This window comes from Rhodanobacter sp. FW101-FHT13A11, from assembly GCF_058790335.1.
In genome coordinates this window covers 62,637-177,979 of sequence record NZ_JBYTCN010000006.1, presented here as the reverse complement: position 1 = coordinate 177,979, position 115,343 = coordinate 62,637, and the positions used below count along the sequence as shown (strand labels likewise).

87 protein-coding genes, 1 pseudogene and 1 CRISPR repeat array (1 of these 89 only partly in view) are annotated in these 115,343 nt (G+C 68.4%); of the genes and pseudogenes, 42 read left to right on the top strand and 46 right to left on the bottom strand.

Features of this window, described 5'->3' with window-relative positions:
- On the bottom strand, positions 1-449 hold the 5' portion of the coding sequence (locus AC3WRN_RS09035) for a DUF2244 domain-containing protein (protein WP_068092273.1). It extends 16 nt beyond the left edge of the window; 449 of the gene's 465 nt are visible here — the first part of the coding sequence; it begins with the start codon at positions 447-449; the stop codon falls past the left edge of the window.
- A 270-nt stretch (positions 450-719) separates the two neighbouring features.
- Between AC3WRN_RS09035 and putA the strand changes: the two genes are divergently transcribed.
- The 3 genes from putA (at position 720) to AC3WRN_RS09020 (ending at position 6,345) form a co-directional block, all read left to right on the top strand.
- Positions 720-3,908 carry a bifunctional proline dehydrogenase/L-glutamate gamma-semialdehyde dehydrogenase PutA gene (gene putA, locus AC3WRN_RS09030; protein WP_492622719.1) on the top strand — a complete coding sequence of 1,063 codons (3,189 nt, stop codon included), beginning with the start codon at positions 720-722 and terminating at the stop codon, positions 3,906-3,908.
- Between the two features lie 135 nt (positions 3,909-4,043).
- Complete coding sequence (locus AC3WRN_RS09025) at positions 4,044-4,919, top strand: restriction endonuclease (protein ID WP_492622718.1); 876 nt, start codon at positions 4,044-4,046, stop codon at positions 4,917-4,919.
- Between the two features lie 10 nt (positions 4,920-4,929).
- On the top strand, positions 4,930-6,345 hold the full coding sequence (locus tag AC3WRN_RS09020; protein ID WP_492622717.1) for a coniferyl aldehyde dehydrogenase: 1,416 nt from the start codon (positions 4,930-4,932) through the stop codon (positions 6,343-6,345).
- A 72-nt stretch (positions 6,346-6,417) separates the two neighbouring features.
- Here the strand turns inward: AC3WRN_RS09020 and AC3WRN_RS09015 are convergent, their stop codons facing one another.
- On the bottom strand, positions 6,418-7,917 hold the full coding sequence (locus AC3WRN_RS09015) for an OmpP1/FadL family transporter (RefSeq protein ID WP_492622716.1): 1,500 nt from the start codon (positions 7,915-7,917) through the stop codon (positions 6,418-6,420).
- A gap of 257 nt (positions 7,918-8,174) precedes the next feature.
- On the opposite strand from AC3WRN_RS09015, the gene AC3WRN_RS09010 reads away from it, so the two are divergent.
- Positions 8,175-8,468, top strand: coding sequence for a YcgL domain-containing protein (locus AC3WRN_RS09010; RefSeq protein WP_068092289.1), 294 nt, complete (start codon positions 8,175-8,177; stop codon positions 8,466-8,468).
- Between the two features lie 97 nt (positions 8,469-8,565).
- The gene (locus tag AC3WRN_RS09005; protein ID WP_492622715.1) at positions 8,566-12,006 is read left to right on the top strand and encodes an ankyrin repeat domain-containing protein; all 3,441 of its coding nucleotides are present in this window, start codon (positions 8,566-8,568) and stop codon (positions 12,004-12,006) included.
- On the opposite strand, the gene AC3WRN_RS09000 is transcribed toward AC3WRN_RS09005, so the two are convergent.
- Positions 11,982-13,085, bottom strand: a complete 1,104-nt coding sequence (locus tag AC3WRN_RS09000; RefSeq protein ID WP_492622714.1) for a glycosyltransferase family 9 protein — start codon at positions 13,083-13,085, stop codon at positions 11,982-11,984. The genes AC3WRN_RS09005 and AC3WRN_RS09000 overlap by 25 nt on opposite strands.
- Before the next feature lie 112 nt (positions 13,086-13,197).
- On the bottom strand, positions 13,198-15,030 hold the full coding sequence (locus AC3WRN_RS08995) for a monovalent cation:proton antiporter-2 (CPA2) family protein (RefSeq protein WP_492622713.1): 1,833 nt from the start codon (positions 15,028-15,030) through the stop codon (positions 13,198-13,200).
- Positions 15,031-15,234: 204 nt separating this feature from the next.
- Between AC3WRN_RS08995 and AC3WRN_RS08990 the strand changes: the two genes are divergently transcribed.
- The 4 genes from AC3WRN_RS08990 (at position 15,235) to AC3WRN_RS08975 (ending at position 23,193) form a co-directional block, all read left to right on the top strand.
- Positions 15,235-18,036: a class I SAM-dependent DNA methyltransferase gene (locus AC3WRN_RS08990; RefSeq protein WP_492622712.1), complete on the top strand. Its 2,802-nt coding sequence runs from the start codon at positions 15,235-15,237 to the stop codon at positions 18,034-18,036.
- Entirely contained in the window at positions 18,033-19,712 is a 1,680-nt protein-coding gene (locus AC3WRN_RS08985) for an ATP-binding protein (protein WP_492622711.1), read from the top strand. The genes AC3WRN_RS08990 and AC3WRN_RS08985 overlap by 4 nt, the downstream gene beginning before the upstream one ends.
- A 168-nt stretch (positions 19,713-19,880) precedes the next feature.
- Positions 19,881-22,016, top strand: a complete 2,136-nt coding sequence (locus AC3WRN_RS08980; RefSeq protein ID WP_492622710.1) for a DEAD/DEAH box helicase — start codon at positions 19,881-19,883, stop codon at positions 22,014-22,016.
- Positions 22,009-23,193, top strand: coding sequence for a GIY-YIG nuclease family protein (locus AC3WRN_RS08975; protein WP_492622752.1), 1,185 nt, complete (start codon positions 22,009-22,011; stop codon positions 23,191-23,193). Before AC3WRN_RS08980 ends, AC3WRN_RS08975 begins: the two co-directional genes overlap by 8 nt.
- Positions 23,194-23,278: 85 nt before the next feature.
- Here AC3WRN_RS08975 and dcp read toward each other — a convergent pair whose 3' ends face one another.
- From dcp to AC3WRN_RS08955, 4 genes are all read right to left on the bottom strand, one after another.
- Entirely contained in the window at positions 23,279-25,474 is a 2,196-nt protein-coding gene (gene dcp / locus AC3WRN_RS08970; protein ID WP_492622709.1) for a peptidyl-dipeptidase Dcp, read from the bottom strand.
- Between the two features lie 103 nt (positions 25,475-25,577).
- Positions 25,578-25,925 (bottom strand): hypothetical protein, encoded by a 348-nt coding sequence (locus AC3WRN_RS08965; RefSeq protein WP_492622708.1) that lies wholly within the window; start codon positions 25,923-25,925, stop codon positions 25,578-25,580.
- A 52-nt stretch (positions 25,926-25,977) separates the two neighbouring features.
- The gene (bioD, locus tag AC3WRN_RS08960; RefSeq protein WP_492622707.1) at positions 25,978-26,658 is read right to left on the bottom strand and encodes a dethiobiotin synthase; all 681 of its coding nucleotides are present in this window, start codon (positions 26,656-26,658) and stop codon (positions 25,978-25,980) included.
- Positions 26,655-27,344, bottom strand: a complete 690-nt coding sequence (locus AC3WRN_RS08955; protein WP_492622706.1) for a TMEM175 family protein — start codon at positions 27,342-27,344, stop codon at positions 26,655-26,657. Before AC3WRN_RS08955 ends, bioD begins: the two co-directional genes overlap by 4 nt.
- Before the next feature lie 60 nt (positions 27,345-27,404).
- Here AC3WRN_RS08955 and AC3WRN_RS08950 point away from each other — a divergent pair, with 60 nt between their 5' ends.
- Positions 27,405-27,896, top strand: a complete 492-nt coding sequence (locus tag AC3WRN_RS08950; protein WP_492622705.1) for a GAF domain-containing protein — start codon at positions 27,405-27,407, stop codon at positions 27,894-27,896.
- A gap of 112 nt (positions 27,897-28,008) precedes the next feature.
- Here AC3WRN_RS08950 and AC3WRN_RS08945 read toward each other — a convergent pair whose 3' ends face one another.
- Positions 28,009-28,713 carry a GTP-binding protein gene (locus AC3WRN_RS08945; RefSeq protein ID WP_068094708.1) on the bottom strand — a complete coding sequence of 235 codons (705 nt, stop codon included), beginning with the start codon at positions 28,711-28,713 and terminating at the stop codon, positions 28,009-28,011.
- A gap of 116 nt (positions 28,714-28,829) precedes the next feature.
- Between AC3WRN_RS08945 and AC3WRN_RS08940 the strand changes: the two genes are divergently transcribed.
- The 5 genes from AC3WRN_RS08940 to AC3WRN_RS08920 all read left to right on the top strand — a co-directional run bounded on the left by AC3WRN_RS08940 (position 28,830) and on the right by AC3WRN_RS08920 (position 32,539).
- On the top strand, positions 28,830-29,591 hold the full coding sequence (locus AC3WRN_RS08940) for a c-type cytochrome (RefSeq protein ID WP_068094711.1): 762 nt from the start codon (positions 28,830-28,832) through the stop codon (positions 29,589-29,591).
- Positions 29,592-29,654: 63 nt separating this feature from the next.
- Positions 29,655-30,506, top strand: coding sequence for a thiol:disulfide interchange protein DsbA/DsbL (locus AC3WRN_RS08935; RefSeq protein ID WP_492622704.1), 852 nt, complete (start codon positions 29,655-29,657; stop codon positions 30,504-30,506).
- A gap of 33 nt (positions 30,507-30,539) precedes the next feature.
- The gene (locus AC3WRN_RS08930; RefSeq protein WP_492622703.1) at positions 30,540-31,190 is read left to right on the top strand and encodes a thiol:disulfide interchange protein DsbA/DsbL; all 651 of its coding nucleotides are present in this window, start codon (positions 30,540-30,542) and stop codon (positions 31,188-31,190) included.
- Between the two features lie 108 nt (positions 31,191-31,298).
- On the top strand, positions 31,299-32,111 hold the full coding sequence (locus tag AC3WRN_RS08925; RefSeq protein ID WP_492622702.1) for an endonuclease/exonuclease/phosphatase family protein: 813 nt from the start codon (positions 31,299-31,301) through the stop codon (positions 32,109-32,111).
- A complete protein-coding gene (locus tag AC3WRN_RS08920) occupies positions 32,108-32,539 on the top strand; it encodes a hypothetical protein (RefSeq protein ID WP_492622701.1) in 432 nt (143 codons plus the stop codon). The genes AC3WRN_RS08925 and AC3WRN_RS08920 overlap by 4 nt, the downstream gene beginning before the upstream one ends.
- Here the strand turns inward: AC3WRN_RS08920 and AC3WRN_RS08915 are convergent.
- On the bottom strand, positions 32,438-34,051 hold the full coding sequence (locus AC3WRN_RS08915; RefSeq protein WP_492622700.1) for a glycoside hydrolase family 17 protein: 1,614 nt from the start codon (positions 34,049-34,051) through the stop codon (positions 32,438-32,440). The two genes, AC3WRN_RS08920 and AC3WRN_RS08915, sit on opposite strands and share 102 nt — an antisense overlap.
- A 132-nt stretch (positions 34,052-34,183) precedes the next feature.
- Between AC3WRN_RS08915 and AC3WRN_RS08910 the strand changes: the two genes are divergently transcribed.
- Together AC3WRN_RS08910 and AC3WRN_RS08905 are read left to right on the top strand one after the other, a co-directional pair.
- Positions 34,184-36,220, top strand: coding sequence for a transglycosylase SLT domain-containing protein (locus AC3WRN_RS08910; protein ID WP_492622699.1), 2,037 nt, complete (start codon positions 34,184-34,186; stop codon positions 36,218-36,220).
- Between the two features lie 18 nt (positions 36,221-36,238).
- On the top strand, positions 36,239-37,177 hold the full coding sequence (locus tag AC3WRN_RS08905) for a complex I NDUFA9 subunit family protein (protein WP_492622698.1): 939 nt from the start codon (positions 36,239-36,241) through the stop codon (positions 37,175-37,177).
- A 3-nt stretch (positions 37,178-37,180) separates the two neighbouring features.
- Here the strand turns inward: AC3WRN_RS08905 and AC3WRN_RS08900 are convergent, their stop codons facing one another.
- Positions 37,181-38,737 (bottom strand): tetratricopeptide repeat-containing sulfotransferase family protein, encoded by a 1,557-nt coding sequence (locus AC3WRN_RS08900; RefSeq protein WP_492622697.1) that lies wholly within the window; start codon positions 38,735-38,737, stop codon positions 37,181-37,183.
- 208 nt (positions 38,738-38,945) lie between these two features.
- Here AC3WRN_RS08900 and AC3WRN_RS08895 point away from each other — a divergent pair, with 208 nt between their 5' ends.
- The 4 genes from AC3WRN_RS08895 to AC3WRN_RS08880 all read left to right on the top strand — a co-directional run bounded on the left by AC3WRN_RS08895 (position 38,946) and on the right by AC3WRN_RS08880 (position 43,751).
- A complete protein-coding gene (locus AC3WRN_RS08895) occupies positions 38,946-39,332 on the top strand; it encodes a carboxypeptidase-like regulatory domain-containing protein (protein WP_068097463.1) in 387 nt (128 codons plus the stop codon).
- Between the two features lie 182 nt (positions 39,333-39,514).
- On the top strand, positions 39,515-40,162 hold the full coding sequence (locus tag AC3WRN_RS08890) for a dihydrofolate reductase family protein (protein WP_068097466.1): 648 nt from the start codon (positions 39,515-39,517) through the stop codon (positions 40,160-40,162).
- Between the two features lie 68 nt (positions 40,163-40,230).
- Positions 40,231-41,478 carry a multifunctional CCA addition/repair protein gene (locus AC3WRN_RS08885; protein ID WP_492622696.1) on the top strand — a complete coding sequence of 416 codons (1,248 nt, stop codon included), beginning with the start codon at positions 40,231-40,233 and terminating at the stop codon, positions 41,476-41,478.
- A 62-nt stretch (positions 41,479-41,540) separates the two neighbouring features.
- Positions 41,541-43,751 carry an LTA synthase family protein gene (locus tag AC3WRN_RS08880; protein WP_492622695.1) on the top strand — a complete coding sequence of 737 codons (2,211 nt, stop codon included), beginning with the start codon at positions 41,541-41,543 and terminating at the stop codon, positions 43,749-43,751.
- On the opposite strand, the gene AC3WRN_RS08875 is transcribed toward AC3WRN_RS08880, so the two are convergent.
- The 3 genes from AC3WRN_RS08875 to AC3WRN_RS08865 all read right to left on the bottom strand — a co-directional run bounded on the left by AC3WRN_RS08875 (position 43,728) and on the right by AC3WRN_RS08865 (position 47,705).
- Positions 43,728-44,150, bottom strand: coding sequence for a VanZ family protein (locus tag AC3WRN_RS08875; protein ID WP_492622694.1), 423 nt, complete (start codon positions 44,148-44,150; stop codon positions 43,728-43,730). The genes AC3WRN_RS08880 and AC3WRN_RS08875 overlap by 24 nt on opposite strands.
- Positions 44,147-45,340 (bottom strand): class I SAM-dependent methyltransferase, encoded by a 1,194-nt coding sequence (locus tag AC3WRN_RS08870; RefSeq protein WP_492622693.1) that lies wholly within the window; start codon positions 45,338-45,340, stop codon positions 44,147-44,149. Before AC3WRN_RS08870 ends, AC3WRN_RS08875 begins: the two co-directional genes overlap by 4 nt.
- Positions 45,341-45,518: 178 nt before the next feature.
- Complete coding sequence (locus AC3WRN_RS08865; protein ID WP_492622692.1) at positions 45,519-47,705, bottom strand: TonB-dependent receptor; 2,187 nt, start codon at positions 47,703-47,705, stop codon at positions 45,519-45,521.
- 195 nt (positions 47,706-47,900) lie between these two features.
- On the opposite strand from AC3WRN_RS08865, the gene AC3WRN_RS08860 reads away from it, so the two are divergent.
- Positions 47,901-48,584, top strand: a complete 684-nt coding sequence (locus AC3WRN_RS08860) for a hypothetical protein (protein ID WP_492622691.1) — start codon at positions 47,901-47,903, stop codon at positions 48,582-48,584.
- A gap of 68 nt (positions 48,585-48,652) precedes the next feature.
- Positions 48,653-49,399 carry a pteridine reductase gene (locus AC3WRN_RS08855; RefSeq protein WP_492622690.1) on the top strand — a complete coding sequence of 249 codons (747 nt, stop codon included), beginning with the start codon at positions 48,653-48,655 and terminating at the stop codon, positions 49,397-49,399.
- A 106-nt stretch (positions 49,400-49,505) separates the two neighbouring features.
- Here the strand turns inward: AC3WRN_RS08855 and AC3WRN_RS08850 are convergent, their stop codons facing one another.
- The 3 genes from AC3WRN_RS08850 to folB all read right to left on the bottom strand — a co-directional run bounded on the left by AC3WRN_RS08850 (position 49,506) and on the right by folB (position 51,561).
- The gene (locus tag AC3WRN_RS08850) at positions 49,506-50,366 is read right to left on the bottom strand and encodes a DUF6159 family protein (RefSeq protein ID WP_492622689.1); all 861 of its coding nucleotides are present in this window, start codon (positions 50,364-50,366) and stop codon (positions 49,506-49,508) included.
- 79 nt (positions 50,367-50,445) lie between these two features.
- Positions 50,446-50,934, bottom strand: a complete 489-nt coding sequence (gene folK / locus AC3WRN_RS08845) for a 2-amino-4-hydroxy-6-hydroxymethyldihydropteridine diphosphokinase (protein WP_068097607.1) — start codon at positions 50,932-50,934, stop codon at positions 50,446-50,448.
- Positions 50,935-51,204: 270 nt separating this feature from the next.
- The gene (gene folB / locus AC3WRN_RS08840; protein ID WP_068097495.1) at positions 51,205-51,561 is read right to left on the bottom strand and encodes a dihydroneopterin aldolase; all 357 of its coding nucleotides are present in this window, start codon (positions 51,559-51,561) and stop codon (positions 51,205-51,207) included.
- Positions 51,562-51,656: 95 nt separating this feature from the next.
- Here folB and dbpA point away from each other — a divergent pair, with 95 nt between their 5' ends.
- Both dbpA and AC3WRN_RS08830 read left to right on the top strand, forming a co-directional pair.
- Positions 51,657-53,036 carry an ATP-dependent RNA helicase DbpA gene (gene dbpA, locus AC3WRN_RS08835; protein ID WP_068097497.1) on the top strand — a complete coding sequence of 460 codons (1,380 nt, stop codon included), beginning with the start codon at positions 51,657-51,659 and terminating at the stop codon, positions 53,034-53,036.
- 30 nt (positions 53,037-53,066) lie between these two features.
- Positions 53,067-53,840, top strand: a complete 774-nt coding sequence (locus tag AC3WRN_RS08830) for a glutaminyl-peptide cyclotransferase (RefSeq protein WP_068097499.1) — start codon at positions 53,067-53,069, stop codon at positions 53,838-53,840.
- A 12-nt stretch (positions 53,841-53,852) separates the two neighbouring features.
- Here AC3WRN_RS08830 and AC3WRN_RS08825 read toward each other — a convergent pair whose 3' ends face one another.
- The 3 genes from AC3WRN_RS08825 to AC3WRN_RS08815 are packed head-to-tail and all read right to left on the bottom strand — an operon-like array spanning position 53,853 to position 58,333.
- Positions 53,853-54,554, bottom strand: coding sequence for a c-type cytochrome (locus tag AC3WRN_RS08825; protein WP_068097504.1), 702 nt, complete (start codon positions 54,552-54,554; stop codon positions 53,853-53,855).
- Positions 54,555-54,565: 11 nt separating this feature from the next.
- The gene (locus tag AC3WRN_RS08820; RefSeq protein ID WP_068097506.1) at positions 54,566-57,181 is read right to left on the bottom strand and encodes an MtrB/PioB family outer membrane beta-barrel protein; all 2,616 of its coding nucleotides are present in this window, start codon (positions 57,179-57,181) and stop codon (positions 54,566-54,568) included.
- A 12-nt stretch (positions 57,182-57,193) separates the two neighbouring features.
- Positions 57,194-58,333, bottom strand: a complete 1,140-nt coding sequence (locus AC3WRN_RS08815) for a DmsE family decaheme c-type cytochrome (RefSeq protein ID WP_068097509.1) — start codon at positions 58,331-58,333, stop codon at positions 57,194-57,196.
- Between the two features lie 251 nt (positions 58,334-58,584).
- Between AC3WRN_RS08815 and AC3WRN_RS08810 the strand changes: the two genes are divergently transcribed.
- Entirely contained in the window at positions 58,585-59,547 is a 963-nt protein-coding gene (locus tag AC3WRN_RS08810) for a LysR family transcriptional regulator (RefSeq protein WP_492622688.1), read from the top strand.
- A 9-nt stretch (positions 59,548-59,556) separates the two neighbouring features.
- Here AC3WRN_RS08810 and AC3WRN_RS08805 read toward each other — a convergent pair whose 3' ends face one another.
- A complete protein-coding gene (locus AC3WRN_RS08805; protein WP_492622687.1) occupies positions 59,557-60,789 on the bottom strand; it encodes a TIGR03862 family flavoprotein in 1,233 nt (410 codons plus the stop codon).
- A gap of 153 nt (positions 60,790-60,942) precedes the next feature.
- Here AC3WRN_RS08805 and AC3WRN_RS08800 point away from each other — a divergent pair, with 153 nt between their 5' ends.
- From AC3WRN_RS08800 to AC3WRN_RS08790, 3 genes are all read left to right on the top strand, one after another.
- Positions 60,943-61,311: a hypothetical protein gene (locus AC3WRN_RS08800; protein ID WP_492622686.1), complete on the top strand. Its 369-nt coding sequence runs from the start codon at positions 60,943-60,945 to the stop codon at positions 61,309-61,311.
- A gap of 472 nt (positions 61,312-61,783) precedes the next feature.
- Positions 61,784-63,724, top strand: coding sequence for a PKD domain-containing protein (locus AC3WRN_RS08795; RefSeq protein WP_492622751.1), 1,941 nt, complete (start codon positions 61,784-61,786; stop codon positions 63,722-63,724).
- A gap of 163 nt (positions 63,725-63,887) precedes the next feature.
- Positions 63,888-65,294: a M20/M25/M40 family metallo-hydrolase gene (locus tag AC3WRN_RS08790; protein ID WP_492622685.1), complete on the top strand. Its 1,407-nt coding sequence runs from the start codon at positions 63,888-63,890 to the stop codon at positions 65,292-65,294.
- A gap of 54 nt (positions 65,295-65,348) precedes the next feature.
- Here AC3WRN_RS08790 and AC3WRN_RS08785 read toward each other — a convergent pair whose 3' ends face one another.
- The 13 genes from AC3WRN_RS08785 to gspE form a co-directional block, all read right to left on the bottom strand.
- Complete coding sequence (locus AC3WRN_RS08785) at positions 65,349-67,982, bottom strand: bifunctional diguanylate cyclase/phosphodiesterase (protein ID WP_492622684.1); 2,634 nt, start codon at positions 67,980-67,982, stop codon at positions 65,349-65,351.
- Positions 67,983-68,123: 141 nt separating this feature from the next.
- Entirely contained in the window at positions 68,124-70,643 is a 2,520-nt protein-coding gene (gene hrpB, locus AC3WRN_RS08780) for an ATP-dependent helicase HrpB (protein WP_492622683.1), read from the bottom strand.
- Positions 70,644-70,686: 43 nt separating this feature from the next.
- On the bottom strand, positions 70,687-73,011 hold the full coding sequence (gene gspD, locus AC3WRN_RS08775; protein WP_492622682.1) for a type II secretion system secretin GspD: 2,325 nt from the start codon (positions 73,009-73,011) through the stop codon (positions 70,687-70,689).
- A gap of 3 nt (positions 73,012-73,014) precedes the next feature.
- A complete protein-coding gene (locus AC3WRN_RS08770; protein WP_492622681.1) occupies positions 73,015-73,743 on the bottom strand; it encodes a type II secretion system protein, XpsN-like in 729 nt (242 codons plus the stop codon).
- Positions 73,740-74,387: a type II secretion system protein GspM gene (gene gspM / locus AC3WRN_RS08765; RefSeq protein ID WP_492622680.1), complete on the bottom strand. Its 648-nt coding sequence runs from the start codon at positions 74,385-74,387 to the stop codon at positions 73,740-73,742. Before gspM ends, AC3WRN_RS08770 begins: the two co-directional genes overlap by 4 nt.
- Positions 74,384-75,532: a PilN domain-containing protein gene (locus tag AC3WRN_RS08760; protein WP_492622679.1), complete on the bottom strand. Its 1,149-nt coding sequence runs from the start codon at positions 75,530-75,532 to the stop codon at positions 74,384-74,386. The genes gspM and AC3WRN_RS08760 overlap by 4 nt, the downstream gene beginning before the upstream one ends.
- Positions 75,529-76,398: a type II secretion system minor pseudopilin gene (locus AC3WRN_RS08755; protein ID WP_492622678.1), complete on the bottom strand. Its 870-nt coding sequence runs from the start codon at positions 76,396-76,398 to the stop codon at positions 75,529-75,531. Before AC3WRN_RS08755 ends, AC3WRN_RS08760 begins: the two co-directional genes overlap by 4 nt.
- Positions 76,395-77,036 carry a type II secretion system protein GspJ gene (locus tag AC3WRN_RS08750; RefSeq protein ID WP_068097529.1) on the bottom strand — a complete coding sequence of 214 codons (642 nt, stop codon included), beginning with the start codon at positions 77,034-77,036 and terminating at the stop codon, positions 76,395-76,397. The genes AC3WRN_RS08755 and AC3WRN_RS08750 overlap by 4 nt, the downstream gene beginning before the upstream one ends.
- Positions 77,033-77,485: a type IV pilus modification PilV family protein gene (locus tag AC3WRN_RS08745; RefSeq protein WP_235604360.1), complete on the bottom strand. Its 453-nt coding sequence runs from the start codon at positions 77,483-77,485 to the stop codon at positions 77,033-77,035. Before AC3WRN_RS08745 ends, AC3WRN_RS08750 begins: the two co-directional genes overlap by 4 nt.
- Before the next feature lie 74 nt (positions 77,486-77,559).
- Complete coding sequence (locus AC3WRN_RS08740; RefSeq protein WP_255373128.1) at positions 77,560-78,027, bottom strand: GspH/FimT family pseudopilin; 468 nt, start codon at positions 78,025-78,027, stop codon at positions 77,560-77,562.
- A 92-nt stretch (positions 78,028-78,119) separates the two neighbouring features.
- The gene (gene gspG / locus AC3WRN_RS08735; RefSeq protein WP_082823522.1) at positions 78,120-78,545 is read right to left on the bottom strand and encodes a type II secretion system major pseudopilin GspG; all 426 of its coding nucleotides are present in this window, start codon (positions 78,543-78,545) and stop codon (positions 78,120-78,122) included.
- 31 nt (positions 78,546-78,576) lie between these two features.
- A complete protein-coding gene (gene gspF, locus AC3WRN_RS08730; protein ID WP_068097537.1) occupies positions 78,577-79,794 on the bottom strand; it encodes a type II secretion system inner membrane protein GspF in 1,218 nt (405 codons plus the stop codon).
- A 165-nt stretch (positions 79,795-79,959) separates the two neighbouring features.
- The gene (gene gspE / locus AC3WRN_RS08725; RefSeq protein ID WP_492622677.1) at positions 79,960-81,693 is read right to left on the bottom strand and encodes a type II secretion system ATPase GspE; all 1,734 of its coding nucleotides are present in this window, start codon (positions 81,691-81,693) and stop codon (positions 79,960-79,962) included.
- 304 nt (positions 81,694-81,997) lie between these two features.
- Between gspE and AC3WRN_RS08720 the strand changes: the two genes are divergently transcribed.
- A complete protein-coding gene (locus AC3WRN_RS08720; RefSeq protein ID WP_068097631.1) occupies positions 81,998-82,795 on the top strand; it encodes a TatD family hydrolase in 798 nt (265 codons plus the stop codon).
- 3 nt (positions 82,796-82,798) lie between these two features.
- Here the strand turns inward: AC3WRN_RS08720 and AC3WRN_RS08715 are convergent, their stop codons facing one another.
- From AC3WRN_RS08715 to AC3WRN_RS08690, 6 genes are all read right to left on the bottom strand, one after another.
- The gene (locus tag AC3WRN_RS08715) at positions 82,799-83,545 is read right to left on the bottom strand and encodes a class I SAM-dependent methyltransferase (RefSeq protein ID WP_492622676.1); all 747 of its coding nucleotides are present in this window, start codon (positions 83,543-83,545) and stop codon (positions 82,799-82,801) included.
- Positions 83,546-83,585: 40 nt separating this feature from the next.
- A complete protein-coding gene (locus AC3WRN_RS08710) occupies positions 83,586-84,119 on the bottom strand; it encodes a pseudouridine synthase (protein ID WP_492622675.1) in 534 nt (177 codons plus the stop codon).
- A gap of 14 nt (positions 84,120-84,133) precedes the next feature.
- On the bottom strand, positions 84,134-85,069 hold the full coding sequence (locus tag AC3WRN_RS08705) for a class I SAM-dependent methyltransferase (RefSeq protein ID WP_492622674.1): 936 nt from the start codon (positions 85,067-85,069) through the stop codon (positions 84,134-84,136).
- Positions 85,070-85,145: 76 nt separating this feature from the next.
- Positions 85,146-85,808, bottom strand: coding sequence for an NYN domain-containing protein (locus tag AC3WRN_RS08700; protein ID WP_068097556.1), 663 nt, complete (start codon positions 85,806-85,808; stop codon positions 85,146-85,148).
- A gap of 198 nt (positions 85,809-86,006) precedes the next feature.
- A complete protein-coding gene (locus AC3WRN_RS08695; RefSeq protein WP_492622673.1) occupies positions 86,007-87,119 on the bottom strand; it encodes an S-(hydroxymethyl)glutathione dehydrogenase/class III alcohol dehydrogenase in 1,113 nt (370 codons plus the stop codon).
- An 85-nt stretch (positions 87,120-87,204) separates the two neighbouring features.
- Positions 87,205-88,122, bottom strand: coding sequence for a LysR substrate-binding domain-containing protein (locus AC3WRN_RS08690; protein ID WP_068097562.1), 918 nt, complete (start codon positions 88,120-88,122; stop codon positions 87,205-87,207).
- A gap of 112 nt (positions 88,123-88,234) precedes the next feature.
- Here AC3WRN_RS08690 and AC3WRN_RS08685 point away from each other — a divergent pair, with 112 nt between their 5' ends.
- Both AC3WRN_RS08685 and AC3WRN_RS08680 read left to right on the top strand, forming a co-directional pair.
- Complete coding sequence (locus AC3WRN_RS08685) at positions 88,235-88,414, top strand: hypothetical protein (RefSeq protein WP_492622672.1); 180 nt, start codon at positions 88,235-88,237, stop codon at positions 88,412-88,414.
- 85 nt (positions 88,415-88,499) lie between these two features.
- Positions 88,500-89,444 (top strand): aldo/keto reductase, encoded by a 945-nt coding sequence (locus tag AC3WRN_RS08680; protein ID WP_492622671.1) that lies wholly within the window; start codon positions 88,500-88,502, stop codon positions 89,442-89,444.
- A gap of 98 nt (positions 89,445-89,542) precedes the next feature.
- Here AC3WRN_RS08680 and AC3WRN_RS08675 read toward each other — a convergent pair whose 3' ends face one another.
- Both AC3WRN_RS08675 and AC3WRN_RS08670 read right to left on the bottom strand, forming a co-directional pair.
- Complete coding sequence (locus AC3WRN_RS08675) at positions 89,543-90,544, bottom strand: TraB/GumN family protein (protein ID WP_068097577.1); 1,002 nt, start codon at positions 90,542-90,544, stop codon at positions 89,543-89,545.
- A gap of 142 nt (positions 90,545-90,686) precedes the next feature.
- Positions 90,687-92,912: an NADP-dependent isocitrate dehydrogenase gene (locus AC3WRN_RS08670; RefSeq protein WP_492622670.1), complete on the bottom strand. Its 2,226-nt coding sequence runs from the start codon at positions 92,910-92,912 to the stop codon at positions 90,687-90,689.
- On the opposite strand from AC3WRN_RS08670, the gene AC3WRN_RS08665 reads away from it, so the two are divergent.
- Entirely contained in the window at positions 92,902-93,132 is a 231-nt protein-coding gene (locus AC3WRN_RS08665) for a hypothetical protein (protein WP_492622669.1), read from the top strand. The two genes, AC3WRN_RS08670 and AC3WRN_RS08665, sit on opposite strands and share 11 nt — an antisense overlap.
- Before the next feature lie 131 nt (positions 93,133-93,263).
- Positions 93,264-96,677: pseudogene (locus AC3WRN_RS08660) on the top strand (DEAD/DEAH box helicase).
- Positions 96,678-96,807: 130 nt separating this feature from the next.
- Here the strand turns inward: AC3WRN_RS08660 and AC3WRN_RS08655 are convergent.
- Both AC3WRN_RS08655 and AC3WRN_RS08650 read right to left on the bottom strand, forming a co-directional pair.
- Positions 96,808-97,089 carry a hypothetical protein gene (locus tag AC3WRN_RS08655; protein ID WP_492622668.1) on the bottom strand — a complete coding sequence of 94 codons (282 nt, stop codon included), beginning with the start codon at positions 97,087-97,089 and terminating at the stop codon, positions 96,808-96,810.
- Between the two features lie 234 nt (positions 97,090-97,323).
- On the bottom strand, positions 97,324-97,620 hold the full coding sequence (locus AC3WRN_RS08650) for a LysM peptidoglycan-binding domain-containing protein (protein ID WP_492622667.1): 297 nt from the start codon (positions 97,618-97,620) through the stop codon (positions 97,324-97,326).
- A 192-nt stretch (positions 97,621-97,812) separates the two neighbouring features.
- On the opposite strand from AC3WRN_RS08650, the gene AC3WRN_RS08645 reads away from it, so the two are divergent.
- From AC3WRN_RS08645 to csb2, 6 genes are all read left to right on the top strand, one after another.
- Positions 97,813-98,730 (top strand): DUF6429 family protein, encoded by a 918-nt coding sequence (locus tag AC3WRN_RS08645; RefSeq protein ID WP_492622666.1) that lies wholly within the window; start codon positions 97,813-97,815, stop codon positions 98,728-98,730.
- Positions 98,731-98,847: 117 nt separating this feature from the next.
- Positions 98,848-99,270 carry an HIRAN domain-containing protein gene (locus tag AC3WRN_RS08640; RefSeq protein WP_492622665.1) on the top strand — a complete coding sequence of 141 codons (423 nt, stop codon included), beginning with the start codon at positions 98,848-98,850 and terminating at the stop codon, positions 99,268-99,270.
- Positions 99,271-99,334: 64 nt separating this feature from the next.
- On the top strand, positions 99,335-101,995 hold the full coding sequence (gene cas3g / locus AC3WRN_RS08635; RefSeq protein WP_492622664.1) for a type I-G CRISPR-associated helicase/endonuclease Cas3g: 2,661 nt from the start codon (positions 99,335-99,337) through the stop codon (positions 101,993-101,995).
- Positions 101,992-102,750 (top strand): hypothetical protein, encoded by a 759-nt coding sequence (locus AC3WRN_RS08630; protein WP_492622663.1) that lies wholly within the window; start codon positions 101,992-101,994, stop codon positions 102,748-102,750. Before cas3g ends, AC3WRN_RS08630 begins: the two co-directional genes overlap by 4 nt.
- Entirely contained in the window at positions 102,747-103,754 is a 1,008-nt protein-coding gene (gene cas7g / locus AC3WRN_RS08625; protein ID WP_492622662.1) for a type I-G CRISPR-associated RAMP protein Csb1/Cas7g, read from the top strand. The genes AC3WRN_RS08630 and cas7g overlap by 4 nt, the downstream gene beginning before the upstream one ends.
- A gap of 13 nt (positions 103,755-103,767) precedes the next feature.
- Positions 103,768-105,192 carry a type I-G CRISPR-associated protein Csb2 gene (gene csb2 / locus AC3WRN_RS08620; protein ID WP_492622661.1) on the top strand — a complete coding sequence of 475 codons (1,425 nt, stop codon included), beginning with the start codon at positions 103,768-103,770 and terminating at the stop codon, positions 105,190-105,192.
- A gap of 60 nt (positions 105,193-105,252) precedes the next feature.
- Here the strand turns inward: csb2 and AC3WRN_RS08615 are convergent, their stop codons facing one another.
- Both AC3WRN_RS08615 and AC3WRN_RS08610 read right to left on the bottom strand, forming a co-directional pair.
- Complete coding sequence (locus tag AC3WRN_RS08615; RefSeq protein ID WP_492622660.1) at positions 105,253-105,624, bottom strand: PIN domain-containing protein; 372 nt, start codon at positions 105,622-105,624, stop codon at positions 105,253-105,255.
- Positions 105,621-105,866 (bottom strand): ribbon-helix-helix protein, CopG family, encoded by a 246-nt coding sequence (locus tag AC3WRN_RS08610; RefSeq protein WP_492622659.1) that lies wholly within the window; start codon positions 105,864-105,866, stop codon positions 105,621-105,623. Before AC3WRN_RS08610 ends, AC3WRN_RS08615 begins: the two co-directional genes overlap by 4 nt.
- 115 nt (positions 105,867-105,981) lie before the next feature.
- Here AC3WRN_RS08610 and cas4g/cas1g point away from each other — a divergent pair, with 115 nt between their 5' ends.
- Together cas4g/cas1g and cas2 are read left to right on the top strand one after the other, a co-directional pair.
- Positions 105,982-107,700: a CRISPR-associated endonuclease Cas4g/Cas1g gene (cas4g/cas1g, locus tag AC3WRN_RS08605; protein ID WP_492622658.1), complete on the top strand. Its 1,719-nt coding sequence runs from the start codon at positions 105,982-105,984 to the stop codon at positions 107,698-107,700.
- A 24-nt stretch (positions 107,701-107,724) separates the two neighbouring features.
- Complete coding sequence (gene cas2 / locus AC3WRN_RS08600; protein WP_068097601.1) at positions 107,725-108,015, top strand: CRISPR-associated endonuclease Cas2; 291 nt, start codon at positions 107,725-107,727, stop codon at positions 108,013-108,015.
- 228 nt (positions 108,016-108,243) lie between these two features.
- A CRISPR array of direct repeats spans positions 108,244-115,302; the repeat unit is 36 nt; unit sequence GTGATCCGCAGCGATTCGCTGCGGCCTCATTGAAGC.
- Between the last annotated feature and the right edge of the window lie 41 nt (positions 115,303-115,343).

The following is a 115,343-nucleotide window of genomic DNA, read 5'->3' as shown; positions in this document are numbered from 1 at the left end:
TGTTGAACCTGCTTGCGTGGCTGTCCGTTGAAATCGGCCAGCAACACCATGAGTTTCTTCGACAGCTCGATGCGTTCCTGGTCCGCCAGGAAAGCGCCGATCTCCAGCTCGCGCCCGTGCGACGACAACAGCAGGCGCCGACGCCCGTCACCCGGCTCCAGCAGCACGCGCACCCAGTACGACTGGAAACGCGTGCGGCGCCGGCCCGGCAGGGATTGCACCTCCAGCGACGCTGCGTCGAGGGTGATGCGCTCACTGCGGTCGCCGGCCCGCCAGGCCACGCTCAAGGCGACGGCCACGGCGGCGGATTCGACCAGGGCGAACAGCGGAGCGAACACATTCCCCTGCCACGCACCCAGGCCGGCCGTTGCCAGCACCAGCGCCACCAGAACCACGATCAAGCGACGCAGACCGCGCCGGCTGAGCGTGCGATTGGGCTTGAGCCACATCGTCACGCAGGGCAAGCCGGCGGTAGCTGGTCGAAGCACGATCATGGGGACCCGGCGTGCCTGGAACGCTGGAATGATAGGCCGCGGCGAGGCGGTGGGCAAGAATGTCGCACCCCGATGATCTGGATCAGCCCCGTGCGCCGCCTCGAGTGCCGGCCCGGCGACACCCTCGCCGGCCCCCGGGCGGCGCCGCGATCCGCTCGCTTCCGCGACGGCCCGGCGTACAATCCGCGCTTCCCCTCCGCCACCGCGGATCCTCGCGACCTGCCCGTGACCCAGCCCATCCTCAGTCCCGAACTCCCCGTCGACAACATCCCCGCACGCGCACGCATCACCGCCGCCTGGCTGCGCGACGAAACCGAAGCCGTCAACGACCTGCTCGCCCAGGCCAGCCTGCCGAACGCCGAACGCGAGCAGGTGATCGACCTCGCCGCCGGCCTGGTCGCGCGCGTGCGCGTGCGCGCGAAGGACCAGAGCGCGGTCGAATCCTTCATGCGCCAGTACGACCTGTCCTCCGAGGAAGGCGTGCTGCTGATGTGCGTAGCCGAGGCGCTGCTGCGCATCCCCGACAAGGCCACCGCCGACAAGCTGATCCGCGACAAGCTAGGCGAGGCCGACTGGAAGAAGCACCTGGGCCAGAGCGAGTCGCTGTTCGTCAACGCCTCCACCTGGGGCCTGATGCTCACCGGCCGCCTGGTGAACCTGGCCGAGGAGACCCGCCACGACTTCACCGGCGCGCTGAAGCGGCTGGTCGGCCGCGCCGGCGAACCGGCGATCCGGCTGGCGGTGCGCCAGGCGATGCGCATCATGGGCCACCAGTTCGTGATGGGGCAGACCATCGACGAGGCGCTGGACCGCTGCGCGAAGAAGGAATACGCGGTGTACCGCTACTCCTACGACATGCTGGGCGAGTCCGCGCTCACCGCCGAGACCGCCGAGCGCTACCAGGAGGACTACCGCCGCGCGATCGCCGCACTCGGCGCGCGCGGCCCGTTCGCCAGCCATACCGATGCCCCCTCGATCTCGGTGAAGCTGTCCGCGCTGCACCCGCGCTATGAGGTGGCCAAGCGCGAGCTGGCCCGGCGCCAGCTCACCGAAAAGCTGCTGGAACTGTCGCAGCTCGCCATGAAGCACGGCATCGCGCTGTCGGTCGACGCCGAGGAGGCCGACCGCCTCGAACTGTCGCTGGACATCATCGGCGACGTCTTCATGCATCCCTCGCTGGCGGGCTGGAACGGCCTCGGCATCGTGGTGCAGGCGTACTCCAAGCGCACCCCGTTCGTGATCGACTGGTTGATCGAGACCGCGCGCAGCAGCGGCCGCCGCTGGTACGCGCGCCTGGTCAAGGGCGCCTACTGGGACGCCGAGATCAAGCGCGCGCAGGAGCAGGGTCTGGCCGGCTATCCGGTATACACGCGCAAGCCGAACACCGACGTGTCCTACCTCGCCTGCGCGCGTAAGCTGTTCGATGCCGGTAGCGAGCTGATCTATCCGCAGTTCGCCACCCACAACGCGCACACCATCGCCGCCGTGCACCACATCGCGCACGGCCGGCCGTTCGAGTTCCAGCGCCTGCACGGCATGGGCACCGACCTGTACGCCGAGGTGATCGGCAAGGACAACCTCAACGTGCCGTGCCGCGTGTACGCGCCGGTGGGCACGCACGAGGACCTGCTGCCGTACCTGGTGCGCCGCCTGCTCGAGAACGGCGCCAACACCAGCTTCGTCAACCGCGTGGTGGACGAGACGCTGCCGGTGCGCGAGCTGGTCGCCGACCCGTGCGAGACGGTGCGCCGCTTCGCCTCCATTCCCCACCCGCGCATCCCGCTGCCGGTCAATCTCTACGGTGAGAATGCCGCGCTGGCGCAGCATTCGAATTTTGTTTCCAGGAAGAATTCCATGGGCGTCAACTTCTCCAACGACAACGAACTGAAGGCGATGGCCGACGCGGTCAACGCGAACGCCGGCCCGTGGACCGCCGGCCCGCTGGTGCCGGGCGCCACCGCCAGCGGCCCGACCGTGCAGGTGACCAACCCGGCCGACCGCCGCCAGGCCGTCGGCCGCTACGTCAGCGCCGACGGCGCCACCGTCGACAAGGCGCTGGCCAACGCGGTCGCCGCCCAGCCCGGCTGGGATCGCCTGCCCGCGGCCAGCCGCGCCGCGATCCTCGAACACGCCGCCGAGCAGCTCGAGGCACGCCGCGGCGAGTTCATCGCGCTGTGCGTGCGCGAGGCCGGCAAGAGCCTGCCCGACGCGATCGCCGAGATCCGCGAGGCGGCCGACTTCCTGCGCTATTACGCCGCGATGGCACGCCGCCTGTTCGGCCAGCCCGAGCAGTTGCCCGGCCCCACCGGCGAGAGCAACCAGCTGTTCCTCAACGGCCGCGGCGTGTTCGTCTGCATCAGCCCGTGGAACTTCCCGCTGGCGATCTTCCTCGGTCAGGTCAGCGCCGCGCTGGCCGCCGGCAACAGCGTGATCGCCAAGCCGGCCGAGCAGACTTCGCTGATCGGCCATGCCGCGGTGAAGCTGCTGCACGAGGCCGGCGTGCCGCTCGACGTGCTACAGTACCTGCCCGGCGACGGCGCCACCGTGGGCGCCGCGCTCACCCGCGACCCGCGCGTGGCCGGCGTCGCGTTCACCGGCTCCACCGAGACCGCCTGGGCGATCAACCGCGCGCTGGCCGCGCGCAACGCGCCGATCGCCGCGCTGATCGCCGAGACCGGCGGCCAGAACGCGATGATCGCCGACTCCTCCGCGCTGCCCGAGCAGATCGTCAAGGACGTGATCGCCTCCGCATTCCAGTCCGCCGGCCAGCGCTGCTCGGCCGCGCGGGTGCTGTTCGTGCAGGAGGACATCGCCGACAAGGTCACCGCGATGCTGGCCGGCGCGATGGGCGAGCTGAAGGTGGGCGACCCGGGCCAGCTCTCCACCGACGTGGGCCCGGTGATCGACGAGGACGCGAAGAAGATCCTGGTCGACCACGCCGCGCGCATGGACAAGGAGGCGAAGAAGATCGGCGAGGTCGCGCTCGATCCGGCGGCCACCGGCCACGGCACCTTCTTCGCCCCGCGCGCCTACGAGATCGGTTCGCTGGCCACGCTGACCCGCGAGGTGTTCGGCCCGGTACTGCACGTCGTCCGCTGGAAGGGCAGCGAGCTGGCCCAGGTGGTCGAGCAGATCAACGCCACCGGCTACGGCCTCACCCTGGGCGTGCACAGCCGCATCAACGACACCGTCGACTACATCGCCAGCCACGCGCGCGTGGGCAACTGCTACGTCAACCGCAACCAGATCGGCGCGGTGGTCGGCGTGCAGCCGTTCGGCGGCGAGAACCTCTCCGGCACCGGCCCCAAGGCCGGCGGCCCGCACTACCTGCTGCGCTTCGCCGGCGAACGCACGCTCACCGTCAACACCACGGCGGCCGGCGGCAACGCGTCGCTGCTCACCATCGGGGAGTAAGGCCGGATTCGGGAGAGCATGCCTCCCTCTCCCCAAGCTGTGCTTGGGGAGAGGCCGGGGTGAGGGGAAAGCTCTTCGGCATTGCCATGCCGCCGACGCAGCGAGTACGTTTCGAGCCATTGCACGGAGCGTGGCATGGCAAAGCAGAGAAAAGGGCAAGCCGAGTTCACCCGCTGGATGGGACCATTGCTCGATTGCCTGCGCGCGCTCGGCGGTTCGGCCAAGCCGCAGGAAGTGTCCCGCTGGATTGCACGCGAACTGCACCTTCCGCCCGAGATCACAGAGCCCACCATCAAGTCGGGCGCCAATCGCTTCCACAACCAGGTGCAGTGGGCGCGCCAGTATCTGGTGTGGCAGGGCCTGCTGGACGACGGCAGACGCGGCACCTGGACGTTGAGCCCGCTGGGTTGGAAGACCCGCCTCGACGAAAACGCCGCACGAACCATCTTCCTCGACCGGGTAAAGACCTACCAAGCCGAGCGCAGGCACGCGACAACGGAACCTCACGCCGAACCTGAGCTGACCGACACTGAGCCACCCGAGGAGTCGCAAGATCTCGGTTTGCTCGACATCCTCAAGTCCTTGCCGCCTTACGGCTTCGAGCTGATCTGCGGCCGCCTGCTGCGCGAGCACGGGTTCGAGGAAGTCGAGGTCACCCAGCGTTCGCGCGACGGCGGCATCGATGGCTACGGCCTGCTGCGCCTGAGCCCGTTCGTGAGTCTGCGCGTGGCGTTCCAGGCCAAGCGCTACAGGGACACCGTCACGCGCAGCGCAGTGGGCGAGTTCCGCAATGCCCTGCTCGGCCGCGCCGAGAAAGGCGTGTTCATCACCACCGGCCGCTTCACCCAGGACGCCGAGGTCGAAGCGACGCGCGATGGCGTGGTGCCGATCGAGCTGATCGACGGCGAGCAACTGGTCGAACTGTTCCAGGACAAGCTGATCGGCGTGAAGCCGAAGACGGTCTACGAGATCGACCACCCCTTCTTCGACGAATTCCGTCGCGAATCCTGAGCAAAACACCATGACCGACGCGCCAAATGTCGACCTCGCCAGCACCTTGCGACGCCTGCGCGAAGCCCAGGCGCGTGACCCGCTGCCCGACTGGCGCACCCGCGCCCGGCGCCTGCATGCGCTGCGGGCGCTGATCGCCGACCATCGCGCGGAGATCGCCGCGGCGATCCACGACGATTTCGGCAACCGCCCGCGCGAGGAGACCGAGCTGCTGGAGATCTTCCCCAGCCTGTCGGCGGTGCGCCACGCGCTGCGCCACGGCCGGCGCTGGATGAAGCCGAGGCGGCGGCTGGCCGACTGGCCGTTCCTGCCCGCGCGCACCGAACTGCGACCGCAACCACGCGGCGTGGTCGGCATCATCGTGCCCTGGAACTACCCGCTGTTCCTGGCGGCCGGTCCGCTGGTCGACGCGCTGGTCGCCGGTAACCGCGCGATGCTGAAGATGAGCGAGTACACGCCGCGCTTCTCCGCGCTGTTCGCGGAACTGGTGGCGTGGCATTTCCCGGCCGACGAAGTACTGGTGGTGAACGGCGACGCCGCCGTGGGCCAGGCCTTCGCCGCCCTGCCGTTCGACCACCTGCTGTTCACCGGCTCCACCACGGTGGGCCGCCACGTGATGCGCGCGGCCGCGGCTAACCTCACCCCGGTGACGCTGGAACTGGGCGGCAAGTCGCCGGCGATCATCGGCCCCGGCGCACGTTTCGGGCACGCGGTGGAACGCATCGTGCTCGGCAAGCTGGTCAATGCCGGGCAGACCTGCGTCGCGCCGGACTATGTGCTGCTGCCGCGCGCGCGCACGACCGAGTTCATCGATGCAGCCAGACACGTGGCGGCGCGGATGTATCCGCCATCCGCACCGGGCACGCCCTACGCCAGCATCGCTTCCGACCGCCAGTACCGGCGCCTGGTCGCGCTGCGCGACGACGCCGTGGCCGCCGGCGCACGCGCGCATGTGCTGGACACGCTCGGCGACGACCCGGCGAACCGCCGGCTTTCGCCGCTGCTGCTGAGCGAGGTCGGCGACCACATGGCGGTGATGCAGGACGAAATCTTCGGCCCGCTGCTGCCGCTGGTGCCGTACGACTCGCTGGACGAGGCGATCGCCTACGTGACGGCCCGCCCGCATCCGCTGGGCCTGTATCTGTTCGAACAGGACCGCGCCCTGGTCGACCACGTGCTGACGCGCACCGTGGCCGGCGGCGTCACCGTCAACGACACGCTGCTCCATTTTGCCCAGCACAACCTGCCGATCGGCGGCGTCGGCGCCTCCGGCATGGGCGGCTACCACGGCGAGGCCGGCTTCCGCACCTTCTCGCATCTGAAGCCGGTGTTCCGCCAGGCGCGCTGGAACGGTGCCGGCCTGCTCAACCCGCCCTACGGCGCACGCTTCCGGCGCATGCTCGACCTGCTGCTGCGCCGCGGTTGAAATCCCTTGCACAAAAAAACCTCCCCGCCGAAGCGGGGAGGTTTCACTTGCACGATTACGACACGCCGGGCGTCAGAACTTGTACGTCGCCGACAGGCCGAGCAGGTTGCCGTAGTCGTCGAAGTTGCCGGTGACCACGTCGCCCGTGGAGCTGGTGCTGTTGATGTGCGCCTGGTTCACGAAGATGTGCGCATACGAGGCGTTGATCTCGAAACGGTCGCTCGCCTTGTAGCCGATGCCCACCGTCGCCAGCTTGCGGGTGGAATCCGGCACGCGCACGTCGCGCACCGCGTTGTAGGTCGGCGTGGTGTCGACCGCGATGCCCGCGCGCAGCGTGACCTTGTCGTTGAGGTAGTAGTCGCCGCCGATCGAGGCGTAGACCGTGTTGCGCCAGTTGAACGTCTCGAATGTGTCGGGCTGCGCCGGGTTGCCGTACTTGACGCGCAGTTCCTTGAACACGTCCCACTTGGTGTAGGCAAAGTCGATGCCCAGGCCGAACTTCTCCGCCTGGTGCCAGTAGCTCGCGCTGAACACGGCCGGCGTGGTGAAGCCGGCGGTGCCGGTGGTGTGGGCGAACGGCGGGATCGAACTGGCCAGCGCCGGATTGGCGAGCAGCAGGTTGTAGCCCGGCGTGGTGGTGAAGTTGCCGGTGCCCTCGAGCCGATGGCTGATCTTGGAACGGTAGTTCAGCGCCAGCTTGTCGTTCGGCGTGAGCTTCCAGAAAGCGCCGACCTGGTAGCCGTAGGCCCAATCGTCGCCCTTGATGCGGGCGAAGCCATCCACGCCCTGCGGCGTCACCGCCGCCACGCCGGCCGCGGCGGCCTGGCCCTGCTGCACGGCCTGCTGGATCATGGCGGCAGCCGTCGCCGGCGGAATCTTGCCGGCGGCAGCCGCAGCCTGGATCTGCGCGACACCGGCGGCAGTCTTCGCCGCGATGCCCTGCTGGATGCCCAGGCCCACGGCGTTGAAGTTGATCGCGCTGGTCAGCTCGGCCGAGGTGCGCTGCGCAATCGCGCTCACGCCCAGGGCAAAAGTGTCGGTCACGTCGTACGACGCCGAGAGGGTGGCATCGAGCGACTGGAACTTGGACTTGACGCCGTTGTAGCGGCCCACCCAGCCGCGGTCGTACTCGGTCTGGAAACCGAACGGGACCGAGAAGCCGAAGCCCAGGTGCACCTTGTCCGAGACCTTGCTGGACAGGAACAGCGCCGGCACCGGCAGGGTGGTCCCGGCGTCGCCGCCATTGCCGCCGGAGATCGGACGGCCCAGCACGTCGTGCGCGCTGCCGTTGAACTTGGCGCTGAAATTGATGGCGGTGACATCGGCCTGGAAATAGGTGCCGTCCAGTTCGGTCATCGCCGCGGGATTGTTTACCACCACCGAGGCATCGCCGCCGGCGGTCGCCGAGCCGGCGTAAGCGCGACCCATACCCTTGGTGCTGTTTTCCTTGAGCTGGAACGCGCTGGCGTCGGCGCTTGCAGGGGCAACCAGCGCACCGACGACCGCGATGCTCAGCGCGGCGAGCGCCAATGGACGGGTTGCGCCCGAAAGGGAACGGAGAGACGTGTGCATCGCATGCTCCTGCATATTGTTGTGCGACTTGGATGGTTATCGGGTGGCTGCAGGTAGGACGCACTGATTCATACACGCGTTTGAACTACCTGCGCGGAACTTAGCCCTCTTGCACAAGATGTTGCAAGTGCGGTCGCAACAAAATACTAACGCCGCTATTGCATGCGGATGGGCAGACTGATCCCGGCGGCGAGGGGGACTGCTACCCTCCCCCGCCGGCGGTCGCCGCCACCCTCCACTGCCCAGCGAGTCGCACCATGCAATGTTTCGTCTATGCCAGCGTGCGCAAGGCCGACAGCTACCTGTGGCTGGCGCAGCGCGACGGCTTCGACCCGCTGCCCGAACCGCTGGCCCTGCTGCTGGGCGAATTGCGCTTCGTAATGGAGGTGCAGCTGGACGAGCAGCGCAAGCTGCCGGTCGAGGATGCCCTCCAGGTGCTCGAGCACCTGCGCACGCAGGGCTGGCACCTGCAACTGCCGCCGCAGGAGACCCTCGCCAGCGCCAACCATCCCGCGTATACCCATTCCCCGCGGGACGATCGGGACGATTGAATCGCGCGCCATGCCGCCGCATGCGGCAAGGCGGGGCCAAGTCGAGCGTTAACGCTTGGTTACCGCCTGCATCTCCAACGATTTCTATACTGTCCCCATGAACCAGCCCAAATCGCGCCGCCGCCCACCCCTCCTGCACGCCCTCGCCTGGTTCGTACCGGGGTTGATCGCGGTCGCCGCCGCCGGGCTGGCCAGCCATCCGCTGACCCTGATCCCGCTGCTGCTGGCCAATGCGCTGACCATGGCGGCGATCTGCCACGCGATCGGCTTCGATCCCGAGCCCAGCTTCGGTCGCACCGTGCTGCGCCGCGGTGCCGCCCACCTGGTGATGTTCACCGGCTACACCGCGCTGGTTTTTGTGCTGGTGGCGTGGCCGATGCTGCAGCTGACCCATGGGGCCAGCCTCAGCGCGGCGCTGGCGCTGGCCGCGGCGATGGTGCTGGCGCTGGTGGCGCTGTGGCGGCTGTGGCCGGCGTTCGGACTGGTGTTCGTGTGGGACGACGCCTATCCGAGCCAGCGCGACGGCTCGTGGATCTTCACCGCCACCTTGCGCAGCATCGCGTTCGGTCGCCACCTGTCGCGCGAGGAACGCTTCTTCAGCCACTTCCTGCCGGCCGCGTTCGCGCTGTTGGTGCTGGCCTTCGGCGCGATCGCGCTGACCGGGCTGTACGGCGTGCTGCCGCCGGAGCCGCGCATCGCCGCGCTGGCGATCTACGGCGTGGTGCTGCTGCCGCTGGGCTGCCTGGTCATCGCCAACCGCACCCTGCGCGCCCTGCTGTGCGAGCGGCACCAGCCGCGCCGGCGCGGCGACCATGACCCGCGCGCCGCCGCGCCGCGCCCGGTGCTGAGCGAGCAGGAACGCGCCGCCGGCACGCCCGAGCAGGCCGCCGCGCTGCTGGCCGCGATCCGCGGCGGCGACGTCGAGCGCGCGCTGGCGCTGGTCGAGGCCGGCGCCGACCCGGATACCGCGCCGCTCGCCGACGACCGCGACCAGCGCCCGGCGCTGATGCTGGCCGCGCTGCTGCCCGATACCCGCCTGCTGCGCGCGCTGATCGCCAGGGGCGCCGACGTGAACCGTGCCAGCGGCGGCATCACCCCGCTGCTGGCCGCCACCCGCGACAGCTGGCACGGCCGCGCCGAGGCGGTGCTGACCCTGCTCGCCAACGGCGCCAGCCCGCTGGTCACCGACGCCGAAGGCAACACCCCGCTGCACGGCGCCGTGCTCAGCGCCGATGCCGGCGTGACGGCGATGCTGCTGGACGCCGCCGCGCCGATCGATGCGCTGAACAAGGCCGGCGTCAGCCCGCTGGCCACCGCCTGCCGCGCCGCCAACTGGCCGCTGGTGAAATTCCTGCTCGAGCGCGGCGCCAAGCCGGCGCCGGCCGCCGGCGGCGAGCCGGCACTGGTCGCCGCCGCCGGCATCGCCGACGACGACGCCGACGGGGTCAGGCTGCTGCTCAAGCAGCGCGCCGCGGTCAATGCGGTGGACGCGCGCAAGCGCAGCGCGCTGCTCGCCGCCGCCGCCGAGGGCCACGAACAGATCGTCCGCGCGCTGTGCGCCGCCGGCGCCGACGTCAACCTGGCCGACCGCCACGGCAGCACCGCGCTGATGGAAGCGGCACGCGCCGGCGCCGGCGGCATCGTGCAGCTGCTGGCCGAGGCGAAGGCCGACGCCGGCGCACGCGACAGCCACGGTCGCGACGCGCTCACCCTGGCCTGCCAGTCGCCGCACGCCCATGTCGAGACGGTGCGCGCGCTGCTCGCGCTGGGTGCCGATCCGAAGGTCGCCGGCGGCGACGGCCGCAGCGCGCTCGACCACGCCGCCGCCGCGGGCCGCTGGGACCTGGTCGCCCTGCTCGACCCCGACACGCCGCTGCCGGCCAGCCTCAGCCAGGACGTGCTGGCCGAGGGCAGCGACACGCCCGCCCACCTGCTCGACGCGCTGCGCTTCGGCCACTGGGCGATCGTCTCGGGCTTCGCCGAACGCGTGCGCGAATGGCCGCAGCCGCAACTGGCGCAGCTTTACCTGGACCTGGCCGCACCCGGCCTGGCCGCCGCCCGCCGCTGGCTGCTCGATCACGGCCTCGACGCCGAGGCACGGCTGGAGACGCCGCGCACTGACGACCCCGACACCGCCGACGCGCCGGCGCTGCCGCCGCTCGGCCAGCGCCTGTTCGACGCCCTGCTGCCGGCATTGCCGGATGCGACCGAGGCGCTGGAGGATCTGCTGCAGGCCGGCGCCAGCCCGGCCGGCGCCGGCTTGCTGGCGCGGGCGCTGGCCCAGTTGGGCGGCGCGGCGCAGGGCACCGCCCTGCCGCTGCAACTGCTCGAGCGCGGCGCCGACCCGTTCGGCCCGGACCCGCGCGGGCGCACCCCGCTGCAGCTCGCCGCGGCCCACGCCCAGCCCGCATTGCTGCTGGCCCTGCTGGCGCGCGGCTGCGATCCGAACACGCGCGACCGCGACGGCCGTACGCCGCTGTTCGCCGCGCTGGAACACGGTGCGCAGGCGCTGCCGCTGGCGCGCGCGCTGATCGCCCACGGCGCCAACCCCGAAGCCGCCGACGCGAACGGCGAGACGCCGCTGGGACTGGCGCTGGAACTGCCGGCGGTGGAGCGCTGGCTGGACTGGCGCGACTGGCCGCGGCCGCACCGCCCGCTGCGCGCCACCGACCTGCCGGCCGCGGCCGCGGCCGGCGCCCTCGCCTCGGTGCAGCGCCTGCTGGAGCTTGGCTTCGCCGTGGACACCCGCGACGAACAGGGCGCCTCGGCCCTGCTGCGCGCCTGCGGTGCCGGGCACCGCGAGGTCGCCGCCTGCCTGCTCGACGCCGGCGCCGATCCCTCGCTGGCCGCGCACAGCGGCGTGACGCCGCTGGCCGCCGCGGTCGCCGCCCGGCGCGAAGCGCTGGTGGCATTGCTGCTGCAACACCAGGTAATCGTCGACCAGCGCCTGCCGAACGAAGCCACCGCGCTGATGGTGGCCGCCGCGATGGGCTACCCGGAAATCGCCGAGCAGTTGCTCGACGCCGGCGCCGACGTCAATGCGGTCGACGGCGCCGGCCGCAGCGCGCTGCACGCCGCCGCGCAGTTCGGCTTCGAGCACAACGACAGCCTGCGCGCACGCCGCCTGTTCGACAGCCTGCTCAAGCACGGCGCCGACATCAACCACGCCGACAGCGAAGGCAAGACCCCGCTGCTGCTGCTGCTGGGAGCGCAGCTGCGCCCCGGCAGCGCCTGCGACGCCACGCATATCGGCGCGCTGGTGCCGCCGCTGCTGGAGGCCGGCGCCAAGGTCGGCCACGCCGACCAGCGCGGCGTCACCGCGCTGCACGCCTGCGCGATGCACGCGCTGCTGCCGCCGGCGCGCGTGCTGCTGTCGCGCGGCGCCGACCGCGGCGCGGTGGACGCGTTCGGCCGCACTGCCGCCGAAGTGGCGCGGCACCTGGGCTACGTCGACATCGCGCACGAGCTGTCCACGCGCAGCAACGCGATCCCCAGCGTGCGGCAGACCCTGCGTCAGCCGGCCCAGCCGGCCGAATAGGCTTCCGCCACGGCGTCCTCCTCCGCCGCCGCGGCAACCATCGCCGCGGCGTGGCGCCAGCGCAGCGAGCGCCACGCATCCAGCACCTGCGACGTGGCGATCTCGTCCACGCGCCGCACCACCGGCAGGCCGCCCAGCACCACCACGTCGCTGCCCGCGCCGCTGCGCGGCGTCCACAGCCGCGGCGAGCGGGAGCCCATCAGCACCACCAGCGGGCAGCCCATGGCCGCGGCCAGGTGTCCCGGCCCGGTATCCACCGAGACCATGCTGTGCGCGACCTCGAGCAGGGCCTTGAGGCGGCCGAGCGGCAGCGCCGCGGCAGCGATCCGGGGCAGCCCCCGGCCCACGGTCGACATCAGCGCATCGAGGTAGCTCGCCTCGGCCGGCGAGCCGCAGAACAGCACCTGCGCGTGAGGCAGCTGGCGTCTGATGGCGTGCGCCAGCGCTGCCCAGCACGACGCCGGCCACGACTTGTCGTCATCCCCGGCGGCACGCACCCCGTTCCAGCGCATCGTGCGCTTGTTGGCGGGCTGCAGCAGCACCAGCGGGCGGCCCGCCAGGCCGTGCGCCCGCAGCCACGCATCGCCATCGGCGCGCTCGGCCGCGCTGGCCCGCAGCTGCGGCGCGGCCGGCACCGGCGTCGCCAGCGGCGCACAGGAGGCGCGGAACGCCGGCGGCGTGGTGTCGCCGAAACGCAGCAGCATGTCCACCCAGTGCTCGTCCGCGATCGACGGCATGTCCTCGATGAACGTGCAGTGCCCGGCGCTCACCCCGGCCAGCGCCAGCATCGGGCGCACCTTGGTCCGCGTGCGCTCCAGCGGTTCGCTGATGTACAGCGGCGCGCCGCGCAGGCGCCGCAGCGCCAGCGCCGCGCGCCAACGCCGCGGGCGCATCCACAGCGGCCCGTACTGCGAATCCAGTGGAATGCACCCGGCCACCTCGGGCGCCGCCGAATACAGCACGGGCGGCCAGTCCCCCAGCGCCAGCAGCCGGCACGGCCGGCCGTAGCGCAAATGCAGTTTGTGCAGCAACGGCTGCAGCAGGACGGTGTCGCCAAGCCGGCCGAAGCGGATCACCACGGGGCCTGCAGCAGGTCGGTTATCGGGGAGCATGCTGCCGGGCAACGCCGGAGCCGGCGGCCGGTTGACACACGCCCGGCGCCCTTGCCCTCCGCGACGCGGACGATCCCGCTCAGTCGCCGTCGGCCAGCGGCACTCCGGCGTCGCGCTGGCGCTCGCGTTCCGCGCTGCGCTCGGCATCCGCCTCGAACAGCCGCTGCAGGTCGATCATCGCCTCGCGGGTGCTCTGCATCAGCTTGGTCTCGTCGTCGTAGACCAGCGCCTGCTTCTTCAGCAGGTCCTCGTCGTAGCGGCGGAAGCGCTCGACCCGGTCGGCCGCCAGCTCGTGCGGCAGGCCCAGCGCCTCCAGCGTCTTGCGGGTCATCTTGAGGCTGGAGTGGAACGTCTCGCGGATCGGCTCCTCCACGCCCATGTCCATCAGCCGGAACACGTGCTGGCGGTTGCGCGCGCGCGCGATGATCTTCAGGTGCGGGTACTGCCGCCGCACCAGCCGGGCGGTGCGCAGGTTCGCCTCCGGATCGTCGGTGGCCAGCACGAACACCTCGGCCTTGTCGGCCTGCGCCGCGCGCAGCAGTTCCGGCCGCGCCGGGTCGCCGAAGAACAGGTTGATGCTGCCGAAGCGGCGCGACTGGTCCACCTGCTCGGCCGAGTGCTCCAGCGCCACGAACGGGACGCCCTGCGCGCGCAGCACCCGGGCGATGATCTGGCCGACCCGGCCGAAGCCGGCGATGATCACCCGCGGCGTGTCGGCCTCGATCGTGTCGAACTCGCGCACCGGCTTCTTCGGCTTCACGTTCAGCGCCTTCGCCGCCAGCACCACCAGCAGCGGGGTCAGCGCCATTGTGAGGGTGAGCGCCAGCACCAGCACATCGTGCTGAGCCGTGCCGACCAGGCGCTGTTCGGCCGCCTGCTTGAGCACCACGAAGGCGAACTCGCCGCCGCAGGCCAGCAGCACCACCAGGCGCAGCGTGTCCGAACGGTTGAGCCCGCCCAGCAGCCGTCCCAGCGGCCACAGCAGCACGCTCTTCAGCAGCAGCAGCGCCGCCACCAGCCCCAGCAGCAGGCCCGGCCGGTGCAACAGCAGCGAGATGTCCATCGACATGCCGACGCTGATGAAGAACAGCCCCAGCAGCAGGCCCTTGAACGGCTCGATGTTGGATTCGATCTCGTGCCGGTACTCCGAATCGGCCAGCAGCACGCCGGCGAGGAACGCGCCCAGCGTGGCGGAAACCCCGGCCATCTCCATCAGCAGGGCCACGCCCATCACCACCAGCAGCGCGGTGGCGGTGAACACCTCCACCGAATCCGCGCGCGCCACGAAGCGGAACACCGGCCGCAACAGGTAGCGGCCGCCGACCACCACCGCCACGATCACGCCGGTGGTGCGCAGCAGCGCGACCAGGTCGAAACTCTGCGCCCCCGCCGCCGACGCCAGCAGCGGCACCGCGGCGATCAGCGGAATCGCCGCCAGGTCCTGGAACAGCAGGATCGCGAACACCTGGCGGCCGTAGGCCGAACCGGCCTCCTTGCGCTCGGCCAGGATCTGCAGGCCGAACGCGGTGGACGACAGCGCCAGGCTGCCGCCGACCACCGCCGCGCCCTTGCCGGGCAGGCCGAACAGGAAATACGCCGCCGCACCGATCGCCACGCTGCAGCTGAGCACCTGCAGCAGACCCATGCCGAACACCGCGCGGCGCATCACCCACAGGCGCTGCGGCGACAGCTCCATGCCGATCACGAACAGCATCAGCACCACGCCGAACTCGGAGATCGCGGCGACCCCCGCGGTATCGCTGACCAGGCCCAGCAGCTGCGGGCCGATCGCCACGCCGGCGATCAGGTAGCCGAGCACCGCGCCGAGCCGGAAACGCTTGGTCAGCGGCACCGCGATCACCGTGGCGAGCAGGAACACCACCGCGGTCTGCAGGAAATGATGGCTGTCCACGCGCGGGCGGCTCCGGTCGGGGTATGGCCGATTATTCCATGCAGGCGATGAGCGCGCGGCATACCGCACAAAAAAACAGGCCCGAACTATGGCGGCCCAATCGTTTCAATGACTCTCTCCGTCACCATGAGCGTCACCCTTACGGAGCCCGGTAGTATGAGCGCCGGGAATCACCCCGGCCGCAAAACCTGTCGATCGCACCACATGAACGCCGTAGAGATCGAACAAGCCGTATCCGACCTTGCTCTGCAACCCTTCGACGGGCCTGAGTTTCCGTTTGCCTTGCTGGCCGCCTTCGGCCACAAGGAAACCGCGCTCAAGCGCCTGCGTACGGGCAACAGCAACTGTTCGGACGTGTCCGGCCCGGCGATCATCAGCGCGGTGCTGCTGCGCAATCACCTGCATCTGGCCGTGTGCGCGGCGGGGCATGTCGAAGCCACGCTGCAGGCGCTGCGCGCCAGCGCCGCCAATACCAAGGGCAAGCCGAAGTTCCTGCTCGCCACCGATGGCGAAACGCTGGAAGCCGAAGACCTCGCCAGTGGCGAAACCATCGCCTGCGACTATCCGGATTTCCCCGACCACTTCGGTTTTTTCCTGCCGCTGGCCGGCATCTCCACGGTCAGGGAGATCAAGGAAAACCCGGTCGACGTGCGCGCCACCGGCAGGCTCAACAAGCTCTACGTCGAACTGTTGAAGGAAAATCCGGAGTGGGCCGGCGAGGCACGCTGCGCCGACATGAACCACTTCATGGCGCGGCTGATCTTCTGCTTCTTCGCCGAGGACACCGACATCTTCCACGGCGAAGGCCTGTTCACCCGGACGGTGGAAACCTTCAGCGAGCGCGAGTCGGGCAACACCCACGAGGTGCTGTCGGAAATCTTCCGCGCCATGAATGTGAAGCCTGCCGAGCGTGCCAGCGCCGGCCTTCCCAACTGGGCCAACGGTTTTCCCTACGTCAACGGCGGCCTGTTTTCCGGCAGCGTGGAAACACCCCGCTTCACCCGCATGGCGCGCAGCTACCTGCTGCATGCGGGCAACCTCAACTGGCAAAGGATCAACCCGGACATCTTCGGCTCGATGATCCAGGCGGTGGCCGACGACAAGGAGCGCGGGAGCTTGGGCATGCACTACACCAGCGTGCCCAACATCCTGAAGGTGCTAAACCCGCTGTTCCTCGACGAGCTGCGCGCGCAGCTCGGTGCCGCCGGCATGGACAAGCGCAAGCTGCTGGCATTGCGCCGGCGCATCGCGCACATCCGCGTGTTCGACCCGGCCTGCGGCAGCGGCAATTTCCTGGTCATCGCCTACAAGCAACTGCGTGCCATCGAAGCGGAGATCAACGACCGTCGCGGCGAGCTGGACCACAAGAGCGCCATCCCGCTGACCAACTTCCGTGGCATCGAACTGCGCGACTTCGCGGCCGAAATCGCCCGCCTCGCGCTGATCATCGCCGAGTACCAGTGCGACGTGCTCTATCGCGGCCAGAAGGAAGCGCTGGCTGAGTTCCTGCCGCTGGATGCGGAAAACTGGATCGTGCGCGGCAATGCGCTGCGGCTGGACTGGCTTTCCGTGTGCCCTCCTACCGGCAAGGGCGTGAGGCTGGCGGCGGACGATTTGTTTGAGACGCCGCTGGATCAGGCCGAGATCGACTTCGAGAACGAGGGCGGGGAGACGTTTATTTGCGGGAATCCGCCGTATCTCGGCAACACGTGGCAGACAGCCGAACAGAAGGCTGAGATTCGCGACGTCGTAAACGGTCGCACCAATTCGACCGGTTTTCTGGACTATGTCGCGGGCTGGTTCATCAAGGCGGCAGACTACATCGCCAACGCGGGTGGCATCGCAGCGTTCGTGAGCACGAACTCGATCTGCCAGGGACAGTCGGTGCCTATCCTGTGGCCGATGGTCTACGACGCGAGTTGCGACATCCTGTTCGCCTATACCTCGTTCAAATGGGTGAACCTGGCCAGCCACAATGCAGGTGTCACGGTAGCCATTGTCGGTATTGGCGCGTCAACTAACGCACCTCGACGCCTCTACGAACATCAGGATGATGGAGCGGTCGTCCTGCGTGAAGGCGCGTCGATCACGCCATATCTCACCATCGGTTCGCGCGTCATCGTCGAAAAGCAAAGCGTGCCCATGTCCGGGCTTGGCGTGATGGAGTTCGGCAACAAGCCAAGCGATGGCGGACACCTTCTTCTTACCCGCCACGAGCTTGAGTCGCTTTCTCTGTCCGAAGCACAGCGCGAGCGATTCGTTCGCCGCATCTACGGGTCACAAGACTTCATCAATGGTGGGTCGCGGTTTTGCATCTGGATCGAAGACGCACATCTGGACGAGGCACGGGAGATTCCGGCGTTGCACCAACGCATAGAAGCCGTGCGTAAACTACGGCTGGCAAGCCCGGACAAAGGGGCAAGAACCATTCTTGGCAAGCGCCCGCATCAGTTGAAATTGATGCGCATCGGGGTGGAGAAGACGATAGTCGTCCCGATCCATTCTTCGGAGAACAGGTCGTATCTTCCGGTTGGCCTGACTGACAACAAAGCGACGTTGACCAATGCGGCCTACGGCCTCTACGACGCCCCACTCTGGAACCTCGCGCTGATCGCCTCGCGCCTGCATCTGGTCTGGATTGCCACCGTCTGCGGAAAAATCAAGACGGATTACCGCTACTCCAACACCCTCGGCTGGAACACCTTCCCCGTGCCGCCGCTCACCGCACAGAACAAGGCCGATCTCACCGAGTGCGCCGAAAACATCCTGCTGGCCCGCGAGGCGCATTTCCCCGCCACCATCGCCGAGCTGTACAACCCTGAGAAGGTGCCGGACAACCTGCGCCACGCCCACGAGCGCAACGACGAGGTGTTGGAACGCATCTACCTCGGCCGCCGCTTCAAGAACGACACCGAGCGGCTGGAAAAGCTGTTCGAGCTGTACACGAAGATGACCGCGGCCGCGGCGAAGGCCCCGGCGAAGCGAGCCACACGGAGGAAGGCATGAACGCGCGTCACGCCGGACCTGCATCGCCCTTGCCCTCGGTCGAGTCGATGACGGTGGAGTTCAAGAGCGATCGCAGGCGCCTGCACGACGACGAACTGGTTGAGGCTCTGGTCGGCCTGGCCAACAGTGAAGGTGGCGAACTTTGGCTGGGGGTGGAGGATGACGGCACGCCGACTGGCCTGCACGAGGCGCATCAGAACCTGGTCGGCTTGGCAGGCCTGGTGGCAGCCAGAACATCACCTTCGCTGATGGTTACGGTCGAATCGCTCGATATTTCCGATGTACGCGTGGCGCGCATCACGGTATCCAAATCGGCGAGCGAGGTCGCGACGACGGCAGGCGTCTATCTGCGCCGTCGCCTCAAGCCGGATGGCAAGCCTGAGTGCGCGCCGATGCTGCCGTATGAACGCGCGAGTCGCGCCAGTCGCTTCGGCCTGAACGACGTTTCCGCGCAGGCGGTGGCCGGCACCACACTGGCTGACCTCGACCCACTGGAGCGCGAACGCTTGCGACAAGCTGTCCAACAGTACGGCGGCGATCGGGTGCTGCTGGAACTGGATGACGAAGAGATGGATGGCGCATTGGGCTTCACCACCCGCGATGCGACGGGCCAGCGCGTGCCAACATTGGCAGGTTTACTGGTGATCGGCCGCGAAACCGCCTTGCGCGAGCGCGTGCCCACGCACGAACTGGCGTTTCAAGTGTTGGCGCGCGACGCGGTGAAGTTCAACGAGTTTCGACGTTTTCCGCTGCTGAAGGCACTGGAGTGGCTGGAAACCAACTTCCGCCCCTACAACCCCGAGAACGAGGTACAGGTCGGACTGTTCCGCGTGCCGGTACCCAGGGTGGAGATGGGCGCGTTCCGCGAGGCAGTGGCCAATGCGTTGGTGCATCGGGACTATCACCACTTGGGCGCCGTGCACGTGCGGCTGGACGATCATGGCTTGGCCATCAGCAACCCCGGCGGGCTGGTGGAAGGCGTCACGCTCGACAATCTCCTGACCACCGAGCCGCGTCCGCGCAATCGGGCGCTGGCCGATGCGATGAAGCGCATCGGCATCGTCGAACGCTCGGGCCGCGGTGTGGACAAGATCTACCGCGGCATGTTGCGCTTTGGCCGCCCCGAGCCCGATTACAGCCGAACCGACGCCAACAACGTGGTGTTGCAACTGGCCACGGTGGATGCCGACGAGACGTTCCTGAAACTGGTTGTTGAACAGGAGGGCCGCCAGAACGGCGAACTGCCCATCGACAGCCTGATTGCGCTGGCCGCGCTGCGCGAACACAAGCGCCTCGATGCCGATCAGCTGGCCAGGCACATTCATCGCAATGCCACTCAGGCCAGGCGCACGCTGGAGCAACTGATGGAGGTCGGACTGGTGGAAGCACACGGCAGCACGCGCAGTCGCAGCTACACCCTGTCGGTCGACGTGTATCGCGTCACCGGGGACAAGCTGGCCTATACAAGACAGATGGGATTTGCCGCCATCCAGCACCCTGAAATGGTTTTGAATTACGTCCGCCAGCACAAACGTATCCGGCGCAACGAAGTCATGGGGCTATGCCATTTGAGTACCGACCAAGCCGCCAAACTCCTGACCCGCCTCAAGAGCGAGGGCCGTCTGGTGCAGCACGGCACACGGCGGGGGGCCTTCTACACACTCGGAGACGAGTAGGACCCGTTTGAGCCCGTTTGAGCCCGTTTGAGCCCGTTTGAGCTCGTCTTGGACCATCGACACGACATGATTCACTTGTATGACAATGAGTTACACCAACATTTCCGGGAGACTTGATCGGACTTTAATGCTCCCACCCCGCCCCGCCCACGAAGAACCTCCTTGCCCATGATCACGACGGCCAATCCCACCAACCAGCGCACCGTGCCCTCGGTTTCCATCACCACGGCACGCACCGGCGCGTCCAGCCGCGCCGACGAGTTGGGCATGCGGGCGATGCAGGCGCGCGCCTGGGCCAAGCGCGGCGAACAGTACCTGCTGATCAAGTCGCCACCGGCTTCGGGCAAGTCCCGCGCGCTGATGTTCATCGCGCTGGACAAGCTGCACAACCAGGGCCTCAAGCAGGCCATCGTGGTGGTGCCGGAGCGCTCCATCGGCGGCAGCTTCGCCGACGAGCCGCTGAGCCAGTCCGGTTTCTACTGGGACTGGACGGTGGCCCCGCAGTGGAACCTGTGCAACGCCCCCGGCGTGGACGACGTGAAGGTGGCGCGCAGCAAGGTCAAGGCGGTGGGCGAGTTCCTGCAAAGCGCCGACCTGGTGCTGGTGTGCACTCATGCCACGTTCCGCTTTGCGATCGACGAGCTGGGCATCGAGGCGTTCGACCAGAGGCTCATTGCCATCGACGAGTTCCACCACGTTTCCGCCAACCCGGACAACAAGCTGGGCGCGCAGTTGGGCACGCTGATCGCCCGCGACCAGGCGCATGTGGTGGCGATGACCGGCAGCTATTTCCGCGGTGACAGCGAGGCGGTGCTGCTGCCCGCCGACGAAAACCGCTTCGAGACCGTCACCTACACCTATTACGAGCAGCTCAATGGCTACTGCTGGTTGAAGTCGCTGGACATCGGCTACTTCTTCTACACCGGCCGCTACGTGGATGCGGTGGCCAAGGTGCTCGACCCCGCGCTGAAAACCATCGTGCACATTCCCAGCGTCAACTCGCGCGAAAGCCTGAAAGACAAGGAGCGCGAGGTCAACGAGATCATGTCCGCGCTGGGCGAGTGGCAGGGTGTGGATGCGGCTACCGGCTTCCACCGGGTCAAGGCGAAGGACGGCCGCACGCTGAAGGTGGCCGACCTGGTGGACGACAGTGACCCGGCCCGGCGCTCGCGCGTGCTGGCCGCGCTGAAAGACCCGGCGCAAAAGGGCAACCGCGAGCACGTAGACATCATCATCGCGCTGGGCATGGCGAAAGAGGGTTTCGACTGGATCTGGTGCGAACACGCGCTGACCATCGGCTACCGCAGCAGCCTGACCGAGGTAGTGCAGATCATCGGCCGTGCCACCCGCGACGCCCCCGGCAAGGAGCGCGCCCGCTTCACCAATCTGATCGCCGAGCCGACCGCCGAGCAATCTGCCGTGGCCGAGGCGGTTAACGACATGCTCAAGGCCATTTCCGCCAGCTTGCTGATGGAACAGGTGCTGGCGCCGCGCTACGAGTTCACCCCACGCAACCAGGGTCCGCAGGATGGCTTCGACTACGGTGCGGAGGGTTATGTGAAAGGCGGCCGGAACCTTGGCGTGAACAAGGAGACCGGCGAAGTGCACATCGAGATCAACGGCCTCGCCACGCCCCGAAGCCGCGAGGCGAAGCGCATCTGCAAGGAAGACCTGAACGAGGTCATCGCCGATTTCCTGCAGGACAAGACGGCGCTGGAGCGCGGCACGCTGGACGCCGAGAACACCGTGCCGCAGGAACTCACCGTGCAGCGCCTCGGCAAGATCGTGCGTGAGCGCTACCCGGAGTTGAGCGACAGCGACCAGGAGGCGGTGCGCCAGCACGCCATCGCGGTAATGAACATCACCCAGCAGGCCAAACTGGAGCTAGGCCCGGCGGTGGCCGAGGAGGCCGGCAGCTATAACGACGGCGCCAGCGCCGCCACGGAGCAAGGCAACACGGCCCTGATCGATGGCGTTCGCAGGTTCATCAACGTGCGCGACCTCGACATCGACCTGATCGACGCCATCAATCCGTTCGAGGCGGCCTACGCAGTGCTGGCCAAGGCGATGGACGAGAAGTCGTTGCGCCAGATCCAGGCCAGCATTGCCGCCAAGAAAATCAGGATCGGCGAGGAGGAGGCCTTCGATCTCGCCAGGCGAGCATTCCAGTTCAAGCAGGAACGCGGACGCCTGCCGGATATCAACGCGGCCGACCCGTGGGAGCAGAAGATGGCCGAAGGCGTGGCCGCGCTTGCGCGTTATCGTGCGCAGGCCAAGGCCAGCGGGGCTGCAGTCAATGACTGAGATGGACGCCGACGAACTGCTGGCCGCGCTGGGCGTGGAAGTTTCGCCAAACAAGGCGGCCAGCCATACGCCGCGCGAGGAGCGCATCATCGCCGGCTTCGAGGACATCCTGCGTTTCCACCAGACGCAGGGTCGCGCACCGCTGCACGGCGAGGATCGCGACATTTTCGAACGGCTGTATGCGGTGCGCTTGGATCAACTGCGCAAGTCGCCCGAAGCGCGCGTACTCCTAGCCGAGTTAGACGCTCCAGGCCTGCTTGCCGGTGCGCCCACCGTCGCGGCCGACGTCTACGCGCTGGACGAGGATGCCTTGCTCGCCGAACTGGGCGTGGCCGCCGAGGGCGACATCACCATGTTGCGCCACGTGCGCTCGCATGCCGAGATCAAGGCGGCGGAGGAAATCGCCGATCGTGCGCCATGCCCGGACTTCGGTACGTTCAAGCCACTTTTCGACGAGGTGGAGTCCGGCCTCAAGCAAAAGCGCTGGATGACGAAGCCCTTCGGCAAGAATGCCAGCATCGAGAAAGGGGATTTCTTCGTGCTGGGCGGGCTGGTCGCGTATGTCGCCGAAGTAGGCGACACCTACAAGACGCCGAACGCCGAAACCAACGGGAGGCTGCGCGTGGTCTATTCCAACGGCACGGAGAGCGACCTGCTGCTGCGCTCCCTGCAACGTGCGCTGTACAAGGACAGCGAAGGACGCACCGGCAGCCGCATCATCAAGGTCGAGGCCGGCCCGCTGTTCGGCGACACGGCGGAGCCTGACGACATCGCCTCGGGCACCATCTACGTGCTGCGCAGCCGCTCCGAACACCCTTTCATCGCCAAACACCGCGAGTTGATCCACAAGATCGGCGTCACCGGCGGCAAGGTGGCAACACGCATCGCCAATGCGGAGAACGACGCCACCTACTTGCTGGCGGGCGTGGAGATCGTGGCCGAGTACCGGCTGCACAATATCAACCGCACTCGTATGGAAAACCTGTTCCATCGCCTCTTCGGCGCTGTGCAGATCGACCTGACAATACCGGATCGCTTCGGAAACCCGGTGAAGCCCAGGGAATGGTTCCTAGTGCCACTCCAAGCCATCGACGAGACGGTCAAGCGCATCGTCGACGGATCTATCACCGAATACGCCTACGATCCAGCATCGGCCCGATTGAGCCGGACCGAGTAGCTCGCAAGCGCGACTGGCGAGTCGGCGGCCATTCACGAAGAAAGCCGGCAATGCCGGCCTTCTTCGTGAAGCATGACGCAGTGCCTTACTTCTTCGGCGCGTCCTTCAGCCCGCGGTTTTCCAGCATCGGCTCGATCTGCGGATCCTGGCCGCGCCAGTCGCGGTACATCTTCGCCAGCTCCTCGGTGTTGCCGCGCGAGAGCACCATCGCGCGGAAGCGGTCGCCGTTCCCGCGGGTCAGGCCGCCGTGCTCCTTGAAGCCCACGAACGCGTCGTCGGCCAGCATCTGCGTCCACAGGTAGGCGTAGTAGCCGGCCGCGTAGCCGTTGCCCCAGATGTGCTGGAAGTAGCTGGAGCGGTAACGCGGCGGCACGTAGCCGAGGTCGATGCCGTCCTTCTTCAGCGCGGCGGCCTCGAACCGGTCGGCGTCCTGCAGCGGCGCGTCGGCGCCGAGCATGTGCCAGTTCATGTCGAGCAGGGCGGCGGCGACCAGCTCGGTCATGTCGTAGCCCTTGTTGAACTTGCCGGCCTTCTTCACCTTGTCGACCAGCGCCTGCGGCATCGGCGCGCCGGTCTGGTAGTGCTTGGCGTAGTTGGCGAATATCTTCGGGTCGGTGGCCCAGTGCTCGTTGAACTGCGACGGGAACTCGACGAAGTCGCGCGCGGTGGCGGTGCCGGACAGGGTCGGGTACTGCTCGTCGGCGAAGATGCCGTGCAGCGCATGGCCGAACTCGTGGAACATGGTGACCACGTCGTCGAACGAGAGCAGCGCCGGCTGGCCCGCGGCCGGCTTGGCGAAGTTGGCCACGTTGAAGATCACCGGCCTGGTGCCGAGCAGCTTCGACTGCTGCACGAAGTTGTCCATCCAGGCGCCGCCGTTCTTGTTGTCGCGCTTGAAGTAGTCGCAATAGAACAGCGCCAGCGAGCTGCCGTCCTTGTCGAACACCTCGAACACGCGCACGTCCGGCTGGTACACCGGGATGTCGTGGCGTTCCTTGAAGGTCAGCCCGTACAACTGGTTGGCGGCGTAGAACACGCCGTTCTGCAGCACGTTGTCCAGCTCGAAGTACGGCTTGATCTGGCTGGCGTCGAGGTCGTACTTCGCCTTGCGCACCTGCTCGGCGTAGAAGTTCCAGTCCCACGGCGCCAGCTTGAAGCCGCCGTGCTGCTTGTCGATCAGCGCCTGGATGTCGCCCGCCTCGGCCTGCGCGCGGGCGGTGACCGCGGGCACCAGGTTCTGCATGAACTTCAGCGCCGTCTCCGGCGTCTTCGCCATCTGGTCGTCCAGCTTCCACGCGGCGTAGTCGGGATAGCCGAGCAGCTTCGCCTGCTCGGCGCGGATCTGCGCCAGCCGCTCGATCGTCTTGCGGGTGTCGCTGGCGTCGCCCTTTTCGGCGCGGTTCCACGACGCCTCGAACAGCGCCTTGCGGGTGTCGCGGTCGGTGAGGTCCTGCAACCCCGGCTGCTGGGTGGTGTTCTGCAGGGTCAGCACGTACTTGCCGTCCTGCTTGCGGTCCTTGCCGGCCTGCGCGGCGGCGGCCAGTTCGGCGTCGGACAGGCCGGCCAGCTTCGCCTTGTCGGCGACCACCGGCGCGGCGTCCCGGGTGGCGGCCAGCAGCTTGTTGGTGAACGCGGTGCTCAGCGTGGACTCTTCCTTGTTGAGGTCCTTCAGCTTCGCCTTGTCGGCATCGGACAGCTTGGCGCCGGCGTGCACGAAGTTCTTGTAGACCACCTCGACCAGCCGGGCGGATTCCGGATCGAGCCTGAGCGTGTCGCGCTGGTTGTAGATCGCCTCGACGCGCTGGAACAGCTTGCCGTTGAGATGGATCGCATCCTGGTGCGCGGCCAGCTTCGGCGCCTCGTCTTCCTGCACCTTCTGCAGCGCGTCGTCGGTATTGGCGCCGGTGACCGCGCTGAACACCGCCATCACGCGATTCAGCATGGCGCCGGATTTCTCCATCGCCACGAAGGTGTTCTCGAACGTGGGCGCCGCCGGGTCGTTGGCGATCTTCTCGATCTCGGCCAGGTGCTGCCGCATGCCCTCCTCGATCGCGGGCTGGTAGTCGGCATCCTTGATCCGGTCGAACGGCGGCGCCTGGAACGGCAGCGTGCTGGCACTGTAGAACGGGTTGCTGGTCATCGCGGGGGCGGCCGGGGCGGTGGTGCCGGCGCTGGCCGCCGAGGCGGCCGGCGCGGGCGGGTTGGCGGCTCCGTTCGGCTGCTGCGAGCAGGCGGCCAGAGCCATCGTGGTGGCGATCACAATCGTGCGCAAACGGAACATCGGAGATCCCTGGGTGGCATGCCCTTCGCCGGGCACGGATAGTCGTGGCTGCCGACTGTACCGACAGCGCGGACACTTTCCAAACCGTGCGCGGCCCGGCGTATCAGGCGGCGCGCAGGTCGCGCAGTTGCCACGCCGCGCCGATCAGCAGGTACAGCCGGTGGCGCACCACGCTCATCGGCAGGTCGGTGACCAGGTCCACGTCGGTGCGCAGGTCGGCAACCCGCGCGCTCACCTGCGCCGCCGGATCGGTGGCGCCGAGGCTGCCGTCCACCGCATCCGGATCGGGCTGCGCCGCGCGCCAGCGCTGGAACAGGGCATCGTCGCGCAAGGCCTGCCGCAGTGCTGTGGCGAAGTCGTTCGGGCCGGCGCCGTCGTACGCAAAGCGCGGATCGCCGCCGCGCGCATGGGCCAGGTCGGCGATCGAGAGGTAGTAGTGGTTGCGGGCCATGGCGTCTCCGGTGTTCGGGCAGGCGGTTATCCCAGCATGCCGGATGTGAAGTTCAGACCAACGCCGCCACGGCAGCACGCAGCCGGTCGGCCGCCTGCGCCGGCGCCACGCCGTGCGGCAGCACGCCCAGGCACGGCGCCGGCAGCAGTTCGCGCAGGGTGGCCAGGTTTTCCTCCGGCGCGTCCATCGCCGGGTCGACGCGGTTGCCAATCCAGCCGAGCAGCCGGCAGCCGTCGGCCACGATCGCCCGCGCGCTGAGCAGGGCGTGGTTGAGACAGCCCAGCCGCATGCCCACCACCAGGATCACCGGCAACCGCCACTGCTTCGCGATGTCCGCTGCCAGCAACCCCGGCGCCAGCGGCACCAGCCAGCCGCCGACGCCCTCGACCACCACGCATTGATGGCCGGCGCTCAATTGATCGAATGCCGCGCGCAGCGGTGCGAGAGAAATCGCCACGCCGTCGTGCGCCGCCGCCAGGTGCGGCGACAGCGGCTCGCGCAGCGCCACCGGGTTGACCAGCGCGTACGGCAGGCTCGCGTCGCCGCCGGCCGCCAGCAGCGCCAGCGCGTCGTCATTGCGCAGGCCCTCCGGTGTTTCCATGCAGCCGCTGGCCACCGGCTTCATGCCGCAGGCGCCGCGGCCCGCCGCGCGCAGCGCGTGCAGCAGCGCGCACGCCGCATGGGTTTTGCCGATGCCGGTGTCGGTGCCGGCGATGAACACGGCTGCCGTCATGCCGCGCCGCCGTGACGCCGGTTGAAGCGGCGTACCACCGGCCCGATCAGAAACAACAGCGAGTACATGAAACCGGGGATCGACCATGCCCAACCGGGTGCCGACAGCGGCAGCAGCAGTGCGGTCAGTGCCGAGGCCAGGCCGATTGCCGCCGGCACGCTCCAGATGCGCATCTCGCGGCGCGCATCGAGGTTGTTGAAGCCGTGCTTCGCCGCACTCTTCGCCGCGTGCAGGAACAGCAACGTCAGCGTGCCCGCCATGCAGGCATAGGCGAAGCCGAAACAGGCGAACAGGGCGCGCATGTCGGCCGGCCCGCCGGTCATCTGGAAATCGCTCGGCAACGCGCCGCCACTCAGGCTGTTGAACACCCCCGAGTACACCATGTGCAAGGGATAGACGAAGATCATCGCGAAAAACACCAGCAGCAGCGACAGCCAGCGACCGGTGCTGTCGGCGCTGTGGCAGCGCTTGCGCCAGCGCACATGGCCATGCCAGAAGAAGGCGATCTGAAAGAAGCACACGGCGAACGCCGGCACGCCGCCGAGCATATACAGCAGCTTGTCGGTGCTGTCGGGAATCTTGTCGCCGCCGATCAACAGCAAGGTCAGGATGAACGCGAATGCGCCATCCACGAACATGTCCAGCCGCCCTGCCTCAATCCCTTCGCGCTGCTCGATCAGGCTCATGCCGCATACCCATGCTGGTGGCTCGGCGCATAATACGGGCTTTGCCGCCGGACGCGTCGCATGTTCGAACTGAAATCCCACACGTATGCCAGCAAACGCGAGCACTACGACGACCTGCTGCGGCAGGCGCGCGGCATCCTCGCCGGCGAACGCGACCTGGTCGCGAACGCGGCGAACTTCGGCGCGCTGGTCTACCACAGCCTGCCGCAGGTGAACTGGGCCGGCTTCTACCTGTACGACGGCCACGAGCTGGTGGTCGGCCCGTTCCAGGGCAAGCCGGCGTGCATCCGCATCGCGCTGGGCCGCGGCGTCTGCGGCACCGCCGCGCAGACCCGGCAGACCCAACTGGTGCGCGACGTCAACGCGTTCGCCGGGCATATCGCCTGCGACGCCGCCTCGCAGTCGGAGATCGTGGTGCCGCTGGTGAAGCCCGACGGCAGCCTGCTCGGCGTGTGGGACGTCGACAGCCCGGTCACCGACCGCTTCGACGAGGACGACCGCGCCGGGATGGAAGCGCTGTGCGCGGTGTTCATGGAGGCCACATGCCGCTGACCGCCCTTCGCGACCGGGCGTAGCAGCCCGCTCGCGGGCGATGCTCTGCTTTTCGAATCCCGAATCCCGGCTTCAAGAGCATCGCCCGCGAGCGGGCTCCTACACGTCAGCGTCAGCGTTCGTGGTCCTGGTGCGCGCCTTCACGCGACTGCAGCAGCAGCGCCGCCACGGCGGCGCGCGCCTCCTCCACGCCGGTGCCGGCGGCGGACGAGAACACCTGCGCGGTGGCGTGCAGGCCGTCGGGAAAGCTCTTGCGCATCGCCGCCAGCGCCTGCATCGCCTGGTTGCGGGAGAGCTTGTCGGCCTTGGTCAGCAACAGGTGGCAGGGCAGGCCGGTGGCGAAGCAGAAATCCAGCATCGTCCGGTCGAACTCCTTCAGCGGATGGCGGATGTCGGCGATCAGCACCACGCCGCGCAGGCTGCGCCGCTGGTGCAGGTAGCGGTCGATCTCCTGCTTCCAGTGCTCGCGCATCTCCAGCGGCACCTTGGCGTAGCCGTAGCCCGGCAGGTCGATCAGCCGCAGGTCGGACGAGGGCGGGCCGCCGGCGGCGGCAGGCGGTCGCTCCGGCGCCTCCTGCGCACGCGACGCCGGCACATCCCTGTACGGCGGCAGGCTGAACGCCACCATCTGCTGGGTGCGGCCCGGGGTCTTGGAGGTGCGCGCCAGCCCCTTGTGCCCGGTCAACGCGTTCAGCGCGCTGGACTTGCCGGCGTTGGAGCGGCCCGCGAACGCCACCTCGGCGCCCTGGTCGGCGGGAAGCTGGCTGATGCGGTGGGCGGCGAGCACGAATTGCGCGCCTTGCAGGGGATTCGACATGGGGATGGTTTGACCAAGCGATGGTGGCGCAGGGATAATTCTGCGGTTTCTGCCTGTTGCGGGCCTTGCGGCCGCAAACACCGGCAGTGTCCGCAAGTCTCTCGGGAGTCAAGTGTATGAGTTTTCGGTCTGCTGGTTTTCGGCCCGCGGTTCTCGGGTCCGCCATCGCCCTCGCGTTCGCGCTGTCCAGCGCTGCGCTGATGGCCCAAGAAACCCAGCCGAACACCGCCGCCCCGGCTGCCGCCAGCACTGCGCCGGCCGCCGCGGCCCCGGCGCCCGCGGCCAGCGCCCCGGTCAAGCCGGGCGACGCCACCGCCGGCCAGGCCAAGGCCGCCGTCTGCGGCGCCTGCCACGGCATGGACGGCAATTCCAGCGACGCGCAGTACCCGAAGCTGGCCGGCCAGAGCGAGCAGTACATCGTGCACCAGCTGACCAGCTTCAAGGCCGGCAAGCGGCAGAACCCGATCATGATGGGCATGGCCGCGCCGCTGTCCGAGCAGGACATGCACGACGTCGGCGCCTATTTCGCCAGCAAGACCCCGCTGCCCGGCGTGGCCGACCAGGCGCTGGTCGAGCGCGGCCAGGCGCTGTTCCGCCAGGGCGACGCCGCGCGCGGCATCCCCGCCTGCATGGCCTGCCACAGCATCGACGGCAGCGGCAACCCGGGTGCCGCGTATCCGCACCTGGCCAGCCAGCACGCGCAATACATCCAGGCCACGCTGAAGGCCTGGCACGACGGCACCAGCTGGGGCGACGACGCCCGCGCGCAGATCATGCCGACGATCGCCAAGCAGCTGAGCGCCGACGACATCGCCGCCCTGGCCAGCTACGTCGAGGGCCTGCACAGCGCCGGAAACCAGCCGGCCGCCACGCCCTGACCGACCCAGCGCCGACCGTCGTGTCGGCGCTGTCGTCTGATGCCCCACCGTACGAGGTTTGCCATGCTGAAGCGCCTGCCGTTCCTGTGTGCCGCCCTGCTCGCGCTCGCCGCCTGCAGCCATGACAGCAACTCCGGCGCCGCCCAGCAGGCCACCCCTCCTGCCGCCGCCGGCACGAGCGCAGCCACGCCCGCGAGCGCGCCCGCCGCATCCGGCAGCGCCGCACCGGCCGCCGCGAGCACGGCAGCCACGGCCGCCGCACCGGCTCCGGCGCCGGCCGCGGCGCCGTTCGTCGACAACGGCACCTGGGTCGAGGGCAAGCACTACTTCCGGATCGATCCGGCGCAGCCGACCAGCCACCCGGGCAAGATCGAGGTGACCGAGGTGTTCTCCTACGGCTGCCCCGCCTGCAACGGCTTCCATTCCACCGTCGACCGGATCGCCAAGAGCCTGCCGCCGGGCGCGGTGATGAACTACCTGGCCGCCTCGTTCCGGCCGGACGAGAACTGGCCGCTGTACCAGCGCGCGTTCTACGCGGCGCAGGCGCTGGGCGTGGTCGACAAGACCCACGACGCGATGTACGACGCGGTGTGGAAGAGCGGCGAGCTGTCCACCTACAACCTCAAGTCCAGCGGGCTGAAGCCGCATGCAGCGTGGCCCACGATCGAGGACGTCGCCAGGTTCTACGCCAAGTACGGCGTCGATCCGAAGGAGTTCGTCGCCGTCGCCAACTCGTTCAGCGTCAACACCCAGATGAAGCGCGCCGATGACCTGATGAAGGCCTATGGCGTGGACAGCACGCCGACCATGATCGTCAACGGCAAGTACCGCTTCACGGCCAGCTCCGCCGGTGGCTACCCGCAGGCGATCGAGCTGACCCAGTGGCTGGTGGCGAAGGAAGCGGCCGGCAAGTAGGCTGGGCCGCCCTCCCCCGCGAAGAGAAGATCCATGTCCAAGCGATTCGCCCGCCTGCGCGTACTCACCCTGCTCGGCGGCCTGCTGCTGGCCAGCGCCTGCACCGCGCAATCCGGCACGCCGGCGCCGTACACCGAAGGCAACGAGTACGTCACGCTGCCCGCGCCGGCGCAGCGCTACGGCAGCGAGGGCAAGGTGGAGGTGGTCGAGGTGTTTTCCTACGGCTGCATCCATTGCGCGCAGTTCGCGCCAGCCGCCGAGAAGCTGCGCAAGCAGCTGCCGGCGGGCGCGGTGTTCAAGCTGATGCCGGCGCCGTTCAACGCCGAGTGGGTGCCGTATGCGCGCGCCTACTACGCGGCCAGGCAGCTCGGCGCGGTCGAGCGCACCCACCTGCCGCTGTTCAACGCCAAGTTCGCCGAACACTACCCGATCAACTCGCTGGACGAACTGGCCGACTTCTACGCCCGCGAAGGGGTCAACCGCGCCGAGTTCGTGCGCATCGCCACCTCGCCCGAGGTCACCGCGAAGCTGAAGGACGACCTGGCGCTGATCCGGCGCTGGCAGGTCGACGGCACCCCGACCATCGTGGTCAACGGCAAGTACCGCGTGGCCACGGTGCATTCGTTCGACGAGATGATCGCGGTGACGCAATGGCTGGTCCAGCGCGAGCTCGCGCACAAGTAGGCGCCGATGGCGCGGCGGCTGGCGCGCCGTTCACGTCCGCGGGAGCATGCTGGCCGCCGCGTCCGGCGTGAGCCCGCGGGCGTCCCCTCCCCCGTGCAGTGTGTTGCGATGACCCGTGCCGCCCCTTCCCCCGCCGCGCCCGCCGAGCGCCACCTGCGCCTGCTGAGCTGCAACATCCTGGCCGGCGCCAGCGTGCAGCGCTACCGCCAGTACCTCACCCGCAGCTTCAACGCGGTGCTGCCCGGCCGCAGCAAGATGGACAACCTCGACCGGCTGGCCGAGGTACTGGCGCAGTTCGACGTGATCGGCCTGCAGGAGGCCGATGCCGGCAGTCTGCGCTCGGGCTTCCTCAACCAGACCCGCTACCTCGCCGAAACCGCCGGCCTGCCGTTCTGGAGCCACCAGCCGAACCGCGCGATGGCCAGGCTGGCGCACTCGGCGAACGGCCTGATCAGCCGGCTGGAGCCGCACTCCGTGCTGGACTACCCGCTGCCCAGCCGGATCCCCGGCCGCGGCGCGCTGCTGGCCCAGTTCGGCGAAGGCGACCATGCGCTGGCGGTGATGATCGCGCACCTGTCGCTGAGCGCGCCGGCGCGCGCGCGCCAGCTCGGCTTCATCGCCGAGCTGCTGCAGGACTTCCCGCATGCGGTGCTGATGGGCGACCTCAATACCGAGCCGGGCAGCGCCGAGATGCAGCAGCTGTTCGCCAAGTCCAGCCTGCAGCCGCCGGCGCAGGCCACGCCGACCTTCCCCAGCTGGAAGCCGCGGCGCGCGCTGGACCACATCCTCACCTCGCCGGCGGTCCACCTGGAGAAGACCTGGGCACTGCCGCAGGCGTTCTCCGACCACCTGCCGCTGGCCGCGGAGATCCGCCTGCCGGCGCACGTCGGCGGCAAGCCCGTGCCGGGCCGGCGCCGATGAGCGCGCGCGGATGGAAGAAGGCGCTGCCGTGGCTGGCGCTGCTGGCCGTGGCGCTGCTCGCCGCCTGGCTGCGCTACGGCCTGGTCGAATCCAGCGCGATCGGCCAGCAGTGCAGCGCCGGCGGCCCGTGGTGGTGCCAGTGGCGGCAGTGGCTGGTGCTCGGCTTCCTCCACGACGTCTACGGCATCGCAGCGCTCGCCGCCACCGCGCTGGCGCTGCTGCGACGGCGCGCCTGGCTGGCCTGGCTGGCCTGGCTGGCCTGGCTGGCCGCTGCGCTGGGCGTGTTCGCGCTGCAGCTGTACTGCGTCGAGAGCGGTGCGCTGGCGCTACTGGCCGGCTGCCTGTGCCTGCTGCGCCGGCAAGTGGCGCGTCCGGCGCCATTCGAACAACACCGGCAGCACCAGCAGCAGGTTCAGGCCCAGCCATAGCCACGCCACCGGGGTGAGGCCGGCTTCCTGCACCAGCACCGCGAGGGCCAGCGGCAGCGGCCACAGGGCGAGGAAGCGTTCCTCCGGCAGCGGCGGCACGGCCGCACGGCGCTCGCCCAGCCAGCCGAGCAGCGCATAGCCGGCGCACGGCAGCCAGAACAGGCCCAGCGGAAAATCCCGGTAGCGCCCGTCGACCGCGAGCAGCAGGCCGTAATACGCCAGTGCGAACAACCAGCCGGCGCGCAGCCAGCGCGGCGGCGCGCCGGGCGCCGGATCGCCGTCGAGCCGCGCGGCGATCCAGCGCGCCAGCCGCAGTGCGGTGAGCAGGGCCAGCGCGCAGGCCGCCAGCGACAGCGCCCACTCCCAGCCGTCGCGGCAGGCGTACAGCATCTGCCGGTACTGCCACGCCAGCGCGCCACCGCTGGCCACGCCGGCCAGCGCCAGGGCCGCCCAGCCGCGCATGCCGCGCCAGCGGCGGCGCCGGCCGCCGGCCAGCGCGAACAGCACGCCGCCGGCCGCGGCGGCGAGCCAGCCCAGCCACCAGCGCGGCTCCTCGGTCACCGGCCCCTGCATGGCGAACTTCGGCCGCGCCTGCGCGTCGAAGATGCCCCAGTAGCCGCCGGCGGTGCCTTCCTGCGCGCGTTTCCACGGCTGGTCGAACGCCTCGATCACGTTGTACGGCATGTGCACGGTGGCCGCGTAGCGCAGGAACTCGCGCAGGTAGCGCGCCTCGTTGACCACGCTGGCGCTGGCCGCCTGGCGCGGCCGTCCGGCGCTGGGCCAGCCGGTCTCGCCGATCATCACGCGGCGGCCCGGAAACGCCTGCTGCACCTTCGCGTACACCGCCGCCACGTGCTGCACCGCGCCTTCGGGCGGCACCGGCTGGTCTTCCCAGTAGGGCAGGATGTGGATGGTGAGGTAGTCGACCGAGCCGGCCAGTTCGGGGTGGCGCAGCCAGAATTCCCACACGTCGGCATAGGTCACCGGCACGCCGACCGCCGCGCGCACCTGCTGCAGGTAGCCGGCCAGCCGCGCCGGCGACAGCTCGCCGCGCAGCAGCACCTCGTTGCCCACGATCAGCCCACGCACCACCTGCGGGTAGCGGTTGGCGGTGGCGATGCCCAGCGCAACCTGCTGCGCGTTCGACTTCGCGTCGCCGCCCAGCCAGATCCCCAGCAGCACCTGCATGCCGTAGCGCCCGGCGATCTCCGGCACCGCGCTGAGGCCCTGCCCCTGCGAGTAGGTGCGCACGCAGTCGAAGCGCTGCGACAGCGCGCGCAGGTCCGCGTCGATGCGTTCGGGGCTGATGTAGGCACGCGCATCCAGCGGTGTCTCGCCAGCCAGGCGGAACGGCGCATACGAAACGCAGGCGATCCGCGCCGACGGCGCATCCGGCAGCGCCACCGGCCGGCCGATCGCCCACCACCAAGTCGCCCCGGCCAGTGCCGCCAGCAGCAGCGCCAGCCACGCCGGCCAGACGCGACGAAAGACAGGCGGAGCTGCTGGTGACATGCCGATCCCGTGGATGCTGGAAGCCAAACGCCGCAGCTTACCAGCGCCGGCCGGCGCCACGCGCTCACGGCACCGCGACAAGCGGTTCAGGCGCATCGACTACACTGCCCGCGATCCACCGCAGGAGCCCCCATGTCCGTTTCCTTCCCGCCGCGGCGCATCCTGCTCGTCTGGCTGCTGGTCGCCGGCTGGCTGCTGACGGGCGTACTGGCGCAGGCCGCCGAACCCGTCGACGCCCAGCGCGCGGCCTTCAAGCAGGCCTACGCCGCCGCGCAACAGGGTGGCGACGGCTGGCGCGGCCTGGCCGGCGGCCTGCGCGACTATCCGCTGTATCCGTACCTGCCGGCCGCGGCCTTGCAGCACGACATCCGGCAGGTCGACCGCGCCAGCGTGGAGGCGTATCTCCGCCAATACCCCGATTGGATCCCCGCCGCCGACCTGGGCCGCGCGTTCCTGCTGGAACTGGCGCGGCGCCAGGACTGGAGCGGCTTCCTCGCGCTGTACCAGCCCGGCCTCGGCGATGCGCTGAGCTGCAACGCGCTGCAGGCGCGGCTGGCCGGCGGCGCCGCGCTGGATTTCGAGCGCGACCTGGCCGAGCTGTGGACCCGGCCGAGCTTGCCCGACGCCTGCGACCCGGTACTCCGCGCCGCGCACGACCAGGGCCTGCTCACCGATGCGCGGCTGTGGACGCGGATCGACCGCGCCGCCGACGCCGGCCAGGCCGGCACCATCGCCAGCCTGGCCGACTGGCTGGGCGAACCCGGCCGCCGCAGCGCACAGCAACTGGCGCTGGCGCTGCGCGATCCGGCCGCCGCCCTGGCCGCCGCCGCCGGCTGGCCCGACCAGCCCCGCCAGCGCGAGGCCGCCGCGCTGGCGCTGACCCGGCTGGCCCGGCGCCAGGTCGACGGCGCCGACACTGCGTGGCAGCAACTGCGCTCGCACTTCGCCTTCAGCGAAACGCAGCGCAACCGGATCCTGCGCACGCTGGCGCTGTTCCATGCCACCGATTTCGACGACGGCGCGCTGGCCCGGCTGATCGCGCTGCCCGCCGCCGCGCAGTCCGAGGGCACCCGCGAATGGCGGGTCCGCGTGGCGCTGGCCCGGCAGGACTGGAACGCCGTGCTGGCCGCCATCGACGCGATGCCCGCCGACCAGCAGCAAGACGGCGAGTGGCGCTACTTCCGCGCCCGCGCGCTGGCCGCGCTGAACCGCGGCGACGAGGCACGCCGGCTGTTCGAGGCCCAGGCCGGGCAGGCCACCTTCTTCGGCTTCCTCTCCGCCGACCGGCTCGACCGGCCGTACGCGATCTGCCCGCTGCCCCCGACCGACGACCCGCAGCGCGAGCAGGCCCTGCTGGCCAACCCCGGCCTGCGCCGCGCCTTCGAGCTGTACGCGGTGGACCTGCCGAAGCCGGCCCGGCGCGAATGGGCGCGCGCGCTGCAGGATGCCGACCCGGCCACCCAGCGCGCAGCCGTCGTGCTGGCCAACCGCCGCGGCTGGTACGACCGCGCGGTGTTCGTCCTGAACAGCGGCGAGGCGCTGCGGCTGTACGAGCTGCGCTTCCCGCTGGCCAGCCAGGACGGCCTGGTGCCGCAGGCCGAACAGGCCGGCGTCGAGCCGGCCTGGGCCTACGGCATCCTGCGCGCGGAAAGCGCCTGGGTGAGCGATGCGCAATCCGGCGCCGACGCGCGCGGCCTGATGCAGCTGCTGCCGTCCACCGCCGCGCTGGTGGCCAAGCGCAACGGCCTCGACTGGGGCGGCGGCGACACGCTGTACGACCCGGTCACCAACATTGCGCTGGGCACGCGCTACCTGGCGCAGATGGCCGCGCGCTTCAACGGTTCGCCGTGGCTGGCCAGCGCCGCCTACAACGCCGGGCCGAACAAGGTCGAGCAGTGGCTGGCCGCGCGCGGCACGCTGGCGCCGGACCTGTTCGTGGCTACCATGCCGTTCAAGGAAACCCGCGAATACGTGGCGCGGGTGATGGCGTTCAGCGTGATCTACGATTGGCGCCTGAGCGGCGGCCCGGTGGTATCGCTGGCCGACCGCATGAGCGCGATCGGCCAGCCGTACGCCCTGCCGACCGCCGCGACGGTGCGCCGCCCGGTTGACTGCCCGCCGGCCGTCGCCCCGGCCGCAGCGGCCAGCGCGGCGGCCGCCACGCCCTGAGTTCAGGAGAGCCTTCGCATGAGCGCACGGCAACTCGTCATCCTCGGCGGCACCGGTTTCGTCGGCAGCCATCTGGTGCCGCGGCTGGCCGCCGACGGCCACCGCATCGTGCTGCTCAGCCGCAACCGCGAGCAGCATCGCGAACTCGGCGTGCTGCCCGGGGTGAGCGTGCGCAGCGCCGACGTCTACGACGACGACGTGCTGCGCCGGCACCTCGCCGGCGCCGACGCGGTGATCAACCTGGTCGGCATCCTCAACCCGCGAGGGCGGCACAGCTTCCAGCGCGCGCACGTGGAACTCGCCCGCCGGCTGATCGCCGCCTGCCACGCCAGCGGCGTGGAGCGCCTGCACCAGATGAGCTCGCTGAAGGCCGGCCAGGGCCTGTCGCAGTACCTGAAGACCCGCGGCGAGGCCGAGGCTCTGGTCAAGTCCTCCGGGCTGGCATGGACGATCTACCAGCCCAGCGTGATCTTCGGCCGCGGCGACGGCCTGGTCAGCCGCTTCGCCAAGCTGCTGCGGCAGATGCCGGCGCTGCCGCTGGCGCGCGCGCAGGCGCGGATGGCGCCCACCTGGGCGGGCGACGTGGCTGAGGCGATCGCCCGCTGCGTCGACCACGAGAAGCTGGGCGTGCGGCGCAGCTTCGAGCTGTACGGCCCCGAGGTGCTCACGCTGGGCGAGATCGTGCGCGCGATCCGCGCGGCCGCCGGCCTGCGCACGCCGGTCATCGCCTTGCCCGACAGCCTCGGCCACCTGCAGGCGCGGTTCGCCGAGCTGCTGCCCGGCAAGCCCTTCTCGCTGGACAACTTCCGCTCGCTGCGCACCGACTCGGTCGGCAAGGTGGACGGCTACGCCGCGCTGGGCATCGCGCCGCAAGCGCTGACGCCGTGGCTGCCGGTGCTGCTCAACGAGCCGCCGCGGCAACGCCGGCTGGCCGCGCAGCGCAGGCGGCGGCGCTGAATCTCAGGCGGCGTCCAGCAACTTCCGCAAGCGGTCCAGCTCGCTGCCGTACAGCGCGCCGCGCGCCACGTCCGCACGCGCGCCGCGCTCGGCCCGCAGCCTGGCCGCGCAGGCCGGATCGTCGTCCAGCCCGCAGAACGCCAGCACCCGGCGCAGCTGGTCTTCCGGTTCGGCCAGCAGCGACTCGCCGGTCAGCTCGAGCACGCGCCCGGGATACAGCGCCTGCCAGTGGCGCAGCAGCCGGTCGTAGTCGTGCCAGTAGCCGGCGAGGTCGTCCAGCGCGTAGCTGAACTCGTTGCCGCTGGCGAACAGCTGGCTGTAGCAGTCGAAGCAGGTCTCCAGCGCGTCGCGCCGCACGTTCACCACGCGCGCCTGCGGCAGCATCGTCATGGCCGCGCCGAGCAGCAGCCAGTTCGGCAGGCAGGCGTCGACCAGCCACGGCTTGCCGCCGCGGCGGGAGTCGCTGCGCGCCAGGTAGTCGCGCCCCAGCCGCGCCCAGTCTTCCGGCGTCTGCGTGCCTGCGCGCCGCGCGCCCACCGGGCCGCGGCGCAGCGACTCGGCCTGGATCACCTGCTGCAGGTCGGGCCGGTCGTCGCCGCCGGCCTGCGGGTGTGCGGCGAGCGAATGCGCCACCAGCGCGGCGCCGGAACACGGCAGGCCCACCACGAACACCACCTGCCCGTCCGCCGACGCCTCCCGCGCGCCGTCCAGCGGACTGGCGAAGGCCGCCAGGATCGCCTCGGCGCGGGCATGCTCCGCGCTCGCGTTCCACTGCACCTGCCGGCGCGCCTGCGCGTTGGCCTTGCGCAGCACGCGGAACGCCTCGTGGAATTCGGCCTGGTCCTCCAGCGCCCGCGCCAGCACGAAGCCCAGCGCGGTGCGCACCGCGGGCGTCGGCAACGCGGTCTGCAGCACCTGCCGCAGCCGGGCGACATCGTCCGCGCCGAAGCGCTCGCCGGCCAGGTTGCACAGGCCGGTCCACGCCTCCGCGCTGGCCGGCCGGCGCTGCAGCACCTCGCGGTAATTCGCCGCCGCCTGGGCCGCCGCGCCGAGACCGGCCTGCGCTTCGGCCAGCACCAGGCGCGCGGCGGGGTGGTCCGGGTCATGGTCGAGTACCCGATGCAGCGCCGTGATCGCGCCGACCGGCCGCCCCAGGGCGAGCAGCATCTGGCCGTAGTTGAACCAGCCCGGCGCGAAATCGGGCGCCAGCCCGCAGGCGCGCCGCAGCGCGGCCAGCGCCGCCTCCGGTTCGCCCACCGATTGCAACGCGATGCCCAGGTTCATCTGTGCCAGCGCGTCGTCCGGGTTCTGCGCCACCGCCTGCCGCAGGTTCGCCACCGCCAGCGCATGCTCGCCGCGCAGCTGCTGCACCACGCCCAGCAGGCGCCGCGCTTCGGCACAAGCCGGCTCCCGCGCGAGCAATTCCGCCAGCAACGCCTCGGCCTGCTCCGGTTGCCGGCGATCGACCGCGTCCACCGCCTCGTCGAGCTGGCGCACCAGTTCCGCCGACAGGCCCACGGCGCGATCCCGCAACAGCGGATGAGCCTGTTTGTCCACCATGCCCGGAAGCCCCCTGTGGCCGCCTTTCACTTCACGGCGCCAGCTTACGTGAGGGTGGCGGCAGCATAAAGCCACGCCGCGCACGGCCTGGAACACAGGCGCGGCCTGCGGCCTCGAAAACGGTTAGGCTTGCGCACGCCACGGCAGGTATCAGACGCTTGCTTCGGCCGTGGTGCGTTTCGAAGCCGAACCTGCCGGAGTCGATCCCATGGGCCACGGAATCCGCACGTACGTACTGGGCATCGGTGCAATCGCCGTGCTGGCATGGGCCGGCATGGGTGCGAGCCATGTCACCGGAGTGGGCGGGACGGTGCGCATGTCGCCCGCCGGCCCCGGGCCGCAGCGAGCGGGCGGGCCGGACGCAAGCCCCTACCGCAGGGCAACGGTGCAGCTGCGCGACGCCCGGGGAAGCGTCGTGGCCCGCGCGATCACCGATGAACAGGGGCAGTTCACCGTGGCCGTGCCCGCCGGCACGTACGAGGTCGGCGTCGACGTTCGGCACGCCGCGTGGCCGCGTTGCGAAACCGTCGAGGTCACGATCCGCACGAACCGGATCGCCCGCGTGGCCATCGTCTGCGATTCCGGTATGCGGTAGGCGGCCGCGGCCGGGCTGCACGGGGAGACGGAGGTAATCAAACGGCGAAGACAGCGGGCAGGCCCGTAGCCAGTCGGCCACGCGGCCGATCCGTAACGAAGGGCCGCATTAATTGCCTCCGTCCTCTTGAATTGCCTTAAATTGCTTTCATCCCATCGAGCGGCGGCGCGGCGGACCACGACATGTCTAAACTTCGAGTGCAGAGTTTTTCGCTTTCTATCGACGGCTACGGCGCCGGGCCGGACCAGGATCTCGAGCATCCGCTCGGCGTCGGCGGCCCCCAACTGATGGAATGGTTTTTCCCCACCCGGCTGTGGCGGCGGATGCAGGGCGAGGACAGTGGCGAGAGCGGCGTCGACAACGACCTCGCCGAACAGGGTTTCGCCGGCATCGGCGCCTGGATCCTCGGACGCAACATGTTCGGTCCCGTGCGCGGCCCCTGGCCGGACGAAAGCTGGCAAGGCTGGTGGGGCGACGAGCCGCCCTACCACGTGCCGGTGTTCGTGCTCACCCACCATCCGCGCGCCAGCCTGCGCATGGCCGGCGGCACCACGTTCCACTTCGTCACCGACGGCATCGAGTCCGCCCTGCGCCAGGCGCAGGACGCGGCCGGCGGCCGCGACGTGCGCCTCGGCGGCGGCGTGGCCACCGTGCGGGAGTACCTGCGCGCCGGCCTGGTCGACGAACTGCACCTCGCCCTGCGCCCGGTGCTGCTCGGCCGCGGCGAACACCTGCTCGCCGGCATCGACCTGCCGGCGCTGGGCTACGCCTGCACCCGGCAAGTGATGGGCGAGCGCGCCTGCCACGTTTTCCTGCACAGGCGCACGTGACGGCCGTCGCGGCGCGGCGGGCGGCCTGATCCTGACGGCTCGGCGCGAGCGCATGGCAGAATCCCCCCATGCACATCTACCTGGTCGGCGGCGCGGTCCGCGACAAGCTGTTGAACCGCCCGGTGGTGGACCATGACCACGTGGTGGTCGGCGCGTTGCCGGAGCAATTGCTGGCGCTGGGCTACACGCCGGTGGGCAAGGACTTCCCGGTATTCCTGCACCCGCAGACGGGTGAGGAGTACGCGCTGGCGCGCACCGAGCGCAAGAGCGGACGCGGCTACCACGGCTTCGTGTTCCAGGCCGACCCGACGATCACGCTGGAGCAGGACCTGGCCCGGCGCGACCTCACCATCAACGCGATCGCCGAGGACGGGCACGGCGCGCTGACCGATCCGTTCGGCGGCGTGCGCGACCTCGAGGCGCGCGTGCTGCGCCACGTGTCGCCGGCGTTCGTCGAGGACCCGGTGCGAGTGCTGCGGGTGGCGCGCTTCGCCGCGCGCTTCGCGCCGCTGGGCTTCACGGTGGCCGACGAGACGATGGCGCTGATGCGGCAGATGGTGGCCGACGGCGAGGTCGACCACCTGGTGCCGGAACGCGTGTGGGCGGAGACGCGCAAGGCGCTGGGCGAGCCGCAGCCGTCCATGTTCCTGCGCGTGCTGCGCGCATGCGGCGCGCTGGCCGTGCTGTTTCCCGAGGTCGACGCGCTGTACGGCGTGCCGCAACGCGCCGAGTTCCACCCCGAGATCGACACCGGCGTGCACCTGGAGATGGTGCTGGACGCGGCAGCGCGACTGGCGCCGGGCGACGACGTGGTGGGCTTCTGCGCGCTGACCCACGACCTCGGCAAGGCGCTGACCCCGGCCGGCGAGCTGCCACGCCACATCGGCCACGAGCATCGCGGGGTGGCGCCGCTGCACGCGCTGGCCGCGCGGCTGAAGGTGCCGAACGAGCACGCCGCGCTGGCCGAACTGGTCTGCCGCGAGCACCTGAACGCGCACCGCGCGTTCGAGCTGAAGCCGGCCACCGTGCTGAAGCTGCTGGGCGCGCTGGACGCCCTGCGCCGGCCGGCCCGGCTGGACGCGTTCCTCGCCGCCTGCGCCGCCGACAAGCGCGGCCGGCTCGGCCACGGCGACGACGACTACCCGCAAGCGGCGTACCTGCGCGCCGCGCGCGCGGCGGCCGCGGCGGTGGATGCCGCCGGCTTCGTCGCGCAGGGCCTGGCCGGCCCGGCGATCGGCCAGGCGATGGAGCGGGCCCGCGTCGAGGCCATCGCCGCGCTGCGGACTCATCCTTCGCCAAGCGGATCCGCGGTATAAAGCCCGGATATCCATGCCCGCCCGGGCATGCATCGCTCTCATGATCCCAGCTGGAGTTGCCTGTGCCGCGCGCCTTCACCCCGACCTCGCCCCTGCGTCAGCGTTTCCGCCCGTTGTGGTGGCTGGCCGTCGTTTTCCTGATCGTCTCGCTGGCCACCCGCGTGGTGCTGCTGGCGATGTCCGGCAGCGAGGTGCCGCATACGCCGCTGAACCTGCTGTACGCGTTCGGCGTGGGCCTGGGCTACGACCTGGTCACCTTCGTCTACGTGGCGTGGCCGATGGTGCTGTTCCTGTGGCTGGTGCCGACGCGGCACGCCACCGTGTCCGGGCTGGCGCGCTGGTTGGCGTGGCTGCTGGTGCTGGCGCTGGTGTACGCGCTGTGCCTGGGCGCGCTGTACCTGCATTACCGCGCGCACCTGGGCATGACCTGGCCGCTGGTGCTGCCGTTCCTGCTGGTGCTGCCGCTGCCGGGCTTCGCCTATGCCTCGCGCACCGGCCAGTGGGTGCTGTACGGGCTGGCCCTGGCGCTGCTGTACGGGCTGCTGTTCGTGGCGGCGTCCGAGCTGGTGTTCTGGAACGAGTTCAGCGTGCGCTTCAACTTCATTGCGGTGGACTATCTGGTCTACACCAACGAGGTGATCGGCAACATCCGCGAGTCCTACCCGATCGGCCGCTGGCTGGCGCTGCTGGCGGCGGGCACGCTGGTGCTGTTCGCGATCGGCCGGCGCGCGTTGCACGTGCGCGACGACGGCAGCCGCTTCTGGCAGCGCGGCAAGGTGGCCCTGCTGTGGCTGGTGCTGACGACGATTTCGACGGCCGCGGTGAACGGCAGCATGAAGGATCGCACCGGCAACAACTACGTCAACGAGCTGGCCGGCAACGGCATCTACCAGTTCTTCAACGCGTTCCGCAGCAGCCACCTCGATTACGCGAAGTTCTACCGCACGCTGCCGGACGACGAGGCATTCCGCCGCGTGCGCGAGATGCTGAAGACCCCCGAGGCGACCTACGTCAGCGACGACCCGCAGGACCTCACCCGCGCGATCCGCCGGGTCGGCCCGGAGAAGCGCCTCAACGTGGTGCTGATCAGCGTGGAGAGCCTGTCCGGCGACTACCTCGGCACGTTCGGCAACCCGGACCACATCACGCCTTACCTCGACTCGCTGGTCGGCCAGAGCCTGTTCTTCGACAACCTGTACGCGAACGGCACGCGCACCGTGCGCGGGCTGGAGGCGCTGTCGCTGTCGGTGCCGCCCACGCCCGGCGATTCGCTGCTGAAGGAGCACGGCAACGAGAACCTGTTCTCGCTGGCCACCGTGTTCAACGATCGCGGCTACCAGTCGGACTTCGTCTACGGCGGCTACGGCGAGTTCGACAACATGAACTATTTCTTCAGCCACAACGGCTATCGCGCGGTGGACCGGCGCGACATCCCGAAGACCGCCGCGATCCACAGCGAGAACGTGTGGGGCGTGGCCGACGAGGACCTGTACACGCTGGCGCTGGGCCAGATGGACCGGATCCATGCCGAAGGCAAGCCGTTCTTCCTGCACGTCATGACCACCTCCAACCACCGGCCGTACACCTTCCCGGAAGGCCGCGTGAAGCAGGCCAACGGCACCCGCCTGGGCGCGGTGGCGTATACCGACTGGTCGATCGGCGATTTCATCCGGCGCGCGAGGGAGAAACCGTATTTCGACGACACCGTGTTCGTGATCACCGCCGACCACTGCGCCTCCAGCGCGGGCAAGACCAGCGTGCCGGTGAACCGCTACCACGTGCCGCTGTGGATCTACGCGCCGAAGCACATCCCGCCGCAGCGGGTGGACCGCCTGATGGGCCAGGTGGACATCGCGCCGACCCTGCTCGGCCTGCTCAACTTCAGCTACCGCTCGCGCTTCTTCGGCTACGACTTGTTCCAGCTCGAGCCCGGCCGCGAGCGCGCCTTCCCGGCCACCTACGAGAAGCTCGGCTACCTGCACCACGACGTGCTCACCGTGCTGGAGCCGCAGCGCAAGCTGGAGCAGATGAAGCCGGACTACGCCAGCGGCGATGCCACCCCGATCGTGCCGCAGAACGAGGAACAGATCGACCAGGCGGTGGCCTACTACCAGGTCGCCAGCGAGCTGTTCAAGCGCGGCCAGCTGGCGCGCCGCCCGGCCGACGCCACGCCGGTGGAACCGTTGCCGGCGAAGCCCGTCGCGGCCCCTGCGGCGGCCGGTTCGGCGACGACGCCGGCAGCGGCCGGTTCAGTCCCGCTGCCGGCGCACTGAACGCGCTTCCACGCTCGCCAGCACGCTGGCGAGCGGTGTGCGCAGCAACGGCAGCGCGACCAGGATGCCGGCGCCGTCGGCGAGCACGTCCAGCGCATCGGCGTCGCGCGGCGGATCCAGCCACTGCGCGAACTCGATGAAGACCCCGAAGGCCAGGCAGCCAAGCGCGGCCCAGCCGCGCGGGCGGCGCTCGCGATAGACGTTGCCCCACCAGCCCATCAGGCAGCAGAAGGTGGTCGCGTGCAGCAGCTTGTCGCCGTACGGGAAATCCAGCGTGATGCCGGGGTCCGGGGTCAGCGCCATCCACAGCGTCCACAGCATGATCAGCGCGCCGAGCAGCACCCACCAGACGTGCCAGCGCAGCCGCACCGGCGGTTGCGACGGCGCGCGTGGGCTCAAAGCCGCCCGCCCTGGTCGGCGGCCAGCAGCTCGGCCGGCAGCGGCAGCGCATCGAGGCCGCGTGCCAGCAGCATCGCCTGGAAGAGCTCGCCCATCTGCTCGGGCAGCATCAGCCGCTTCGCCTGCTGCGCCAGCCGGTAGCGGCCGTGCTCGTCGGCGACTTTCGCCTGGGCCTCCTCGAACACCTGCTGCAAGCCCGCGCCAATCAGGAACTGCGCCTGCGGCAGGTAGCCCGCCACGCCGAAGCCGGCGCTGTTGCCGGCCTCGGCCAGCGCGGTGAAGTCGACCGAGGCGGTGAGGTCGTTCATGCCCGGCAGGTACAGCGGGTCGTTGTGCGCGTGGTGGCGATAGTGCGCCATCAAGGTGCCGTCGTCGCGCTCGGGCAGGTAGTACTCGCGGCGCACGTAGCCATAGTCGATGAACAGCATCAGCCCGGCGGCCAGCGCGCCGGCCACCGCCTGCACCCAGTACGGCAGTTGCGGCAGGATCTCCGAACGGTAGCCATCGGTGAAATCGACGCCGAGGTCGCGCTCGACGTGGCGCACCGCCCCGGCCACCAGCGCGTCGGCCGGGCGGTCGACGCGGATCAGCCGGCCTTCGCCATCGAGCGCCACGTGCTCCTCGTAGACCTCGCCCTGGCGCATCGCAAAACGCGTGGCCGGCAGCGCGTCGATCACCTCGTTGGCGAACAGCACGCCGCGCCAGTCCTCTTCGGGCGGGCGATCCAGCCACTGTACGCGGGCGTGGAGCTCGGCGGGCAGGTTGGCGCGCAGCCGCTCGCGCTGGCGCTCGCGCAGGTCGGCGCTGGGCTCCAGGATCAGGTACTGCCGCGGCAGCGTGCCGCTGGCCGCCATCGCCTTCAGCGCCGCCTCGGCGAACGCGCCGCTGCCGCCGCCCAGCTCGAGGAAATCCGCCTGCTCGCCCAGCATCGCCAGCACCGGCTGCACCGCGTTGACCACGCAGCCGGCGAACAGGCCGCCCAGTTCCGGCGCGGTGACGAAATCGCCGGCCGCACCGAACTTGGTGCGCCCCGCGCTGTAGTAGCCCAGCCCCGGCGCATACAGGCAGCGCTCCATGTACTGCGAGAACGGCATCGGCCCGTGCGAGGCGATCTGCTCGCGCAGCAACTGCAGCAGGCGGTCGGAATGGGCGCGTTCTTCGGCCGTCGGTTCGGGGAGGCGGGAAGACATGGTCGTTGCCGGTCATGAAAAACGCGGCAAGCATAGCGGATGGGCTTGCGCATCTCGCGCCAACTCCCCCTGATGCAACCGTAGGAGCGCACCCTGTGCGCGATGCTCTTCGTCACGTCGCGCAAAAGCATCGCGCACAGGGTGCGCTCCTACAAACGAATGCGGGTTGCGAAGGAGATCAGAAATCCTTCTGCAGGCTCAGGTACACGCCGCGGCGCGGGCCGAACTGCGGCGCACCGACGCCGATGCCGCTGCCGTCACGCAGTTCGTACGTGCGGTCCAGCGCATTGATCAGCGCCAGCTGGGTGTGCAGCTTGCCGAAGCGCTCGAACGCAAAGTCGTGCGACAGGTTGAGGTTGAGCTGGAAGTACGCCGGCAACGAGGCGCCGTTCGGCACCGCGCCGTCCTTGCGCAGGCCGCTGCCGAACAGGTAGTCGGCGCCGATCCTGGTGCCGTCGTCCAGCGCGTAGTTGATGCCGCCGGACGAGGTGAGCCTCTGGTCGTGGTCGAGGAAGATCCAGTGGTTGTTGACCCAGGCCAGGTCGTCCGGCGCGAAGTTGTACTGGCTGGTGATGATGCGCTTGCCAATCGCCTTGCCGAGCGACGCGTTGAAGTAGGCGGACAGCGGCCCGTGCTCGTAGTTGGCGGTGAACTCCACGCCCTTCACCCGGCCCGCTTCGTAGTTGAAGGTGGAGTAGACCAGCGCGGAGCCGAACTGGCCTTCGTCCTGCAGGCGCCGCACCTTGCGGTAGTAGGCGTCCACGCCGACGGTCCAGGCCGAACCGATGTTCTGCGAGATGCCGGCGTCGAAATAATCCGAGCGCTCGGCCAGCGGCGTGTTGTTGCCCATGTCCGACACGGCATTGGTGGTGCCGTCGAACTTGGCGATGTTCGAGCTGGCGATCATCTCGGTCGCCGGCGGAGTGAAGTAGCGCGAGTAGCCGGCGTGGACGGTGGTGCTGCCGGTGGCCTGCCAGACCAGGCCCAGGCGCGGGCTCAGCTGGCTCTCGCTGCGCACCAGCTGGTAGCGGTCGCCGCGCAGGCCGTAGTTCAGCGTCCAGTCGTCGCCGATGCTCCATTCATCCTGCACGTAGGCCGACCAGGTCTTCGCCACGAGGCGGCTGCCGTCGAGAATGTTGATCGGCGTGGTGCTGGTCTGGTTGCCGCCGGCGTCGGCGGGAAACACCCAGGCATTGTTGCCGCTGATGGCGCGCTCGAAGCTGCCGTAGATGCCATAGCGCAGGGTATGGCGGTCGCCCAGCGGCGTGGCGAAATCGGCCTGCAGGGTGCTGGCGCGGTTGCTGCGGCTGACGGCGGAGGCGACGCCGTTGAACATCAGCTCGCCGATCCGGTCCGGGCTGTAGGCGAGGCTGCTGTAGCGCTGGCCCACCGACACCTGGTAGTCGGTCGCGCCCAGCTTGCCCTGCAGCGCCAGCACGCCGAAGCGGGTGTTCTCGCGCTGGCGCCCATCGAGATCGGCGGAGTTGAAGTCCACCATGTCGAGATAGCCGAACTGCGGCGTCTGGTGCGGATTGTTGGGGATCTGGAAGCGGTTGTTGGCCGCCCCGAACAGGAAGCTCAGGCGGGTGTCGTTGTCGATCAGGTAGCTGATGTCGCCGAAGCCCTTCGCCTGGTTGGTGTGGTCGTGGATCGGCTTTTTGCTCGGCGTGGGGTTCTCGATGCCGGCGTCGTTCTTCATGGTGTTGCCGGTGAGGAACCAGCTCCAGCGGTCGTTGCTGCCCCAGACCGACGCATTCGGGCTGAGCGTGCCGTTGCTGCCGCCGGTGATGCCCACGCTGCCGCCATTGCCCAGTTCGCTGCCGCTCCTGGTGGTGATGTCGACCACGGCCGCGGTGCGCAGGCCATACTGCGCCGGCAGCGCGCCGTCGAGCAGCTTGACGGTGCGGATGGTGCGCGCGTCGAGGCTCTGGCCGAAGCCGCCGATCGACTCGGGGATGATCACGCCATTGATGCGGTACTGCAGGTTCGCGTGGTCGCCGCGCACGTGCACGCCGCCGTAGGAATCCTGCACCACGCCCGGTGCCTGCAGCAGCACCTGGTTCACCGGCGTGGAGGCGCCCAGCGGCAGCTGCGCGATCGCCTGCTGGTCGATCACGTACTGGCTGGAGCCGGTATCCGGCGACAGCGCGTTGCGCGCCTGGTCCAGCGCGCCGGTCACCGAGACCGCGCCGAGATCCTTCACCTGGGCCGACGGCTTGTTGCGGCTGCCGCCCTCGGTACGACTTTCCGTATCCGCGGCGGCGACAGGAGCATCGGCGGACGGCGGCGGGGCCGCGCCGGTAGCGCGGACGGCGGTCGTGCCCAGCGCGACGGCGAGGCTCAGGGCAAGCATGGAAGGTTTCATCAGGAATCCCGGCAAGGAACGAACAAGGCGCACATGGAAGATTTGTGATGTTATAACATTACTGAATGTTATCCCACCCTGCCTGCGCCGAAAGTCATGCCTGGCGGGGGAACCGTGGCCGGCACGGCACGCCGTTGGGTCGCGCTTCACGCCGGGCTCCTAGACTGCGCCGATGGAGGCCACGGAATCGCGCACATGACCCGGCACAGCAAGCAGGTACCCGCGGTGATCGCACCGGCCGAGCGCGGCCGGATCGCCGAGGCGATCCTGGACTTCGTCAGCCACGTGCCGGACAGCTCGGTCGCCGGCAGCACGGCTCCCGCGGACGCAGTGCGTCGGCTGGCCAGCCGCGCCGCCCGGCGCGCCGCGCTCACCGCCGGCTCGCTGGCGCTGCCGCCCGGCCCGCTGGGCTGGCTGACCCTGCTGCCGGAACTGCTCGCGATCTGGAAGATCCAGGCGCAGATGGTCAGCGACATCGCCGCGGCCTACGGCCGCCACGCCACGCTGGGCCGCGAGCAGATGCTGTGGTGCCTGTTCCGCCACACCACCGCGCAGGCATTCCGCGACCTGGTGGTGCGCATGGGCGACCGGCTGGTGTTCCGGCAGGCGTCGTACGGCGTGGTCGAGCGCATCGCCAGGCAGGTCGGCATCAAGCTCACCCGGCGCACGCTGGGCAGCGGGGTTGCGCGCTGGCTGCCGGTGATCGGCGCGCTCGGCGTCGGCGCCTACGCGCACCACGACACCGGACAGGTCGCCCGCACCGCGATCGCGATGTTCGAGGGCGAGTTCGCGTTCGAGGACGCCGGTACAGCGCGCAAGGTCGCCGCCACCGCGCACAAGGCTGCCGACCACGCGCCGCGCAGGCCGCCGGCTGATTGAGCCGCGCGGGATGACGCGCTGCCGCCTTTGCGGCAAGCTGGGGCCTGCATAGCCGCCGGAGCCGCACGATGCCGCCACGCCATGATCGCCCCGTCGCCCTGGTCACCGGCGCCGGCCGGCGCGTCGGCGCCGTGACTGCGCGCACGCTGCACGCGGCCGGCTACGACCTGGCGCTGCACTACCGCCACTCCGCCGACGACGTCCGCGCGCTGGCCGGCGAACTGGAGCGACAGCGCGGCGGCAGCACCCTGCTGCTGCAGGCCGAACTGGCCGAACTGCCGGCGTTGCCGGCGCTGATCGCGCAATTGCTGGCGCACTATGGACGGCTCGATGCGCTGGTCAACAACGCTTCGGCGTTCTTTCCCACGCCGCTGGGCACGGCGACGCCGCAGCAATGGGACCGCTTGTTCGCCTCCAACGCGCAGGCGCCGTTCTTCCTCAGCCAGGCGGCGATCCCGGCGTTGCGCGAGGCGCGCGGCGGCATCGTCAACATGATCGACATCTACGCCGAGCGTCCGCTGGCGGAACACACCGTGTATTGCATGGCGAAGGCCGCGCTGGCCGCGATGACCCGCTCGCTGGCGCTGGAGCTGGGTCCGGAGATCCGCGTCAACGGCGTGGCGCCCGGCGCGGTGCTGTGGCCCAGCGACGGCAAGCCGTACGCCGACCAGCAGGCGATGCTGGCACGCACCCCGCTGCAGCGCGCCGGCACGCCGGAAGATGTCGCCGGCGCGGTGCTGTGGCTGCTGCGCGATGCGCCGTTCGTCACCGGGCAGATCATCCGCGTGGACGGCGGGCGCACGCTGTCGGTGTGAGTTTCGCGAAGAGCACCAAGAGCACCCCAGCCTTGCCCTCCCCTACAGAGCAGGGGAGGGTATTGCGGCATGCTCGGGCTTCGCGGTTGCGTGGTCCGCGTACCGGTTACTTCTTCTTCGGCGCGAAGGCCTGCTGCAGCAGCGCCTGGTCGAAGCCGACGCTGGCCTCGCCCGCTTCCGCGTAGCGGTACAGCGCGGCCGAGTAGATGCCTTGCAACGACGCCTGGACCAGCCCGAGCAGGGTCAGCCCCAGCACCACCACGACTGCCGCCAGCACGATCGCGGCGGCCGATTGCAGCACGACGGCGCCGCCGATCAACGCCGCGCCGAGCAGCACCGCCAGCACCATCAGCAGGCCGAACACCACGCCGATGCCGCCGTTGCCGATCAGGTTCTCGCCCCAGCTGCGCTTGAGCAGTTCCACGCTGCGCTTCACCGCATCGACCGGGCCGACGCCCTCGCTGGCCAGCACCGGCACCACCAGGAAGGTGGCCACGGTCCAGGCCAGCCCGATGAAGCCGGCCGCCAGCCGGCCGATCAGGCCGAGCCGCTCCTGCACCATCCGCAGCAGCAGCCCGACGGTGGCGGCGATCAGCGCGTAGCCGAGGATCTGCGGCAGCCTCGCGCGGGCCAGCGCGAAGCCGGCCCCCACGCTGGCCGGCTCGCCGCGCAGGTGCATCAGCGCCACGCCGGTCAGTGCGGTCTGGAAGAAGATGATCACGAAGTACTGCACGAGGTAGAAGCAGAACATCAGCAGGTAGGTGCCCGCCGACATGTGCCGCCCGATCTGCTCGCCGGCCTGCTGCTGGCCGACCATCGCCATGCCGACCGGCACCAGGAAACTGGCCGCCACCAGCAGCGTGCACAGGCCCGACAGCAACGGAAACACCAGCAACGACTTGTCCGAACGCAGCACCGCCGCGCTCGCCTTCATCAACGCCCAACTGCGTGCGAATTTCCCGGCCATGCGTCTCTCCCCCTTCGTCCGTGGATCGCGAGTGCGCCCTTTCTAGCACCCGCCGCATCCGTGCGACAGTGCGCTTCACTCAATCCGGCAGCGCTTCGACCTGCAGCGGCTCGTGCCCCGCCGGAAACGCCGCCCACAGCTCGGCCATGCTCCGCCCGCTGACCGGATGCCGGAACGCCGGCGCGATGTCGGCGATCGGCCGCAGCACGAACGCGTGCCGCAGCTCCTTGCGCGGGATCTGCAGGTGGCCTGGGCCGTCGAGCACCAGGGCGTCGTAGAACACGATGTCGATGTCCAGCGTGCGGTCCGCATAGCGCGGCACGTCGCGGCGGCGGCCATGGCGGTCCTCCAGCGCATGCAGCCAGTCGTTCAGCGCCGCGGGCGACAGCCCGGTGTCCAGCCCCACCGCCAGGTTGACGAAGTCTGCGCCGTCGAAGCCCACCGACTTGCTGCGATACGCCGGCGACACGTCGATCCCGCCGAAGCGCTCGCGCAACGCGACGATCGCCGCCGGCAGGTGGCGCTGCGGTTCGAGGTTGGAACCCAGGCTCAGGTAGACACGCGCCATCATTAGAGCCTCTTGAATGCCTCCGCATGGCCCGCGCCGGGAGCTGTTTGCGCGCAGGCCAAGGAAGAATGAAGGAGTGGACGTCGGTCCATGACTGAGTGATGACGCTGGCATGCGGGCAAACAGACCCGGCCCTTCGGGTTGTCTTGCCGTGGCCGCCATGCGGCAGCGCGCGGCTTGGCCTGCCAGCCAGGCAGGCGCTGCGCCACGCGCCACCACCTGACGGCCACGGCAAGACAACGCGGGCTATGCGGAGGCATTCAAGAGGCTCTAAGTCCGCGTGCCGCGTTCGATGCACACGCCGACGGCCTTGGCGCCGCGCACCGCGCCCGGCTTGGACAGCTTCAGGCGCACCCAGCCGACCCCGAACTCCTCGCGGATGATCCCCGCGCAGCGTTCGGCCAGCGTCTCGACCAGGCCGAAGCTGGACGCGCCCACGTAATCGATCAGGCGCCTGGACACCTCCTTGTAGTTCAGCGTCAGCGCGATGTCGTCGCTGCCTGCCGGCACGGTGTTGTCGAACGCCATCTCGATGTCGAACGACAGCGTCTGCCGCACCCGGCGCTCCCAGTCGTAGATGCCGATGACGGCGTCGATGCGCAGGTCTTCGATGAAAACGGTGTCCATGGCGGCGATTCGTGGGGCGATGGCCGTACAGGGTCCGCGAGCCGGCGACCGGATGCAAGCCCATGCCATGCCGGCCGCCATGCGATCATGCACGGATGACCGCTTTCAGCACGCTTCCGCTCAAACCCGCCCTGCTCGCCAGCGTCGACACGCTCGGCTATGCCGGGATGACCCCGGTGCAGGCGCAAAGCCTGCCGCCGATGCTGCAAGGCCGCGACGTGATCGCGCAGGCGCAGACCGGCAGCGGCAAGACCGCCGCGTTCGGGCTGGGCCTGCTGCAGGCGCTGGACGCGGACACGATCCGGTTGCAGGCGCTGGTGCTGTGCCCCACCCGCGAGCTGGCCGACCAGGTCAGCAAGGCGATCCGCAAGCTGGCCGCGAACATCCCGAACGTGAAGCTGCTGACCCTGTGCGGCGGCATGCCGCTGGGGCCGCAGCTGGCCTCGCTGACGCATGACCCGCACATCGTGGTCGGCACGCCCGGCCGCGTGCAGGAACATCTCAAGCGCGGCAGCCTGCACGGCGGCGGCATCAAGGTGCTGGTGCTGGACGAGGCCGACCGCATGCTCGACATGGGCTTTGCCGAGGCGATCGACGACATCGTCGGGCGCATCGCCAAGCACCACCAGACCCTGCTGTTCTCGGCGACGTATCCGGACGAGATCCGCGCGGTGAGCCAGCGCGTGCAGAACAATCCGGTCGAGGTCACGGTGGAGGCGCCCGTCGAGGAAAAACCGGCGATCGAGCAGCAGTTCATCGAGGTGGAGCCCGCGCAGAAACTTGATGCGCTGGCGCAGCTGCTGGCCGGCGAGCGCGGCCAGCACGCGCTGGTGTTCTGCAACATGCGCAAGGACGTGGATGCGGTGGCGCAGGAGCTGGACCGCCGCGGCTACTCCGCGCTGGCCCTGCACGGCGACATGGAACAGCGCGACCGCGACGAGGTGCTGGTGCGCTTCGCCAACCGCAGCTGCAACGTGCTGGTGGCCACCGACGTGGCCGCGCGCGGACTGGACATCGTCGCGCTGCCGCTGGTGCTGAGCTACGACGTGGCGCACGACCCGGACACCCACACCCACCGCATCGGCCGCACCGGCCGCGCCGGCGAGGCGGGCCTGGCGATCACCCTGTGCACGCCGCGCGAGCGGCCGAAGGCGGCGAACATCGAGGAACTGAACGGCGCGCCGCTGCCGTGGCGTGCGTTGAAGATCGCGCCGCCGCGCGGCAAGACGCTGCAGCTGGCGCCGATGAAGACCCTGGTGATCGACGCCGGCCGGCAGGACAAGCTGCGCCCCGGCGACATCCTCGGCGCGCTTACCGGCGCGGCCGGGCTGGAGGCGAAGGACATCGGCAAGATCGACGTGTTCGCCACCCGTGCCTACGTGGCGATCGGCCGCGCGCTGGCGAACAAGGCGCTGGAGCGCCTGCGCGCCGGCCGGATCAAGGGCCGCAACTTCCGCGTGCGTCCGCTAGGCTAGGCTCCCGCCACCCGTCCGGAAGCCGACCCGATGCTGCGCTGGTTCGCCTGCCTCCTCGCCCTGCTCGCCTGCGCGGCCGCGCACGCCGCCGACATCCCGGTCTACGGCTACCGGGTCGTGCACGTCTATCCGCACGACACCGGCGCGTATACCGAAGGCCTGTTCTACAAGGACGGCTATCTCTACGAGAGCACCGGCGAGGCGGGTTCCTCCACCGTGCGCAAGGTGGAGCTGGCGAGCGGCGAGACGGTGCAGCGGCACAACCTGCCGGCGCGCTATTTCGGCGAGGGCATCGTCGACTGGAAGGACCGCCTGGTGCAGCTCACCTGGAAGAGCGGGACCGGCTTCGTCTACGACCTGGCCAGCTTCGCGCTGCAACGCAATTTCAGCTACCCGGGCGAGGGCTGGGCGCTGACCCGCGACGACACGCACCTGTACATGAGCGACGGCACGCCGGTGCTGCGCGTGCTCGATCCGGAAACGCTGGCCGTGGTCCGCCGCATCCGCGTCACCGCCGACGGCGTGCCGGTGACCAACCTCAACGAGCTGGAGTGGGTCGACGGCGAGATCTACGCCAATGTCTGGCTCACCGACCGCATCGCGCGGATCGACCCGGCCAGCGGCCACGTGGTGGGCTGGATCGACCTCGGCGGCTTGTTCGACATCAGCCAGCTGCCGGATCCCGGCGACGACGTGCTCAACGGGATCGCCTGGGACGCGCGGCACAAGCGCCTGTTCGTCACCGGCAAGTGCTGGCCGAAGCTGTTCGAGATCCGGCTGCTGAAGAAGCGGCCCGCGCGCTGAGCGCCGGCCGCGTCACAGCGCGTCGAGGTAGGCGGACAACGCCTGCACGTCGGCGGCGTCCAGCGTCTCGACCACGCCCTGCATCACCTTCGCGTTGCTGGTGCCGCTGCGCGCGCCGCTCTTGAAGTCGGCCAGCTCCTTGGCCAGGTACAGCGCGGACTGCCCGCGCAGGCGTGGCCAGCTCGCCCACGGCGGCGGCGGCGCGCTGCTCGGGTGCGGCCGCGGCCCCAGCGCGTCCGCGCCGTGGCAGCCCTGGCAGGGCGGTATGCCCTTGGCGGGATCGCCGGCGAGGTACAGCTGCGCGCCGCGTGACGCGGCATCGGCGCGCCCGGCCGGCTTCGGCGCCAGCGCGGCGTAGTAGCTGGCCAGGTCGCGCATGTCGGCGTCGCTCAGCGCGGCGGCCTGGCCGCTCATCACCGGATCGCTGCGCAGGCCGTCGTGGAACTCCTTCAGCTGCACGTACAGGTAGGTGGCCGATTGCCCGGCCAGGTTGGGGAAATTCGGCGCGATCGCCACGCCCTGCGCGCCATGGCAGGCCGCGCATACCGCGGCCTTGCCCGCGCCGGCCCGGGCGTCGCCGCTGACCGGCTGCATGCGGCGCAGGTCCGCCACCCTGGCCGGCGCGGCGGCGTGAGGCGGCTCCTGCGCCCCGGCGCCTGCGGCAACGCCCGACGCCAGCAGGAACAACAGCAGGAGGCTAGTGCGATACATCATCCCGGCGCTCCTCACAGTTTAAGGTTCAGCATCACGCCGACCAGGCTGACGCTGTAGTGCAGCTGGCCACCCTTGTCGGTATAGATCCTGTGGTCGTAGCTGAGCGTGTTGTCGAAACCGGCGTAATGCCAGTCGCTGAACGCACCGGTTTCGTAGCGGCCGAACACGCGCACGCCGACGCTGCGGTTGACCGTGAAGTTCACCCCCAGATCCAGCGTGTTGGTGCGGTACTTGTTGTCGGGAAAACCGCTGCCGGATGCGGCGACCGCGGTGGGGTCGCGGTAGGCCAGCGCGCCGATCGTGGCGTAGCTGTAGCCGACGTGGCCGAACGAACCGGTGTAGTTGTAGCTGCCGTCCAGGCGCACGCGACCGAAGTCGTGGCTGAAACTCAGGCCCGCGTTGCGGTTGCTCTCGCGGTCCAGTTCCCACCACTGGTTCGCGTACGGATACAGCGGCCCGCCGAGATTCGGATTGGTCTGGCCGATCGTGCCCAACGCCTTGCCGTTGTCCGGCCCGTCCGCATCGTTGACGTTGGAGATGCCCATGCGCGAGCTTTCCGCGCCGAGGTAGGCGTTCACCGTGGTGGCCGGGGTCGGCTGCCAGTCCCACTGCACGGTGGCGCCGGTGGTCTGGGTGTTCTGCCGGCCGATCAGGGCGTCGTAGCGGTCGCGGTTGCCGTAGAAGGTGGCCGACAGCGTGGCCGACTCGCCCCACGGATGGGTGATGATCACGCGCGCCTTGCTCTCGGTGCGGTTGGACAGGTCGTACTTGCGCATGTCGGCAACGGTGTGCACGGCGATGCCGTTGGCCGGTACGACGAAGCCAGGCAGCGACCTGGAGAAGAACTGCTCGTACGGATCGTAGTTGTACCTGTCGCCGTCGCGCCTGGCGTACTCCCAGCTCAGGCGCACGGTGGCGCCGATCACGTCGCGGCTGACCCAGTCGAACTTGATGCGCTGGTCGTCCACGCGCCTGCGCTCGCGGTACTTCGGCCGGTTGTGATCGAAGGTGTAGACGACGCCGAGCGAGCTCTTGCTGCCGAACTGCCAGTCGCCGCCCAGCTCGAAGAGGGTGTCGGTGTAGCCGAACGGGTTATTGCGCACGGTGACGTTGGCCGAACGGTACAGCGGGTTGCGCGAGTCGAAGATGCCGGTCTCGCCCGGCACCACGCTGCCCTGCGAGCCGTTCTCGGAGATGTAGCCGTACTGGCCGGTGAGCGGGTTGTAGGCGAGGTAGCGGGTCTTGTCGTCCTCGCGGTACCAGCGCAGCCCGGCGTGCCAGCCGAACGCGGCGGTGGGATGGAAGCTGACGCGGGCGTCGAGGAGGCCGGTGTCGATGCGTGCGTTCGCGTTCTTCCGCGACAGCGCCGCGGTGGTGTTCCAGTTGGCGCACTGGAAGGTGTAGTTCACCGGCGGCGCGATGAAGATGCCGCCGGTGCCGACGCAGGTGGTGGGCGCCAGCAGCGCGTCGTTCTGGCGCATCGTGCCCCACGCGCCGGCCACGGTGAACTGGCCGTTCCCCTTCAGCTCGCGCGACAGGTCCAGGCGCAGGTTGTGGTAGTCGTTGTCCGGCTCCAGCGAGAACTGGCCGTTCTTGATGTCGGCCACCTGCGGCGTGCCGACCACGTTCCACAGGCGGAACGGGCTCTCGAAGTTCAGGTGATCCTTGTGGTTGCGGAAGAACGAGCCGTTGTAGGTGGCGAGGAAGCGCCACACCTTGCCCACGTTGCGCAGGCTGAGGTTGATATCGGTGGTGCGGAAGTCGATCGGCCGCACCGTCTCCAGCACGCCGCCGTTGTCGGGGAACGGGAAGTTGAAGAACATCGAGCCGCCCCACAGGCGGGTGCCCGTGCGCTTCTCGTTGGTGATCGAAGCCGAGCCGATCCAGTCGCGGTACAGCACGCCCTCGTAACCCAGCCCCGCGCGCGTGCGGGTGAGGCCGATGCTGCGCCGTGGCGTGGCTGCCGATGCCGCGGCCACCTGCGCCGGCGTGCTGGCACCGGCAACCAGCGGCGCGGGGAGGGTCAGGTCGGTGCCGCCGACGCCGTTCCAGATCGGGTAGGCACTGGTCGACACCGTATGCGGCATGTCGCGGTAGAACGCCTCGATCCGGTAGCTGCCGTACCTGCCGCCGCGCAGGCGGTAGAACTGGTCGTCGCCGCTGATCCGGCTGCCGCGGAAATCCACGTAGCTGCCGGTCTTGCGGTTGTTGAAATCGAGCGCGAACAGGCCGAGCACGGCGCCGCTCTTCCAGTCGTCGTACTGGCGGAAGTACTCCGCGTTGCGGTCACCGCCGACATGCAGGTAGCCGAACTGGAGCAGCCCGGCATAGGTCCAGTCGCCCTGGCCCAGCGGCCTGCCCGCATCGGCCATCGGCGGGTACGGATACAGCGCGCCGGTGGGCGTGCGCAGCATGCCGGGATGCAGGTAGGACGTCCCGTCCGGGTCGGCCGGGTACAGCATCGGCGTCCAGCCGCGCAGGTCGAGCCCGTTGCCGTACTGCATGTCGCCCACGCGCATGGTGCCGCTGGTATCGCCGGCCATCGCGCACTGCATGCCGAGCAGGCCGGCCAGCAATCCCAATGCCAGGGCTTTCGGCGTCGTGCGATTTCCTTTCTGCGCAAGCATCGTCGGCCTCCGTCACTTGTGGAACTTCGGTCCGGAAGGATTGTTGGAACCGTGGATGTTGGCGTGGCAGCTCAGGCAGCCGCGCCCCATCAGCCGCTCGTCCGGGTGCGGGCCGGTGCCGAGGCCGGCCGCGCCCTGCAGGTCGTTCGGATGGCGCGTCATGGTGTGGCACTGCTGGCACAGCATCGGGATCGGCGCGACCAGCAGGGTCTGCTGGTTGGAGCCGTGCACGTCGTGGCAGTTGAGGCAGTTCTGCCGCACCGGCGCGTGCTCGAACAGGAACGGTCCGCGCTTCTCGGCGTGGCAGGTGTAGCAGGTCTCGTTGACCGTGTCGGTCTTCAGCAGCGGCTTGGTGATCGAGCCGTGCGGGTTGTGGCAGTCGGTGCAGGCCATCTGCCCTTCCGGCAGCGGCATGTGCGAGCGGCGGTTGAACTTGGCGCGGATGTCCTGGTGGCAGGTCGCGCAGACCTCGTTGATCGACGATTTCGCCAGCACGCCCTCGGGCGACAGCCTGGCCATCGGGTTGTGGCAGTCGGTGCAGGACAGCCCGCGGTTCTGGTGGATCGAGCCGATCCAGTGCTGCCGCGCCCCGCCGGCATGGCAGCTCAGGCACACGCCCGCCTGGGTCTGCGGCGAGGTCTTCGCATCGTGGGTGAAGGCGATGATCTTGCCCGGCGCGGTGGGGTCCTTGGCGTGTTCGGAACCCGGTCCGTGGCAGCTTTCGCAGGCCGCCTGCGGGCCGGTGTTGGCCGCGCCGGCGCGGAACGAGGCCACGTGCAGCGAGTGCGAGGCCTGCACGTTCTCCTGCGCGTGGCAGGCCACGCAGGTCTTCGCACCGACCGCGTCGGCGTTCGGTGCCAGCGGGTTGGCCGGGATCGGCGCACCATCGAACGGCGTGGCCGGGCTGTCGCCCATCGAAGCGAGATGAGGGTTGTTCTGGCGTGCCGCGTTCGCGCCCATGTCGGTGGCCGGCAGCATCCTGGCGATGTCGCTCTGGCTGAGCCCGCTGGCCGGCGCATGCCCGTTGCCCGTTGCGGCGGGGTCGCTCGTTGCCGCCTGCTGGGCCTGCAGGTCCCGGGAGCCCAGCAGCATCGTGGCGGCGCCCAGCATCACGCATAGCAAGGCTGCAAGAAACAGCGAAATCACACGCATGGCTTGGAACCCCTTGGCTAGCGTGAACACCCGATCGCGATCGGCCGGCGGCGCACCCGTCCGGCATGCTCCCCTCGACGCATCCGGCCTTGTCCTGCACCGCAGTATTCCCCTCGGCGAATGAGATTGATAAGCCCTGCGATGTTGCGTTTAATATCCAGGATCAAAGAACAATCCTTCACGATTTTGCAACGCAGCAAGATATTCCGCCGCTTAGCTCACACCCGACAGCGCCATCGCAGGGATGTGCCATGCAGGATCTCAACGACATCTACTACTTCGTGCAGGTAGTGGAACTGGGTTCGTTCACTGCCGCCAGCAAGGCGCTGGGCGTGGCCAAGTCGCAGCTGAGCTTCCGGGTGGCCCGGCTGGAAGCGGGCCTCGGCGTGCGGCTGATCCAGCGCACCACGCGGCGCTCGCACGTCAGCGAGATCGGCCAGCGCTACTACGAACAATGCCGGCAGCTGCTGGCCGCCGCCGAGCAGACCCAGCGCGTCATCGACGAGGCCCAGGCCGCACCGCGCGGGCGCATCCACGTGGCCTGCCCGGTGCTGTTCGCGCAGCTGCTGCTGGCGCCGGTGCTGGTCGACTTCCTGCGGCAGCATCCCGAGGTTCAGGTCGACCTCGACATCTGCCATCACCAGGCCGACGTGATCGCCGGCGGCTACGACATCGCGTTCCGCGTGCGCGATTCGCTCAAGGATTCCAGCCTGGTGATGCGCAGCTACGGCATGGACCCGCAGATGCTGGTGGCCAGTCCCGGGCTGCTGCGACGCCAGGGCCAGCCGCTGCAGCCGGTGGACCTGAAGCGCCTTTCCAGCGTCGGCGTGATCAATGCCGATGGCCGGCATTTCTGGCACCTGCAGGCCGCCGATGGCCGCACCCAGCAGATCGAGCACCATCCCAGCCTGGTCAGCGACGATCTGCAGGTGCTGTACCAGGCGGTGGTCGGCGGCGTCGGCGCGGCGCAACTGCCGCAGTTCGTCTGCCGCGAACCGATCGCCGAAGGCCGGCTGGTACCGCTGCTGCCGGCGTGGTCGCTGCCCCCGGGCAACGTGCACGCGGTGTATCCCTCGCGCCACGGCCACACCCCGGCGCTGCGCAGCTTCATCGACTTCGTGGCGCAGCGCATGCCGCAGGTACTGCGCCGCACCCAATCGGGCGTGCTGGCCGAGAACGCGAAGCCCGGGCCGGCGAACCTGCCCACCGGCTGACGTCGCCGGCTACGCGCCCAGCCGGCGCGCCGCGGCGCGGCCGGCGACCAGGCCGCTGGCGAAACAGGCGGTGAGCAGGTAGCCGCCGGTGGGCGCCTCCCAGTCCAGCATCTCGCCCGCGCAGAACACGCCGGGGCGGGCGCGCAGCATCAGGTCCTCGTCCAGCGCCTCCAGCCGCACGCCGCCGGCCGTGCTGATCGCCTCGGCGACCGGCCGCGGCGCACGCAGGCGCAGCGGCATGGCCTTCAGCCGCGTCGCCAGCGCTGGCGGATCGGCCAGGGTGGGCTTGTCGGTGAGTTCGAACACCAGCGCGCACTTCGCCGCGTCCAGCCCGGCGCGACGACGCAGCCAGTCGCCCATGCTGTGCTTGCCGCGCGGCGCGGCGAGGCGTTCGGCGAGCGCCGCCACGGTACGGCCGGGCACCAAGTCCAGCGCCAGCGAGGCCTCGCCGCGTTCGGCAATCTGCCCGCGCAGCTCGGCGCCGATCGCGTAGATCAGGCTGCCCTCGATACCGTATTCGCTGAGCACGAACTCGCCCTGGCGCGAATGGGCCACGCCGTGGCGGTCGACCCAGTGCGCCACCACCGGCTTCAGCGGGGCGCCGGCGAAGCGGCCGGAAAGATGCTCGCTCCACGCCACTTCGAAGCCGCAGTTCGCCGGCTGCAGCGGGGCGATCTCGACGCCCGCCTCCCCGAGTGGCGCCACCCAGGCGCCATCGGAGCCCAGCTGCGGCCAGCTGGCGCCGCCGAGCGCGAGGACCACCGCAGCGGCCGCCACCGTGCGTTCGCCCTGCGGCGTGGCGAAGCGCAGCGCACCATCGCTCCAGCCCAGCCAGCGGTGGTGCATGTGGAAGGTCACGCCCGATTCGCGCAGGCGATGCAGCCAGCGGCGCAGCAACGGGGCCGCCTTCAGGTCGGCCGGGAACACCCGGCCCGAACTGCCGGTGAAGGTCTCCACGCCGAGCCCGCGCGCCCAGCCGCGCAGCGCGTCCGCGTCGAACGCGTCGAGCCAGCGCCCCACCTCGTCGCGGCGCGACGCATAGCGTTCGACGAAACGCGCGCGTGGCTCGCCATGGGTGAGGTTGAGGCCGCCCTTGCCGGCCAGCAGGAATTTCCGCCCGGCCGAACCCTTCGCGTCGTACAGGTCGACCGCCACGCCCGCCGCGCACGCGGCCTCGGCCGCCATCAGCCCCGCCGGACCGCCGCCGATGATCGCCAGGCGGTGGGGGTTCGTCCGGTTCATCCGCAGATGGTCGCATGCCGCCCGAACGGAATGAACCGGCGGCCGGGCAACCCGGCGGCGATCCGGACCTTCATCGGTTCACCTGGCCCGGCGTTTCCCGGCGGCAACCAACTGAATCGGAAATAAACCGGATTAATCAACCGCCCGGATTTTGTGGATTGTCGCAGCCATAACCCGGCAAAAACTACGAAACATATTGCGAAATCGATCCGGATTAATATCGTTCCAAACGCATGGAATTACGCATTCGTCGAACCCCATGCAGGGCCGGACAGACCACGTTTCCCTCCCGCCCAGGCCGGACGGGAATGCTCGCAGCAGGCGCGCGCGCAACTCATCCATCTATCTGATACGGCGAATGAAAATCATCATGTGCCGCTCCGGCCACGGGATGCGCCCCAAGCATCCGCACAGGCGCGCCGCGGCACCGCGACGATTGAAAATATTTACGGTGCAGGTATGGCAACGCAATTACCCGATTACGTGATCGTGATCACCGACCACTTCAAAAAGTCCTATTGACTGGTTTCATCTGCAACTCATACCGTCGCCGCGTTCGCCAATGGGGAGCTTGGCGAATGATTCCGTCGTCACCTCTGCAAGATCATTCCGAATCGGCATTCGACCCCGCGGGCAACTCCGGGAAGGGTCGCGTGCGGGGCGCGGGATCGCAGGCCAGTCCAAGAAAATTCCTTGTGCCGCGTCTGTCCACGGCACTCCATGCATGAGGTCCTCACGGTCCCCATAGGGTCCGTTTGTCCTCAAAAAACCTTGGGAGTTCGAAATGCCAGGCAATTTCCGATTGAAGTCATGGGTCATCGCAGCGGGGGTCGCGATCGCCGCGGCCACCACGCCGGCGGCCGCCTATGCGGCACCCGCGCAGAGCACCGCCGCGCCTGCCGCGGCCAGCAACCCGACCCTCAACCCCTACTCGCCGGCCTATGGGCATGCTTACCGCCATGGCGTGTTTCCCACCAGGGAAGCCCATGCCCGGATGAAGCAGTACCAGGCGCTGCAGGCGGCCACCACCGCCGCCGCCACCGGCCCGCAAACGCTCAGCTACGGCGGCGGCGTCGACGGCATCGGCGTCACCAGCGGCACGCCGAAGGTCTACATCGTGGTCTACGGCAGCCAGTGGGGCACGGCCAGCACCAACGCCAGCGGCAACATGACGCTGTCCAACGACCCGGTGGGCGCGGTGCCCTACCTGGAAAACCTGTTCAAGGGCCTGGGCACCGGCGGCGAACTGTGGTCGGGTGTGATGACGCAGTATTGCGACGGTTCCTCGGTATCCACCGGCGCCACCTTCTGCCCCAGCGGCGCGCCCACCGTCGGCTATCCGACCGGCGGCACCTTCGTCAACATCTGGTACGACAACTCGGTGGCTTCGCCATCGCAGGCCACCGGCGCGCAGCTCGCGCAGGAGGCGATCAAGGCGGCGCAGCACTTCGGCAACACCACCGCCGCCTCGAACCGCTACGTGCAGTACGTCATCCTGTCGCCGACCGGCACGCACCCGGACGGGTTCAACACCCCCACCGGCAGCTTCTGCGCCTGGCACGACTGGAACGGCGACCAGAGCGTGACCTCGCCCGTCGGCGACGTCGCCTTCACCAACATGCCGTACGTCTACGACATGGGCTCCAGCTGCGGCACCGGCTCGGTCAACTCCGGCGCACAGGGCAACCTCGACGGCTTCTCGATCGTCGGGGGTCACGAGTACGCCGAGACGGTGACCGACCAGAACCCGGCGGGCGGCTGGACCAACCACACCGGCAACGCCACCTACAACGGCCAGGAAAACGGCGACGAGTGCGCCTGGCTCACCACGCCGTCGAACGCGGCCACCCAGAACGTGGTGATGGGCAACGGCACCTATGCCATGCAATCGACCTGGTCCAACGACACCAACGAATGCGACATCTCGCATCCGATCGTCGGCGGCAGCGGCGGCGGCACGCCGGTGGCCAACTTCACCGACACGATCAGCGGCCTGACCGTGAACTTCACCGACACCTCCACTGACACCGGCGGCACCCTCTCGTCGCACGCGTGGACCTTCGGCGACGGCAGCAGCTCGACCGCCGCCAGCCCCAGCCACACCTACGCGGCCGCCGGCACCTACAGCGTGACCGAAACGGTGACCGACAGCGCCAGCGCCAAGACCAGCTCCAAGACGGCGTCCGTGACCGTCGCCAGCGCCGGCGGCACGCCGACCGCCAACTTCACCGATACGATCAGCGGCCTGGCAGTGAACTTCACCGACACGTCGACCGATTCGGGCGGCACCATCGGCTCGTATGCGTGGACCTTCGGCGACGGCAGCAGCTCGGCCGTGGCCAACCCCAGCCACACCTACGCCGCCGCCGGCACCTACAGCGTGACCGAGACGGTCACCGACAGCGTCAGCGCCAAGACCAGCTCCAAGACGGCCTCGGTGACGGTCTCCAGCGGCAGCCCGTCGCAGCTGCTCGGCAACACCGGCTTCGAGAGCGGTGCGGCCTCGCCGTGGGCGATGAGCTCCGGCACGCTGTGCAGCAACAGCGGCTGCTCGGGCGAAGTCGCCCACAGCGGTTCCTGGTTCGCCTGGCTGGACGGCTACGGCACGACCCACACCGACACGTTGTCGCAGTCGGTGGCCATTCCGAGCGGCAAGACCTCGGCCACCCTGTCGTACTACCTGCACATCGACACGGCGGAAAGCGGCTCGACCGCGTATGACACGCTGAAGGTGCAGGTGCTGAACAGCTCGGGCTCGGTGCTCGCGACGCTGGCCACCTACTCGAACGTCAATGCGGCCACCGGCTACACCGTGCATACGGCCAACCTCACCCCGTACATCGGCCAGACGGTGACGATCAAGTTCACCGGCAGCGAAGACTCGTCGCTGCAGACCTCGTTCGTGCTCGACGACATCACGCTGACCGTGCAGTAAGCGCGACCGGCGGCACTCGCCGCCGCACGCGAAGAAGCGGATCTAGGGCCCGGCCGGCAACGACCGGGCCCTGTTTCGTCCGCGCTGCCGCGACGCGGCACAGGCACGCTGCGCGGCGCCATCCCGTTGTATGGTGGCGGCTCACCGCCAGCGGATCTTCACCATGCATCGAACCCTGCCGAGCCTGTTCCTGGCCGCGCTGCTCGCGACGAGTGCGTCCCACGCCGCGCCACCCGCCCTGCCGCACGAACAACCGGCGTTGCATGCGCTGGCCGGCGCTCCCAGCGAAGCGGAGCTGCGCGCCACGATCACGAAGCTGGTCGGCTTCGGCACCCGCCACACGCTGTCCGACACCAAGTCCGATACGCGCGGCATCGGCGCGGCGCGGCGCTGGGTGGAGGCGCGCTTCGAGGCGATCTCGCGCGACTGCGGCGGCTGCATCCAGGTGGCCACGCCATCGCAGGTATTCAGCGGCAAGCGCATTCCGGTGCCGACCGAAGTGATGGACGTGGTCGCGATCAAGCGCGGCAAGGGCGACCCGGACCGGGTGATCGTGATGACCGGCCACCTGGATTCGCGCGTCAGCGACGTGATGAACGCCACCAGCGATGCCCCCGGCGCCAACGACGACGCCTCTGGCGTCGCCGCGCTGATCGAGGCCGCGCGGCTGCTGTCGACGCAGGACAACGACGCCACCCTGGTGTTCGCCGCCCTGTCCGGCGAGGAGCAGGGACTGTACGGCGGCAAGGTGCTGGCCGACTACGCGGTGGCGCACGGCTGGCGGGTCGAGGCCGACCTCAACAACGACATCGTCGGCAACAGCCGCGGCCAGAACGGCGTGGCCGATGGCACCACCGTGCGCGTGTTCTCCGAAGGCACCCGGAGCAACGAGACCGCGGCGCAGGCGAACTATCGCCGCTACCACGGCGGCGAGGTCGATTCGCCCTCGCGCAACGTGGCCCGCTACATGGCGGCGATCGCCGACGCGTACCTGCCGGACCTCCAGGTGCGCATGGTCTATCGCACCGACCGCTACGCCCGCGGCGGCGACCAGGTGCCGTTCCTCGAGGCCGGCTATCCGGCGGTGCGGGTCACCGAGGCGCACGAGGACTACACCCGCCAGCACCAGGACCTGCGCATCGGGCAAACCGACCGGGATCGCGGCGTGCACTACGGCGACACCCTCGACGGCATCGACTTCCGCTACCTCGCCCGCGTCACCGCGCTCAATACCCTCACCATGGCCGCGCTGAGCCGCGCGCCGGCGCCGCCGGACGGCATCGACATCGAGGGCGCCGTGGCCACCGACACCACGCTGACCTGGCACAAGGTGCCCGGTGCCGCCGGCTACCGCGTGCACTGGCGCGACACCACCGCACCGCAGTGGCAGCATGCGTACGCGGTAGGCGACGTCGACCGGGCGGTGCTGAAGGACGTGGTGGTCGACGACTGGTTCTTCGGCGTGTCGTCGGTCTCGGCCGACGGCTACGAGAGCCCGGTGGTGTTCCCCGGCGACGCCGGCAGCTTTGCGCGCTCGCCGGCGCCGGCCGCCAGCGGCGCCGGCCACTGAGCCGCGCCGGCCGGCCCACACGCCGGGCCGGCGGCGAAGCGGGGCATCCGCCGCCTAATCGTGCTGGAACCGCGCCAGCTCGGGACGGTGCAGGCTGAAGCCCTGCACGCCGTTGACGCCCAGTTCGGCCAGCGCCTGCACGGTCTCCCGGTCGGTCACCCACTCGGCGACCACCTGCAGGCCGAGCCGGTGGCCGATGTCGGTGACCGCGCGCACCATGAGGTGGCTGACCGGGTCGGTCAACATGTCGCGCACGAAACTGCCGTCGATCTTGAGGATGTCCAGCGGCAGGTTCTTCAAGTACGTGAACGAGGACATGCCGGCGCCGAAATCGTCCAGCGCGATCCTGCAGCCCACCGCACGCAGCTGCTCCATGAAGCGCACCACCTGCGACAGGTTGCGCACCGCCACGGTCTCGGTGATCTCGAAACACACCCGCGACGGGTCCACCTTGTAGTGGCGCAGCCAGCCGATGATCCGGCCGGCCAGCGCCTCGTCCTCGACGCTGGCGCCGGAAAGATTGATGGCCGCCATGTGCAGCCCCGCACCTGCCGGATGCAGCTGGTCGAAGTGGGCCAGCGCGGTCTCGATCACCCAGCGGTCGACCGCCGGCATCAGGCCGTAGCGCTCGGCCGCCGGCAGGAACACGCCCGGCACCACCAGCTCGCCCGACTCGTCGCGGAAGCGCAGCAGCAGCTCGACGCTGGGCCCGGCCTCGGCCACCGGCGGCTGCGGCTGCGGTAGCGGCAGGATCTCCTGGTAGGCCAGCACCAGCCGGCCCTCGTCGACCGCCCAACGCAGCCGGTTCGCCCACTCCATTTCGCCGTGCCGGCGCACCGTCTCGTCGTCGCGCTCGGAGTAGAAGTGCACGCGGTTGCGGCCCAGTTCCTTGGCCATGTAACAGGCGGTGTCGGCCTGCGCCAGCAGGTCCTTCACCAGCACGCCCGGGCGATCGATCAGCACGCCGCCGATGCTGGCGCTGACCTGGTAGCTGCGCTGTTCCCAACTGAACACGTAGCCGTCGATGCAGCGGCGCACGCGCTCGGCCGCCTGCTCGGCGGCGGCCCGGTCGGCCACGTTGGCGACCAGTACGCCGAACTCGTCGCCGCCCAGCCGCGCCAGCACGTCGCCGGCGCCCAGCTGCCGGCGCATGACGGCCGCCAGCCGGGCCAGCAGCTGGTCGCCGGCGAGGTGGCCGGAGGTGTCGTTGATCAGCTTGAACTGGTCCAGATCCAGGTACAGCAGCGCGGCGGGCGCGGCGGCGCCGATCTCCTCCAGCGCGGCCTGCAGGCGAAGCTCGAACTCGCGCCGGTTGTACAGCTCGGTCAGCGCGTCGTGGCTGGCCTGGTGGCTCAGCCGCTCAGTCAGCCGGCGCTGCTCGCTGATGTCGCTGGCCACCATCAGCAGCCTGGCGCCCCCGTCCAGCGCGATCCGCGAGATCGCCACGTCGGCCCAGAAACGCGCGCCCGCCTCGCCGTGCAGGGGGGTCTCGGTCCACTCGCCATCGCGCGGCTCGGCACTACCGAGCCGCGCACGCAGGTCCGGATCCTCGAACAGCTCGGGCAGGCGGCGCTCGACCACATGTTCGCCGAGGCGCGCACGCGCGGCCTGGTTCGCGTAGGTGATGCGCCCGCCCTCGGCCTCGGCCAGCAGCACCAGCGCCGGCAGCAGTTCGTTCAGCGCGCGGAAGCGCTCCTCGCTCTCGCGATAGCGGCGGCTCATCCGCCAGCCCAGCTCGAGCGCGCGCTGGCGGGTGCTGACGACGGAGTACACCAGCAGCGCCAGCAGGATGCTGGACAGCACGCCGGCCCACAGGGTCGTGCGGCCCCATCCGCCCGTATCCGCGTCGGCCTGGCGCGGCAGCGGCCACATGCGGACGCTCCATACGCGCCCGCCGTAGGCCAGCTTGCGCTCGTAGCGGTAGCCGTCGCCCAGCCACACGGCGCCCTGGCCCGAATCGAACAGCGACAGTGCCTCCGGCCCGGTGACGTCGCTGACCTGCAGGCGCAGGTTGCGCGTCAGCGAATCGGGCAGCGAGTTGCCGACCATGCCGTCCAGCCGGAACGACGCCGCGATCGAGCCGCGCATGCGCGCGCGCCGTTCGTCGACGGTTTTCGGCGGCGAACCCGGGCTGTAGATCGGCAGCCGCAGGGTGACGCCTTCGCCCGCCACGCCGGAGCCGGCCAACTGTAGCGGATGGAACGGCGCCGACAGGGTCGCCCGGTCGCTGTCGCGCGAGGCCAGCAGGGCGGCGAGATTGCGCGGCTGCGCGCCCACATCGAGCCCGACCACAGTCTCGTTGCCGGCCGCCGGTTCGACCCAGCGGGTCACGTAATGCTCGCCGTCCGGCCGCAGTTCGCGCTGGGCGTAGGCCAGGGCAAGCAGGCTGGGGAACTGTTCGCGCGGGCGCATGTTGGCGTAGAAGCCGGCGTATTCGCCCGCGTCCACCTCCTCCGAGGAGAGGAACAGCGATTGCGCGGCGCGCAGCAGCGATTCGGCCGCGCGCAGCCGGCCCTGCAGCGAGACATAGGCCTTGTTGGCCAGCTCGTTGCGGACGAGCGTGCGCTCGGCCTGCAGCCGCTGCTTCTGCTGCTCGTGCAGGGCCAGCGCCAGCGAGAGCCCCAGCAGCAGCGCGAGCAGGCCCCACAGGTAGGCGGCCACATGCCACCGCGGGGGTTGCGGGATCACCTGATCGCCTGCGCCGCCGTCATCCGGCGGTACGGGAAGCGAGTCGTCGGGATGCTTTTTGCCGGGCAAGGAGGTCACCGCGCGATGCCGTTCCCGCCGATGGTACACAACCGCACCGACGCTCATCCACGCGGCGACGGATCAGCGCCCCCCGCGCGGCTTCGCGCGATGCGTGGGCGTGGCGGTCCACGGGTCGTCCGGCCACGGGTGGCGCGGGTAGCGGCCCTTCAGTTCCTTCTTCACTTCCGGATAGGTGCGCTCCCAGAAACCCTTCAGGTCCTGGGTCACCTGGATCGGCCGGCCGGCTGGCGATAGCAGGTGCAGGGTGACCGGGATGCGTCCGCCGCCGACGCGCGGCGTGTCGGCCAGGCCGAACAGCTCCTGCAGCTTCACCGCCAGCACCGGCGGCTCGCCTTCGGCGTACTCGAGCCGGCGGCTCTGTCCGCTGGGCACGAGCAGGCTTTCCGGCGCCTGCGCATCGAGCGTGCGGCGTTGTTCGTAGTCGAGCTGCGACGCCAATGCCTGCGACAAGTCCTCCGCGCCCAGCGCGTCGAGCCGGTGCCGGCCGTCAAGGTGCGGCGCCAGCCAGTCCTCCAGCGAGGCCAGCAGCGCCGCCTCGGAAACGTCCGGCAAACCCAGCTCGGGCCTCCACGCGCGCAGCGCCTGCATGCGTGCGCGCAGCCGCCGCGCATGGTCGCTCCACGGCAACGCGTCGAGGCCCTTCGCGCGTACGGCGGCAAGCAGCGCGGGCAGCGCATCGGCGGGTTTCACCGGCACGCTGCGGCGCTCCAGCACGATCGCGCCGAAGCGCTGCTCGTCGAACGCCTCGGCGGCGCCGCGCTGGTCGTTCCAGCGCAGCGTGCGTTCGCGGGTGAAGCGCTGCGGGAAGTCGCGCTCCAGCACGCGCGGGTCGAACGGCGCGGCGGCGAACACCAGGCTGTCGCGCACGTCCAGGCGCAGGTCCAGCACCACCAGCCAGGGCTCGCCCAGCAGCGCGGTGTCTTCGTGCAGGCGCGCGCCGCGGCCGTTGGCCAGCGTGTAGCGCAGCGGGTTGCCATCGTCGCGGCGCGCGATGCGATCGGGGAACGCGTGCAGCAGCAGGTCGCCGACTGCATGGCTGTCCGGCACGCCGCTGGCCGCGGTACATACGTCCAGGCGCCGGCGCCAGCCCTTGCTGGCCTGCTCGATCGCGGCCAACGCGCCGCTGTCGACCTCACCGCGCAGGGCCGGGCCACGACGATCGCGCCACGCGTGCAGCGCGGCCAGGCGCACGCGGAAATCGTCGCTGCGCGCCTGCGTGCCGCGCAGCGGCGAGCGCGCTTCCATCAGCGCCAGCAGGTCCGCCGCCAGCGCGTGCACCCCGGCCGGCGCGCGCAGCGCGGCGGCGCCGAGCCGCGGCGTGGCGCCCAGTTCCAGCATGCGCCGGCCCAGCGCGGTGATGCGCCCGTCGGCGTCCAGCGCGGCAAGGCTCGCCAGCAGTTCGCGTGCCTGCGCCAGCGCGCCGGACGGCGGCGCGTCCAGCCACGGCAGCTCGGCGCTGCCCCAGGCCGCCAGTTCCAACGCCAGCGCAGAGAGTTCGGCCTGGGCGATCTCCGCCGTGCGCGCCGGCTCCAGCCGCCTGCCCTGCGGCCACAGCCGGTACGCCGTGCCCGCCGCCACGCGGCCGGCGCGGCCGGCGCGCTGGTCGGCCGAGGCCTGCGAGATGCTGACGGCCTCCAATCGGGTGAAGCCGGAATTCGGATCGAAGCGCGGCTCGCGCGCGAGGCCGCTGTCAATCACCGCGCGAATGCCCGGCAGGGTGATGCTGGACTCGGCCACGTTGGTGGCCAGCACGATTCGACGCATGCCCGGTTCGGCGGGAGCCAGCGCCTGCTGCTGCTCGGCCAGCGACAACTCGCCGTGCAGCGCGACCAGCTCGACGTCGTCGCGCGCCAGCGTCTGCGCCAGCACCGCCTGCGCGCGCGCGATCTCGCGCCGGCCGGGCAGGAAGGCCAGCACGTCGCCGTCGTTTTCCTCCAGCGCCTGCCGCGCGACGCGGGCCAGCTGATGTTCGACGGTTTCCTGGGTGCGTGCCGGCGGATAGTCGATGCGCACCGGGAAGCTGCGGCCCGGACTGCTGATGCGTGGCGCATCCAGCCAGGCCGCGATGCGCTGGCCATCCAGCGTGGCCGACATCAGCAGCAGGCGCAGATCCGGCCGCAGCGTAGCCTGCACGTCCCGCGCCAGCGCGATGCCGAGGTCGCCGGCGAGGTGGCGTTCGTGGAACTCGTCGAACACGATCGCGCCGATCCCTGCCAACTCCGGGTCGTGCTGGATCAGCCGGGTGAGGATGCCTTCGGTGACCACCTCGATGCGGGTCGCCGCGCCCACCTTCGACTCGAAGCGGATGCGGTAGCCGACGGTCTGCCCGACCGCTTCGCCGAGCTGCTGCGCCATGAACTGCGCGGCGGCGCGCGCGGCGATCCGGCGCGGCTCCAGCATCACGATCTTGCCCCCGGCCAGCCACGGTGCGTCGAGCAGGGCCAGCGGCACCTGGGTGGTCTTGCCGGCGCCCGGCGGCGCCTCCAGCACCAGCCGCGGCTGCGCCGCCAGCGACGCACAAATCTGCGGCAGCAGCGGGGTGATCGGGAACGGAGGCGGCGCACTGCTCATCGCGCGCATGATAGCGGGCGCCGCCGTGCGCCGACCCCGGTGGATCAGGGCATCACTTGGGCTTCGTGCCGGCGCCGGCCGGCGCGCGCAGCGGCGCCAGCGATTCGAACTTGCTCTGGTAGTCGTCGGTGATCTGCTTGGCGTCCGCGCCGCCGCGGATCACCCGCGGCGTGATCAGCACGATCAGCTCGGTGCGGTTGCGGCTGCGGCTGGTGTTGCCGAACAGCCGGCCCAGCACCGGGACGCGGTTGAGTCCGGGGATGCCGGTGTCGGTGTTGCCCTCGGCCTGCTGGATCAGGCCGCCCAGCAACACGGTCTGGCCGCTCTGCACGGCGACCTGGGTGGCCAGCTTGCGCTGCGAGATGGCCGGGTTGCCGTTGACCAGCGGCACCGACTTGTCGGCCTGGCTGACCTCCTGGCTGATGTTCATGTAGACCAGCCCGCCGGGATTGATCCGCGGCTGCACGTTGAGGATCACGCCGGTGCTCAGGTAGCTGACCTGGCTGTAGCTGGTGGCCGTGCCGATGCCGGTGTTCACGCTGGTCTGGTTGATCGGGATCTGGTTGCCGACGGCGATGCTGGCCACCTGGTTATTCATCACCACCATCGACGGCGCCGACAGCGTCTTGGTGTTGCCGCTGGTCTCCATCGCGCGCACGGCGACCTGCAGGTCGCTGTTGAGGAAGGAATAGAAGAACGGCTCGCCGCGGAACGCGTTGCCGCCCTGGCCCAGGCCGAGCTGGCGATGGCGGTACGGCTGGCCGGGAACGATGTTGCCGCTGCTGTCGGTGGTGCTGCCGGTCAGTCCTTCCAGGTACCACTGCACGCCGAACTGGAACTCGCCGGTGAGGCTGACCTCGAGGATGCGCGTCTCGATCTGCACCTGCAGCGGCACGTTGTCGAGCTTGTGGATCGCCGACTTGATTTCCTCCCACTGCGACGGCCGCGCGCGCACCAGCAACTGGTTGCTGCCGTCGACCGAGCTGATCCGCACGCTGCCGTCGCTGGAGCTGTACTGCTGTTCACTGGGCGCCGCGCCGCCGGCCGCGCCGCCGAAGCCGGCCGCGCGGCTGCCGAAAGCTCCGCCCGCACCGCCGCCGGTGCTGTCGCGGCCGCTGCCGCCGACCGTGCCGACGTTGCCGCCCACGCCGATGGGGCCGCTGTCGCGCCCCGCGCCGCCCGGGTTGCCGAAGCTGCCCGCGGTGCTGCCCATGCTGGTCGCGCCGGCGTTGTCCGCGCTGCCCAGGGTGGCGGCGGCGAGGCCCGGCCCGACCTGGCCGCCGCTGTCGCCGCCACCGCTGCCGGCGCCGCTGGCGTAGATCTGCGCCAGGTAGCGGGCCAGGTCCGAGGCCTTGATGTTGCGCACGTCGTAGACGAACAGCTGCGGCTCGTTGCCGCCGCCGCGGTCGATGCGGGTGATCCAGTCGCCGACCTCCTGCAGGTATTCCGGCTGGGTGCTGATCACCACCAGCGCGTTGGTGCGCTCGATCGGGATGAAGCGCAGCATGCCGGCCAGCGGGGTATTGCCCTTCTCGCCGAACATGCCGTCCAGCTTCGGCATCAGTTCGCCCACGCTGGCGTACTGCAGGTTGAACACGCCCACCGACATGCCGCGCAGCCAGTCCACGTCGAAGGTGCGCACCATGCGCTGGTAGTTGGCCAGCTCGTCGGGAGTGCCGGACATCACCAGCAGGTTGCGCGCCGGGTCCACCAGCAAGGTCGAATCCGCCCGCGCGAACGGCTTGATCAGCTTCTGCATTTCGGTGGCGGAGATGTAGTGCAGCGGGAACAGCCGCGACTGCAGCCCGCCCGTGGGCGCGCTGGCGCCGAGGCTGGGCACCAGGTTGCCGGCCACGGCCTCCTTCTCCGGCAGCACCACGTAGCCGCCGTTGCGCCTGACCAGCGCGTTGTGGGTCCACGACAGCAGGGTTTCCAGGATCGGCAGCGCCTGGTCCGCATCCACCGGCTCGGCGGTGGAGAACGAGATGTTGCCCTGCACGCCCGGCGTGATGGTGTAGTTCTGCTTGAGCAGGTCGCCCAGGATCGCCTTGACCACCGCCTGTACCGGCTGGTTCTCGAAATTGAAGGTCACCGAGCCGCCGCCGCTGGCCGCCGGGCGCGGCTGGGCCAGCGCACCAGGCCGGATGAACTGCCCGCTGCCCCGGCTCACCTGCGACTGCGGCGTGGCCGTGCTGCCGTCCGGTGCGCCGTTGTTCAGCGGCAGCGGCGCGGGCACCGGATTCTGCGTGCCGGCCAGCGCCTCGCGCTGCAGGGCACCGTTGTCCGCCGGCGGCGGCAGGCTGGCACAGCCGGCCAGCACCACCACGACGGCCAGCATGACGCTGCGCAGGATTTGCTGAGTAGGCATGCGGAACATGGATCAACGTACCCCTTGATTGGCTGCGGCAGCATCGGCAGCACGACGTTTCTGGATGTTTTCCCTGAGCCGGTCAAGGCTTTTCTGCCGCGCCGGATCCTCCGGCGACGGCGGCGCCTGCGAATCGCGGCCGCCCCGGGAACGCATGTTCTGCCTTCCGGCCCCGTGCGGGCCGATGCTGATCATCGCGTCGGCAGGTGCGGCCGGCGGCGGCGCCGCGGTTCCCCCGCCGGCGGCCTTCTGCCCGTCGAACGGCGCACCGGCCGGCAGCTTCAATTCGCTCCGCCCCGCGGACGTGGCGAACACCGCCGAACGCGGATGCACTTCCAGCAGGGTGGCGCCGCCGTCCGGCAATGCCTGGCCCTCGCGCACGCGCAGCTCGCGATGGTCGCCGTTCCTGTCGCGCAGCAGGGCCATGCGCAACTCGGGGGTGAGGATGATGCCGGTCAGTTCGAGGTCGCCGAGGTTGCCGCCGCCGTCGGCGGCGCGTGCGACCGGCTTGCGGTCCGGGCTGAACAGCGGCTTCTGCCAGACCAGCGCGTACTGCTGCAGCGGCACCGGTGGCGGCAGGCTGGCCGGCGGACCGGCCGGCGGCAGCGCCGCCGGCGTGCGCGGCGCATCCCAGCGCACGCCGCGGCCGAGGCCGGCCAGCAGCAACAGCAGCACCGCGCCCAGCAGCACGGCCAGCGCGACCAGCACGGGCGTGAGCTGGCGCTGGTTGGCGGCGTTCATGGCGCGGCTCCCGCGTCGACGGACGTGCGGCCGGGCGGCGCGGCCGCCGGACGCGCCGGGCGCACGTAGCCGGACAGGCTGAATTGCACCTCCAGCGCCGCGGTGCCGTTCTGCTGCGCCGTCACCGGGTTGCGGTAGATGCTGAGGTCGTCGACGAACAGGTACGGCGTGCCCTGCTCCAGCGCCTGCAGCACCGCCGCCAGCGGCTCCATGTCGCAATTCAGGCTGATGCTGACCGCCGCCTTGCGGTACGGCTCGCCGGTGGTCGACGGCGGGTTCGGCAGCGGCATTTTCTGGGTCACCGCGCAATGGCCGCCGCCGGCGCGGGCGGCGACCACGTCGATCACGCGCTGCATCAGGTCGGCCGCGGCGGCGTTCGGATCGTCGGCGGCGAGGAACGCGTTGCTGGCGGCCTGGCCGGAACCGAGCGCGGCGAGGCGCCGCTGCAGCGCCGGCTTCTCGGCGATCGCGGCGGCGTAGCGGCTGTGCGTGTCGCGCAGGTCGGCCATCTCGTCGCGCACCTGCTGCAACGGCACCACGAACCACCAGTGCAGCAGCGCCAGATAGGCCAGCCCCAGCGCCAGCAGCAGCAGGATCACCGCCGCGATGCGGCTGTCGCGCGGATTCATCGCGGTGATCTTCATGGCGCGTCCCCGTGGGCCGCCGGTTTCGGCTGGTTCACGCGCGCGGTCAGGTAGAAGCGTTCCTTGCCGCTGCTCGGGTCGGGCTGGATGCTGCCCTGGAAGCTGGCGCCGGTGACCAGCTTCGAATCCTTCAATGCGTCGAGCAGCTTCACCGCCTGCTGGCTCTGCCCCTGCAGGCCGATCTGGCCGGCGCTGTCGACGTTGAAGCGCTCCAGCCAGGCGCTGTCCGGCAGGCGCTCGGTGACGTCCTGCAGCAGGCCGAGCATGGCCACCGTATCGTGCTTGCGCCGGGCCAGGAAACCGGCGGCACCGGCGTCGTCCTGCAGTTGCTGGCGCAGCGCCGCCACCTGCTGCGCCTCGCCGCGCATCGCCTCGACCTCGGCCTGCATCTGCGCCAGCGCCAGTTGCCGGTTGTGCAGCCACTCGCCCAGCACCAGCGCCAGCAGCAGCACGCAGGCGGCGGCCAGCATCAGGTTCAGCCGGCGGCGCGGGCGCGCGCGATGCGGCACCTGTTCCGGCGGCAGCAGGTTGACGCCCAGGCGGCCGTGGCCCACCGCCACGTCCGCCGCGTCGACCGCGATGCCCTGCGCCTGCAGGCGCGCGAGCAGCGGATCCAGCGTGCCGCGGGTGACCACCACCAGTTCCGCGTTGAGGCGGCCGGGCGCGGCGGGCGCGGCGGGCGCGGCCGTTTCGCGCACGGCGTAATACACCTGCGCCACGGTGAACGGGGTCTGCCGGTCCATCTCGAAAGCGGCGACCTGGCGCAGGTTGTCACGCGCGGCCAGCGGCAGCGCCAGCGTGCGCCGCAACACCGTCGCCGCCGGCAGCAGCAGCGCCAGGCGCAGATCCTCGCGGTCCACCCGCTGCAGCGCCGCGCCCAGCGCGGCGGCCGGCGCGGGGGCGCCGTCGTCGTTCCAGCTCGCCAGCACATCGCCCTGGCCGCTGCGGCGCAGGGTCCATGCCGTGTCGGCGTGCTGCAGCAGGTGCCAGTCCGCGCCGCTGCCGAACCAGCCGCGCCAGCGCAGCGGCAGCAGGCCGCGCAGCTCGCCGCCCCACCAGCCCAGGAACGCGGGCAGCGGCGAAGCGCGCCAGCCGCGGCGTGCACGATCCAACAACGGCCGCAGCGACTGCATTGCCGTACTCATTCCGCCTCCCCCTCCTGCCAGCGCATCACGGCATACGGTTGCACCTGCCCCTCCTGCAGGCGAATCGTGGCGCGCAGGACCGCACGCGTGCCGTCGGCCAGCGTGGCCTCCGAACGAATACTATGCGCGGTTCCGCCGTTGAGGACCAGCCGCGGGTCGTCCGCATTCTTCCGCCGTGCGGCCTGGATCTCGTTCATCCGTTCGGGCGTCATTCCGGGGATCGCGGCCAGCGCCAGGGGCGGCGCAATGTTCGGGTCCGGGCTCGGGTTGCCGGACCATATCGTTACCGCCGGCGCCACCTGCCGGTACAGCGCCGGGGTCATGCCCAGCACCATCTGCAGTTCCTCGACGCTGGCGAACGGGCCGCCGCGCGGGCCGTAGCCGCGCCCGGCCGCCAGGTAGGCGGCGCGCTGGCTGGCGGCCGCGCCTTCGAGGAGGGGCGGGCTGCGCCAGTCCACCACGCGGCCGGCCTGCGCCTGCGCCTCGGCCGGCGCCAGCCCGGCCGCCTGGAACAGGCCGCGCAGCACCTCCGGCGAGGCGGCGTTGAGATCGACCTTGCCGCCTTCGTCGATCGCGCGCACCACCACGGTGGCCTGGTCGTAGTGGAAGGTGTAGGGCCGGCCATCGCCGATCCAGTGCTGCGTCGGCTGCGGATCCCGCAAGGCGTACAGCGCACGCATCAGGCCGGCCTCGGCGGCGTAATGCGCCTGGGCCTGGGCGAACGCGTAGCGGGCCTGCAGGCCTTCGGTGCGCACCAGCGCGGCGTAGCCGCCGAGCAGGATCGCCAGCAGCGTGCACGCCCACAGCACCAGCAGCAGGGCGACCCCGCGCTGGCCGGAACGCCGCGGCAACGGCCGGCGGCTCATCGTCCCCTCATGCCGGGCAGGTTGACCAGGAGCGGATTCGCCCGCAACGGCACGTCCAGCTGCGGCCACGCCATGCCGCCCTGCGCCTGCAGCTCGATGCGCACCAGCTGCGGCATCCGGCGGCCATCGGGCCATGTCGTGGACCATGGGGCAGGGTCGCCCTGCTCGTCGACCCCGCGGTAGCTGAAACCGCCCTTGGCGATGCGATCGAGCAGCACCTGCGGCTCGCCCAGCGGCTGCGGCGGCTGGCCGTCCGGCGGCAGCAGGGCCAGGCTCAGCTCCAGCCGCAGCCCGTCGTGGCCGTCGTCGACCAGTTGCAGCCGCTGCAGCTGCGGGCCGAGCTTGCCGAGGTAGCCGGGCAGCGGGGCCACGTAACGCATCTCGCGCGCGCTGCCCTCGAAATAGATCGGCTCGCCATGGTCGGTGCGGCCGATCGGCTGGACCATGCTTTGCGCCAGTTCGCGGCGCAGGAATTGCTGCGCCGAACGCACCTGGTCGACCCGTTCGATCGCCGCCGTGCCCGAGCGCACGCTGCGGGTGGCGGTGCGCAGGCCCGAATACACGCCGACCAGCAGCAGCGCCAGCAGCACCAGCGCGGCGAGCACTTCCAGCAGGGTGAAGCCGGCCGCGCGCTTCATCGGACGGCCTGGGCGTTGCCGGCGGGCATCGGCGTGCCCAGCCGCAGCGTGCGGAAGTGCGCCGTGCGCGGATGCGCCGGCGGCCCCCACGACACGGCCAGGTCGAGCTGGTAGAGCTGCAGCGACGCACCGGGCGCGGCCGGGCCGGCCGCGTTCCACGGCGTCACGTCGAGCTGCCAGCGGTACTGCCGGTCGAAGCGGCCGGCATGCTGGCCCGGCTTCACCGCCTCGCCCACGAACGCGCTGTCGAGCAGGCTGCGTGCATGCATCGCCACTTCGCTGTATGCGGCCGCGTTGCGGCCCAGCGCGATGGATGCGCCGGCCACCTTCATCAGCGCGGTGAACGCGATCGCCAGCAGCATGATCGCGGCGATTACCTCCAGCAGGGAAAAGCCCTGCTGGCGGGATTGGGGATTCGGGATTCGGGATTCGGCAAGGCGCGCCAGCACCGGCCGCCCGCTTTTGCGAATCCCGAATCCCGAATCCCCGCTTTCAACAGACGAATGTCTGGTCATCCCGGCTCTCATCGCTGCGCCACCGCATCGACCACGCGCACCTCGCCGGTCAGCCACGCCACGTTGACGTGCCATTCGCGCCGGCCGCTGCGCAGGGTGATGCGCCCGCCGGTGGAGCTGCCGTCGGGGAAGAAGCGGATGCGGCCGGTGTGGTCGTTCGGCTGGTCCTGCTTCGCGCTGGTGATGCTCACGCGCAGGCCCTTCGGCAGACGCACGCCATGCCGCTTCGCGTCGTCGTAGCTGTTCGCGCGGGTGTCCACGTCGAAATGCTGCTCCTCGCCGCGCACGATCGCCTGCACGCGGGTCGCCCGCAGCGCGCCGGCCAGCTCGCTGCCGGCCGCGCGTGCGCGCGCGCTGGCCAGGCCCTGGGTCACCGCGATCGACACCGCCGCCGCGGCAATCCCGATCAACAGGATCACTGCGAGCATTTCCAGCAGGGTGAAGCCGGCGGCGCGCCGCCGGCCGGGATTCGGGATTGGGGATTGGGGATTCAGTAGAGCGCACCAGGCAAGTGCGGGGGCGCCCGTTCTTGCCGGATCCGAATCCCGTCGCTCACCGAATCCCGGCTTCATTGCCAGTTGCCCACGTCCTTGCTGTAGCCATCGCCGCCGGGCTTGCCGTCCTGGCCGTAGAAGATCAGGTCGAAGCTGCCGTGCTCGCCCGGGTACTGGTAGCCGAAGGCGTGGCCCCAGGGATCCTTCAGGTCGGACTCCTTCGCGTACGGGCCCTGCCAGTTCGGCGCGTTCGCCGGCTTCGTCACCAGCCCTTCCAGCTGTGGCGGCGGCGCGCCGTTGTCCAGCGCGTAGTTCTCGATCTTCTGGTTCAGCGTCATCAGCTGCGCCTTGCCCGCGCCGTACTTGCCCTTGTCGACGTTCTTGCCGACCTGGGTCACCACCACCGCGCCGATGATGCCGATCAGCACGATCACCGCGAGCATTTCGAGCAGGGTGAAACCGGCGTTCGAGCCGATACGTCGTGGTTGCCTTTGCCGCATGGGGATCACCTCGAATGTGCGAATGGAATGTCTATTGGATATTGCTGGTGAGGCTGAGCAGCGGCAGCAGGATCGCGGCCATGATGATCGCCACCAGCACGGTCATCACGATGGTCAGCGCCGGCACCAGCGCCGCCAGCAGGCGGTCGATCGCGCGCCTGGACTCGAGTTCGAAGGTGTCGGCGACTTTCAGCAGCATGGTGTCGAGCTGGCCGGCTTCCTCGCCGACCTGCACCATCTGCATCGCCAGCCGCGGGAACAGCTTCGACTGGCCCAGCGCCAGGCTCAGCCCGGCGCCGCCCTTGACCTGTTCGTGCGCCGCCTCCAGCGCCGCGTCCAGCGCGCGGTTGCCGGTGACCTGGCGCGCGATGGTCAACGCGCTCAGCAACGGTACGCCGTTCTTCAGCAAGGTACCCAGCGTGCGCGCGATCCGCGCGGTTTCCACCTTCAGCAGCAGCGGGCCGACCAGGCGCAGCCGCAGCAGCCGGGCATGCCAGGCCAGCCGCATCGCCGGATCGCGCAACCGCGCGCGCCAGGCGAACAGGCCGCCGCCGAGCAGCAGCAGGATCAGCCACCACCACGCTTGCAGCGCGTTGCCCAGCGCCAGCACCGCGGCGGTGATCCACGGGATCGGCACCTGCATGTCCTCGAAGATCGGCACGAACTGCGGCACCACGTAGGCCAGCAGCAGCACCAGCGAGCCGAGCACGCCGGCCAGCAGGAAGGCCGGATAGATCAGCGCATTGACGATGCTGCCGCGCAGCTGCTGCGCGCGCTCCAGGTAATCGGCCAGCCGGCGCAGCGTCTCTTCCAGCGAACCGCCCGCCTCGCCGGCGCGCACCAGGCTGACGTACAGCTTGGGGAACACGCCATGCTCCTCGTCCAGCGCCGAGGACAGGCTGTTGCCGCCGCGCACGCGGTCGCGCACGCGCTCGACGAGCTTCTTCGCGTGCTCGCCCTCGGGCAAGTCGAGCAGGATGCCCAGCGCGCGGTCCAGCGGCTGGCCGGCGCCGAGCAGGGTCGCCAGCTGATGGGTGAACTGGGCCAGCTGGTCGCCGCTGAACGGACCGCGCTTGAACAGCGCGGCGAAGCCGCCGCCACCGCCCGCACCGTCGGCCGGCAACGCTTCCAACGGCGTATGGCCCTGGTCCTGCAGGCGGCCGATCACTTCCTCGACGCTGGCGGCTTCCATCTGGCCCTGCAGGACTTCGCCGGCTTCGCTGACGGCTTTGTATTGGAACTGGCTCATGCGACCAAACCGCGCACTTCGACCCCTCTCCCGCTGGCGACCCAAAGGGAGTCCCCTTGCGGGTGAGAGGGGTGAGGGTTCCGGCACGGCGCAACGCCACACTCCGCCCGGACCCTCATCCGCCCTTCGGGCACCTTCTCCCAAAGGGAGAAGGGATGGAGCGCCTCAGCCCTCCTGCGTGACACGCAGCACCTCCTCCAGCGTGGTGACGCCGGCGAGCGACTTGGCGATGCCGTCCTCGTACATGGTGCGCATGCCCTCGGCGCGCGCCTGCTTCTCGATCTCGCCAGCGTCGGCCTTCTGCATCACCAGGCGGCGCAGCGGGTCGCTCATCACCAGGAACTCCATAATCGCCTGGCGGCCGCGGTAGCCGCTGGGATTCGCCGTGCTGGAACCGGGCTTCCACAGCCGGATCGGCTTGCCGTCCGCGTACTTCTCCAGCTCGAACTGGGCGATCACCTCGGGCGAGGGCTCATACGGCACCGCCGTCGCCGGATCGAGCCGGCGCACCAGCCGCTGCGCCAGGATGCCGTTGACAGTGGAGCCGAGCAGGTAATCCTCCACGCCCATGTCGAGCAGGCGGGTGATGCCGCCGGCGGCGGAGTTGGTGTGCAGGGTGGACAGCACCAGGTGGCCGGTGAGTGCGGACTGGATCGCGATGCGGCAGGTTTCCAGGTCGCGCATCTCGCCGATCATGATCACGTCCGGGTCCTGGCGCACGATCGAGCGCAGCGCGCCGGCGAAATCCAGCCCGATCTGCGGCTTCACCTGGATCTGGTTGATGCCCTCGATCTGGTACTCGACCGGGTCCTCGACGGTGATGATCTTCACGTCGGGCGTGTTGATCCGCGACAGCGCGGTGTACAGCGTGGTGGTCTTGCCCGAGCCGGTGGGGCCGGTCACCAGCAGGATCCCGTGCGGCCGGTTGAGCACCTCGACGAAGCGCGACTGGAAGCTGTCGGTGAAGCCCAGCGAGGCGAAGTCGAACACCACCGATTCGCGGTCGAGGATGCGCATCACCACCGACTCGCCGAAGCTGGTCGGCACGGTGGATACACGCAGGTCCAGCTCCTTGCCCTGCACGCGCAGCTGGATGCGGCCGTCCTGCGGCAGCCGGCGCTCGGCGATGTTCAGCCGCGCCATGATCTTCACGCGCGAGATCACCGCGGCGGTGGACGACGACGGCGGCGCTTCGACTTCATGCAATACACCGTCGATGCGGTAGCGCACCTTCAGGCGGTTCTCGAACGGCTCGATGTGCACGTCCGACGCGCGCTGCTCGACCGCGCGCTGCAGGATCAGGTTGACCAGCCGGATGACGGGAGCCTCGGAGGCGAGGTCGCGCAGGTGCTCGACGTCGTCCTCTTCCGCCGCGCTGCCGTCGAGGTTCTCCACGATCGTGCCCATCGCCGAGCGGCCGGAACCGTAATAGCGCTCGATCAGCCCGTCGATCTCCGAGCGCAGGCCCACGCGCAGCGCCACCGGCCGCCCGGCGGCCAGCTCCACCGCCTGCAGCGGATACGGATCGGCCGGGTCGGCCACGATCAGCGCCAGCCCGTGCTCGCCATCCTGCACCGGCACCACGTGCTGCTGTTTCAGGAAGCGCAGCGACAGCTCCAGCTCGGCCGGCGGCAGTTCCGGCGCATCGCGCACGGCCAGCAGCGGCACCTGCAGCAGCTCGGCCCAGGCCTCGGCCAGGTCGCGCTCGGAAACCAGGCCCAGCCGCGCCATCAGCGTGGTCAGTGTGCCCTCCGCCGATTCCTCGTGCAGGCGGCGCGCGCGGGCGAGGTCGCCGTCCTTCAGGCGGCCGCGCGCGACCAGCCACGCGCAGACTTCCGCCTCGCGGTCATCCACGACCCGACCCGACCCGCCGACCGCCGGCTCGATCACTGCCGACATCCTCCACCCCGCTCGATATCTGCGAAAAGCCGCCGGCGCTCCCCGGCGGCGAAACGGCAAGCGCCATAGTTAGCACATCCGGCCGGCGGCGGGTGAACGCGGCCCGCCGCCGGCCGCCACGGCGGCACAAACGTCCATTGTGAGGCCTGCGCCCGCAGCGTTGGACCTTCGCGGCCTAGGAAAATTTCCTGTGCCGCCGCCGGCGTGACCCGGGTCGCAGGCTCGCGCCGCGCCCGCGGCCGGCCGTGCGTTTGCGCCACCGCCGGGGTCTGGGACAATGCCGCTTTCGATGACCGGCCAGACCATGCAGCTGCTCGATATCGGCGCCAACCTCACCCACGAGTCGTTCCGCCACGACCTCGACGCCGTGCTGCAGCGCGCGCAGGCGCACGGCGTGGGCCGGATGGTCGTCACCGGCGCCTCGCGCGACGGCAGCGAACATGCGCTGGCGCTGGCCCAGGCGCATCCCGGCACGCTGTACGCCACCGCCGGCGTGCACCCGCACCACGCGGTCGACTACGACGACGCCACCGAGGCGGCGTTGCGCGAACTGGCGGCGCAGCCGCAGGTGCGCGCGGTCGGCGAGACCGGGCTGGACTACCACCGCAACTACTCGCCGCGCGAGGTGCAGCTGGCGGTGTTCGAACGCCAGCTGGCGATCGCCGCGGACGTGGGCAAGCCGCTGTTCCTGCACCAGCGCGACGCGCACGGCGATTTCGTCGCCCTGCTCCGGCGCTGGCGCGACCGGGTGCCCGCCGCGGTGGTGCACTGCTTCACCGACACCGGCGAGGCGCTTGCCGACTACCTCGCGCTGGACTGCCACATCGGCATCACCGGCTGGATCTGCGACGAGCGCCGCGGCACCCACCTGCGCGAACTGGTGCGCACGATCCCGGCGAACCGGCTGATGCTCGAGACCGACGCGCCGTACCTGCTGCCGCGCACGGTGCGCCCGCCGCCCAGCCACCGGCGCAACGAGCCGATGTACCTGAAGCACATCTGCGAGGAAGTCGCCCGCGACCGCGGCGAAAGCGCGGAAGTCACCGCGGCAAACAGCACCGCGACGGCGCTGGCGTTCTTCGGCCTGGCCGGAGCGGCCTGAGCGCTACTCTACCCGTCCCGCCCGAGCGAAGAACGGCCAGCGCACCGCGCGCACCCGTTCGGGATCGCCCCAGGCCGCGGCCAGCGCGGGCGCGGCCGCCTGCACCGCGTCGCGGCCGGTGCGCTTCTGGTGCCGCTGCGCGGCCGACCACGAATGCAGGTAGGCGAGGAACTGCGCGAGGTTCCAGTCCGCGCGCATCATGAAGCTGGGCGCCTCCACCAGCGCGAACGGGAACGGCAGGTCGCGGTAGCCGGTTTCCACCAGCATGCGCTCGGGCGGCCAGTCCGGGCCCAGCGTGTCGTGGTGGAGCTGGCGCTCCACCGCATCGACCGCGCGGCTCACGCTGCAGTTGCCGTAGGCGCTGATCGCCAGCAGCGCGCCGGGTTTCGCCACGCGGCGCACCTCGGCGTGGAACGCGTCGAGGTCGAACCAGTGCAGCGCCTGCGACACGCCGACCAGGCTCACGCTGCCCGCGGCGAGGCTGCTGCGTTCGGCCGGCTCGGTACGGTAGTCGATGCGCGGATGCGGCGCGGCCTGCGCGATCTGCGTGGCGCTGGGATCGGTGGCGACCACGCGCTCGAAGTGCGCGGCCAACCCCAGGCTGGCCTGGCCGTTGCCGCAGCCGGCGTCCCAGGCCAGCGCGAGGTCGGGCGCCTGCGCCGCCAGCCAGTCGAACCAGTCGGCGGGCGGCAGCGGGCGGGCGTCGCGGTAAAGCGCAGCGTGGCCGGAGAAGTGGTCCTTGAACTCCATGTAGGAACTCCGTGGGAACGGGTTTCGCGATTATCGCGCCTCAACCCACCACCCGCGTCTCGCCGGACGCGAGGCCGTCCAGCGCATGCTCGCCGATACGCACGCGGATCAGCCGCAGGGTGGGGAAGCCCACCGCGGCGGTCATCCGGCGCACCTGGCGGTTGCGGCCCTCGCGCAGGGTGAGCGTGAGCCAGCTGGTGGGAATGGCCTTGCGGAAGCGCACCGGCGGATCGCGCGGCCACAGCCAGTCCGGCTCGGCGGCGAAGGCGGCCTCGGCCGGCAGGGTCGGGCCGTCGTTCAGCACCACGCCTCGGCGCAGCGCGGCGATCGCCGCGTCGTCGATCGTGCCCTCGACCTGCGCCAGGTAGGTCTTGGCCTGCTTGTGGCGCGGGTCGGTGAGCCGGTGCGCAAGCGCGCCGTCGTCGGTGAGCAGCAGCAGGCCCTCGCTGTCGTGGTCCAGCCGGCCCGCCGCATACACGCCCTTCTGCCGCACGTAGCCGGCCAGCGTGGGGCGGCCGCGATCGTCGGTGAACTGGCACAGCACGCCGTACGGCTTGTTCAGCGCGATCAGCATGACGCCGCTTCGGCTCAGGGCGTGGAGGCCGGCGCCGGCGCCGCGGGCTTCACGAAGCGCAGGGTCATCCGGTCGGACTCGCCGATCGCCTGGTACTTCGCCTTGTCCTGCTCGCCCAGGGTGAGCGTGGGCGGCAGCGTCCATACACCCTTCGGATAGTCCTTGGTGTCCTTCGGGTTGGCGTTGATGTCGCTGCTCTCGTCCAGCACGAAGCCGGCCTCGCCGGCCAGCTTCACCACGTAGTGAGTGGGCAGGTAGCCGCTCGACTTCACCGCCTCCAGCGTGGCGCCGTCGTCGGCGCGATGGTCGACCACGCCCAGCACGCCGCCGGGTTTCAGCACCGCGAAGAACGCCTTGAACATCGCCGGCGCGGTCCCCGCCACCGCCCAGTTGTGCACGTTGCGGAAGGTCAGCACCAGGTCGGCCGAGCCGGGCGGCCCGAGCACCGGCGCCTTCGGGTCGAACGTGACGATCGCCGCCTTGCCGTAGTGCGCCGGGTCGGCGGCGAATTTGCGGCGCAGCGCGCTGTCGTCGCTGCGCGCCTCGGCGTCGGCGGCGGGCGCCTTCTCCGCCGCGACGTAGCGGCCGTTGTCACGCAGCAGCGGCGCCAGGATCTCGGCGTACCAGCCGCCGCCGGGGGTGATCTCGATCACCGTGAAGTCCGGCCGCACGCCGAAGAACTGCAAGGTGGCCTTGGGGTGGCGGTAGACGTCGCGGGCGCGGTTCGCCGCCGAGCGCCAGCTGCCGGCCAGCACGCCGTCCAGCTGCGAGGCGGTGAAGTCGCGGGCGCTGGTCGGCGGCACCAGCACGTCGGTCGGCTGGTCCGGCTGGGCCGAGGCGACGGGTACCGCCTGGGCAGCGGCCGCCGGCCCCGCCAGGCAGGCCGCCAGCAACATGGCCGCCACGAGGTTTGCCAACCCCGTCCTGGCCGCTTGTGTCCCGTGATTCATGAATGACTCCTTGGCATGGTGGCCGCCCGGACCCGCCGCACTATCGCGCAACCCTTGTGCAGGCCCGGTAGACGATTCAGAACGGCCGCGGGCAGACCGACTGCAGGCCGTCGATGTGTTCGTGCAGGTCCGGCGCGATGCCCTGCCACATCGGGTCGAGGATGAAGTCGATGCCCTCGTAGCGGGCCAGCTTCGCGGCCGGGATGAAATCCGCATCGCCGGCGACCAGGATGATCTGGTCGACCAGCTTCTTGTAGGTCAGCGCGGCGATGTCGATGCCGATCTTCATGTCGACCTGGGTCTGCCGCATGTCCGGCTCGAAGTGCTCGTCGCCCAGCGCGTCCCAGTGCAGGCTGCCCTCGCGCAGCTGCTGGTAGGTGCCGCGCTTCAGCTGCCACTCGCCGCGCTCGGCCAGCCGGCCCAGCCGCAGCGCCATCTTGCGCTGCCGGCGCAGCTGGTCGTGCAGCTCGCGGCGGAACGCGGCGGCGCCGGTGCGGCCGAAGTCGATGCTGTCGCCGCTGATCGGCTTGACGAAGCTCTTTTCCAGCGGCGGGCAATCGTAGAAGTAGATGCGGTAGAGCTGGTCACGCGGGCGGTCCACCGCCTTCAGGTGTTCCAGCGCCATGCCGAACAGAGTCTTCGCCACCGCGCGCGCATCGCCGGCATCGCGCTCCCCGTACACCTTGCGGTAGCGGGCAAGGAAGAAGGCGCCGTCGACGAGGATGGCGGTGCGGTTCATCGGACAACCTTATGGATGTGCTGGCATGGAAAGAAGGAATGAACGCCGCCAGCAGAATGGGGCCGGCGGCGCGTGCCTATTCTAGAGCCTCATCCGCACCGCGGGACACCGCTCTTGCAGGGCGGGCACCGCCCGCCGATTCCCGGCAGGAGCGGCGGGCCGTGCCCGCCCTGCGCCAGCCGTTTCGGCATCGCGTCTTCAGTAGCGGATCACCGAGCGGATCACCTTGCCCTGGTGCATCAGCTCGAACGCCTCGTTGATGCGCTCCAGCGGCAGCACCTCGGTGATCATCTCGTCGATCCTGATCTCGCCGGCCAGGTAGCGCTCGACGTAGCCGGGCAGCTGCGAGCGACCCTTCACCCCGCCGAACGCCGAGCCGCGCCAGACCCGGCCGGTGACCAGCTGGAACGGCCGCGTGCTGATCTCCTGCCCCGCGCCGGCCACGCCGATGATGATCGACTCGCCCCAGCCCTTGTGGCAGCACTCCAGCGCCGAGCGCATCACCTGCACGTTGCCGATGCACTCGAACGAATAGTCCACGCCGCCGTCGGTGAGTTCGACGATGACCTGCTGGATCGGCGTGTCCGGATAGTCCTTCGGGTTGATGAAGTCCGTCGCGCCGAGCAGCTTCGCCATCTCGAACTTCGCCGGGTTGCTGTCGACCACCACGATGCGCCCGGCCTTCGCCATCACCGCGCCCTGCACCACCGACAAGCCGATGCCGCCCATGCCGAATACCGCCACCGATGCGCCCGGCTCGACCTTGGCCGTGTTCAGCACCGCGCCGATGCCGGTGGTGATGCCGCAGCCGAGCAGGCACACCTTGTCCAGCGGCGCGGCGGGGTTGATCTTCGCCAGCGAGATCTCCGGCAGCACGGTGTATTCGCTGAACGTGCTGGTGCCCATGTAGTGCAGCAGCGGCTTGCCGTTGAGCGAGAAGCGCGAGGTGCCGTCCGGCATCAGGCCCTGGCCCTGGGTGGCGCGGATCTTCTGGCACAGGTTGGTCTTGCCGGAGCGGCAGAACTTGCACTCGCCGCATTCGGGCGTGTACAGCGGGATCACGTGGTCGCCCACCTTCAGCGAGGTGACGCCTTCGCCCACTTCCTCCACGATGCCGCCGCCCTCGTGGCCGAGGATCACCGGGAACTGTCCTTCCGGGTCGGCGCCGGACAGGGTGAACGCGTCGGTGTGGCAGACGCCGGTGGCGACGATGCGCACCAGCACTTCGCCGGCCTTCGGCCCGGCCACGTCGACCTGTTCGATGCTGAGCGGCTGGCCTGCGGCCCAGGCGACGGCGGCGCGTGATTTCATGATGCGGACTCCTCGGGGTGATGCGGCGGCATGTAACCGCTTATGGTAACTGCCCCCTCGCCAGGCGCCAGCCGGCGCGGCCGGATCAGTCGATCGTCATGCCCGAGCCCAGCGCCGGCATCTGCCGGCAGTAATCGTCCGCCTCGGCCAGCAGCCACTCGCGGAACGCCTGCATGCCGCGGTGCTCCAGCGAGCGCGGCGGATACACCAGCCAGTACGCCTCCGCTACCGGCATGTACTCGTCGCCCAGCACCTGCAGCCGGCCGGCATCGATCAGCGATTTCGAGGTCACCATGCGCCCCAGCGCCACGCCGAGGCCCTCCAGCGCGGCGTGGCGCAGCGCATCGAGGCTGTCGAACTGCGCCACGTAGCGCGTCGGCCGGGTGCCGCCATAGCGGGTGAACCAGTCGTGCCAGCGCGTGGAGGGGGTCGGCTCGCCGAGCAGCGGCCAGCGCGACAAATCGCGCGGGTCGGCATCGCCCATCCGCGCCACCAGCGCGGGCGCGGCGACCGGCGCTATCCACTCGCCAAACAGCCGCTCGCTATGCAGGCCCGCCCATTCGCCGCGGCCGTAACGCAGGCCCACGTCCACCGGTTCGAGCGCGAAATCCACCAGGGTCGAACTGGACTGCAGGCTGAGCTCCAGGTCCGGATGGGCCGCGACCAGCCGCGGCAGCCGCGGCACCAGCCAGCTCGACATGATGCCGGGGCTGGCGCTGAGCGTCAGCCCATCGTGGTGGCGGGTGTGATAGCGCGCCAGCGCGTGCTCGATACCGTCGAAATGCTCGCCCACCGCCTCGAGCAGATGGCGGCCGTCGACGGTCAGCTTCACGCCGCGCGGACCGCGCTCGAACAGGCGCCGCTCCAGGCGCTCCTCCAGCTGGCGCATCTGGTGGCTCAAGGCGCTGACGGTAAGGTTGGCCTGCGCCGCGGCGTGCGACAGGTTGCCTTGCCGGGCGACCAGCACGAACTGCTGCAACAGGCCCAGCGGCAACTTTCCCATCTTGAATATCCCTCAAGTCTGGCTTGCGAATATATCGCTTTTTGGCGGCCTTCCGCGTGTGTACCTTGAGCACTCCCCAAGTCCAAGGCTCCACTTCAGGAGGCTTCCCCCCATGAACTCGCTCTGGAAAGACCTGCTGTTCCTGCACGGCCACATCACCCATGTCGACCCGGACTGGCTGCCCGATGCGAGCAGCGACAAGGATCGACCCGAGCCTCCCGCCAAAAAGGTCAAGGCGATCGTGGCGACGTGCTGCGCGGCAGCCTGGCCGCGGCTGGTCCAGCCACGCTGACCCTGGCGCGACCGCCGGCGCTTGATTCCGGCGCCGGCCGCAACCACCTCGGACGGGGTATCCCCAACCCCGTTCGAGGTTTTCCATGCAGCAGCGCCCGCTCGGCCACTCGCCGCTTTCCGTCGCTCCGCTCGCCTTCGGCGGCAACGTGTTCGGCTGGAGCGCCGACGAGAAGCGCTCGTTCGAGCTGCTCGACGCCTTCGTCGACGCCAGCGGCAACCTCATCGACACCGCGGACGTCTATTCGGCGTGGGTGCCCGGCAACCGCGGCGGCGAGTCGGAAACCATCATCGGCAAGTGGCTGAAGAAGAGCGGCAAGCGCGACCGGGTGGTGATCTCGACCAAGGTCGCCAAGTGGGCCGAACACCCCGGCCTGTCGCCGGTGAACATCCGCCAGGCGGTGGACGGCTCGCTGAAGCGTCTGCAGGTCGACTGCATCGACCTGTACCAGGCACACGACGACGACGCCAGCGTGTCGATGGAGGACACCCTGGGCGAGTTCGCCCGGTTGATCGAGGCCGGCAAGGTGCGCGCGATCGGCGCCTCCAACTTCAGCGCCGCACGCTTCGCCGACGCGCTCGCGGTATCGAAGCGGCACGGCCTGCCGCGCTACGAGAGCCTGCAGCCGGAATACAACCTGGTCAGCCGCGCCGGCTACGAGCAGGAGCTGGAGCCGCTGATCCGCCGCGAGCACGTCGGCGTGATCAGCTACTACGCGCTGGCCAGCGGCTTCCTCAGCGGCAAGTACCGCAGCGCGGCCGACCTGGCCAAGAGCCGCGCGCGCGGCGGCGCAGTGAAGAAGTACCTCAACCCGCACGGCCTGCAGGTGCTCGACGCGCTCGACGCGGTGGCTGCCGCGCATCGCGCCACCCCGGCGCAGGTCGCGCTGGCGTGGCTGATCGCCCGCCCCGGCCTCACCGCGCCGATCGTCAGCGCCACCAGCGTGGAGCAGCTGCACGAACTGCTCGGCGCCACTTCATTGCAGTTGAGCGACAACGAGATCGCGCAACTGGACCTGGCCAGCGCCTGACCACGTGTAGGAGCGCACCCTGTGCGCGATGCTCTGATGTCGATCGGGACGAAGAGCATCGCGCACAGGGTGCGCTCCTACACGGCTTCCGGCGTGGCTCACTCCGGCGCGTCGACCTGGTAGCCCTCGGCCTGCAGCGCGGCCAGGTAGCCATCCGGCTTCAGCAGCTCGTCCATCGGCAACAAGGCGAAGGTCTGCGCGTTGCCGGCCAGCGCCTTGCGCGCGGCGGCCAGCCATGTCGCGCGCTGCTTCGCCGGCACGTCGTCGAGGCCGAGCGTCTGCGCGAAGCCGGCGCCGGCGACCGCCGCCACGCAGGCATCGTGGCGATCGCTGTCGGGCAACTCGCGCAGCGCCTGCAGGTCGCCGGTGGCCCAGGCGTTGGCGCGCGCGGTCATCGCCGGCATGTCGTGCTCGACGCTGTCCAGGGTGCGGATGAAGCAGGTGGTGTCGCGCGGCGCGGCCTGCTTGAACGCCTTGATCGCCGCGCGCGGGTGCTCGATCAGCACGTGGTAGTCGGTCGGCAGTTCCGGCACGCCGCTGCGTTTGGCCAGCTCGTCCACGCTCGCCTCGACCCCGCCGGAGCGGCTCAGCCCGTTCGCCTTCAGCGCCTTCTTGTACAGCTCCTGCGCGGCGAACAGTGGCCGCCATCGCTCGACGCCGCGGTCGTCGCCCAGGTACTTCAGCTTCAGCACCTGCCAGCGCGCATACACCGGCGGCGGCAGCACCTGCTGCAGGGTCGCGCCGTCATCGTTCTTGCGCGCACTGTAGGCCGAAGGCAGCAGGAACAGCTTGCCGAGGAAGCCGACGTCGGCCTTCAGCTGCACCGAGGGCTCCCGCAGCACCTGCTGCGAGGCGCCGAGCACCTGCTCCACCTCGCGCGATTGCCACTGCATGGCGCGCGGCAGCGGCGACAGCGTGCCGAGCACCCACATCACGTGCCCGTCCTTCGATACCTTCCACAGGCCGGGCCCGGGCTGCACGCCGCTCACCACCACCACGGGCAGGTTGGCCACCTCGGGAGGCGGCGCGGCGGCCGATTGCGCAAACGCCGGCGGCATGCCGCCCAGCGCGAACAGGAAAGCCACGTGCAACAGACGCATCGGATCGCTCCATGCCAAACGCCGGGCATTGTGGCAGGCCGATCCTGAGCCGCAGATGGCCGGCGACATGCACATCGGCATCGCATACGAGACGGGGCGCCTTGCGACGCCCCGTCTCGTGTGCGGCCATTGCCTCAGCGCGTCATGCCCCCAGCAGGGCCAGCGCGGCGTTGAACGTCGCGCTGGGACGCATCGCCGCGCTCACCCGTGCCATGTCCGGGTGGTAGTAGCCGCCGATGTCGACCGGCTTGCCCTGCACGCGCATCAGTTCGTCGACGATGGCCGCCTCGCTCCCGGTCAGCGCCTTCGCCAGCGGAGCGAACTTCGCCTTCAGCGCGGCGTTCACGTCCTGCGCGGCCAGCGCCTGCGCCCAGTACAGCGCCAGGTAGAAGTGGCTGCCGCGGTTATCGATGCCGCCGACCTTGCGCGAGGGCGACTTGTCGGTGTCGAGGAACTTGCCGTTGGCCTGGTCCAGCGTCTTCGCCAGCACGTCCACCTCGGCATTGCCGTGGCGGCTGCCCATGAACTCCAGCGAGGCGGCCAGCGCGAGGAACTCGCCCAGCGAATCCCAGCGCAGGTAGTTCTCTTCCAGGAACTGCTGCACGTGCTTCGGCGCGGAGCCGCCGGCGCCGGTCTCGAACAGGCCGCCGCCGGCCATCAGCGGCACGATCGACAGCATCTTCGCGCTGGTGCCCAGCTCCATGATCGGGAACAGGTCGGTGAGGTAGTCGCGCAGCACGTTGCCGGTGACCGAGATGGTATCCAGGCCCTGGCGGATGCGCTCCAGCGAGAATTTCGTCGCCGCCACCGGATCCATGATGCGGATGTCGAGGCCGCTGGTGTCGTAGTCCTTCAGGCAGCGCTCGACCTTGGCGATCACCTGGCGGTCGTGCGCGCGCTGCGGGTCCAGCCAGAACACCGCCGGCGTATGCCGCGCGCGGCCCACCGCCAGCTTCACCCAGTCCTGCACCGGCGCGTCCTTGGTCTGGCACATGCGCCAGATGTCGCCAGCTTCCACGTCGTGCTGCAGCAGCACCTTGCCGGCCTCGTCGAGCACCTTGACCACGCCGTCGCCGGCGACCTGGAAGGTCTTGTCGTGCGAGCCGTATTCCTCGGCCGCCTGCGCCATCAGGCCCACGTTCGGCACGCTGCCCATGGTGGCCGGGTCGAACGCGCCGTGCGCCTTGCAGTCCTCGATCACCGCCTGGTAGACGTCGGCGTAGCAGCGGTCGGGGATCACCGCCTTGACGTCCTGCAGCTGGCCTTGCGCGTTCCACATCTTGCCGGAGTCGCGGATCATCGCCGGCATCGACGCATCGACGATCACGTCGCTGGGCACGTGCAGGTTGGTGATGCCCTTGTCCGAGTTGACCATCGCCACGCCCGGGCGCTGCGCGTACTCGGCGTCCATGTCGGCCTTGATCGCCGCCTGCTGTGCTTCCGGCAGCAAACCGAGGCGCGCGTACAGGTCGCCGATGCCGTTGTTCGGATTGAAGCCGACCTGCTTCAGCGCCGCGGCGTGCTTCGCCAGCACGTCCTTGTAGAACTCGCCCACCGCCACGCCGAACATGATCGGGTCGGACACCTTCATCATGGTGGCCTTCAGGTGCAGCGAGAACAGCACGCCCTGCCGCTTCGCGTCCGCGATCTGCGCGTCGATGAAGCCGGCCAGCGCGCGCCGGCTCATCACCGCGGCGTCGATGATCTCGCCGGCGAGCAGTGCGGTTTTCGCCTTCAGTACGCTGTGGCTGCCGTCCTTGCCGAACCACTCGATGCTGACGTTGCCGGCCTGCTCGACCAGCGCGGACTGCTCGCTGCCGTAGAAGTCGCCGCCGTCCATGTGCGCCACGTGGGTCTGCGAATCCCTGCTCCACGCACCCATCTTGTGCGGGTGCTTGCGCGCGTAGTTCTTCACCGAGGCCGGCGCGCGGCGGTCGGAATTGCCCTCGCGCAGCACCGGGTTCACCGCGCTGCCCTTGACCTTGTCGTAGCGCGCCTTGACGTCCTTCTCGTGCGCGTCCTTCGGCTCGTCCGGGTAATCCGGCAGCGCGTAGCCCTGGCCTTGCAGCTCCTTGATCGCCGCCTTCAGCTGCGGCATCGAGGCGCTGATGTTCGGCAACTTGATGATGTTCGCCTCCGGCGTGGTGGCGAGCTGACCGAGTTCGGCGAGATCGTCGGCGATGCGCTGCTCTGCCTTCAGCGCTTCCGGGAACAACGCGATGATGCGTGCGGCCAGCGAAATGTCGCGCGTCTCCACCCGGATGCCCGCCGTGCCGGTGAACGCAGCGACGATCGGCAGCAGCGACTGCGTGGCCAGGAACGGGGCTTCATCCGTCAACGTGTAGATGATCTTTGGCGTGTTGGACATGGTCGGTGCGAGCCTCTTTGGCGACAACGTTGCTGGAATGAAGGTGCTGCCGCCGGGAACCGGCCATTCGCTCGTTGCCGTCATTTCCGTGCAAGCAGGAAGCCAGCGACTTCAAGCGGCACTGGACCCGTGCCTGCGCAGGGATGACGAGCAGGCGTTCGACGATTCCCATCGCGGCGACTTCTCGATCGCGGTCCCACCCCCGAGGCAAGGCCGCTGACACATCCCGCCCAGTATATTTCGTCGGGCACCCCTTGTCCGAACCAACCCACCATTGCGAAACCGGCAGACAAGGCCATCCGGCAAAGGCATGCGAGAATACGCAGTTGCCTCTCTCGTCGCCCGCTTTCCATGATCCCGGACCGCCTGCACCAATTGTTGCAACACGCCGAATGGGCCTCGAACTTCGACGAGCGCACCCTACAGCGTGCCGCTGACTACGCGCGGCGGCAACGGGTGGTCGCGCTGCAGTTCACACCCGGCAACCACGCCAACCATTGCACCCTCGAGGGTGACATCCGCGGCAGTGCACGCCAGCCCTACCACTGCCGCATCGACGTGCAGGCCCACGACGCCTGGCTGACCCTGGACACTCGTTGCAGCTGTCCGGTGGGTGCGGACTGCAAGCATGCCGCCGCGATACTGCTGCTGACGGCGAACCTGCCACCGTCGGCATGGCCATTCAGCGCGAGCGCAGGCCAACCATCGGCAAGCCGCCGTCCCACGAAGACGTCGCGCCCGCCACCGGCCTGGATGCACGAGCTCCATGCCGCCAACACCAACATGCAAGCCTGGTCGCAATGGCTGCAACGACTCGACTCGCCACCCGGCCAGGCCGCCGCCGTCAACCCGCAACGCGAATTCGGGGTATTGCTGCGTGGTGACACCAGCGGCCAGCTGCTGATCAACCCGGTATGGATGCGCCCCGGCAAGACCCGCCGCGCCGCGCTGGTCGATCCGCAGCCGCTGCAATTGCACGAGCGCGCCGGCCCATTGCCGGCACCGGACGGAGGCTGGCCCAACGGGGTGGCCGGCGCGCTGGCCGTGCTGCTGCATCAGCAACACACCCGCATCGGCAACCAGTATTGGGCGGCCATCCACGCCGCACATCAGGAGCAGGCGCTGGAAACCGTGCTCGCCCACTACCCGGTCTATTTCGAGAAAGGTTCGGCACCGCTGTCACGCGGACCGAACCTGCCGCTGCGGATACGCTGGCTCGGTCGCTCCGACGGCAGCCAGCAACTGGTGGCCAGCGTCGACGAAGGCGAAGCACCCTTGCTGCTGCGCGGCACCGGTCTCTGGTACGTGCTGTCCCAGTCGCAAACCTGGGGCCGGGTCGAGGGCACCACGCAATTGCTCGACAGCATCGCGCACGCGCCACCGGTATTGCCCGAGCAGGTCGACGCGCTGCGCCAGCAACTGCGCCAGCACAAAAGCGCCTTGTCAATCCCGCTGCCCGACGAGCGCGCACCGGTGCAGGTCGTGCAGGCGACGCCGCAGCCGCTGCTGCAACTGCGCGTGATCGAGCTTTCGATCCAGCACACATGGAGCGGCCCGCGCATAACCACCGCGCTGGGCTGCGCACGACTGGCCTACGACTACGGCGGTCATCTGCTGGCACCCGATCCCGATCCCGATGCCTACACCTCAACCACCCGCACCATGCGCGGCGGCCAGGTGCTGGAGATCGTGCGCGACCTGGACGCCGAGAACCGCGCCGAGCAACAGCTGGAAAACCTCGGCATGGTCGAGGCCAGCCTGTATGCCCACGAGCAGGGCCTGCGCCGGCAACCGCTGGATGAAAATGACTTCGTCCTGCAGCCGCACGAACGCAAGCCGCCGCTGTCGCCCGAAGACTGGAAACCGGTGCTCGAGCAGCTCGCCGGCGCCGGCTTCCGGCTCGACTACGACGCCAGCTTTCCGCATGACGAACTGGTCGACATCGGCGATTGGCACGCCGACCTCGAAGCCAGCGGCACGCAGTGGTTCGACGTCTCGCTGGGCGTGGACGTCGGCGGCGAACGGATCGACCTGCTGCCGGTATTGCGCCGCCTTCTGGCCGACCCCACTTTCCCGCGCCATCCGGCCAGGGGCGAAAAGAAGAACGCCAGCTGGCGCGTGCTGCTGGATGAAAGACGCAGCGCCGCGATTCCGCTGGGTCGCCTGCGCATGCTGATCGAGCCGCTGCTGGAGTGGCTCGAAGGCGACGGCGAACTGCGCCTGCATCGCAGCCAGGCGCCGCTGCTGGCCGCGCTCGACGAACACCTGCACTGGCACGGCGGCGAACTGCTGCGCGCCCATCTCGACGCACTGCAAAACCTCAAGCGCAGCGTCAAGGCACCCAAAGGCTTCAAGGCCACCTTGCGCCCCTACCAGCGCGACGGTCTGGCCTGGCTGGATTTCCTCGGCGCGGCCGGGCTCGGCGGCATCCTCGCCGACGACATGGGCCTGGGCAAGACCGTACAGGTGCTGGCGCACATCCTCGGCGAAAAGCAGCGCGGCCGACTGGAACAACCCGCACTGGTGGTCGCCCCGACCAGCCTGGTCGGCAACTGGCAAAGCGAGGCCGCGCGCTTCGCGCCCGCGCTGAAGGTGCTGGTGATCCACGGTGCCGCGCGCGCCGACCGCTACGACGGGATCGCCAGCCACGACCTGATCATCACCACCTACCCGCTGCTGCCGCGCGATCGCGAACCACTGCTCAAGCAACGCTTCGCGCTGCTGGTGCTGGACGAGGCGCAGGCGATCAAGAACGCGAACAGCCAGGCCGCGCGCGTGGTGCGCGAGATCCCCGCCACACGCCGGTTGGCGATGACCGGCACGCCGCTGGAAAACCACCTGGGCGAACTGTGGGCGCAGTTCGACGCGGTGGAACCGGGCCTGCTCGGCTCCCAGCGCCAATTCACCAGGCTGTAACGCACGCCGATTGAAAAGCATGGCGAGGTCGATCGCCAGCAACGGCTTAACCGGCGCATCGGCCCGCTGCTGTTGCGCCGGCGCAAGGACGACGTGCTCACCGACCTGCCGGCCAAGACCGAGATCGTGCGCACGCTGGAACTGGAAGGCGACCAGCGCGCACTGTACGAAACCCTGCGCCTGGCCCAACACGAACGCGTGCGCCAAGCAGTGAAGGAACGCGGCCTGGCGCAGTCCGGCATCATCGTGCTGGACGCATTGCTGAAACTGCGCCAGGCCTGCTGCGATCCGCGTCTGGTCAAGCTGGCCAGCGCAAAGAAGATCGCCGCCAGCGCCAAACTCGATGCCCTGCTGGAGCTGCTCGACGGCCTGCTCGGCGATGGCCGCCGCGTGCTGCTGTTTTCGCAATTCACCGAGATGCTGGCGCTGATCGAGGCGGCGCTGATCAAGCGCGGTATCGCCCATCAGATCCTCACCGGGCAAACCCCGTCGAGCCGGCGCAGCGCCCTGGTGCATAGCTTCCAGAGCGGCAGCGTGCCGGTGTTCCTGATCAGCCTCAAAGCCGGCGGCGTCGGCCTCAACCTCACCGCCGCCGACGCCGTGATCCACTACGACCCGTGGTGGAACCCGGCCGTCGAGGCGCAGGCCACCGACCGTGCCCACCGCATCGGCCAGGACAAGCCGGTATTCGTCTACCGGCTGATCTGCGCCGGCACCGTCGAGGAAAAAATCCAGGCCATGCAGGGTCGCAAGGCCGAACTGGCGCGCGCCGTGCTGGAAGGCGGCGGGGCCACCACACAACTGCGCTTCAACGAAACCGATCTGGCCGAACTGTTCGCGCCACTGTGACCTGCGGTCTATCACGCGCCGTCGTCACCGCGTGCCGCTGCTGCGCGGAAAACCCACGTCGCCTGGTGCGGAACGGCACGGACGCGGTCATGCCGCGCCCGTGCCGACACCACCAATATCACCGCCGCCGCTACTTCACCGAGAAATCCTTGCTGGCGACCTGGCCGCCATTCAGCGAGATCTCGACCTTGTAGTTGCCGGCCGGGAAACCGCTGGGCTTGCTGATCATGAACGCGGTGGTCTCCGGACCCATGGCGTTGAGGGCCTTGCTGTCCTCATGCACGGTCTGGCCGTCCTGGTAGGTCCACTTCGCCGCCAGCGTCGCGTGCCGCTGCCACTGGTGTCGACCGAGGCGTAGGTAGTGCCCTTCGGCGCGAAGCTGGTGCCCCTGGCGAGATCTTGTTGTTGGCATCGACCATGGGGCCCGGCTCCACCGAGCCGAACGCGACCGCGGCCGGCGCGCTGTTCGTGGTCGTCGGCGCCGTACGGTGGATGCGGGCGTCGTCGCGACGGCAGGTGGCGTGGCGGCCGGGGCCGCGCAGCCTATTCTTCCTTCTTGCCGCGGCGCTCAGGGCCGGCACCACGGCCAGCGATGCGGTAAGGATCAAGGGTTGGCGAGTCATCTTCTTCATGAGGCATCTCCTGCTTAGGACAGGGCGGGAATCTTCAGGACCTGGCCGACCCTGATCCGATCCGGATCGGAGAGCTGGTCGAGATTGGCGTCAAGGACCTGCTTCCACGCATTCGCGTTGCCATAGAGACGTTTCGCGATCTTCGTCAGATTGTCGCCAGCCGCCACGGCATAATGGTGGCCGCGTCGGCGGTGGAACTGACTTACGACTGCACACCGCTGAAATCCGCCTCGGGCGGTGCATCCGGCGCGGTGGATTTCACCCCCAGCCTGCACATCGGAAAAATCCGGCCTGCCGATCTCATTGGCCATCGCACGCAACTCCATCCCGGAAGAGGAATTCCTCGATCACCACCTTGCGGTTAACGGCTTGTCAGCGAGTTGGAAAGCGTTCACCTGGATGTCCATGCTCCTTGCCGCCAGGACCGGCGATGGCGGGGCTTCATCAAGGCTGCGCCCCATGCTCGCCGTTATGATCAAAGCCATGCCTCAAGGAGCGCCGTCATGTCCGACGATACTTTCGACACCAACCGCCTCGACGACGTAGTACTGGCCCTGTTATGGGCCAACAGCTTCGAGGAAAAGTTCGGTGGCCGCCACGCCTGGAAATCGCTGCCATGGGACGCGCTCGACCGGCTGCACGCGAAGGGCCTGATCGGCAACACGCATGGCCATGCCTACAGCGTCACACTCGACGACGAAGCCTTCAAGCGCGGCCGTGCGCTGTTCGAGCAATGGTTCAACGCCTCATCCGGCGCGACCGCACCCGCGCCCATCGAGCCCGCCGCGCGAACCGGGGCCAGGGCGACGGCGAAGGCCGCGGCAAGCATCCATCAGTTCAAGATCACCCTCAATGGCGTCAAACCGCCTATCTGGCGACGCATCCAGCTATCCAGTGACGCCAGCTTCTGGGACCTGCACTGCGCCATCAACGACGCCATGGGCTGGGAAGACATACATCTGCACGCCTTCCAGATCGGCGACAAGCGCCATGGCATCGACATCGGCATCCCGATGGAAGACGACATGCCGTGGAGCAACGCCACCATGCTCGCCGGCTGGGACGTCCCCATCGCCAACCATCTGAGCGAGCCCGGCACCAGTTGCACTTATCTCTACGACTTCGGCGACGACTGGAGCCACAAGGTCGTTCTGGAAGCCATCACCCCACGCCAAGCCAAGGCCAAATACCCCCGCTGCCTCGCCGGCGCCCGCGCCTGCCCACCCGAAGATTGCGGCGGCGTCCATGGTTACGCGCGCCTGTGCGACGCCCTGAAAAACCCGTCCAAGACCGACGAGGAAACCGAGGAACTGCTGGACTGGCTCGGCGACAACTTCGACCCCGAGGCATTCGATGCGGGCAAGGTGAAGTTCGGTTCGGCGGCGAGGCGGTTGAAGGAGTTGCGCGGCAGCACGCACTGAATGACACTCCGGCCGCAGCGAGTCGTATAGTCGAACGCTGCGCCATCCTCGTCTGTCTCGATCCCTGAGACGGACGACGGATACGTTCGCAACCAGGCATCCACAGGGGGATCGCTTGTGCAACGTCGTCGTTTCCTCATTCACCTGTCCGAGGCACTGGCCGCCTTCGGCGCGCTTCCGGGTGCAGCGAACGCCAAGCTTCGCGCGGACAACGCCACACAAATCCACCTGCAGGACTGCCGCATCGCCGGTGGCCATTATTACGACTGCCCAGACGTCCTGTCCGACCTTCGCCCCGGTGATGCGTTGCAATTTCGCCGCCAACCCGGCAACCCGCACAACGAACGCGCCATCGAAGTGCTCTGGCACGACCGCAAACTCGGCTACCTGCCGCGTCTGGACAACGCTGCTGCTGCGTCACTGCTTGATCGCACGCACGACCTTCGCGGCGAAATTCTTGCCGTCGACGATCCAGATGAAGAATGGGAGCCGATCAAGCTGCGGCTGTGGGTTTACGCCCGCCACGGCGACGCACGGTGAACATCACAATGCCAAGACACCGCGCTTCAAGTAGAACGCTGCAAAACTCAAAGGGACAGAGATCATGAGCTTCGACTTCGAGGGGTATTTCGAGCAGATCACCGGATCAGTTGATCCACGAGGACAGGGTTACAAGCCGTACCAATGGCAAGCCGACCTCTTCGAAGAATGGCGCTCCGGCAAATTCCGCCCCATCGCAGTACCCACCGGATTGGGCAAAACGTCGGCGATGCTCGTTTGGTTGCTGGCGCTGGCCAGCCAAGCCGCTGAGGGCGTGAACAACGTCTCGTTGCCACGCCGGTTTGTGATCGTTGTCGACCGACGGACCGTAGTGGATCAGTCTACAGAGGTCGCGGAAGGGTTGCTGCGTTGGCTGGATGAAAACCCCGATCACCCCGTCACGGGTGCACTAGCAGCCCTTTCCAGCAAAACCCACCTAGGTAACAGGCACGTTCTTTCCATCAGCACGCTGCGCGGGGAGCGCGCGGACAACGGTGGCTGGAAGCGCGACCCGGCTCGGCCAGCAATCATTATCGGCACTGTCTACAAAATCGGAAGTCGCCTACTTTTTTGGGGCGACGGCGACGGACGCACCATGCGAAGCATGCATGCAGGTCTGTTAGGGCAGGATGTGCTGCTGATCCATGATGAGGCGCATCTGTCACCCGCTTTCGGAAAGCTGATAAAGCAGATTCAGGCTATTCAACAGCGACAACCGGCATTGAAACCCTTTCGATGTGTCGAGCTGACCGCAACACCCTCTTCCAAAAGCAGTGATGCGTTGCAACTCTCAGATGTTGACCGCTCCAACCCTGCCGTGGTCAAACGTCTGCGTGCCGACAAAATTCTCACGCTTCACCAGCTTGGCGATGAAGCCACACCAGCTACGAAGCGAGCAGCCATCGTTGAAAAGGCCCTGAGCTACGCAAATACCCGCAAAACGGTGCTTATCTATGTGACATCGCCAGATGAAGCCTCAGCCATTGCCAGCGAGCTGCGGAAGCAAGCCAAGCCGTGCGAGGTTCGACTTCTCACTGGAACACTACGGGGCCACGAGCGCGACGCACTGGCCCAGAGCGTGGTGTTCCGACAATTCCTGCGCAAAGAAGGAGTCGATTGCACCACCTACCTTGTCAGCACATCAGCGGGTTCAGTCGGGGTCGATCTGGATGCGGATGCCGCGATCTTCGACCTTTGCATGCTCGACAACTTCATCCAGCGCGCCGGACGCATCAACCGCTCGGGAGGTGAAGGACGGCAAGCCCCAATCACGCTGATATACACACGTGGCGATTTCGCCAACCTCAAGAAAGGCGGGGCATCAGAAATAGAACATCCACGTCAGTACAAGACACTGGAGTTACTGCAGCAACTCCCCGCAAAAGGCGATGGCTTCGATGCCTCCCCAGAAGCCTTGACCAGCCTGATCATGCACCTGGAGTACCGCGAAGCATCCGAACCTCTTCCGCGCATGCGGGAACTTGATGATTACCTGCTTGACACTTGGTCCATGACGGAGCCGAAACCTCGGATCGGCCCAGAAGTTTCACCTTGGTTGCGGGGGATTTCTGACTATGAGCCGCCTCAGACGACATTAGCTTGGCGCGATATGCCCCATTTCGGAAACAGTTCCAACGATGAGAGGAAGCGCGTCGATGACTGGTTGTCCGTATATCCGGTTCGCGTAGCGGAAAAATCTCTCATCAGCACCGATCGGGCACAGAAGTTCCTCGAGTCTTTGGCCGCTCGCCTTGCCGATTCGACAGTCACAGACAAGATCCCAGTCATCAGCACGCACGGCGAAGTCGCCATAATTTCAATTGGCGACTTGGTCAAGACGCCGGCCCGTCTTGCCGAAGCCACCGTCATCCTCCCCACCCGTTGGGGTGGGCTGTCCGCCGATGGCTTCCCTAATCCATCCAGCACCGAACCCGTCGCCGATGTCGCCGATCAACCAGGCACACGCGAGCGATGGAAGGTCTCTCGCTCCGAAGGAACATGGACGGCAACGCGTATCGACGACTCCATGGAACTGGAAGCTGATTCCTTCGACAAGGCAACGAGCGAACTGGAGAAAGTGCGAGGCCTGCGCACCGTTTGGCTGGAGACGTCCTCTGACGACGATGACGAAGCAGACATTACTTTAGCGCGGGCATATCTGGTTGCACGCCGCCCCGCTTTCCCTGACGACGGAGAGGGTGGCTCGCAAGCCATCAGAACGCAACTATTGGGAACCCACCTTCATCTAGTCGGCGAGTCCGCACTCGCGATCGGCAACGCGCTGGGCCTGAATCAATCACTCGTCGACCAACTTGCCAAGGCCGGAGCTGCACATGATCGCGGCAAGGATCGACCGTGGTGGCAACGGGCCGCTGGCAACTTCACCGACCAAGTACTGGCCAAGTGCTACGGGCGGGGCGCTCACTGGCGTCTTCTTCGCGGCTACCGTCACGAACTCGGATCATTGCTGGACTTGGACGACGACGGCGTAGACGACGAACTCATACTGCATCTGGTCGCCAGCCATCATGGACGAGCTCGACCGGGATTCGACACGCACGCATTCGACAACCACCACACACTTATAGAAAACGAGCAGGCCAGCCAGGAATCAGAGCTGCGTTTTGACAGGTTGCAACGTCGCTATGGCTGGTGGGGTCTGGCGTATCTGGAAGCATTGTTGAAATGCGCTGACGTCATGGGTTCGAAGGAGATGGACGCATGAAGCTCACCGCTGACCCACGCAACCCAGCCCAGTACTTTGGCGCATGTGGCTTGTTCGAGCTGGCCTCCGCCCGGGATCGATCGCTGACATCGCGTTGGGACGGCAACGCGCTGATCATCGAGCCGTGGTCCGATGGCGACTTCAGGCAACTGGTAAACGACTTCGCACACGCTGAATTGGTGCCTGATGACACCTGGGCAGGCGAGGACACCATCCGTCCCTACGTCATCACCAACCGCGACGCCGGGCTTCACGTTCTGATGGACTGGTGGGAGCGACGCAACGGACGCGGCAACAGCTTCTGGAAGTGCTTCGGCGGGCAGCAAAAATCGACCGATGCAGCCAAACTTCTAGCCACCTGCCTATCCCTCTCCAGCAAGCTTTCCCCAGAAAACCTGCTTCAACTAAGTATTCCTCTCACTGGCCGTCTCGGGTTCGATCCACGCAGCGCATGGAACCCGATCGACACTGGCTTCTCTCCGAACGATCTCGGCACAGCATTGAAGTCGGTGCCCACCTACGTATTCGCAGAACTGCTTTCCGCTGTTGCCTTGCAGTGCTGGCCGTTCCAGTCGGCACGCGGCAGCTGCCGCTATCAGTTATGGGAACAGCCGTTGCCACTGTCGTTGGCCCGCGTCCATGCCGTCGTCGGCCAAGGGCATGCCTATGAATTTTCACGTATCAAGCGTGGGCAGGGCATTTCCTGCTTCACCTATAGCCGCCCGGCACGGGCATCCAAGGAGAGTCGCTCATGACTGATTTCAACGCCCTACTCGAACAAGACGGACCTGTCGCCATCGTCGTCAAGGAACGGCTGCGCCCTGTAGGGGGTGCAGACAGCCCCGTGTTTCCACCGACTTATGCGGGGCATGACGGCTACTGCATCGATCCGCTACCCGACGGACACAATCGCTGCGTACTGGACAGTGTGCAATCGCAAGCCAACCGCATCGAGCCTGCTTTCATGGAAGAGCCTTACGCCGCCCTTGTTCCACAAGTTGTCGTAAAGGCAGGTGACGTTTCATTCAATATTCTGGAGATGGCACACCGTCTGGCCGATGCGTCAGCCCGATTCTCATCACTCAGCGACAAGATCGATACCGCCTTCAAGGCCCTCGCCAACACACGCAACGCCACACCTGTCGCAAAGCTCAGTCCTCTGTCGTTGACACTCGGTGTATGGGACTCCCGAGGGACCGGAGTCAAGGTTCAACGCGCGCTGGGATCGATCGTATACGCAGATGACGTGACCCCACTGACCCGTGCGGCCCAATTCGTTCCGTCCTTCTCTGCCGAAAACGTCGAAGACCTCGAAAAGCTCAAGAAGGACATCGAGAAGAAGTCGTCCGTCATCGGCCTCGCACACGTCCCTTCCGATGGACGCGGAGGAGTCCTGGTGCGCGGGAACATCGTCCGGGAAAGCATTCTGAACTTGATCGTGATACGCCAGCTACGGGGCGCGGATGCCGATGAAACCAAACATTTGCGCGCGTATCTCCTCGCCCTGTCGCTGGTGGCGCTAAGCTTGCCTCAGGATTACAACCTGCGCTCGGGGTGTCAGCTCGTTCGCGACGGTGCCGATGCCATTGAGGCCAAGCTTGTGCGACGCGACGGGAGCGAAACCAAGTTCCCGATCGACCCCGGACAGGCTCTGGAATTTGCTCAACAGAGCGCCACCGCGTTTGGTATCGACACAGGCCTCCTCACTTACGACTTCGACGTCGAGAAGGCCAAACAGTACCTCAAGAACAAGGCTTGAGCAGGAGGCCATCGTGTCGTCATATCTCAGAGTCCGCGTCAACTTCCTCGGCGGTTACTACCACGGCGAGGAATGGCCACCCGCCCCCATGCGTTTGATGCAAGCCATTGTGGCAGGCAGCGCGCACGCGGGAAGTCTGGATCGAAATACAACCACACTCTCCTGGTTGGAGCAGTTGGAGCCACCGACAATCTATGCGCCAAGAGTGTCTGTTGGCAAGGTGTTCACGGCCTATGTACCACGCAACAGCGATGACATCACGCTGCGTGACCTTTATCGAGGTACGCCGCCTTATGAAGCATCTGCCAGAAGGCGCGCACGCTATGACGCACAAGCCACCCAACGTCGCTGGGTGGATAGCCCTGTCACCTACGAGTGGCACATAAACGACACCGCGAAAGCCGAACATCTGGGTGTCCTCAGCCGTGAGATGGTGTGCCTTGGGCGTGCTGAGGATCTTGCCTTTGCGTCGTTTCAGCTCTCCGAAACCCCGCTGGAAAGCGACTCGAATAAGTGGCAGCCATCGCTCGGTACGTCTTTCATGCGCAACCCGCTAAGAGTTCCGGCGGAGGGAAGCTTATCCAGCCTCGAGCTGCGAGAACAGGCACGACGTCACCGCATCGAGAGTAAGGATTTTGTAGACCCACCAGTCACATACAGCGAACGCAGTTACGACCTCGACACCACAACATCCCTGCGCCCGTTCCTACTCTACGATCTACATGGCATGGACCCAGGCAGCTGGCTGAGTTGGCGACACAATGAGGGAGTTACCGTAGCTGCGATGATCCGCCATGCACTTGGCCAGCGCGTTTCCCAACAGTCATTGGGTTATGCAACCGGTCACGTTGCGGGCGACGATATTGACGATCGATTGTCGTGGATTCCATTGCCGAGCATTGGAAACAAAAATGTCGATGGACGCATAAGGCGAGCAATGGTGTTGGGGCCAGAAGGGGAAACCTTCGACTCCCACCGCTTCCGTGAAATCCGGCATGCACTCGCACACACGCCACTTGTCCAACACGGCACACAAGTCGGCACAATGGATCAAACCGACGAAATCGACGGCGTTGCCCAAGCCTACCTAAAGGCTAGCAATCGTTGGCACACCGTCACTCCATTGGTAACGCACGGCAAAACGACACGCGGGGGCAAACAAAAAGGTAAGTTCGACAGACATAAAGCCGAAAAGTTGATCCTGCATGCCTTGGCGAAGGCCGGACTACCCCAGCCCGTGAGTCTGCGTTTTCAAGCCGCGCCATACGAACGATCGGGTAGGGCCGCTCGCGAATATCGTGTGCCGCAACATCTATCTGGTTTCTCCCGCTTTCATGTATCAGTGACGTTTTCCGAGCCGGTGGCCGGACCCATGTTGGCAGGAGTGGGACGCCATTACGGCTTGGGCCTATTTGTACGTGGTAGCTCAACAACCTAAGCGACGGAAGGTCAGACTTAGCGCCGCACCACATTCTTCTCTAGCCTCCGAGCGGCATACTCACACCCGATACGGCACCACCACCTCGACCTTCTTCCCACCCACCTTGAAATCCCGCGTATTCCGCGTAACCAGCACCAGCCCATGCTGCACAGCCACCGCCGCCTGCAACGCATCGGGCAGCTTCCAATGCTCGCTGCGACGCAGGGAAGCAGCGAGATCAGCGATCTCGCTGGTGATCGGCAGGTGCGGAAACACATCGAGCAACTCGCGCGCCAGTGGTTCAGTGCGAACAGTGAAACCGGCGAGCACTTCGGCACGGGTAATGACCGAGATGGCGCATTCGCTGCCGTGTTCGGCCAGGAAGGTGGTGGCGGCGTCGACGTTGTTGAAGTGGTCGATCAGGATGACCGAATCGAGCAGGTACCTCACCCGCGATCGTCCCATTCGTCACGCAGGCGACGCTGATGGTGCAAACCATCACCGTGCTGCCAGATGCCGGCGGTACGGCGCAGTGCAGCCTGCAGATCGGTCAGGCCCTGGCTTTCGTGCCGGGTGCGGTAGCCGCGCACGGCCTGCCGTACCAGTTCGGTCATCGGCAGGTTGCGGGCCTGGGCTTCGCGGTCCAACCATGCCTTGTCGTCCGGATCCAGATTGATGAGTGTGCGTGCCATGGGAGAACGATATCACATCCTTTGTTTCTAGATATCACTCTTGCTCCGCCAAAGAAACCCATAGTAAAAGCTTGATCGTGAAGGATTATCGACGGACGCAGGGGAGCGACTTTCGATGAAACCGAAGCAAGGGGACCTGCAACTGCCATTCCCGGAGCTGGGCGGCGACCAGCCACTGATTCCGGTGCGCATGCTCAACGAGCACGTGTATTGCCCGCGGCTGGCCTACCTGGAATGGGTGCAGGGCGAGTGGGCCGATTCGGTCGACACGGTCGATGGCCGGCACCGTCATCAACGCGTCGACAAGCCTTCCGGTGACCTGCCGGCGGCCGACAAGGCGCGTGAGGAGCAAGTCGAGATCCACGCCCGCTCGGTCACCTTGTCGTCCAACACCATTGGACTGATCGCCAAGCTCGACCTGATCGAAGGCGAAGGCGACACCGTCACCCCGGTCGATTACAAGCGCGGCAAGCGTCCGCACACACCGCGCGGCGTGTACGACCCCGAACGCGTGCAACTCTGCGCACAAGGCCTGCTGCTGCGCGAGCACGGTTACGTGTGCGACGAGGGCGCCATCTACTACGTGGCGAGCAAGGAACGCGTCGCCGTACCGTTCGACGACGACCTGATCGCACTGACCCGCAACGCGATCGCCGAGCTGCGCGCGATGGCCGCCGGTGGGCGCATTCCCGATCCGCTGGTGGACAGTCCCAAGTGCCCACGCTGCTCGCTGGTGACGATATGCCTGCCCGACGAGGTGCAGTACCTGCATCGTGCCGAGTTGGCGCCGCGCCCGCTGGCGGTGCCGCACCACGAAGCATTGCCCCTGTACATCCAGCAGTTCAACGCCAAGCTTGCAAAGAAAGGTGAAGTACTGGAGGTCAGCAAGGACGACCAGGTGCTGGCCAAGGCCCGCATCGGCGAGGTCTCGCAGGTGGTGTTGATGGGGAATGTCTACGTCACGTCGCCGTGTCTTGGCGAACTGATGCAACGGGACATCCCCGTCACCTGGCACAGCTATGGCGGCTGGTTCTACGGCCACACCGTCGGCAACGGCCACAAGAACGTGGAACTGCGCACCGCACAGTACCGCACCAGTTTCAGCGATGCCGCCTGCCTGCGGGTGGCGCGCGGGCTGGTGGCCGCAAAGATCGCCAACTGCCGCACCCAACTGCGTCGCAACTGGAAGCCGGAGGAAAAACCCGAACGCCTGCTCGCCGACCTGAAGCGCATCCAGAAGCAGAGCGAGCACGCTGAAAACCTGGAAACCCTGCTTGGTATCGAGGGCAACGCCGCTGCGCTCTACTTCGGGCATTTTCGCAACACGCTCAAGCCAGCTGCGGCCGAAGACGAGGCACTGCTGTCGTTCGACTTCACCCTGCGCAACCGACGTCCGCCAACCGACCCGATCAACGCCATGCTGTCGTTCGCCTATACCCTGCTGGCACGAACATTGACGGTGACGCTGCAGTCGGTCGGCTTCGACCCCTTCCGCGGCTTCTACCATCAACCACGCTACAGCCGACCTGCCCTTGCCCTGGATCTGATGGAGCCCTTTCGCCCGCTGCTTGCCGACTCGGTGGTGATCCAGGTGATCAACAACGGCGAGGTACATCCCAGCGATTTCGTCAGCGCCGCCGGCAGCGTCAATCTCACTCCGGATGGACGCAAGCGATTCATCGCCGCGTTCGAGCGCAGGCTAAGTCACGAAGTTACTCACCCGATGTTCGGCTATCGCCTGAGCTATCGCCGCCTGCTCGAACTGCAGGCACGATTGCTGGGGCGATTCCTGCTGGGCGAGCTGGACGACTATCCCAACTTCACCACCCGGTGAATCATCGCGATCCGTGAGACGCACATGGACGAACATCTGTACCTGGTGACCTACGACATTCGCGACGACAAGCGCCTGCGCCGCGTATTCAAGACCATGAAGGGTTTCGGCGAATGGCTGCAACTTTCCGTATTCCAGTGCCGACTGAGCCGCCGACGACACGCCGAGATGCTGCAACTTCTCGACGGCATCATCCTGCGCCGCACCGATGCCCTGCTGATCATCGATCTCGGCCCCGCCGACAAGGTCAAACCCCGTGTCGTCAGTCTCGGTGACAAATTCGAACCCGTGGCCCGCGAGCCGATCATCGTGTGACGGCCACCCGCCACTACTCACCTTCTTTCGCCCACCCCACGCGAGCGCTCCGGTGATGCCACAAAACCCGGCCACCTCTCGCGTCACAATGCTCATTGAAAATCCAATACTTACCCGCCGCTGTTGCCATCAGGCATCACGCGCGCTAGCCTGCCTTGCGCTTGTGCGGGGCACCCCTCGCACAAACCCGTCGAACAGCCATACCGCACAAGGACTTGCGGGAGGACTGTGATCCGCAGCGATTCGCTGCGGCCTCATTGAAGCACTTGCCCGGGTCATGGATACGTCAACACCAACAAGTGATCCGCAGCGATTCGCTGCGGCCTCATTGAAGCTTCCTAATCTCCGACTAGCCAACAAATCGAAACGGCAGTGATCCGCAGCGATTCGCTGCGGCCTCATTGAAGCCATTAAATTCCACCATATCCAACGCGTTCGCACCATCGTGATCCGCAGCGATTCGCTGCGGCCTCATTGAAGCGTGAAATTCCAGGTGATAACGACAGGTTCCATGCGAGTGATCCGCAGCGATTCGCTGCGGCCTCATTGAAGCGCGAATTGTGCAACGACAGAGTTCAGTAATCCGCAAGTGATCCGCAGCGATTCGCTGCGGCCTCATTGAAGCCAGTGAAAGTCGATGTGGCCTTCGTAGACATCGGGGTGATCCGCAGCGATTCGCTGCGGCCTCATTGAAGCTTGCTGTAGCGACCCGCATATAGCGCGCCCGTTGGGTGTGATCCGCAGCGATTCGCTGCGGCCTCATTGAAGCGACCTCCACTGGCGTCGCGTCGTTCTTCTCGCCGCGGTGATCCGCAGCGATTCGCTGCGGCCTCATTGAAGCTAGGTCACCGCGCCGCTCGCGGGCGTCAGCGTCAGCGTGTGATCCGCAGCGATTCGCTGCGGCCTCATTGAAGCGTCGGTTTTGGATGCGGCTTTCAGTGGTTCGCTCATCGTGATCCGCAGCGATTCGCTGCGGCCTCATTGAAGCCTGTACTCCGCCTGCGCGGCATCACGCACCTTCTCGGTGATCCGCAGCGATTCGCTGCGGCCTCATTGAAGCTGGGCGATGGAAATCGGCATGCCGGAGGCAGTGGTGTGATCCGCAGCGATTCGCTGCGGCCTCATTGAAGCATGTCCGCTCCACCATCAGTGACGCGGACGGCAACGGTGATCCGCAGCGATTCGCTGCGGCCTCATTGAAGCGGCCCGCAGGGCACCGTTTATGTCCGCTCCACCATCAGGTGATCCGCAGCGATTCGCTGCGGCCTCATTGAAGCCGTTAGTATCCTCACAACGCACCAGGAAACCGCCGCGTGATCCGCAGCGATTCGCTGCGGCCTCATTGAAGCCTCCAGCACGACGATGCAGTTGTCCACGCCCGCGCGGTGATCCGCAGCGATTCGCTGCGGCCTCATTGAAGCAGCCGTGCCCATCGGCCCGCAAGGCGAATGTTCCCCGGTGATCCGCAGCGATTCGCTGCGGCCTCATTGAAGCACTGCTGCCCGCACCTCGCCGCGCTCGAACCGCGCATAGGTGATCCGCAGCGATTCGCTGCGGCCTCATTGAAGCCTTGACCTCAACCTGCTGCCCGGCCAGTGCGTCAAGGTGATCCGCAGCGATTCGCTGCGGCCTCATTGAAGCCTGGCCAGGTCGCGGCCGATCGGCTTCTCCAGCACCACGTGATCCGCAGCGATTCGCTGCGGCCTCATTGAAGCACTTCCACCGACTTGCGCGGGGTGATCTTGCCGGACTGTGATCCGCAGCGATTCGCTGCGGCCTCATTGAAGCCCGGCGAGAGGATCACCGAAAACGCCGCGACCGATCGGTGATCCGCAGCGATTCGCTGCGGCCTCATTGAAGCACGGCCTTGCCGCTGGCATCGGAAGTGATCGGCTCGGTGATCCGCAGCGATTCGCTGCGGCCTCATTGAAGCGTGAAGTCTCGCCCGGTGTCGTGCAATTCGTGCATTGTGATCCGCAGCGATTCGCTGCGGCCTCATTGAAGCGACGCCCCCGAGGCGCGACGGGTCGTACAGCCGGGCGTGATCCGCAGCGATTCGCTGCGGCCTCATTGAAGCAGCGCATCGGCGTCGAGGGCTGCGGAGCCGTGCGTGTGATCCGCAGCGATTCGCTGCGGCCTCATTGAAGCGTCGCGTTGTGCATGGCGATGGGGCGGCATATGGCCGGTGATCCGCAGCGATTCGCTGCGGCCTCATTGAAGCCAGCTTCTCGCCGACGGACTCGGGGATATCCAAGTCGTGATCCGCAGCGATTCGCTGCGGCCTCATTGAAGCCCCGACATGCCGAACGAGTCGAACAACGCCTGGATCGGTGATCCGCAGCGATTCGCTGCGGCCTCATTGAAGCGTGCCGGTCAGCGCGACGAAGCGCTTGGACGTGTAGTGATCCGCAGCGATTCGCTGCGGCCTCATTGAAGCCTCAGCCGCGAGGTCAAGGCCGGCGACTGGCGGTACGTGATCCGCAGCGATTCGCTGCGGCCTCATTGAAGCGTTGCCCGCCTCACCCATCATGCCGAGCGCACCGCCGTGATCCGCAGCGATTCGCTGCGGCCTCATTGAAGCGTTGCTACTGCGGTCGATCACATAAACCCGCACAAAGGTGATCCGCAGCGATTCGCTGCGGCCTCATTGAAGCCATACTTCACCTTGCACGCCATGCACGGCCACGTCGGTGATCCGCAGCGATTCGCTGCGGCCTCATTGAAGCATCTGGAATAGACCCTCCCCCGCAAACAACGCGTAGGTGATCCGCAGCGATTCGCTGCGGCCTCATTGAAGCGAAGCTTCTCCACGCCATCGCGCGCCTCTTCGGGGGTGTGATCCGCAGCGATTCGCTGCGGCCTCATTGAAGCGCCACGCCTCGACCAGATCCTGCACGCTGGCTGAGGTGATCCGCAGCGATTCGCTGCGGCCTCATTGAAGCCCGTCGCGTCAGGTCGCGGATGACGGGCTCGTAGTGTGATCCGCAGCGATTCGCTGCGGCCTCATTGAAGCCAGTCGTGCTCGCACGGGCCGCCATTCCCACAATCGGTGATCCGCAGCGATTCGCTGCGGCCTCATTGAAGCTCGCAAGGAGGCGCCGGCGTTGTATCGGCGGCGGCTGGTGATCCGCAGCGATTCGCTGCGGCCTCATTGAAGCGACGCCTGGGCCCGCAACATCGTCAGCAATGCGCAGGGTGATCCGCAGCGATTCGCTGCGGCCTCATTGAAGCGTCATATCATGCCTATCGTACCGGAGCTTCCGCATTGTGATCCGCAGCGATTCGCTGCGGCCTCATTGAAGCTGTTGGTGCAGCTACGTTTCCAGCCATCGACACACGGTGATCCGCAGCGATTCGCTGCGGCCTCATTGAAGCTCGATGCACTCAACGTCGATCCCGAGGACAAGAAAGGTGATCCGCAGCGATTCGCTGCGGCCTCATTGAAGCTCGTCGTCGCACTGGTAGCACGTGCCCAGCTTCGTGCGGTGATCCGCAGCGATTCGCTGCGGCCTCATTGAAGCCTGGCGGCGCCGGTTCCGGCGCGGCGGCAACCGCCAGTGATCCGCAGCGATTCGCTGCGGCCTCATTGAAGCTTGTTGGCGGCGACTGCCGGCGCAGCCTTGACGGCCTGTGATCCGCAGCGATTCGCTGCGGCCTCATTGAAGCGATCCCGGCGGCGACGATCCCGCCATCAAGTGCAAGTGATCCGCAGCGATTCGCTGCGGCCTCATTGAAGCCAGTATCGGCGATGTCAGCACGCGCGACACACTGCGGTGATCCGCAGCGATTCGCTGCGGCCTCATTGAAGCTTGCTGCCTCGCTGTGTTTTGCGGCCAGCTCGCCGGTGATCCGCAGCGATTCGCTGCGGCCTCATTGAAGCAAGGTGCGCGAGGAAGACCCCACCGGCCTGATCACCGGTGATCCGCAGCGATTCGCTGCGGCCTCATTGAAGCCGGTCGGCTTGCGCCACATCCTGCTGCCAGCGCGCGGTGATCCGCAGCGATTCGCTGCGGCCTCATTGAAGCGCAGCCCGTGAGACGCGTCGAGCTGACGATCGCGTTGGGTGATCCGCAGCGATTCGCTGCGGCCTCATTGAAGCGTGAATGCCGTCTTGGTCAGCGTCACCTTCTGCGCGCGTGATCCGCAGCGATTCGCTGCGGCCTCATTGAAGCAGCGAAGGCGGCTACACCGGCCCCGGCGGTAAGTAGTGATCCGCAGCGATTCGCTGCGGCCTCATTGAAGCTTCCTGGTGCGGGCGGTGATCGCCGCCGCGCTGCTGTGATCCGCAGCGATTCGCTGCGGCCTCATTGAAGCCAGGACAAAGGCCGCGCCCTGTACTGTGCCGCAAACGTGATCCGCAGCGATTCGCTGCGGCCTCATTGAAGCGCGCTGCCCTCCGGCAGCGACAACGTCGTCGCGATCGTGATCCGCAGCGATTCGCTGCGGCCTCATTGAAGCGCCATCTTGCGCGCGCCACCGCCCGGCGACAGGCCGGTGATCCGCAGCGATTCGCTGCGGCCTCATTGAAGCTGCCTATACGTACCGCTCGCGTATGACCCCCGGCAGGAGTGATCCGCAGCGATTCGCTGCGGCCTCATTGAAGCGTCATTTCGATTCGCGGCATGTTGTTACCCTCGCTTTGTGATCCGCAGCGATTCGCTGCGGCCTCATTGAAGCTCCAGCTTCCACAGCTCGCCCGATTACCAGTATGCCCGTGATCCGCAGCGATTCGCTGCGGCCTCATTGAAGCGTCACCCCTCCGCGACGGGTAGGGGCAGTGGTCGGCCGTGATCCGCAGCGATTCGCTGCGGCCTCATTGAAGCGGCACAAGCAAAGTCACCACCACGCAAAGCCTCGCGTGATCCGCAGCGATTCGCTGCGGCCTCATTGAAGCGCGGCGACGCAGGTACCAGGAGGTGCGGTTCATTTCGTGATCCGCAGCGATTCGCTGCGGCCTCATTGAAGCTGGTACAGCTCGATCAGCGGTCCGTGCTCGCTCGCCGGTGATCCGCAGCGATTCGCTGCGGCCTCATTGAAGCGAGACGGCCGTGCAGGGCGGCGTCGGCTACTGGCGCGGTGATCCGCAGCGATTCGCTGCGGCCTCATTGAAGCGCCTTCACGTTCGAGGACCGCGGCCACAAGATTTAGTGATCCGCAGCGATTCGCTGCGGCCTCATTGAAGCAAGCCGTCGAGGATCTTCTCGATAGCCAGGTAACTCAGGTGATCCGCAGCGATTCGCTGCGGCCTCATTGAAGCCTGAACGATGCGGCAAGCCGCACCATGACGGTCAGCCGTGATCCGCAGCGATTCGCTGCGGCCTCATTGAAGCGAGCTGAACCGTCTCGCCATCGGCGAACGTCCATAGGTGTGATCCGCAGCGATTCGCTGCGGCCTCATTGAAGCTCGGTGGGCTCGCTCATGCTCTCGCCGGTGGCACGATGTGATCCGCAGCGATTCGCTGCGGCCTCATTGAAGCGCAGCCAATCACAACTCAGCTTTACGGCAACGTGCAAAGTGATCCGCAGCGATTCGCTGCGGCCTCATTGAAGCTCGCGGTCGTATCGCTTGCCGGACATTTGACGCCTCGGTGATCCGCAGCGATTCGCTGCGGCCTCATTGAAGCACCGAAACGAAGTTGCGGATCGGCCTGATCCGAATGTGATCCGCAGCGATTCGCTGCGGCCTCATTGAAGCACCGCATCCGCCGGCCCCGCGGACAAGGCGCAGATGCGTGATCCGCAGCGATTCGCTGCGGCCTCATTGAAGCTGAGAAATCGACCAGAGCACGATTGCTCGCGTCGATGTGATCCGCAGCGATTCGCTGCGGCCTCATTGAAGCCAGGCATTCTCGCGCGACGGCATCGCTCACCACACTAGTGATCCGCAGCGATTCGCTGCGGCCTCATTGAAGCTTGGGTGGAAGGACCTATGACGTGCGAAAGTCCACGGGTGATCCGCAGCGATTCGCTGCGGCCTCATTGAAGCCGGATCCGGTATGGCACGTTTCAGTTCGGCGGTGACGTGATCCGCAGCGATTCGCTGCGGCCTCATTGAAGCAAATTGCCGCGGGTCTCGCCGGTGGACTCTCCCCCGCGTGATCCGCAGCGATTCGCTGCGGCCTCATTGAAGCATGCAATCAGCTCCTCCGCCCATCGATGGCCTTTGCGTGATCCGCAGCGATTCGCTGCGGCCTCATTGAAGCGAGCAGACCTACATCATCGCCCGCGAGCATCCCTACGTGATCCGCAGCGATTCGCTGCGGCCTCATTGAAGCAGCTGGGACACGGTCAACGTCGGCTGGGATGCGGGCGTGTGATCCGCAGCGATTCGCTGCGGCCTCATTGAAGCCTTGCGCAGCAAGCTGATCGAGCTCATCGACAGCATGTGATCCGCAGCGATTCGCTGCGGCCTCATTGAAGCGCAATGGCGACGAGCGCGCCGCGGCAATGACGCTGTGGTGATCCGCAGCGATTCGCTGCGGCCTCATTGAAGCGAATACATAGCCCGCGCCAAACACCTGTCCGGCTCCGGTGATCCGCAGCGATTCGCTGCGGCCTCATTGAAGCGACGGCGATCAGGCTGCGACGGAACTTGCGCAACCCGGTGATCCGCAGCGATTCGCTGCGGCCTCATTGAAGCGACTTGATCGGCGTGTTCCGCAAATCGCCGTACCATAGTGATCCGCAGCGATTCGCTGCGGCCTCATTGAAGCGTATCAGGTGTTTCCGTGAACCAACTCAGCCTCAGGTGATCCGCAGCGATTCGCTGCGGCCTCATTGAAGCTCGACCACCGGCACCAGTTCCGTGATCGCCCACACGTGATCCGCAGCGATTCGCTGCGGCCTCATTGAAGCTCGTCCGTCCATGCGATGCCGTTCAGCGCATCGCTCGTGATCCGCAGCGATTCGCTGCGGCCTCATTGAAGCTTCGTGTACTTGCCGCCGCTGGACTCCTGGAGCCCTGTGATCCGCAGCGATTCGCTGCGGCCTCATTGAAGCCTTCACGTGCGTCAGCATCATCACCCGTGTGTGCGGGGTGATCCGCAGCGATTCGCTGCGGCCTCATTGAAGCAGCTCGACTCCTGGTGCAGCTGCGCGGCGAGCCGCGTGATCCGCAGCGATTCGCTGCGGCCTCATTGAAGCTGCGGTCCCGCATGTCGTCGCGAAAGCGGGTCCAGCGTGATCCGCAGCGATTCGCTGCGGCCTCATTGAAGCGCCGCCGCCGATGCCAGCGCGCCCGTGCTGATCAGCGTGATCCGCAGCGATTCGCTGCGGCCTCATTGAAGCGATTTGTCGCAGTCGCGGCGGATGGTGAAGGTATCGCGTGA

Coding starts and splice junctions, on each gene's coding strand:
- AC3WRN_RS09025 (WP_492622718.1), top strand. CDS start 4,044: ATGGCAAAGCAGAGAAAAGGGCAAGCCGAGTTCACCCGCTGGATGGGA.
- AC3WRN_RS09020 (WP_492622717.1), top strand. CDS start 4,930: ATGACCGACGCGCCAAATGTCGACCTCGCCAGCACCTTGCGACGCCTG.
- AC3WRN_RS09015 (WP_492622716.1), bottom strand. CDS start 7,917: ATGCACACGTCTCTCCGTTCCCTTTCGGGCGCAACCCGTCCATTGGCG.
- AC3WRN_RS09010 (WP_068092289.1), top strand. CDS start 8,175: ATGCAATGTTTCGTCTATGCCAGCGTGCGCAAGGCCGACAGCTACCTG.
- AC3WRN_RS09005 (WP_492622715.1), top strand. CDS start 8,566: ATGAACCAGCCCAAATCGCGCCGCCGCCCACCCCTCCTGCACGCCCTC.
- AC3WRN_RS08990 (WP_492622712.1), top strand. CDS start 15,235: ATGAACGCCGTAGAGATCGAACAAGCCGTATCCGACCTTGCTCTGCAA.
- AC3WRN_RS08985 (WP_492622711.1), top strand. CDS start 18,033: ATGAACGCGCGTCACGCCGGACCTGCATCGCCCTTGCCCTCGGTCGAG.
- AC3WRN_RS08980 (WP_492622710.1), top strand. CDS start 19,881: ATGATCACGACGGCCAATCCCACCAACCAGCGCACCGTGCCCTCGGTT.
- AC3WRN_RS08975 (WP_492622752.1), top strand. CDS start 22,009: ATGACTGAGATGGACGCCGACGAACTGCTGGCCGCGCTGGGCGTGGAA.
- dcp (WP_492622709.1), bottom strand. CDS start 25,474: ATGTTCCGTTTGCGCACGATTGTGATCGCCACCACGATGGCTCTGGCC.
- AC3WRN_RS08965 (WP_492622708.1), bottom strand. CDS start 25,925: ATGGCCCGCAACCACTACTACCTCTCGATCGCCGACCTGGCCCATGCG.
- bioD (WP_492622707.1), bottom strand. CDS start 26,658: ATGACGGCAGCCGTGTTCATCGCCGGCACCGACACCGGCATCGGCAAA.
- AC3WRN_RS08955 (WP_492622706.1), bottom strand. CDS start 27,344: ATGAGCCTGATCGAGCAGCGCGAAGGGATTGAGGCAGGGCGGCTGGAC.
- AC3WRN_RS08950 (WP_492622705.1), top strand. CDS start 27,405: ATGTTCGAACTGAAATCCCACACGTATGCCAGCAAACGCGAGCACTAC.
- AC3WRN_RS08945 (WP_068094708.1), bottom strand. CDS start 28,713: ATGTCGAATCCCCTGCAAGGCGCGCAATTCGTGCTCGCCGCCCACCGC.
- AC3WRN_RS08940 (WP_068094711.1), top strand. CDS start 28,830: ATGAGTTTTCGGTCTGCTGGTTTTCGGCCCGCGGTTCTCGGGTCCGCC.
- AC3WRN_RS08935 (WP_492622704.1), top strand. CDS start 29,655: ATGCTGAAGCGCCTGCCGTTCCTGTGTGCCGCCCTGCTCGCGCTCGCC.
- AC3WRN_RS08930 (WP_492622703.1), top strand. CDS start 30,540: ATGTCCAAGCGATTCGCCCGCCTGCGCGTACTCACCCTGCTCGGCGGC.
- AC3WRN_RS08925 (WP_492622702.1), top strand. CDS start 31,299: ATGACCCGTGCCGCCCCTTCCCCCGCCGCGCCCGCCGAGCGCCACCTG.
- AC3WRN_RS08920 (WP_492622701.1), top strand. CDS start 32,108: ATGAGCGCGCGCGGATGGAAGAAGGCGCTGCCGTGGCTGGCGCTGCTG.
- AC3WRN_RS08915 (WP_492622700.1), bottom strand. CDS start 34,051: ATGTCACCAGCAGCTCCGCCTGTCTTTCGTCGCGTCTGGCCGGCGTGG.
- AC3WRN_RS08910 (WP_492622699.1), top strand. CDS start 34,184: ATGTCCGTTTCCTTCCCGCCGCGGCGCATCCTGCTCGTCTGGCTGCTG.
- AC3WRN_RS08905 (WP_492622698.1), top strand. CDS start 36,239: ATGAGCGCACGGCAACTCGTCATCCTCGGCGGCACCGGTTTCGTCGGC.
- AC3WRN_RS08900 (WP_492622697.1), bottom strand. CDS start 38,737: ATGGTGGACAAACAGGCTCATCCGCTGTTGCGGGATCGCGCCGTGGGC.
- AC3WRN_RS08895 (WP_068097463.1), top strand. CDS start 38,946: ATGGGCCACGGAATCCGCACGTACGTACTGGGCATCGGTGCAATCGCC.
- AC3WRN_RS08890 (WP_068097466.1), top strand. CDS start 39,515: ATGTCTAAACTTCGAGTGCAGAGTTTTTCGCTTTCTATCGACGGCTAC.
- AC3WRN_RS08885 (WP_492622696.1), top strand. CDS start 40,231: ATGCACATCTACCTGGTCGGCGGCGCGGTCCGCGACAAGCTGTTGAAC.
- AC3WRN_RS08870 (WP_492622693.1), bottom strand. CDS start 45,340: ATGTCTTCCCGCCTCCCCGAACCGACGGCCGAAGAACGCGCCCATTCC.
- AC3WRN_RS08865 (WP_492622692.1), bottom strand. CDS start 47,705: ATGAAACCTTCCATGCTTGCCCTGAGCCTCGCCGTCGCGCTGGGCACG.
- AC3WRN_RS08860 (WP_492622691.1), top strand. CDS start 47,901: ATGACCCGGCACAGCAAGCAGGTACCCGCGGTGATCGCACCGGCCGAG.
- AC3WRN_RS08855 (WP_492622690.1), top strand. CDS start 48,653: ATGCCGCCACGCCATGATCGCCCCGTCGCCCTGGTCACCGGCGCCGGC.
- AC3WRN_RS08850 (WP_492622689.1), bottom strand. CDS start 50,366: ATGGCCGGGAAATTCGCACGCAGTTGGGCGTTGATGAAGGCGAGCGCG.
- folK (WP_068097607.1), bottom strand. CDS start 50,934: ATGGCGCGTGTCTACCTGAGCCTGGGTTCCAACCTCGAACCGCAGCGC.
- folB (WP_068097495.1), bottom strand. CDS start 51,561: ATGGACACCGTTTTCATCGAAGACCTGCGCATCGACGCCGTCATCGGC.
- dbpA (WP_068097497.1), top strand. CDS start 51,657: ATGACCGCTTTCAGCACGCTTCCGCTCAAACCCGCCCTGCTCGCCAGC.
- AC3WRN_RS08830 (WP_068097499.1), top strand. CDS start 53,067: ATGCTGCGCTGGTTCGCCTGCCTCCTCGCCCTGCTCGCCTGCGCGGCC.
- AC3WRN_RS08825 (WP_068097504.1), bottom strand. CDS start 54,554: ATGATGTATCGCACTAGCCTCCTGCTGTTGTTCCTGCTGGCGTCGGGC.
- AC3WRN_RS08820 (WP_068097506.1), bottom strand. CDS start 57,181: ATGCTTGCGCAGAAAGGAAATCGCACGACGCCGAAAGCCCTGGCATTG.
- AC3WRN_RS08815 (WP_068097509.1), bottom strand. CDS start 58,333: ATGCGTGTGATTTCGCTGTTTCTTGCAGCCTTGCTATGCGTGATGCTG.
- AC3WRN_RS08810 (WP_492622688.1), top strand. CDS start 58,585: ATGCAGGATCTCAACGACATCTACTACTTCGTGCAGGTAGTGGAACTG.
- AC3WRN_RS08805 (WP_492622687.1), bottom strand. CDS start 60,789: ATGAACCGGACGAACCCCCACCGCCTGGCGATCATCGGCGGCGGTCCG.
- AC3WRN_RS08795 (WP_492622751.1), top strand. CDS start 61,784: ATGAAGCAGTACCAGGCGCTGCAGGCGGCCACCACCGCCGCCGCCACC.
- AC3WRN_RS08790 (WP_492622685.1), top strand. CDS start 63,888: ATGCATCGAACCCTGCCGAGCCTGTTCCTGGCCGCGCTGCTCGCGACG.
- hrpB (WP_492622683.1), bottom strand. CDS start 70,643: ATGCGCGCGATGAGCAGTGCGCCGCCTCCGTTCCCGATCACCCCGCTG.
- gspD (WP_492622682.1), bottom strand. CDS start 73,011: ATGTTCCGCATGCCTACTCAGCAAATCCTGCGCAGCGTCATGCTGGCC.
- AC3WRN_RS08770 (WP_492622681.1), bottom strand. CDS start 73,743: ATGAACGCCGCCAACCAGCGCCAGCTCACGCCCGTGCTGGTCGCGCTG.
- gspM (WP_492622680.1), bottom strand. CDS start 74,387: ATGAAGATCACCGCGATGAATCCGCGCGACAGCCGCATCGCGGCGGTG.
- AC3WRN_RS08760 (WP_492622679.1), bottom strand. CDS start 75,532: ATGAGTACGGCAATGCAGTCGCTGCGGCCGTTGTTGGATCGTGCACGC.
- AC3WRN_RS08755 (WP_492622678.1), bottom strand. CDS start 76,398: ATGAGCCGCCGGCCGTTGCCGCGGCGTTCCGGCCAGCGCGGGGTCGCC.
- AC3WRN_RS08750 (WP_068097529.1), bottom strand. CDS start 77,036: ATGAAGCGCGCGGCCGGCTTCACCCTGCTGGAAGTGCTCGCCGCGCTG.
- gspG (WP_082823522.1), bottom strand. CDS start 78,545: ATGCGGCAAAGGCAACCACGACGTATCGGCTCGAACGCCGGTTTCACC.
- gspF (WP_068097537.1), bottom strand. CDS start 79,794: ATGAGCCAGTTCCAATACAAAGCCGTCAGCGAAGCCGGCGAAGTCCTG.
- gspE (WP_492622677.1), bottom strand. CDS start 81,693: ATGTCGGCAGTGATCGAGCCGGCGGTCGGCGGGTCGGGTCGGGTCGTG.
- AC3WRN_RS08720 (WP_068097631.1), top strand. CDS start 81,998: ATGCAGCTGCTCGATATCGGCGCCAACCTCACCCACGAGTCGTTCCGC.
- AC3WRN_RS08715 (WP_492622676.1), bottom strand. CDS start 83,545: ATGGAGTTCAAGGACCACTTCTCCGGCCACGCTGCGCTTTACCGCGAC.
- AC3WRN_RS08710 (WP_492622675.1), bottom strand. CDS start 84,119: ATGCTGATCGCGCTGAACAAGCCGTACGGCGTGCTGTGCCAGTTCACC.
- AC3WRN_RS08705 (WP_492622674.1), bottom strand. CDS start 85,069: ATGAATCACGGGACACAAGCGGCCAGGACGGGGTTGGCAAACCTCGTG.
- AC3WRN_RS08700 (WP_068097556.1), bottom strand. CDS start 85,808: ATGAACCGCACCGCCATCCTCGTCGACGGCGCCTTCTTCCTTGCCCGC.
- AC3WRN_RS08695 (WP_492622673.1), bottom strand. CDS start 87,119: ATGAAATCACGCGCCGCCGTCGCCTGGGCCGCAGGCCAGCCGCTCAGC.
- AC3WRN_RS08690 (WP_068097562.1), bottom strand. CDS start 88,122: ATGGGAAAGTTGCCGCTGGGCCTGTTGCAGCAGTTCGTGCTGGTCGCC.
- AC3WRN_RS08685 (WP_492622672.1), top strand. CDS start 88,235: ATGAACTCGCTCTGGAAAGACCTGCTGTTCCTGCACGGCCACATCACC.
- AC3WRN_RS08680 (WP_492622671.1), top strand. CDS start 88,500: ATGCAGCAGCGCCCGCTCGGCCACTCGCCGCTTTCCGTCGCTCCGCTC.
- AC3WRN_RS08675 (WP_068097577.1), bottom strand. CDS start 90,544: ATGCGTCTGTTGCACGTGGCTTTCCTGTTCGCGCTGGGCGGCATGCCG.
- AC3WRN_RS08670 (WP_492622670.1), bottom strand. CDS start 92,912: ATGTCCAACACGCCAAAGATCATCTACACGTTGACGGATGAAGCCCCG.
- AC3WRN_RS08655 (WP_492622668.1), bottom strand. CDS start 97,089: ATGCCAACAACAAGATCTCGCCAGGGGCACCAGCTTCGCGCCGAAGGG.
- AC3WRN_RS08650 (WP_492622667.1), bottom strand. CDS start 97,620: ATGGCCAATGAGATCGGCAGGCCGGATTTTTCCGATGTGCAGGCTGGG.
- AC3WRN_RS08645 (WP_492622666.1), top strand. CDS start 97,813: ATGTCCGACGATACTTTCGACACCAACCGCCTCGACGACGTAGTACTG.
- cas3g (WP_492622664.1), top strand. CDS start 99,335: ATGAGCTTCGACTTCGAGGGGTATTTCGAGCAGATCACCGGATCAGTT.
- AC3WRN_RS08630 (WP_492622663.1), top strand. CDS start 101,992: ATGAAGCTCACCGCTGACCCACGCAACCCAGCCCAGTACTTTGGCGCA.
- cas7g (WP_492622662.1), top strand. CDS start 102,747: ATGACTGATTTCAACGCCCTACTCGAACAAGACGGACCTGTCGCCATC.
- AC3WRN_RS08610 (WP_492622659.1), bottom strand. CDS start 105,866: ATGGCACGCACACTCATCAATCTGGATCCGGACGACAAGGCATGGTTG.
- cas4g/cas1g (WP_492622658.1), top strand. CDS start 105,982: ATGAAACCGAAGCAAGGGGACCTGCAACTGCCATTCCCGGAGCTGGGC.
- cas2 (WP_068097601.1), top strand. CDS start 107,725: ATGGACGAACATCTGTACCTGGTGACCTACGACATTCGCGACGACAAG.